Consider the following 84,414-nt stretch of genomic DNA (forward strand, 5'->3'; position numbering starts at 1 on the left):
GCATCCCATCACCAACAAATCCTGCGTGTGTTGGCTCGTGTCCACTACCACCACCACTAACGATACCGACTTGGGGTCGCTGTTTCAAATCAGCAATTTTAATCACTGCCTCTGTCCCAGGAATTTGTTTGAGCTGATCTGGGTAGCTCCGCACTAAACCTTGCACCATTTCCGTAACGATTTGACTTGGATCATTCATAATTTTTTTCATAGTAACCTCCTCTTAAGCATACTTCCAGTCTATGACACCGCTTTCATTAATGCAACGGACAACTCTTTGTATCTGTCCATGACTTCTTTAATTAAAAAAGCCCGCGGACAAGTTAATTGTCCACGGGCTTGCAGAAGCTAAGCCAAGCGCTCTGCATTTTTAGTTAGATAGTTACCATCACTAACACTCAACGTTTTATTTTCAATATCTACTTTATCAACCTTCAAAATTGATGTGTAATCATCAACCATTCGATTCCCTTCAAAGTCGGATTCAGCAAAGACCGAAATCCCGACCATTTCTGAATCAAACTCTTCAATCAAACTCTTCATTCCATTAACGGTGCCGCCGCCTTTCATGAAGTCATCCACAATTAAGACCTTGGAATTTTCCGGTAAACTTCGTTTCGAAAGCTCCATCTTCTCGATACGCGCTGATGAACCTGAAACATAGTTCACACTAACCGTTGATCCTTCCGTAATTTTGGAATCACGCCGGACAATGACAAATGGTACATTCAAGTACATCGCTACGCTTTGAGCAATTGGAATTCCCTTAGTAGCAACTGTCATAACAGCTGTGACTTTTTTGCCGACGTATTGATTTGCAATCAAGCGGCCAACTTGACGTAATACGTCAGGACGCCCTAATAAGTCAGATAGATATACATAACCACCTGGTAGTAAGCGATCATTTTCAGAAAGCCGTTGGGCCATCTCACCAATAAACGCTTTAGCTTCGTCTTGTTTAATCATTGGCATATAGCGTACACCACCCGCCGCACCAGGTACTGTTTCTAAGATGCCCGTTCCACGATTAAAAAAGGTCCGTTTCACAATTGATAAATCTTCACTAATTGATGATTTTGCTGATTCATAACGATTGGCAAAGAATGTCAATGGAATTAACGTATGTGGCCTTTCTAATAAATAGCGCGTCATATCAATTAATCGATCGCTTCTTCTTACTTTCATGTTGAGTACCCCTCTAATATAATTCTTGGCTATCATTCCCGAAAAAACTGCCTACCTATTAATTATATAGAAATATTCGCTTAAATCCTAGTCTTTTTAAAATAAAAACCCAATTGTTCGTTTTTATCGTTAAATTTAACTATAGACCACAATTAAAAATGCCTCAATCATCTGCGATTAAGGCATTTCGTTAAGGCTTCAGCGGTTGCACAAGATACACTTCAGAGCAAAATCCAGACATACTATTATAGATTCGTTGTGCCCGTGAATATTGCCGACAAATCCCGAAAACAGTCGGACCACTACCACTCATCTGTGCCCCATCCGCCCCAAACTGTAATAAGCGATCACATAATTGATCAATCACTGGAAAACGAGCAGTCGTAATTGGGGTTAAAACATTGGCCATATTTTGGATCATCGCTGTCAAATCATCCGTGCGAATTGCGTCAATTAATGCATTGGTTTGTGGGTGTTGTTTGATCTGCTGGCAGTCCAACGCACGCACAATTCGGGGCGTTGAAACACTAATGTCTGGTTTAACCACGACTAACCAAAAATTGGGTAGTCCCCCTAGAGGTCGAATTTGATCACCTTTTCCCGTGACTAGTGCTGTTTCTCCATATACGCAATATGGCACATCCGAATCAATTTGCAGCCCCAGATGAGCCAACTCTGCACGGGTTAAGCCGAGGTGCCATAATTCGTTCAAGATTCGTAAAACGGCAGCAGCATCTGAACTTCCCCCACCCAATCCAGCTGCAACTGGAATATGCTTTTCAATCTCAATCAGGGCCCCCGTTTTAATCTGGTATTTGTGCTGTAATAAGTGAGCTGCTTTGTAAGCCAAATTTCGCTGATCTTCTGGTAAAAAACCACTTGACGTACGGACTTTTATTGCGGGGTCATTGCGTAATGTTATCTGAACATAGTCGGCCAAATCAATTGACGTCATTACCATCTGCCATTCCGGTTCTCCATCTTCATGTAGGTAGAGTGCGTCTAAACTAAGGTTAATTTTAGCTGGTGCTTTTTCAATTCGTTGCATCACATTCACCTTTTACTGAGCATTTAATTGTTTCATTATACTCATTTATCTTGATAAAAACCAATCATTTAACACAACCACTACAAAAGAACCACCGAGTACCCGTGCGGTATCCCCCAAAAGTTAAAGTAAATATTTAGTGGCCTTTTCTAGGCAGTGCGTTGTCGGTATTTTACCGGTGATGTGCCGCCTAGTTTCAATATATATTTTTTCGTTTGTTCTAGGAATTCGAAATTCAGTATATTGAAGGGCAAATAGCCGGTTATTATCAGGAAAAGTTGATTATTGACAGCGATTTCACAGCCGTTGATGAAATATCCGCTATTAATTTTATATCATAAAAATACCCCAATCATTAAAGTTTTTACTTTAATGATTGGGGTCATCAGCAGTCCTTTTTTATATCGCCTATTGATTGTCCTTGGCCATAATTTTCCGTCTAAATTCATTCATTAAAGCCAACATCTGTTGGGCATTATCTTTGCCAAACGTCGTTATCCATGACGCAAAGCGCTCATGTATCTTGGGATTTAATGCCGCAACTGTTTCGGCTCCCGTGGGCGTCAAATTCAAAATTAAACGGCGGCGATCATTGGGGTCAATTGCTTGTGTAATATAGTCTAATTTGAGTAGAACACGAATTTGTCGTGAAATTGCCCCCCGGGTGACCCCTCGCTTTTTCGCAATATCAATTAAGCTGACTGAATTATCATCAGCAACCTCTTTCATAATCAGATACTGTTCAAAGGACAATTGATAAGCATGCGTTGGTTCCGAAACCAAGTCTTCGACGTACTTAATCGCAGACATGTAAATTTCAATGTATTCATCCAATAATTGACTATCGTCCACAAAATCCCCCACCTTTAATTCATTTTCTTAACTGTACCATAAATTTTTAGGCTTGACTATTTGGGGCTTGCGTTAACTTTTGTTTTAACTCACTGCCGAATAAACCGGCAAAGAATATCGCACAAAAGAAAATTAAGATGATTAAAACTAACCCAAGCTGTGAACCATTACCGTTAATAACTTGTTCAAAACCACTAATTGTATATGTTCCTGGTAAGAAGATGGCAACTCCTCGATAGAAACCAGATAGCATATCATTCGGGAAAAGACCGCCAGTGATAATTAATTGTAAAAATAATAATCCAAAGGCAATTAAAATTCCCAACGTTCCAAAAAATTGATCCAATGCCAAACATGCAAGCGTAAACGCCGCGCTGGTCAAAATGCTCAAGCCGAAAAAGGCTATCGGTTGCGCAATCGTTAACCCCAAAATGCTTGCAAAAACGTCAACTAACAACGCCTGAGCCACAATAATACCAGCCACAATTAACATTCGTTGTTTAAGATTACGCATGCCTAACCCTGCGCCGTACCGATAAAGTGTTAACTGTGTTAACATCCCACCGACAAAGAAAACTAACGTTAAGACCAACGGTGCAAAAGTATTGACTAAGTTCCCTTGACTTGTCTCCGATAATAATTGATCTTTAACCGGTTGGACAAAATGGGCCACATTTGCAGAGCCTGTCGAAAGATGTGTCACTTGCTTGCTGCCATCAATTAACTTAACATTCAATAAACTAATCCCTGCGCCGGCTTGACTCAAGCCACTGTTTAATTGACTAACCCCGGATGCAAGTAAGCTTGAGCCATCGTTAAGTTGCTGAATCCCTGCAATTAACGTTGGGGTTTTTTGGTTCAAAGCTTGTAAGCCAGTCTTTAATTGCATACCGCCATTATTGAGTTGTTGTACTCCCTCGACTAAGACTGGCGTTTGCCCATTTAGGGTTTGTAGTCCACCGTTTAATTGCTGTCCACCAACATTAAGTTGTTGCACACCACTTACTAGGGCTGGCGTTTGCCCATTCAGGGTAATCATTCCACCAACTAATTGTTGATTATTAGTAACGAGTTGATTGCTGCCTGCAGTCGCTGTTGAAACACCATTAAGATATGCCAGTAGCCCTGGCATAAACCCTAATTGCCCCGTTTTGCCTTTTAGACCAACTTGAATTTGAGTCAGTCCATCATGTATCATATCAGCAGCTTGAATCCCGCCCATTGTATCAGCGGTATTTCCTTTTTGTTTCAAGCCAATATCGACTTTAGCTAAGCCAGCTGTTAACGTATCAATTGCTTGGGTCGCACCATTTAATGCTAATGGTGCTTGGTCTTGACTTGCCATCTTAGCGATACCGGCTTTTAGTTGCGCCATATTATCGGCAGTCTTCGCTAATTCATCTGAAACGGCTTGTAATTGTGCACCGTTATCACTCATGTAACTGCCCATAACTCCCAAGTTTGCTTGCAACGCCTTCATATTAGTGCCCGACGACTGTAATTGATTCCCAGCGTTCATTAAATCATTTTTAGCTGCTGCCCCAATCTCTTCCATTGCACTTCGAATCTCAGGATTTTTTACTAAGAACACGAGAAATGTCATATTACTTCGCGCTAAATCATTTAACTTTTGTAATTGAGCCCCAGCATCTTGTAAACTGCTAGCAACACTGGTTGCTTGATTAGCATTATAGACCTTATCATTGATTTGACTTAAATTCGTACCACTATCTTGTAAAAGAGCACCCGCTTCTTTTGTGTTATCAGCAATTTTTAATAGATCCGCTTTAATCATTTCAGAATTATCATTATTTGAATGATTGACTTTTTGATCAAGTGCTTGAATTCCGTTATTTAGATCGTCCAGCCCGCTTTTTAATTGTATTAATTGATCACCGTTATCATTCAGGCTTGTTTCTATTTCATCTGCAGCTGCAGTTAATTTTTCCCGCAATTGCTGGGTGCCAGCGGTTAATTGATTAACGCCGCCATTGATCTGTTGACCGCCAGCAATCAAGCTTTGATTATTGACAGCCAGTTGATTCAATCCACCGTTAATTTGGCTTGCCCCATTTGTATAATCACTCAAACCGGTTGTCAGTTGTTGCACACCGCTTTGCAGTGGCTCTGTTTTACTGGCTAACTGTTGCAGCCCCGTTGACAGCTGACTCCCACCGGTTGTTAATTGTTGCACGCCACTTTGCAGCGGCTCTGTTTTGCCAGCCAGTGTTTGTAACCCATCGGATAGTTGACTAGACCCGTTTGTTAACTGTTGCACACCACTTTGCAAAGGCGCGCTACCATCTACTAGTTGTTGGGTGCCTTTGTGGAGCACGTTTAAATTATCATAAATTTGCTGACTACCATCTGATAATTGACCAGCCGCTGTATTTAACTGCTGAACACCGGTACTAGCTTCTTGTACGCCACTCCCTAACGTCCCGATTGCGCCCAGAAGTGCTTGATTATAAGCCTCTTGAATCTTCTGAACAACACTTCCTTTCATCTGGTTAACGACTTGCGTTGTAATCATCCCAGCCAAGTAGTTGTTTTTCTGTGAAGCTTCAATCTTTAACAAACTAACCTTTGGCGACTTGTCTAATGCGGTCGTTGCATTTTTGGAAAAATCTTTAGGCAAGACAACTTGCATCGCATATCGCCCGCTAGCTAAATTTTGTCGGGCCTCTTTGGCACTCACAAATTGCCAATCGACTTGATGATCGTTGCGTAAGGTTTTTAAAACTTGTTGGCCAACTGCAACTTGCTTACCTTTAAAGTTAGCTGGTCGGTCTTGGTTCACCACAGCAACCTTCATATTTTTAATATTGGTCGTCTGTTCATACTTAATAAAATTAAAAGTGACTAGCAATAATAAAATGGGAATTAAGCAAATCATAATGACCAACCCACCTAATTTCATTTTGTTCTCTCTCCAATTGCCAAACATCGTTTTCTCCCCTTTTTTGTATACGTCATAAACATTACATATGATATTGCTTTATTCGATGAATGTCAACGACTAGTAAAGTGCATGAACTGTTTTCAGAATAACCCTGCTTCAGCATTTTTATATTAAAAAAAGCGTCCAACCACCAAGGTTGGACGCTACATAATTCTTTTATTTACTATAGAACAATTGGTTTTTCATCAAACTCTATTTCAATCGATTTAGTCAACAAATCAGCATAACTGTATGAAACACGTTCAAAAGCATTTTCATCCTGATCTAAATCGACTACAAATACTGCTGGAAAGGTTTCTTTCAGAATTCCCTTTCGCTTTGTTACTTTTTTGCGCCCAGCTTGAGCGACAACCATTAACTTGTCTCCGATATGCCCATCGAGACCGTTCTTAATATTGGCAAGTGTGGTTGGCATTATGCTTCACCTCTTCGCAATATAGTATACCATATAAACTTGTAATTTGCAATTATACCATTGTAGCAGTTAATTGGCAATTACTTACTGCGCTTTTTTGATAAAAATTGATTGCTGATTTAAAGCATCACTTAATTGAGCAAATTGTTGGATACTCAACTGCTCAGCTCGTGAACTAGGTGCAATCTCAACCGCTTCTAAAGCAATCGTTAAAGCAGCTTTAACTTCTTCTTGTTTACCGAATTGATTTTGTAAATTATTCCATAAGGTTTTCCGACGCTGAGCAAAAGCCCCGCGAACTAACTGGTCAAATAAAGTTTGATTAGTAACTGTTACTAGCGGCTCTTGACGCCCCACTAACTCAACAATGGCTGAATCCACATTCGGTTGTGGCATGAAGGCCGTCTTTGGTACGATAAAAGCCAAGTTCACTTGTGAATGCAGTTGAACTGCAATACTTAAGGATCCATATGCTTTTGAGCCTGGTACGGCGTTAATTCGTTCCGCCACTTCTTTTTGCATCATTAAAACCATCCGATTAATTGGTAAGCCAGCTTCTAGCAAGTGCAACATGATTGGCGTCGTAATGTAATATGGCAAATTAGCCACAATCTTAAGATTATGTTGCCCATCAAACTGTTCAGCAATGATCGTCTTTAAATCCGCTTCAAGAATATCTTGGTTTAAAACTGTCACATTGTGATAATGATTCAAGGTATCTTTCAAAACGGGCATCAACCGGGCATCAATTTCAAAGCTTAAAACACGATGTGCCTTTCGGGCGATTTGCTCAGTTAATGAGCCAATTCCAGGACCAATTTCAATCACATCATCGTCTTTAGTAATATCACCAGCCGCTACGATTTGTTTCAAAATAGTGATGTTGGTTAAAAAATTTTGACCAAGGCTTTTCTTAAACTTAAAGCCGTAGCGTTTGAGAATTTTCCGGGTACGCTCGGGATTTGCAATATCTTCCATCTTAATCTCCTAATTCTTGTTTAATTTGTAATAGTGCGGTACCAAATTCAGCTTGCGTCACTTGGAACATCTTGAGGCGCTTGTAAAGTTGTTTACTGTTGGTATAACCGATGTGTAAAATCTCGCCTAGTAATTCACGGCGCCGCTTCGAATCGGCACCGGCAATCAAGCCAGCCGTCAATAGATCAGATTGGCTGATTTGTTCGTCTGCTTCTTCATCTTGCGTCAATAGATGTTCAAGTGCTTGGATAATCGCGGCCGGCTTTGCGTGTTCAATGCCTAAACTACCGCCCGCTTTTTCAGGCCGCGCTTCTGTCCGTGGTAAAAAGGCGTGTTCGACGCCCGGCACATTTTGAGAGATAATTTTACGAATCTTCTCGCCATGAAAATCGGGATCGGTGAAGACAATTACACCGCGTTTTTCTTGGGCAAGCGCAATTTTTTCGATAATTTCTTCATTGATTGCTGAACCGCGTGTTTCGATGGTAGCAACATCTGGAAAAACTTCCCGTAACCGCTTCGTATCGTCGCGCCCTTCAACAACAATCACTTCTTGAATTGTTTTTTTCATAGTGCTCCTAACTTAAAAATCCGATGGGCATTCGCATATGTTGCTGCCGCAATTTCTTCTGGTGCCTCATCTTTAAGTTTAGCAATCGCTTCTACCACATACCGTGTGTAGCCTGGTTGATTCTGCTTCCCGCGATAAGGAGTCGGCGTTAGATAAGGGGCATCGGTTTCAACTAACATCACATCCAAGGGACATGCTTGGGCTGCTTGATGGACATCGTGCGCGTTCTTAAAACTGACCACACCACTAAATGAAATCTGCATGCCAAGATCCATAAAGCGTTTCATCCATTCAACATCGCCGTTAAAACTGTGGATAATCCCACCAAAATCGCGGACATCAGTTTCCTTTAGAATCTTATAAGTATCTTCTAACGCATCCCGCGTGTGCACTGAAATTGGCAAATGCAGGGATTTAGCAATCTCGATTTGCCGTGCAAAAACGGTTTGTTGCACCTCACGGGGTGAAGTATCCCAATGATAATCCAAACCGATCTCACCTAATGCCACCACTTCTGGCCGCTGTAATTGGTCAATCAGTAAGGTTTCTTCAGCCTTATGGTAATCCTTGGCTGATTCAGGATGCCAGCCGATAATCGCTGACAACGGCTCATATTGCGCCGCTAAACGTAACGCGCCCTCATTTAAAATTGGATCTGAACCAACAATTGCCATTTCAACAACGCCCAGTTCAGCCGCTTGCGCGATAAAATCTGCTTCATGCCCCGCATACGGGGTATCGTTCAAATGCGTATGTGAATCAAAAATTTGCATTTTAATCTCCTTTTAGGGTCCTCGTTTTGACAGCAAAACCGTTTCAAACACACGCTAAATGTATTGCTTAACGACATTTAGCAAATCAGGTTAATATTCAGAAAAGGACCAAAAGGCCTACAGAATGCACATGCCTTTTAGCCCTTTTGCCGTTTCTGTTATTTCTAAATTACCCGATTTGTGAGCCATTCACCAAGTTGTTTGGTACAACGGCCAATTCAACTTGGCCGTTGTGTTCTGCTGATAACAACATCCCTTGACTCAATTCACCACGCAACTTACGTGGTTTCAAATTCGTTACGGCTAAAACTTTCTTGCCGACTAAAGCTGCATAGTCTGGATAGAATTCAGCGATCCCGGAAACGATTTGACGATCACCTTCATCACCGGCATCTAACCGGAATTTCAATAGTTTATCGGCGCCTTCAACCTTGGCAACAGCCTTAATTTCAGCAACCCGAATTTCGGTTTGATCAAAATCTTCAAACTTGATGGCGTCCTTTTCACTGACTAACGTCGTTGCTTTTGGATCGAATTCAACTGCTTGTTGTTTGGCCTTCACTTTTTCGTTCACTAAGCCAGCTTTTTGCGCTTGGCCCATTTGATCCTTAATGTATGCTACTTCTTCATCCAAATCTAACCGTGGGAAGATTGGGGTTCCTTTAGCAACCACTTGAATGTTGGCTGGGAAAGTCCCGTAAACCAATTCGCGTTGCGCAGTTTGATCAAAATCAAGCCCTAATTGTGTAAATATTTCGCGTGGCGCATGCGTCATCACCGGTTGTAATAAGCGGGCGACAATCCGTAAACTCTCAGCCAAGTGAGCTAAGACACTATCGAGTTCAGCTTTGCGGCTGTCATCTTTTGCCAAGACCCATGGTTCTGTTTCATCGATATACTTATTCGCGCGGCTAATTAATTGCCAAACAGTGTCTAAGGCATCCGAAAACTTCAATTGATCCATTAAGTTCGTATAGTGTTCGATTGTTTCAGCGGCTGTCTTTTGTAGGTCCGCATCAAATGGTGTTACGTCAGCTTGATACGTTGGCACTGCCCCATTATCGTATTTATTAATCATCGCAACGGTCCGGTTCAATAAATTCCCTAAATCGTTGGCAAGATCATAGTTAATCCGGCTAACAAAGTCTTCCGGTGTAAATGTTCCATCATTGCCAAATGGAATCGCGCGCATTAAATAATAACGCAAGGCGTCTAAGCCATAACGTTCCACTAGCATTTCAGGATAGACCACGTTACCTTTTGATTTAGACATTTTACCATCTTTCATCAACAACCAACCATGACCAAAAATTTGTTTTGGTAATGGCAAGCCAAGCGCCATTAAGAAAATTGGCCAGTAAATCGTATGGAAGCGCACAATTTCTTTTCCAACCAAATGCACGTCAGCTGGCCAGTATTTGTTGAATAATTCGTCATTATCTGAACCATAGCCAAGCGCTGTAATATAGTTTGATAACGCATCTAACCACACGTAAACCACGTGTTTCGGATTACTTGAAACGTGAATCCCCCAGTCAAATGAGATCCGCGAAACCGATAAGTCTTCCAAACCTGGTTTGATGAAGTTGTTGATCATTTCATTACGCCGTGATGCCGGTTCGATAAAATCTGGGTGTTCTTCATAATAAGCCAATAAGCGATCAGCATATTTGCTCATCTTAAACTTATAGGTTTCTTCAGCGACCCGTTGGACTTCATGACCAGATGGGGCTTTCCCACCGATCACATTGCCAGCGTCATCTTTATAAACTTCGGCGAGCTGTGATTCAGTGAAGTATTCTTCATCAGAAACCGAATACCAACCCTCATATTTACCAAGATAGATATCGCCTTGCGCTAATAACTTGTCGAAGATTTTTTGAACCGCTTTGACATGGTATTCATCCGTCGTCCGAATAAATTTGTCATTTGAAATTTCCAGGGTTTGCCATAATGCTTTGATGTCTTTAGCCATGCCATCAACATATTCTTGTGGGGCTAAATGCTTTTCAGCTGCTTTTTGTTCGAGTTTCAAGCCGTGTTCGTCCGTCCCCGTCAAGAAAAAGACATCAAATCCCATCAAACGTTTATAACGCGCGATGACATCGGCGGCGATCGTTGTGTATGAGTTACCAATCGTTAATTTACCGGATGGATAATAGATTGGGGTCGTTACGTAAAATGTTGGTTTTGTCTCTGCCATGAGGTTCGCTCCTTAATTAAAAAAACGAGAATTGCAACAATTCTCGACTTGCTTAAATAATGCCATATAAGTAATCAAAGTATAGCACAAAAGAGCAGTCATTTAAACGACAACTCACACTAAGCCTGCATTAAAATAAATCAATCTGTTCGGGGGCTTTCGGGGCTAAATCCGGAAATTCTAGTCCAAGTAATTGTTGTAATTGCAAAGCATTATCCGCAGCATCCCCACCAGAATTATTGTTAAAAATAACGGCAACTTGTTCCGCTTGATTTTTAATCTGCCGCACAGCATCCGCAAAAAATTGTAATTCATCTTGATTATAACGATACAATGTTCGTTGCTGGCGCCATTGTGCACCTGGATTCTGCCATCCGGCCATATTGCGGCCATGCAAGCGCAACATCGCAAACGCCGAATTGGTGACAACCGGTTCAAACGGCACACTGTTCGTCGGTGTTTGCGCTTCGTCTGTGATAACGTGTGTCATGTTTAACTGGTTCAAAAAGGCATACATTTGTTGCTTAAAGGCGGCATCGTACCACGATTGATGCCGGAATTCGACAGCAATTGGCACATCCGGTAACCACGCGCGAATTTGTCGTAAATACTGACTATTTTCCTGATTAAGTTGGAAAAATGGCGGAAACTGAAATAAAACTGCCTGTAATTGACCAGCTCCAATCAACGGTTCAATCGATTGGCGGTAACGCACAAACAATTCTTTTTCAGTACTCGTGAACTCGGCATAGTCTGCTTGGCGGGTCATCGCTTGATGCGCTTTGACGATGAATTGAAAGCTGCTTGGTACTTGCGACAACCAATTCGTACTAACCGTTGGTGCTTGCAGTGCATAATAAAAACTATCAACTTCAACCACTGGTAAAAATTGTGCGTAATCATTCAATGTTAACTGCTTTTTAGTCGGTATCAGTGATTGATGTTCCGACCAAGTTGTTAAACCAATCGTTATCAAGTCTGACACCCCTAAAAGCGTTGAAATTTTTGAATGAATAAAGCTTCTTGCTCGGTTAAGTCTTTTAACGATGCGATCAATTGTTGTCCCATTCGTTTATAATTTAGCCGAATTTGCGATAAACTGAGGTCAATTGCTAACAATAAGAACATTAAACTAATTGCTCGGCCTTCGGTAAATGAAACCCCCAAAAATTCAACCTGATCCGTTGCTGCCAGAAATTTAAAAATAACGTATAACGAAAATACTTCTTCGATGACGCGCATAAAACGAACGCCTTGTAATTTCTTTTTTAAAACCATCAAGACCATCAACGTCTGATCTTTTGTCATCATAGTGTTTCCTCTCCTTCTCTTGGCTTAGTAATTGGGCTTGCTTCGAAGAAAATCATCTGATCTTCATGAAAATCCGTGTGATACTGATTGAGCTGACCGCTTAAAACGGTTGGTAGAATGGCCCGTAAGTCGGCCACTATCCCTTGATTATCAGTATCTTGTACCCACTCTGGTTCAAATAATTGTAATACCCCTTCGCGCATCCCCACCGGATAAAGTGGTAGTTGCACCGTTGGTAAAATATCGACCAGAAAAATATCAATCGGCGCAATCGGTGCACCATCAATATGCCAATCAATCCAGCCTACATTTTGAAGGGTGTATTGGTTGGTCTGTAGTCCGGTTTCTTCAAACAACTCCCGCTGCATGCCACTGACTGGCGTCTCATCGGGTTCTGTTTTACCCCCAATACCATTCCAAAGCCCAGCAAATGGCGGCTTAATCCGATTCAATAATAGTAATGTCCCGCGATAGCGAATTACCGCTAAATTATAGCGTCGTTTAGTCACAGTTCAAGCGCCTCACATCTCATAAATTAGTTTCATTTTAGCATATTAAAGAAAAGCGTGCTGAGTTGAACGGGTTGGCTTTGAGGATTAACAAAAAATGAAGATTATGGCGTTTCTCAACCATGATTTCCATTTTTAGATTAAGCGAAAGTTGTTACATGCCAAAGCACGTTTCCATCAAAAAAGAGCGGCCCGTCTCCGATTCGCTCTTCCCATATTATTTTTCTTCTGCTTCTTTCATCGCCTTCATCAATCTTGCTTGATATTGTTTCGAAATTAAAATCAGCATTTGGTACAAATCTTTTACGTATGCTTCCAATGCTGGATCCTCAACTGCGGCCAGACGCGCATCCAGCACCGCTTTTTCGCGTTGGATATCGGTCAAGCCGATTCCTTGTTCATGCTTAATCGTCGCAATTTGCTTAATGGCTTGCATCCGTGCTTCGAATAAAGCCGCTAATTGGGCATCAATTACATCAATTTTTTGGTAGTGTTCCATTAACATGTGCTCACTCCTTAGTTGCTAGTGCAGCAAAAATGGTTGCCGCATCCGCTTGAATCATGGTGACTGGCATTTCAAACTGCAATATTTCTTGGTTAATCGCCACTAATTGAGCATCTGGGCAACGATCTTCAATTAAACTTGCAAAGGGGTACACACGAAATGATGTCCCAACCACCACAATTAAATCCGCCGCTTCAATCGCTTGAATGGCCTGTTCAATCACCGTCGGATCAATCGGTTCTTCATATAAGACAATGTCTGGCCGTAAAATACCGCCGCAGTTTTGATGATGCATATCGGTTAAATACGCTTGATAGGGCACAGATTGACCACACTTCTGGCAGGTAACACGGTATAAACTACCATGAAATTCAATCACATCTCGCGCGCCTGCTTTTGTGTGCAACCCATCAACATTCTGGGTGATAATCTGCCCCTTTTGATTCGCAATTGTCGCCATCACTTGGTGAATGACATTGGGCTTCGCGTTTGGAAAATACATCTGCTGCGTAACAAATTCATAAAAACTGGCTGGATGGGTGACCAAATTCGTGTGACTTAATAAATATTCTGGATTGGCTTGCTGATGATACAACCCCGTTTTCGATCGATAATCTGGAATGCCAGAAGCCGTTGATACCCCCGCACCCGTCAAGAAAACAACATGCTGGGCCACTTGCAACATTGATTTAAAAGTCATCACCATCACTCCTTTTTAACATGCTTTTTGAAACTGATTCCTGCGCTTAACTACATTTGGCAAATCAGCGATTGCATCGCTAATTCACTTCCCTGTGCTAATGCTCAAAAGATGCCCAACTTGAACGCACTCATTTTCTTAATGAATAAGGCATCCCAATTTCATCTAGGAAGGCTTGCACTGATAAATCATACAATCGTTTGAAATATTCCGGTGTTGCCTTGTCTTCTGGAATCCCTAAGACAAAAGCATTTTGTTGATCACTCTTACCAATTCCAACATACGCTTTTTGGTTCGTTGCCGTCGCAAATAAATTTTCGGAATGTAAAATATCATAGACTTGGCGCACTTCTAAGCGTAGTTGACGTTCACTTAAAACCGGCGTCAACGTCAAGAGTTGCTGAAGGTTTGTTTCAGCAAAACCAAGGGTTGATAACACACGGTCAAACGCAATCCACAAGTTAATCACAGCCCGCCGTAACGTGAATGGTGAATCAATTGTTTTGCGTGCCAACACTCGATAGAGGATTTCGGCTTGGGCAAACGCAATTGGATAATCAGCCGTCCATTGTTTCAACAGCTGTTGATTGCCACCATCAAAGAAGATGAGGGCATCTAACAGGGTTAATACGCGGAAAATGACCCATTTATTTTCGGGATCGTCTTTTTCCAAGGTTAAGTTATCGCGAAGTCCTTCAAGGTAGGCTTGTTTCGCTTCAGTGGTCACAAAGCCGTGTGCTGCTTGTTCTTTTTGAATTACCATGTGCACAGCGGCATTGTACAACGTTGTGCCGGTCGCAACCAATTGTTCATCAAGTTGTGCATCCTGGGTGGTGACATCGGTCATGATTTGTGGAAAACCGATTGATAATAATAGTAAGTGTAATAATTCGTGTGATAGCGCATAATCGGCCGCTGTCGCATCGGTAATTAAGATTGCCAAGCTGCCATCGTTATTTAAAACGCGTTGTGCCTGATCATGTTTTAACATCCCAGACGCTGCGTCTGCGACCCGGATCTTAATGGGTTGTGGATAATTCTTTTGAACTTGGTCAATTAAACTTTGGATTTCTGGGGAAAATTCAGTAGTTGTCATTTTTGGTCTCCTTTGAGTAAACAGCTTTGCTTTTCATGATAAGCCAAATCTAGTCAAATTACCAACGGTTTAGAATGTATGAAAGCGGTTAAAACTGTTATAATAAAGGTAATCTTAATTTAAAGGACGTGTTGACTATGACCGAACCAAATTCGCGAAAAGTAATTTTATACCTTGCTCAGAGTCTGGATGGCTTCATCGCTGAAAAAGATGGTAGTACAGCTTGGTTAGCTGCACTCGATTCATCTGAATCAGACGCTGCAATTCAAGCTTTCCAACGCACTGTCGATACCGTCGTGATGGGGCGTAAGACATATGAACAAAGTCTTAAATTAGCCGGCACCTATCCTTACCAAGATAAAAACGGCTATGTCTTCTCAAAAACGTTACATGATACAGAAGATCGAACACATGTCGTTGCTGGGAATATTCCTGAGTTCATGCGTCAATTAAAAAAAGAAGCGGGCGGCAATATCTGGCTCGTGGGCGGTGCAGAAATCTTCACCGAATTGCTTAAAGCACAATTGGTCGATGAACTCATCATCACCATTGCGCCAGTTCTCTTGGGGGACGGCATTTCACTGGTCAGCACGCACTTAACCGATATGCCATTGGAACTTGTCAATAGCCGTCAAATCGGTCATTTTATTGAATTAACATACAAGATTAACTATTAAAACCAAACGAAAAGGCAGCCACAATATTTTGTCGCTGCCTTTTCAGATTAAAGTACGAGGTAATGACCAATGAAAGCCAACCTTAAAATCCCACTTATTTTATTCATCGCTTTATGTATCAGCGACCTCTGCCAGCTGTTGCACCAAGATTTCTTCGCCGTGCTTGTGATGCTCATCGCAACGATCAGTTGTCTGATAATTGCCTTTTAAAAAAAACCGGCAAGCTAGCGGACGTTAATTCGCAACGCGCTCATAATCACGAGCGTCTGTTCTGTGCTGATGGTCGCCCCGCGTAATAATTCGAGCGTGAAGGTCGCTTTTTCGAATTGATTCTGACTGATGTCCAGATTCTTCAAATTCGTGCCAGTCATGTCCATGCCGTTCAATTGATTGCCAACCATCGTCAGCCACTGCCAATCAACTTGCCCGAGTGAGACTTCTTGCATATGACAATCTTTAAAGTCCACATGCCGCATCCGCGCAAAATTAAAGCCCGTGTAGTCTGCTTGGCAAGTAGCGAATGTGACATCATTCAGACCAGCCTCAGCAAAATCAGTCCCAATTAACTGGCATCCATTAAACGCGACCCGTTGAAAAGCATCGTTGGTCAGTGAACAGTTTAATAATGCACAATGCTCAAACTGGACATCTTGAAAATCACAGTTGGTAAAATCGACTTGTTCAAACTGACAATTTTTAAATAAACAACCTTTAAAAAACAACATTTCTAGTACAGTTTGTTTCAACGTCAATTCTTCGAAAAGCAAGCCATCATAAGTCTCATCTGGTTCAAAATCGGTAAGCTGTGCCGTCTCAAGTTGTGGATTTAATCGTGGTGCCTGTACTTTTTTATCTGTCATCTTTATTGTCTCCTGTCTGTTATTAACAGTATACAGAATAATGCAATCGACAACGACTTGAAAATTAAGAAAGCCTTTTCTTTTCATTAATGATACTTTATGGTAGGTTAACGGCATCAAATAAAGGGAGTGATTGATAGTGCAAAAAATCAATATTGGCGGTAGCGGCTTAATGGCTTCTCCCATCGTCTGGGGCGTCATGCGCATCCCACAATTGAACGATCAAGAAGCCTTGACAATGTTAAAAACAGCATATGAAGACGGCATTAATTTTTTTGATAATGCTGATATTTATGGCGATGGTGCCTCTGAAATTAAATTTGGTAAGGCGCTTAAAGCCAGTCATATCGACCGTGATCAAGTACTCGTTCAAACCAAAGTCGGAATTGGTAAAAATATGTACGACTTTTCAAAAGCCCATATTATCGAAGGGGTTGAAGCCAGTCTGAGTCGCTTACAACTCGATCACGTTGATACCTTATTACTACATCGGCCAGATCCGCTCATGGAACCTGATGCAATTGCTGAAGCTTTCTTACAATTACAAAATAGTGGCAAAGTACGTCAATTCGGCGTTAGTAACTTCAATCCCATGCAAGTTGACCTACTACAACAAGCGGTGCCACAAGCCTTAATTGCCAACCAACTTCAATTTGGTCTCATGCACACTGGTATGCTTGATGCTGGTATGCACACCAATATGAACGACACCCGTAGTATTCAACATGATGGTGGTCTATTAGAGTATTCGCGTCTGTCTAACATGACCATTCAAGCATGGAGCCCCTATCAGTATGGCTTTTTTGCGGGTGTTTTTATTGATAATCCAAAATTTCCAGAGCTAAATGCTACCTTAAAAAAGGTCGCACAAGCACACGATACCAACGTCAACGCAATTGCCAGTGCCTGGTTATTAAGAATCCCTGCTAGTATCCAAGTCGTGGTTGGTACAATGAATCCTGCCCGTCTAACAGAAATCTGCGCTGCCGCTAGAATTACCCTAACTAGAAAAGAATGGTATGATCTGTACTTAGCGGCCGGCAACGATTTACCATAGCGTACTGTGCCAGTTGATGGTCGCAAATGAAACTTAGTGCCCCAAAATAACGCCGCCCCATTTCAATCGTGGGACGGCGTTTTTCGTTTATAGATTTCTAATTAAAATTCTCCAGTCACATCATGTTGCACAGTGCTGAGTGAATCACTGTTCCTGATTTTTACCAGCCTCACGCTGCTTCAATTGATGCATTGTCTTAAAGTAGGAGCTTAGTAACACCAAACATGATCCAATCCAAGCTAGTGGATTTGCTAAACTCGCGCCCATGAAGCCAAGTTGTTGTACAAGAAAGATCCCTGCAAAAATTCGCATGAATAACTCGGCAACTCCCGCGATAGTTGGCACAAAGCTCTGACCCAAACCTTGTAAAGTGTACCGAATGGCGAATAAGATTGCTAAAATAAAATAACAACTACTATTAAAGCGGAAGTAGATTTGCGCCAACTCCGTCACGCGCGGTTGATTATTTCCAATAAAGAGATTGACCAATGGCCGCCCAAAGGCAATGATTAGCGCCCCCATCACTAAGCTGAAGAGAATTGAAACCATTAATGTCTGTCGTACACCTTTTCTAATCCGACCATATTCGCGCGCACCATAATTTTGCGCCGAATAAGTTGCCAATGTAATCCCAAACGAATTCCCAACCTGGGTTGCTAATTGATCAATCTTTCCAGCAGCTGTATAAGCAGCGACTGCGCTTGCACCTAAAGTGTTTAACATAATTTGTAAAACGATTGAACCAATCGCAATAATGGATGATTGAAATCCCATTGGCAAACCGACTTTAAGATGATCAATGACCTCTTGACGGGTCACACGAAAATCTTTCGGTCGTAAAACAAGCACTGGGATGCGGCGATAAATATATATCAAACATAAACTAGCTGCAATAATTTGCGCCGAGACCGTTGCAAAACCAGCTCCTTCAACGCCCATGTGGAAACCTAGAATAAAAATAAAATCTAAAACAATATTAACAATCACCCCAATGACCAAGAAAAACAGAGGCGTCCGACTATCTCCCAATGCGCGAATAATGTTGGATAGCAAATTAAACCCCATCGAGGCAAAAATTCCACCAAAGATAATTGTGATAAACCGTTGGGCATCTACAATGATGCTCGCTGGCGTCTTCATCACTACCAAAATATGGCGGGCAAATAACAGACTAATAATCGTTAAAATAATCGTGATCACTAAACTAATCAAAATACTCGTCGCAAAACTACGCCTAACGCCACGATAATCTTGTGCCCCATATCGCTGTGCCGTTAGAATTGACAATCCCGCGGTTGTCCCAGTACAAAACCCAATAATTAACATGTTTAACCCACCGGTTGAACCGACCGCTGCTAAGGCATTAACGCCGATTGTCCGCCCAACAATTAAAGTATCAATAACACTATAAAGCTGCTGAAAAATATTACCAATCAATAACGGACCAGTAAATAAGATAATTAATTTTAACGGATTTCCCTTGGTTAGATCATGCATATCAATTCTCCTTTATCCATGTGCCAATAACAACCCAAATTATACACCAAAACAGCGGTTACATCTGACTTGAATTGAGTTTCTCACATACAACCTTAAATCACCATAAAAAAGCTTCTTAATATAGCGTTAAAAATAAATACGGAAACCAATTAAACATGCCTATTCAAGGCTATTTCAATTGGTTTCCGTATTTAATTCGATTTATTTAAAGTAATTAATGCCCATTGCATCGCGCACTTCTTTCAGCGTTTGTTCTGCAACTGCATTTGCCTTTTGGCTACCTTCTGCTAACATTTTGTAAACTACTTCCGGCTGCTTTTCAAATTCTGCTCGCCGTTGACGAATTGGTGCAAACTTAGCTTGTAAGACTTCGTTTAAGTAGCGTTTAATTTTCATATCGCCCAAACCACCAGCTTGATATTGCGCTTTTAATTCAGCCACTTTTTCGTGATCATCATCAAACGCGTCTAAATAGGTGAAAACCGTATTGCCCTCAATATGTCCGGGGTCTGTCACTTTAATATGCAATGGATCAGTGTACATTGACATCACTTTCTTTTCAAGCGTTTCAGCGTCGTCTGATAAATAAATTGCATTCCCCAATGACTTACTCATCTTAGCGTTACCGTCTAATCCAGGTAGCCGTCCTTCACCTTTTGGTGGGAAAACACCTTCTGGTTCAACCAAAATATCTTGACCGTAAACATGGTTGAAGGTCCGCACAATTTCGCGCGTTTGTTCCAACATTGGTTCTTGATCATCGCCGACCGGGACTGTTGTCGCTTTAAATGCCGTGATATCAGCAGCTTGACTAACTGGATAGATTAAAAAGCCGGCTGGAATACTTTGGACGAAGTTCTTTTGCTGAATCTCAGCTTTAACGGTTGGGTTACGTTGTAATCGTGAAACCGTGACAAGATTTAAATAATGCATCGTCAATTCACTCAATGCAGGAATTTGCGACTGTACGAAAACCGTTGATTTAGCTGGATCAATGCCAACTGATAAATAGTCCAAAGCTACCTGGAAAAGACTATTTCGAATTTTCTCAGGGTCACGGGCATTGTCCGTTAAAGCTTGTTGATCGGCAATCATAATGAATGTTTCATAATCACCTGAATTTTGCATTGCCACCCGGTTACGCAATGAACCGATGTAATGCCCAATGTGTAATTTACCGGTTGGTCGATCACCCGTTAAGATAATTTTTTTACGCATAATAATACCCTCCAATTTGATTTATCAACTAAAAAAGCGTCCCAATTGTGATTAAACAATTAGGACGCTTCTACGTGGTACCACCTAAATTGCACGTATATAACCCGTGCCACTCATGCGATAAGGGGGCTACCCGAACTGGCTATTCACCAATTCCCGATTGAAGGCCCAATTCACAACTGGCTCTTGACGACTTCTCAGTCCCGCCGCTTCCTGTCCAAGAAAATGCAAGTTGCTACTTATCCTTCACTTTGTCTGTTGAATTACTGTCATACTAACGGATTTTAAAATGAATGTCAATCGGTCGCTTTTTTAAACGAAGACGCTTATAATATAACAACTAACAATTGGAGGTTGCCATGTTACACAAAGAAACGCAACGACAAGAACAAGCCCGTGTCGACCGGACTATTGGCCAAATCGACCAACGCCTCACCGTGATCAACCAACAACTGGCCAACGCCTATGATGAAACGAAAGATATTGAACAACGCTATGGTGATAATACCAAAGTCAATATTACTGAAATTGATGACCGGATGGAAACCAATGCCGCAGTTCAACAACAAAAACAATTAGTCGCAGTGGCAGTCGAAAATGAAAAATTATTGACTAACCAACAGGCTCGCCTAAGTGATTTAATCAACTCGCCCTATTTTGGCCGGATTGACATCACCGAAGATGGTGAAACCGAATCACTTTACATCGGGACCGCGACGTTTATCGACGATCAGGATAACTTCTTAATCTACGACTGGCGGGCCCCAGTTTCGAGTATCTACTATAATGGCACCCTTGGTCCCGTCACTTATGAGACTCCAAATGGCCCTGTCAAAGTCGAACTCAAGCTCAAACGACAATTCAAGATTCAAAACGGCCAAATTGAACATGTCTTTGACACCAACGAAACCGTCGGTGATGAACTCTTACAAGCCGTTCTTGGTGAGCAGAGTGATGAATATATGCAAAATATTGTCGCCACCATCCAAAAAAAACAAAACGACATCATTCGTGACACGACCGCCGACTTACTCATTGTCCAAGGTGTCGCCGGTAGCGGTAAGACCTCAGCTGTCTTACAACGAATTGCTTTTTTACTCTATCATAGTCGTCGTCAACTCGAAGCCGACCAGATGGTTCTCTTTTCACCCAACCGCCTGTTCAGCCACTATATCTCAGAAGTACTACCTAGCCTGGGAGAAAAAAATATGCGGCAAATAACACTAGCAGAATTCTTAAGTCATCGTTTCACAGGATTACAAGTCGAAAATCTCTTCGATCGATTCGAAAAAGACCAAGCAAATTTCCCAGAGTTGACACAAGTAATGCGGCGGTATAAAGAAAGTGTAGGCTTCATGCAGGCCATCGAAGCCTATGTCAAGCAAGCTACCACGCAACCGATTGCTTTCAACGATTTATATTTCGAAGAACGCCCATTTTTTACTAAAAAACAGATTAATCAAATCTATCTTGGCTTACCTGCAAACATGTTGCCCGGCGATAAATTCCGTGCAACTAAGAATACATTAATTAAACGCTTAAAGCGCCAAATCAATCTCGAAGTACACCTTGACTGGGTTGCCGAAAAAATCGACACACTATCCGATGATACCTATCGAACAATTGTTGGCGAGCGTGAATTCGATTCTGGTGATGACGAACAAGCTTTCATCGCCCGTAAAATCGTCCAACATTATTTCGCACCGCTTTATGAAGCAATTTACAATGACTATTTCTTTGACGAAGCAACCGAATATCAGCATTTCTTAGCTACAGCTTGTCCTGCTGATATTCCAGTTAACGTTTGGAAAGCAATGATTCGCCAAGTCGCCGATAATAATGAGCACCACTTTGTTAGCCTCAGTGATGCAGCCCCTATCTTATACCTTCGTGACTTATTAACTGATGGTGGTCAAAATTATGGTATTCAGTATTTGTTCATTGATGAGATGCAAGATTACAGTATCGCCCAATTCATCTATATCCACCACGCTTTCCCAAACGCAAAATTAACGGTACTCGGCGATTATGCCCAAGATGTCTTCACGGCGACTTATCAAACTGGTCATTTTATCGATCAATTGACCACTGCGTTCCCCGATTCGAAAATTAATCAAATTAGTTTAACTAAAAGTTATCGTGCTACCGCCCCTATTACTAACTTCGCCAAAGCCCTCTTACCAAAGGAAACTAAGCTCGAGGCTTTCAACCGTGATGGTCGCTTGCCACGTGTCATTGAGACACCACGCAACCAAGCGTTAGCTACGTTAACACAAGAGATCTTACACCTTCAGGCCAAACATGCAACGGTTGCCATTCTTACCAAGAATCAACAGATTGCCCATCAACTATACGTCAGCTTAACACCGGACGAACATGTCTCACTGATTAGTGAAACAACGCGTAACTTACCTAAAGGTATTTTAATCCTTCCCTTGTACCTAGCAAAAGGATTGGAATTCGACGCCGTTATCGGCTATGATATTTCGCGTACTACGTTTGGTAATCAGACGGACACAGACCTACTTTATACACTCATAACACGGGCAATGCATGATTTAACGCTGATTGGCATTACGGCTTTGAGCCCCTTGATTACAGCCCTTCCAGCAACTCTCTATACATCGTCCCAAAGTGTTAAACAATCCATTTAAGCGCAACGAAAAAGACCTGTCAACGAGAGATATCTCATTGACAGGTCTTTTTAAGTTCTTAGATTACGCTCTATATGGAAAATCTAGTCCTGGAACAGCATTTAAGGTTAAATTCGCAAACGTTTCCTTTTTTAATTCAATGTGAGCAGCAGCGCCAATCATCGCCCCATTGTCACCACATAATCGTAGTGGTGGCACGATTAAATCTAAATCGAGCCCGGAAGCCTTAATCGCTTCCGCTAGTTCTTCACGTAGGCCTTGATTGGCAGCTACTCCACCAGCCACAACAAGCTGATGGACATCCAGCTGTCGTGCTGCCCGCATTGTCTTTTCCGTTAACACTTCGACCACGCTAGCTTGGAAACTCGCAGCCAGGTTCTCACGATTCAGTGTTTCACCAATTTGATCAGCATGGTGCACCGTGTTGATAAAAGCACTTTTCAAACCGCTGAAACTAAAGTCGAGATTCTCTTCTTTAAGCATCGCTCGTGGAAAATCGAACGTATCTTGGCCCAAATGCGCCAGCCGGTCGATTTCTTTTCCCGCTGGATAAGGCACACCTAGGACCCGACCAATTTTATCGTAAGCTTCTCCCGCGGCGTCATCCCGCGTATCGCCAATAATTTCGAATTCACCAGCGGCCGCCATTAATACTAACTCTGTGTGACCCCCTGAAACAAGCAATGCCAACAACGGATACTCTAGCGGTTTAACAAACCGTGCTGCATAGATATGCCCCGCCATGTGATTGATTGGAATCAATGGTAAATGATGCGCATATGCGATTGCTTTGGCCGCTGTCACGCCAATTAATAAAGCGCCAACCAATCCTGGCCCATAAGTCACTGCAACTGCCGTTAAATCAGTATAGGTGACTCCCGCTTCTTCTAGCGCTGCTTGGGTACAAAATGTAATTTGTTCAACGTGATGACGGCTAGCCACTTCCGGTACCACCCCACCAAAACGCTGGTGACTTTTAATTTGAGTAGCAATGATGTTGCTTAAAATACGATGGCCATCTTCAATGACCGCCACACTTGTTTCATCACAGCTCGATTCAAATGCTAAAATTAATTCTCTTTTTTTGGACATAGCTTTACTCCTATTGATTCAATACTCGACGCATACTGAACGCATCTTCTTTTTCTTGAATGTAATAATTCGGGCGCGTTCGTACAATCGTAAAGCCCAATTTTCGATATACTGCTTGAGCTGTTGTGTTGCTCGCACGAACTTCTAATGTAATTTTTTGACTGGGATAATCATGGGCGATATTAACCATCTCGTGCACTAAAAAATGCCCAATGCCCCGTTTTTGATAACTGGGATGCACTGCAATATTCGTAATATGGGCTTCATTAGCTGTAAACCAAGCACCAACAAACGCTACAACTTCAGTCCCCTGACACAAGACGAGATACAATGATGTCTTTTGCTTACTTAACTCATTGGTAAAAGCCCACCGATTCCAAGGGGTCTGGCCGGCATAAACTGCTCGTTCAATATCCAAAAGCGCTGTAATATCATTTTGACTAGCACGTGCTAAATAAAACGTTGTCCCATCAATCATCACTCGCCGAGTGGCATAAGGCATTTCTTTTTTTATCCAAATCTGAGGCTTGAGATATTCTCTAAACTTGTTCCACATATGACTCGGTGCCTCGCTCATCATGCGTTTTTGCCCAATTAACTTCAGCTTCGGTTTTTCTTAGATAAACCGGTCCAAAGCGATGGATATCCGCCACTGGTTCAGCAAGCAACCCTAATTTTCCCAAGACACTTGCATGCGGTAAATTATGGTTAGCTCCGACAAAATGGGCATTACTGCCCAGAGCAGCTTGTAGCTCTTCTTTAAAATGAGCGACATCATTCCCGACGAAGTAAACCGGCTCCGCTAATAGTTGTAACCGTGCCAATAATGTTTCTATTGAAACATGTTGATCAGCAACGACTGTTTGTAAGCTGCCACTTTGCCATTGATAAACACCCGTAAAAACATTCGCACGACGAGCATCAAATAATGGCACAATGAGTGCCGTCGTATCCACTATATTCGCAGCTAATAATGCTAAACTTGAAATTCCGACTAACGGCTTATTCAGTGTCCATGCAAAAGATTTCGCAGTTGTCACCGCAATTCGTAAGCCTGTATAAGAACCGGGACCTTCAGCAACAACAAACCGGTCAATCGTTTCAATTGCCGTCTGCGTTTGTTTTAACAGTTGATCAACCATTGGTAGTAAAGTTTGACTATGTGTTTGGCGAATATTAACAGTCATTTCACCTAAAATTTGCTGATCGTCAAGGAGCGCCACACTCACTGCTTGATTCGAGGTATCCATTGCCAATAACTTCATGATTTCATCCTTCTTCTGCTTATAATCTTTGTTATTCTAGCATAAATCAGAAATTAAATCGACTGCGCTATTTAGCTTCAAGCTGACATTCCGATTCCTCTAAAAAATAAAAAAACAAGGTCTGCAATTCGTTTGAATAGACAGTCCCTTGCCTTTAATAAATGGATATCACATTTCACGACCATTGGTATCGATCACATGTTGATACCAATCAAAGCTATCCTTTTTGTAACGTTTTAGTGAACCATGACCATCGTCATCTTGATCAACATAAATAAAGCCATATCGCTTACTCATTTCTGATGTTGAGGCACTGATTAAATCAATGCAGCCCCACATTGTATAGCCCATCAAATCGACACCGTCTTTTACAGCTTCTTTCATCTGCGTAATATGCTCACGAAGATAATTGATTCGATATTCATCATGCACTGATCCATCAGCTTCTAATTGATCTGCAGCACCTAGACCATTTTCAACAATAAACAATGGCACATGGTAACGATTCCACATTTCGTTTAAAGATATCCGTAATCCAACCGGATCAACTTGCCATCCCCATTCGCTTGTTTCTAAATAAGGATTTTTCTCACCATTTAACATATTACCAACCGATTTATCACCCGCATTATTTGCCGAAGTAACTGTTGACATATAATAACTAAAGCTAATAAAATCGACCGTTCCCATTTTAATGATTTTTTCATCATCGGGCTCCATGACAAGCTTAACCTGATGTTCGCTTAAATAGCGATTCATAAATTCAGGATATTCTCCACGAACTTGGACATCTGTAAAAAATAAATTTAAATTATCATTTTCTTGTGCCGCACGTACGTCAACAGGATTTGGTGTCAATGGATAAGTTTGCATTCTTGCAAGCATACTACCAATCTTAAATTCTGGATTAATTGTATGCCCTTGGGTAACTGCTAAAGCACTTGCGATAAACTGATGATGCAATGCCTGGTACCGAAGCTGTAGTTTTTCATCTTCGGACAATGCACTATCAACTGCTCCTGTTCCCATAAAACCGAAAGTTCCCGCGTTAATTTCATTAAAAGTTAACCAATACTTGACTTTATTCCGATAGCGCTTAAAAACAACTTCCGTATAGCGCGTAAAACTAGTGATTGTCTTGCGACTTACCCATCCATTTTGTTTTACTGTTAAAGCTAATGGCATCTCATAATGCGAAAGGGTTACAACTGGCTCAATATTATATTTAGCCAGTTCATCAAAAACCCGATCATAAAACGCCAAACCAGCTTCATTTGGTTCTAATTCGTCTCCATTTGGAAAAATACGCGCCCAAGCAATTGACATTCGATAAGCTTTAAACCCCATTTCAGCAAATAAGCGAATATCTTCGCGATAATTATGATAAAAATCTACACCTCGACGCTTTGGATATAACGTATCTGTTGAATCAGCTATCGCATCTTTAATAGACTCTTTAGTAACTTCGTTAAAGGTTAATTCAGTTCTGTTTTCTGCTTTACGAACCACTTCAGCAGTTGTTAAGCCTTTCTCGTCGATATTCCATCCACCTTCAACTTGGTTGGCTGCAGTTGCACCGCCCCATAGAAAGCCTTCTTTAAATTCTCTGGGGAAATTTGTCTGATACATATTTGCCATCTCCTTTTATTTAATACCTACTAATAGTTGTTCTTTTGGAAAAATAATACCCGTTTCATTCATTGGTAGTACGTCTAAAAAGCTAGTTGTATTCGTAATAATAACCATTACCGTTGGATCATATCCCGCTTTTTTAATCTGTTCAAAATCAACTGACATAATCGGCTGGCCAACTTCAACATGCTCATTCACCACTATTTTAGGCGTAAAATATTGACCCTTTAATTCAACTGTATCAATTCCAATATGGATTAAAAGTTCAGTTCCGTCATCACCTAAGATTCCAATTGCATGTTTAGAATCGGGTAATATCATAATTTTCCCTGAAATTGGTGCAACAATTTCGTCTGATTCTGGCACAATTGCAATTCCTTTTCCCATAATTTCCTGAGCAAAGGTTGGATCATTCACATTTGCCAATAGTTCAACTTCGCCTTTAACTGGTGCGTAAATTGAATGTTCAATTGCTTTTTCATTATTTACTTGCACCTTACCTACTGGTTCTGCCGATTCTTCTATTGATTCACTAATGCCAAATACAATCGTCAATACAAATGCAAGTACAAAGCTTAATCCAATTGCTAACACTAGATAAATTAAATTCATTGGATGTGTTTGACTAATAAAAGCAGGTAACGCGGTTAAACCAGTCAAACCAGTCATCGCAAACGCTTTGACTACAAAAAATCCTGAAATTCCGCCGGCAATCCCACCAGATATCAAAGCTGCATAAAACGGTTTTTTAAATTTCAAATTAATCCCATACATTGCTGGTTCAGTAACCCCTAATAACGCAGATATCCCCGCTGATATAGCCAACTGCTTAGTCGCTTTATTCTTCGTGCGAACAGCAACACCAAATACTGAGCCAGCTTGTGCCATATTGGTCACAAAATTAATTGGCATAACCGTTGTGTCGTAACCCGTAACACTAAAATTGTTCATGACAATCGGCACAAAAGCATAGTGCATCCCGGTCATCACGATTAATGGGAAAGATGCTCCTAATACAACACCGGCTAATGGTCCCGCGTGCACAAAGAGCCAAGAAATCCCATCCGCAACAATATTTCCTGCATACGTGCCTAGAGGCCCAAGGACAATTAATGTTACTGGAACAACTATAAAAAGAGTCACCATCGGCGTAAACATCATCGTGAGTGTACTTGGTATCCATTTTTTCACCCATTTAAGCACATACGCTAAAAACCAGGTCGCTAAAATAATCGGAATAACCGATGATGTATAACTAATAAACGGGATTGCCAGCAGCCCAAAGAGTTTAATGAAAGCAGGACCGCCTTTGGCTATATTGGCTACCCCAGTAATCATTGTCGGGTAGAGCATAATACCCGCGATACATAGTGCTAAGTATTCACTCGTTTTAAATTTTTTTGCCGCTGAAACAGCAACGAAAAATGGCAGAAAATAAAAGACACAATCAGAAATCATAAAAATTGCTTGATACAAACCACTTTTATCCGATAGCCAGCCTAAAGCGTCGACCAATGCTAGAATTCCCTTAATTAGTCCCGTCCCCGCCAACGCTGGTAGAATCGGTGTAAAAATTCCTGAAATAACATCCATTAATTTGGATATGATTCCTTCTTTTGCAACACCAGTTTGCTGATCATCAGAACGATTAGCAGCGCCTCCTAGTTTCTTTTCAACCGCTTCAAAAACATCGTCAACAGTATTTCCAATAATCACTTGAAATTGGTCCCCCGCAAATTGGGCACCCATAACACCTTTAATTTGTTTAATTGTATCAATGTTGACTAAATTTTTATCCTGTAAATTAAATCGTAATCTAGTCACACAGTGCCACGCATTTGTAACATTACTTTTACCGCCAATATTTTTAAGAACCTGGTCTGCAATTAATTCATTCTTATTTACCATTTATTATCCCTCCTCAATTTTCAACACATATTCAGGTTTCCCTAGTATTTGGCCAGAATCCTAGGAATAAAAATACCCAAATACTTTTCAAAATTTATAATGATTTTCATTACTAATTTTGAAAAATATTTGGGTAATGCCTGATCGAGTCAGTTACAATCCTAAATTTTCTATTCTCTTGTTAATCGCCAGATGTGCAACGTTAAGTACATCATTTCATTATGCGAAATATCCCAATTTCTAGATTTTTTTAAATATAATTGAATTTTTTTAGCTGCTTGGTAGGCACGTGGATATTTTTCTTTTATAACAGTACTAATCATCGGATCCAAATCAGATCCACCAAGATCGTTATTTAATTGGCGAATCATAAAATAGCGTAAATGCGTTAAAAATCTTGCGTAGTTCATCGAATTAACAGCCAATTTCTTTTGAAAGTGATAACTAATAATTTCTAAAACTTGATTAATCATTGCGGTCAATTCAATGGTATCCTCAATTTGCGTTTCTTTATTCTGTGCATTTACATAATGATAGGTAAAAAAAGTTAATTCACTTTGTGGTAATGCAACCTTTATCCGTTGTTCAATAAATTTCAGTGACATTTCTGCAGCTTGATATTCCTTAGGATAAAGATTTTGGACCTCCCAACGAAACTCATTGGGATAATCATTTCCATTTTGAGTTCGCTCTAAAGCAAAACTTAGATGGTCAGCAAGTGCCAAATAGTTATAATTACTAAACCTGATACCTAAAAACGCTGCAACCTGGTCACTCACTTCACTTGCCAATTGAAATATGTTTCCATCAATCTGACCAACCATGTTTGCAATGGCCTGATGATTGCCAAATTCTTCCAAAGCCTTAAATCGTCGATCAATTTCAGTTTGATCAAGCAAATCATTGGTTTTTTTACCAAACCCAATGCCCTTTCCAAGAAGTATCCATTCGACATTATTTTCATCTTTTGCTAACGCAACATTATTGTTAATTTTCTTGATGAAATACATCCTATGTCCTCCTCATAAAAAAATACCTACTGATAACTGGCATATATGTCAGTTATCAGTAGGTAATGCCTGATCGAATCAGTAACAATCCTTAATTGATATAATCATCGTACCACTTACAGAAAGCGCTGTCAATATCTAGTTTTAAAAAAGGCTAAAAGTCATCTTTTAGCCTTTTCTATTTATATTATTCTATTTTTTAATCTAATAATTGGTTCAAAGTGCATTACAATGTATAAAATAACAGGATGCACGACCAACGTTGCGGCTTCACCAATCGCTCGTGCGGTAAAGTGAAAGCCAAATGGTGTATGACTTATAATTGAAACCCACCATGAATTTAAACCGAGATTGACAACTAAAATAACCGTTGTAACCGCGGCAAGCACTCGCCACCAAGTAATTTTTTCGTGATAGAAATAGAGACCGTAAATAAAGGCCCCTAAGAACGCCGATAATGTAAAGCCAGGAAAGTATCCGCCTGGCACACCAATCATCAAACTGTTGATTAAATCACCAATCACAGCTGCAAGTCCTGCCCAAAATGGACCAAACCACCAGCCCATTAAGGCAGTCACGATGAAGCCAAAACTAATTCTGAAAATCGTGAGTGAAATTGCAAACCGTGCAATCACCAATTGTAAAGCAATTAAAACAGCTAGTAAAACTACGCGTCTGGTGTCTAGCTTTACACCAAGCATCTGATCTCTCATCATAAAAGCATCTCCCTTTGGAGCTGCCACAAATAACACTGCGGCGAATGCGGTACTGAAATCGCAAGCATTGCTGCTTTTCGTCTGGCGTTCACATTCCGTTCCACCAGCACTTAACGCTTCAGTCCTACTCCGAATTTTTAGAACCCCCTAAATATAGCATCACCATCATTTAATTACAAGCAATTGATTTTTTCTCAGCAACTCGCCACTAAAATTTGCTATAATAACTCATAAGTAATGCGGAATTAAAGAAAGGTGCTCGTACAATATGAAAAAAATTTTAGTCCTCCATACAGGCGGTACAATCGCAATGTCTGCGGATGAAGATGGGGCAGTTGCTCCCACAGATAAAAATCCAATGACCGGTTTTGAAAAACTGTTCGATCATCAATTAATCATCGAAAGTGAAGAATTCGCAAACTTACCTTCACCGCACATCACCCCTGCTGTCATGCTCAAGCTCAAAAATCGGGTTCAACAAGCTGAAGAAGCCGGGATTGACGGCGTAGTAGTAACCCACGGAACCGATACGCTCGAAGAAACAGCCTACTTTTTAGACCTCACTCTTCCAAATAGCATCCCGGTCATCGTCACTGGTGCAATGCGCTCATCCAACGAAATCGGAGCGGATGGCTTGCACAATTTAATCAGTGCTGTCTGGACGGCTGCTTCTGATGATGCCCGTGACAAAGGCGTATTGGTTGTGATGAACGATGAAATTCATACCGCACGCTATGTCACCAAGACACACACCACGAATGTTGCAACCTTCAGAACGCCAACGTTTGGCCCAATTGGCTTGGTCAGCAAGCATAGTGCGAATTTCTTTCAAGAATTAATTCGTTCTGAAATCTGTAACATCAATTCATTAGTTGAACCTGTTTATCTTTTGAAGGCATACGCCGGCATGGATGGCACATTATTCGAAGCCATTGATCAACCAACTACAAAAGGATTAGTCATCGAAGCTTTAGGTGCGGGTAACTTACCACCAGCAACGCTACCCGCGCTCCACGCCTTGTTGAAGCGCAATATTCCCATTGTTCTAGTCTCACGTTGTTTTAACGGCATCGCCGAAGACGTCTATGATTATGAAGGCGGTGGGATTAAACTTAAACAGATGGGCATTACTTTCTGTCAAGGCTTAAACGGTCCAAAAGCCCGTTTAAAACTACAGGTGGGGCTAAGCGCTGGTAAAACCGGCACAGAATTAAGCGATTTTGTAAGTAATGCAACATCATAGAAACATCTAACTTTACTCAGGCAGCTAATGCGACCAAATTAACCTACCAAGTCCCAAAAAAGAGCAATAACATTGTACTAGGGCCTATCAAGCTGACGGATGAAATAATATAAAATTTAATATATTTCTAAATGGCTTTATCTCAGTATTCATCTGGGGTAAGGCCATTTCTTTGTATTGAACGATTGCCCATAATTAAAGTACTCGATGTCTTCTTCAACTAATCTTACAAATTCTTGATAGGTCTTTGGCATTAGCTGACGTGCTTATCCAACGGTTCTTAAATTACTCCATCAGAGCGTTATCGTATGGTATTGCTGGTCGTGACAAACTTCTAACCACTTCATCCTGATCAAAGTAACGACTAAATGTCCTTCTGAGCCACGGTCGGTATGTACCATATGAAAATTCTGTCGAGTCGGCCAACCACACTTTATTAGGTCTATCTACCTTAAAGTTCTGGAAAAAAGATTATCTTGAAGAACTTGCTCTGACCGGCTTCTTTGATTGCATGATATGCCAACCGTCTTTGTATATTCACCCCTTGCGATAACCACAATTATCAATTAGTGCTTCATAACCACCTTGTTGCGCTTTGAAAATCCATGAACGGATTTGTTGATAAGAAACACCGAAATATTCTGCTACCTGATTATATACCTACACTTATGTTTAGTAACGTACTCGTTGATTGAAACTCGTTCTTCAAAAATAGTTTTACAAACCTATATTGGGAACCAGCCTTGGGGACGGCAACGCCGTCTCGGTTTTATCCTCATTATGCTTGGAAACTCAATCTAACGAGCATAATCCAAATTTAAGTGCTTCTTTTAAACCATCAATACTATCACGGTCATATCGATTTAACTAGCGGGTAAGCACGCTACTGTTAATCTTGTGTTTTCGCGCAAATATTCCTTTCGATATACCGGATTCTCTGAATTCTCCGATAAATATTAATTTTTCTAATGCTGAATACTTAGCTCTGGCATACAAAAATTCCTCCATAATCATCTGATGATCATGGAGGAATTATTACATTGCAATATTGCATGTTGGTACCCTTTTTTATCTAGCTACCCAGGTAATCTCTGCTTCAGCAGCACTTAAGTCATTAACCGCTACTTTATGACGCGTTGTCACTAGATCACCCACAACAAGTTGTTCAACCATACTTTGGGTCATTTGCCCGTACTGAATTTCATGTCCGTAACGAATATTAACGCTCGCTACCCGATGACTCATCAAAAAATCATAATTTAAAGCGTCGAGCATCCATTCAAAATAGTGAACATTATTTACATGCTGATTGCCATCGATATCAAAATAGCGTACACGGTATTCTTTGGTCGTCGCTTGTTCGGGATTAATCTTTTTAATCCGGGGAAATCGCTTGCTACTTTTAATCTCTGTCGATTCAAATGGCACCATAATTTCTGGTACGACTGGTACCATCCGCCGCGTTACATAGGACATCATCACGAAGATACTCTGAACAAAAACACATTCATTACCAGCCGCGTCATACAACCAAAAGTTTCGATAACAAAAATACTTGTTGTAACTTTCAGCTTCGGTTACTATTTTCACTTTTTCGTCGACCTTCGGCATCCGAGTAATCTTTATCTGATACTGGGTTACCACCCAGCCAAGTTCTAAAGCTTGCATGGTTGCTTCACCAACATTAAGTGCCTCCAATTGATGTTCGGATGCTAATATTAAAATATTCACCAATGATGCCAGTGTTAACTCACCTTTAATATCCGTTTCGAAATACGGAATTTGATAATCTTCTGAAAATTGCTTGCCTGACATTAAGAACCCTCTATTCTGTTAATTCGTGATAGGCGTTATATACCACTTGTTTTTTTAAACCATTTGCTTTAGCAACCGTCTTAATCGCCACGTTAGGGTTAGCCCCTTGTTGAATCTGGGCCTCGACTTGTTCTGGTAAGGGCAATGCTGCGACGGTCTTTTCACTAATTTTCATAATCGGTGTTGGATTACCCGCGACAATTATGACAAATTCACCACGGAGCTCCGTAGCACTCGTCCAAGCTAATACTTCTTTTAAACTCCCACGAATAAATTCTTCAAACTTCTTCGTCAGTTCACGCCCCAACGTTACTTGTCGCTCAGGCCCAAAAGCAGTCATCAGTACTTGGAGTGTCTTTTTCAATCGGTGGGGCGCTTCATAGAAGATAATAGTCTCTGGTTTTTGAGCAAGTAGCGTAACAGATTCGTTCAGTTCCTTCCCTTTCCGTGGTAAAAAGCCATAGAAGGTGAATGGCTGCGGCGTAATTCCCGAAGCAATTAATGCCGTTATCCCAGCGTTAGCGCCAGGTAATGGGACAACCGCAATATCAGCTATGATACATGCTTTGACTAATTCGTGGCCTGGATCACTGATTGATGGCATTCCTGCATCACTAACCTGCGCAATATCGTCACCTGCTTCTAATTTCTCAATCAACGTTTCAATCCGTTGCTGTGTATTATGTTCATGAAAACTAATTTGTTTAGTTTCAATTTCAAAATGGTTCAGCAATTTTTGCGTATTACGCGTATCTTCAGCAGCAATGAGTGCCACAGACTTTAACGTATCAATCGCCCGGTAAGTCATATCTCCTAAATTACCGATCGGCGTTGGAACTAAAAACAAAGTCCCTTTGCCCGTCGTTTTAAAACTTGATTGTGTTTGCATATTCTATCCTTTCAAGATACCTCGACAACGACATAAAGACAGACCAAAAGTTAATATCCCTTTCGCCCTGTCTTTTAATCATTTGTTCGTTCGCCATAAATAACATCATTACAAAATGCACACGGCTCATTATTTTCACGTCTTGACCCATAGAAGTAAGGACAAATATGGAAGCCTTCCTCATACAGATTCTGTAAATTTTGTTTTGATTTAGAAAGCGCTTGAGCCCCCGCTTTAGGCGTTGTTGGTTGTCCTAATTCTTGTAAGTGTTCCCGCAAGTGTTTATTTTCAATCTTCAATTCAGCGTTTTTTTCAAGGACTGCGGCAAGGACTGCTTTCATTTCACTAAGCCCCTCAAACGTTAATTTAGCTTGCTGTTCAATATTTGATAACTGCTCATATAAGTCTTTACTCAACGTTGATATCCTCCCGATCCACTGGTTGTACGTTTTCTATGCAATTAACTTTAACGTTAAACTCTCCAAGACGTTTTGACAACTAATATTTTGCTCAAGAATCTGTTGAGCTTGTATCGCGTATTCTGCTTGCATCAATAATTGAGTGGTCGTTAACGTGGTACTGGCTTGAATTAGTTGGTTTTCATATGCCCCAAAACATAATCCAGTCTCTAACTGATAGCGACAACTTAATAAGTCTTGATACCATAAACCTACCAAGGTGAGGAATATCTTTTGTTGTTGTCGACTGCCTAATAACGGTAGTATTTGCGTTTGAATCTGCACAAACGCCTCTAAATCATGTTGTTCTACTTTTTGGGCCCATGCCGCTAGCTTCGTACTAACTTGCATTAACCAATCATCGGCCAACAATGCTTGAGCCACAGTTAAGTCACTCGTTAAATGAGCCAACAATTGTGCTTGTTGTGGTAAAATTCCTGCCGTTTCAAATTGTTGTTGAACTATCTGCGGTACTAATGGGACTAAATCGATTACTTGTAATCGCGACAAAATCGTCGGTAGTATTTGGTTTTTATTACTGGTACATAAAATCGCATAAACATTTTGTGCTGGTTCTTCTAAAAATTTCAATAAACTATTAGCAGCACTAGCCGTTAATCTGTCAGCATCCTCGATAATAAATAAACGTTGACTCGATTCCATTCCACTTTTAGCCACTTCTTGTTTTAGATAACGAATATCTGCAATCTTAATACTCTTGCCTTCCGGCTTAATTTCAATCACATCCGGATGATTATGGGTCAATATCCGCTGACATTCTGGGCAAGTCTGACAAGGTTGACCATCAGTGGTCACCTGTTGGCAAAAAAGGCGTAATGCAATCCAATGTGCCAGTTGGCGCTTACCCAGTCCTTGCGCCCCAGCAAGTAGGTACCCATGTGCCATCTGTCCACGAGCAATAATCTGAGCAAACTGCATGATTAATTTTGGTTGAAGTTGCTCAATTGTTAAATTAGTCATCACTTAGAAACGATGGAACTGTTCAATCGGCATGACAAAAACAGTTGCCCCGCCAACTTGCACTTCAATCGGATAAGCCATCGAACTATCCATTGTAGCATCCATGTTAACCGGAGGAGTCATGAATTGTTCGCGTGCTTGACACGTTTCTTCAATAATCTTAAGTGCTTCAGGCACCCGCTCATCTTCGATCCCCACGATAAAGGTTGTATTACCCGATTTCAAGAAGCCTCCAGTCGATGACAACTTGGTTGCGCGGATGTTGGCATCGATCAATTCGCTACTTAAAACGTTGCTATCTTTATCTTGAACAATTGCTAAAAGTAATTTCATCTCAATCTCCTCTTTTCTATACTATGAATAAATCTGGATAGCGTTGTTCAATCACTTGCCGACACTGATCAACAACAGTCGTTAAATCTTGAGTCGCATCAATCGTTTGAATTCGCTTGGGATTATCCTGTGCAAGTTGTAAATAAGCTTGACGCACTTTTTTATGAAAAATAAGTTTTTCTTGATCAAGGCGATCGTATTGATTCTGTCGATTTCGTTTAATCCGCTGCAAACCGACTTCAGATGGCACATCGAGGTACAACGTTAAATCAGGGGTTAACCCGTTAGTGGCAAACAAATTCATCTGTGCAACCGCGTCTTCCCCAATCCCACGGCCAGCACCTTGATAAGCGATTGAACTATCCACAAACCGATCACAAATCACAATTTTGTTGTCAGCCAAAGCCGGTGCAATCTTTTCAACAATGTGTTGTCGCCGAGCTGCAGCGTATAGCAGTGCTTCGGTGCGATTATCCATCGCTATATTTTCAACATCTAAAATGACATTGCGAATTTTTTCGGCAATCGGATTACCGCCTGGTTCACGCGTAACAATGATGTCTTGGTTGCACTTGGCTTTCAGCAGCGGTATAACCGCCATCAACGCACTTGTTTTCCCAGCGCCATCCGGTCCTTCAAACGTAATCAACTTTCCTACCACAAAACAACCTTCTTCATCCATTAAGAGTTACTATCATTTTACTTGATTGAACAAACAACGTAAAGAGAAGAGTGTAATTGAGGCTATATCAACCATGATTAATCGATTCTAAAAAAGGCGCGCGTCAAAATCACTTTCGGCGGCACCTTAGCGCGGCACCACGCTACTTGCGTAATACCTATCGAAATACATTTCGCATGGCAGCTTCTTTAGAAACTGCTTCGCCGGCAACTTTGCGTTGACGTGCTTGCCGAAATAAAAATTCAAATTTAGCTTGTTGAATCTTACTTTCCATCTCTAATTGAGCATCGAGACCACGAACGTTTTCTTGCGTCTTTTGGGCCATTTGCCACTTATCCTTTACTTGATAAATCAAATCCAATAAGGCTTGATCGCCTAACTGTTTTAATGTTGGCTTTCGTTTTCCAAACATCGCAAACCCACCATTCTTAAATTTCTTGACGCCCTTCAACTGCTTTTAACAGCGTCATTTCATCAGCATATTCAATATCACTTCCGACTGACAAGCCATGTGCCAAACGGGTTACTTTAATCCCGGCTGGTTTAATCAATCGTGAAATATACATCGCCGTTGCTTCGCCTTCTGGAGTCGCATTGGTAGCGATAATCACTTCTTTAGCTGGTGTCTTTTGTAGCCGTTTAATCAAGTTGGCGATATTGATATCATCAGGACCTTTACCTTCGATTGGTGATAACACGCCATGTAAGACATGGTAGAGCCCATGATAGTCGTTCATTCGTTCTAACGACATCACATCTTTAGGTTGTTCAACTACTAAAATCATATCTTGACTTCGAGTAGTATCACGACAAATCTCGCACGGATCTTCTTCCGTAATATTGCCACAGACACTGCAGTAATGCAGATCACGATGCGCTGAAATTAAATTCTTAGCAAAACTAGTCACGTCATCTTCATTCATATCAATCGTGTAAAAAGCTAATCGTGTGGCGGTCTTGTTCCCAATCCCGGGTAACTTCATGTAGCTTTCGATTAACTTTGCAATTGGTTCTGGATATTGCATCAATGCACTTCCTTAATGTCTCACTTAAAATGGGAGGCCTTTAGTAAATTTACCCATCTGGGCTTGTGTTTGTTGATCAATTTCGCTCATGGCTTCGTTAGTCGCCATGATAATTAAATCTTGCAACATATCTACATCATCGGGATCGATTGCTTCCGGCTTGATGGCAATGTCTTTCATTTTCTTGTCACCGGTCATGGTAACCACAACTAAGTCATTAGCTGCTTTTCCTACAAATTCTGTGTTATTAAGTATTTCTTGAGTCTGTCCCATTTCCGTTTGCATCTTTTGCATTTGCTTCATCATACCTTGCATATTACCCATTCCACGCATCTTCATTACTTCCTTTCAAATTTAAAGATTAATCTTTTTCTACCACCACCGCGTCACCAAACAACGCTTGTGCTTGTTCAATAACGGCCGGTTTTTGTTCTGGTTTAGGGGTTCCCGTTGCTTGGTCAGTTGTTTCATGTTGAACTGGCACTGCGTGATTCTGTAAATATTCTTGACGAATCTCTGGCCAAGCATCATGTGGGACTAAGACGACCTTGAATGGGTTGCCCGTTAAACGATTCAACCCATCTTCTAAAATACGTAATAAATCTTGATCATTGTTCGCCCGTTCAAATAAAATCGCGTAGTTAAACGCCACAACAACCCCGCTTTCACTAGCCGCAACCGGTTCGGAAACCTTCATTATGGCCCGTTTAGTAACATCTAGCATATTCAATAAATCCGGCCAAACTTCCTTGAGCTTCTCCAAATTCGCCCGAGTCGCCTCCGCCAGCACCGGATAAATCGCTTTCCGGTTGACCTTTTTACTAATCTGTTTGGCTGCTTTCGCCTTTGGTTTGGCTGCTGGTACCTTAACAGGCCCGTCCACTTCTATTTTTTGCAATGCTGCTTGCAATTGGGCCACTTGCTGACTCAATGCCGCAACTTGTTCGTTATCAGCAGTTGGGGTCGCAACCGTAGCGGAGGCCACTTGTGCTATCTGCGATTGTGTTAGGCGCACTGTTGCGACTTCCAAATAAATTTCTGGATGATTGGTGAAACGCAATTGTTGTTGTGTTTCGTTCAAAATATCAATCACCCCGTATAACCGCTCAGCAGGCATCGCTGCACTGAGCGCTTTGAAGTGTTCATCCAATAAATCCATTTCGCTTGCCGCTACTAATTCGGGTGCTTGTTGATATAACAGTAAGTCGCGCACATATTCAATTAAATCTTCCACAAACCGTTGGACATCTTTACCTTCAGCCAAAATCTGTTGTAACAATTGCAACGCTTGTTTAGGCGCATTATCCTGAATCGTTTGGACGTAATCAGCCAGCAACGCTTCGGTTAAACTCCCCGTCACATCCAACGCGTTGTCTAGCGTGACGTGATTGTCGCTAAAAGATAATACCTGATCGAGGATACTCAAAGCATCCCGCATCCCACCTTCAGCAGCTTTGGCAATCACCTTCAGTGCTGCTGGATCATAAGTCATTTCCTTTTGATCCAAAATATAGGCCATGCGCTTAAATAAATCAGCGGCGGTAATCCGCTTAAAGTTAAACCGCTGCGTCCGTGAAATGATTGTGGCTGGTACCTTGTGGACTTCTGTTGTCGCAAGGATGAACACCACATTGGTTGGTGGTTCTTCTAACGTCTTTAGCAATGCATTGAACGCACCAGTGGATAGCATGTGGACTTCATCGATGATATAAATTTTGTAATCAGCTTGGGTCGGCGCATATTTCGCCTTGTCCCGAATATCACGAATCTCTTCGACCCCATTATTAGACGCTGCATCAATTTCAATGACATCATTGAGGGCCCCAGCCGTTATCGCTCGACATGTCTCACACTCATTACATGGCTCACCATCTTGTTGATAATGGCAATTAATCGCCTTAGCAAAAATCTTGGCCGCTGAGGTTTTTCCCGTCCCACGTGGGCCTGTAAATAAATAAGCATGACTTGTTTGGTGTGTCATAATGGCATTTTTCAATGTTTGCGTCATTGTTTCTTGCCCAATGATGTCATCGAAACGTTGCGGGCGCCAAACCCGGTATAAAGCTTGATAGCTCATTTAATGCCCTCCACCTTTACAATTTAAAGTCCGATCCATTTAAAACTACTTGCCTCATTTTAGCATATTTTACCGTCATTTTTAGGGCAGAAGCGTTAAAAAAGACCCAACCGACTAAATTAATTGTCCGTTGGGTCTGGTTAATTTTCACAAAACTTAAGACACATGATAAAACAAACTTAGTGCTGCTTTCTTCCGAACCTGACACGATTCGTAGGCTCATCATTGTCTCAAGGCCTTTCGGCAATTCCTATTCTACCTGATTCAAGCACTAATTACCAGCCATTTTCTTTTTTTTTCGTCGATTTATCCGAATTTTCTTAAAAAAAGTCTGTAACAAGCTAGCACACTCCGCTTCACGTACACCACCAACTACCGTTGCTTGGTGGTTAAACCGAGTGTCAGTCAATAAATTCATCAACGTCCCCGTTACACCTGCCTTTGGATCGCTGGCCCCAAAATATACATGCGGAATTCGACTATTAATAATTGCGCCCGCACACATGGGACATGGCTCTAATGTAACGTAAATCGTAGTATCTTCTAAACGCCAACTTTTTTCGTTCATGCAAGCCTCTTGAATTGCCAAGATTTCAGCATGTAAAGTTGCGTCTTGGGCATGTTCGCGAATATTGTGCCCACGTCCAATAATTTGTCCATCTTTGACGATTACCGCACCAATCGGGACCTCACCGATGATTCGAGCTTGATTGGCTTCATCAATGGCTGCTTGCATCCACCGATCTATTTCCGGTTGTACTTCACTCACGCGTTAATCGCCCCTTTATTTTACTTATCAATCATTAAACCATAGTCGTGCTAGTTGAGCAATCAAAAAAGGTATCGACTAATTGTCGATACCAGAACGAACTGTTCTTATTATAGTCGTTCTTTCACTTTAGTAGCATAAGCCATTAATGTTTGCCGTAAATCATCCATCATCTCTGGCAGATTGTCCGTGTGTGCACCAAGCTTATCTTTGAGGTGATTTAACTGATCAGCAGTACTTAATAAATTATTCACATCTGTATCAGATAGTTGGTCGACCAATTCTAGCGCCTTTTGATTGCCATGTAATTTATCTTTCACAAAACTTTTAACTGCCAAACGTTTTCGATAACGTGAGACCTTGTCGATAATCGCCTTAGAACCAACAAAAGCCGTTGTTGCACCAATTGCGGTGGTCAAGCCAACACCGATTAAAATTTTATATCTGGTTTTCATCGTATCAACCTCCTTGTACTTTAAACGCATTTTAGCATAATCGCCATCATTTTACCGGTTTCAGCCTTAAATCGATTCTAATTTAATGCTCTGGAGAACATAATATCCCTTATCCTTATGAATAATCTGCACATTGCCGAAAATCTGCATCATCGTTTTCTTAGCAGAGGGTGCACCTTGCTTTTTTTGAATAACAACGTTCAACTCACCATCTGGCAATAAATAATCGTAAGCACCAGTTAAAATATTTTGCACCACGTCTTTCCCAGCTCTAATGGGTGGATTGGTAAAAATCGCTGCATACTGCTCAGTCACATTTTGATATTCGGCGGACTCAAATACGGCGACGTTAGTAATTTGATTTAAAGTGCTGTTTTCCCGTGCTAAATTAAGCGCCCGTTCATTGACATCAACCATATCGATCCGACGTTCTGGTGCAAGCTTAGCAATCGTCAGTCCGATTGGCCCGTAGCCACAGCCCATATCCAGAACAGCCCCCCCTGGCGCCTCAGATAAATCAACTGTTGCCAACAATGCGCGTGATCCATAATCAACCGTTCGCTTTGAAAAGACCCCATTGTCCGTGATGAACCTAAATTGGAATCCACGTAACTCAAACGTCCACTGCCGCTGATCGTGTTCAACATCTGGATTTTTGGAATAGTAATACTCTGTCATAATATACCTCATTTATGTTTAATTGTCTGAAAATTTCCCGATTTGAACTGACTTCATCAACCGTCCCAACCAGCCACCTGGACGCGGTTGTTCCGTAACTCGCTGATTAACAACCAACAACACTTGCACCATTGTAAAGATTAACGACGCCCGCTTTTGATACGCGATGTACTTCGAATGCCATTCAGTTGTATATTTCTTTTTATATGTGCGTAACCCTTGAAATCCGTAAAAATGATAGCCGTATTCATAGATTAAATGCGCAATTCGCTCTTCAATAAAACTAAATTCAGAAGTGCCAACGTTTGCCAAGGGAGCCATCCCAAGATTGAAGTACGTATACCCTTCCATCCGTTTTTGTTCAAACAAATTAATAAAGATCTCATCCATTATACCAGATGGTGCATTTTTTCGGTGACGCATTAAATCAATGCTCGTGACTTCTTTGGTCCCAGTTGGCATCTCGTTAGCAAACGCAATCAGCTGATGATCAACATTATACACGACCGCCATCGGGGCTTTTTGTAAGTATGTTTCATCAAAAAAGCCTAGTGAAAAGCCCTTTTCAATCCGACTACCCAACCAATCATCAGAAACTACTTTAAGATCTGCCATTAATTCAGGACTAAACGGTGGGTTGAGAATTTCAAATTGATACGCTTCACGTTGAAACTTATTCAACAAGGCGCGCTCGGCTCGACGTTTCTTGCCAGTCATCGTAAAATCTGCCAAGCGAACATATCCCTCTTCACCAAATTTGATGAAATCAAACCCAATTTCATGTAATTGCATCGTTAATTCACTTGAAATCTCATAAAATGCTAAGTGACAATTCATTAAATCTGCTTCGTGCATCATCTGTTCAATTGCTGGCAAAACTTTTTCGAGATTACCAACCGGTTCACCCATTACAATCAAGCAATCAGCTTTTTTGCGATAAAGTACAAAGACTTGGTCTTGCCCATCTTCTTGATAGAAGTAAATCGATTTATCACGCAAATAGGCTAGATGACTAACCTCGTTTCCACCAAAAGTTGCAATCACCTTGGCAATCCGGTCTTCATCATATGGAGCTGCGATTGAATGTCCCCCGCGACTAAGGTAGTGAAAGACAAAATATAACGTGCCAGCGGCAATCAGCATACCAACAAAGCCAGCAAACCAAACTTTTTCAGACGGAAATAATAAAGCAGTCGGTACCGGTCGACGATGGTGTAAATGTGGTGAATTTGTAATCCCGACAAACGCATACAATAAGAAAATTCCGGCAAAGAGTGCTCCATCAATAATTCGGGCTCCCCATGAAAACTCAATCCGTTCTCGATATAATTCTCGTTTTAATAAACAACTAGCTCCTAACACAAACATCAAGAAAATGGCCAGTTTAATCGAAAAATCACGCCATAATGTATTGGCAATTGCTAGTACTAACAGTAGCAGCAGTGGCCAGAAAACTTTTTGTACCCGATTAGCTACCCCGCGCGCTAAGGCTAACATTAAAAATGCCACAACGATATTGGTCACACGATCCAAAAAGAAGAACGTGTATGGATATAGTTGTCCAATCACTGTATTGGTAACTGCAAAATTCGGCACAGTCGCTACTAATAATAAAACGACACTTGAAATATAGAGAAATAAAACGATAAAATGATGTGCTATTTTTTGAATAATTTGCTGTGGTAAGCCTTGTAAATAATGATTTAAATGACTCCCCGCACCATGTATAAATAAACCGACGCCGACTAAAAATGGCACAATGTAGTAAAAAATCCGATAAAACGATAGCCAAACAACAGCATCCGCATTCCGCACACCGATTGCTCCCAGGCCCAAAATCATGAATAAATCAAACGTTCCGATGCCGCCAGGGACCATTGACACCACTCCAATAATATTAGCAATCATAAAAAGCGGTAAGATTTGTAGCAGGTTGCCCTTAATTTCCAAAAAAGACCCAATAATTAAGAAGAAACTTCCGGCAAACCCCCATTCTAAGAAGGAACCTAATGTTAAGCGTAAAATCCGTTGTAGCGAAAGATCTTTAAAAAAAGTTGCATGCTTAAAACGCGTACTGATCATTAATCCAGGAAAATATAAAGCGCCGCCCACTAACCATAACCAGTAATTACCGTACGTCGTCCCAATACTGAAGCCAAAAATTAAGATCACACTGATTAGGCACCAGATTGATAGACCCGCTAATAAGAATAACGCAATCTTAGAAATTGCAACTAGAATTGCTTTTTGGGAAGCCTTTTTCCCATAAAAATTGGCGCGTAAACTAGCCCCTAAGAAGCCACCAAAGCCTGCAATATTAGTAAAAGTATTCACAATCCAACCCGATTTCACTTTATACCAAAAAGCATATTTCTCTGGTAACAACGTCGCAATTACGAAATCGTAATTAAGCATCGGTAAAACGGCGATAAACCCCATCACAAGCATTGCCAATAGAGTGCCCGGACTCTGTGTTGTTAGACTGGCTTTTAATTGTGCCTCATTGAGGTCACGGAAAATCCGTCCTACCTCAAGGATGACAAAGACCATCACGGAAAGCATGAAAATCCCTTTTAATAAGGTTAGGTGTCGCTGAATTTCCGTATAGAGATGCTTGGCCTTTTTTTGCATATCATCGATAGCTCCTTAAATGAATTACTCTAATTATAAGCCATCTAACACTAAAACACAGTAAGATGACAAATATGTTAGTTGTTTATTTAATTTGTGACTAGCGATGATGACTACCTTTCAACAAAGCTGCTGGATTGCAACATCAAGTACAAAAAAAGAACCCCACATTTTGCGGGGTTCTTTTAGAAATTAAGGTAATTATTTCAAGTTAACGACAGCGCCAACTTCTTCTAATTTAGCTTTCATTTCTTCTGCTTCATCTTTAGCAACGTCTTCTTTAAGAGCTGAAGGTGCGTTATCAACTAAGCCCTTAGCATCTTTCAAGCCTAAGCCTGTGATTTCACGAACGGCTTTGATAACTTTAACCTTTTCTTGGCCAATTTCTGATAATTCAACAGTAAAGCTGTCTTTTTCAGCTGGTGCATCTGCACCGGCTGCGCCTGCTGCTGCTACTGGAGCTGCTGCAGAAACACCGAATTCTTCTTCGATTGCTTTAACTAAATCGTTTAATTCTAAGATTGATGATTCTTTTAATTGATCAACAATTGCATTTACGTCTAATGCCATTTTTATTTCCTCCATTTTTTAAATCATTATTTGATAACACGTTTAACCATACAACTGCAAATTATGCAGCTGGTTCGTCTTTACTGTCGGCAACTGCTTTAACAGCATATGCGACATTGCGGACTGGTGCTTGTAATACAGAAAGTAACATTGATAATAAACCATCGTGACTTGGTAAGGTTGCCAAGGCATTGATTTCATCAAGTGTTGCGATTTTACCTTCGATCATGCCGCCTTTAATTTCAAGTGCTTCTGCACCCTTAGCAAAATTAGCAATAATCTTAGCTGGTGCAACAACATCTTCTTTAGAAAATGCAATGGCAGTAGGGCCTGTAAATGTATCATCCAAACCTTCATAACCAGCTTTGTCTGCTGCACGACGTAAGTAAGTGTTTTTAATAACTTCCATTTGTACGCCAGCATCACGTAATTGTTTTCGTAATTCAGTTACTTGTTCTACTGTTAAGCCACGGTAATCCATAACGACGATAGAAACAGCACTATTGAATTTTTCAACAACTGTGTCAACAATTTGTGCTTTTTTTGCAATCATTGTTTCGCTCAATTGATTCACCTCCATTAGATTTGTAAAACTTGTGGTCAAGAGTTTCTTATAAAAAATAAAAAACTCCATGTCCACCAAGACATAGAGAGGGATTTCAACGTATCTTCCTCGGCAGGATATTAAGCCTATTGGCACCTGAGTCTTCGGTAGCATAAATAACCAACTACAAATATAGCATGTAATCCATAAAGCGTCAATCATTATTGCTACTTAATTTTAGTTATCCTAGCATTACGTTTTACTTATTTTATTTTTCTGAAAAGACAGTTTAAAATTGAGGTGATCAAGAAAATTAATCGTAAGAGGTGTAGTTTTTTGAATAATATTTTAGTCGTTAACGCGGGTAGTTCATCATTGAAATGGCAACTATTCCAACAATCTGATTTAACCTTACTGGCAAGCGGACTTATGGAACGTATGAACACACCAGAAGCTAGCTTCACATTCAAGTACCAAGGTCAAAAAAAGCAGATCACGATTGCCAATCTTTCCTACGAAGATGGCGTCCTTCGTCTTTTGAAACAACTTGAAGACAATGGCATCATTAATTCACCCGCAGACATTATTGCAGTCGGCCACCGGGTCGTTGCCGGCGCCACCACGTTCGAAAAGCCAACCATTATTGATCACACCAATCTAGACACTTTAAAACAGCTCGATAAATATGCTCCATTACACAATCCTGTGCAAGTTGACTGCATCGAAACATTGATGCGTATTTTACCAACTAGCGTCCCACAAGTGGCCGTTTTCGATAGCCAATTTTATCTCGATATGCCCGATGCAACAAGTTTTTACGGTTTACCGTATGCATACAGTCGCGATTACCAAATTCGTAAATACGGCGAACACGGGATTAGTCACAGTTATATTTTACAAGCAACCGCTGCCTTTTTAAATCAGCCCGTTACCGATTTAAAATTAATTACACTTCATCTGGGCGGTGGTTCTTCAATTACTGCTAGCCAAAATGGCAAGCCAGTCGATACATCAATGGGCTTCACCCCGCTAGAAGGGGTTCCGATGGGAACTCGGGCTGGCTCATTAGATGCAGCCATCGTCCCATTTTTAATGAACGAACTCGATAAAAGTGCTGATGAAGTCATCACGCTTTTGAACACGCAATCCGGGATTCTCGGCGTTTCAGGTATTTCTGCTGATATGCGTGATATTCAAGCGGCACGCCACACAAATCCGCGGGCTAAACTTGCATATGATATATTCATCACCGCTGCCGTGAAGTTCATTGCAAGCTACCACGTTGAACTCGATGGCGCGAACGTCATCACCTTCACAGCCGGTATCGGTGAAAACGACGCCCGCTTGCGTGCTGATATTTGCGCCAAACTTGCTGTTTTAGGCGTTCAAATCGATCCTGAACTAAACGAAAATGGCACTGGTGCGCGCCAAATCAGTACGCCAAACTCAGCCATTAAAGTCTTGATGATTCCAACCAATGAAGAATTAGCAATTGCTAATCAAGTTTTAGCAACCATTTAACTGAACAATGGATTATGAACGAGTCATTAGCATTTATTATGCTAATGGCTCTTTTTTGATCTAAAAAACACCTTTCATCACCAAATAACGAACGATATTCCAAAAATATTAATTATTTTTCTTATTTACCTTAAATACACGATTGTTTTGTTGTATAATGTTGCCAAGGTTCATAAAAATACTAATTTAGAGGTGCATAATGGACAAGGATATTGATATTGTAACAGAAATACGAACGAACTGGTTCGAACGTCAATTTAAAATTAAGGAAAGTGGGTCGACCATTAAAACCGAAATTATCGCCGGAATTACGACTTTCATTGCGATGTCATACATTTTATTCGTCAACCCAACTATTTTAGGCGATGCCGGTCTAGACAAAGGTGCTGTCTTCGTTGCCACCGCATTAACCGGGGTAGTTGGTTGTTTAGCGATGGCCTTCATCGCCAACTACCCAATCGCCGTGGCCCCTGGACTCGGCAGCAACGCTTTCTTCGCCTACTCGGTTATTTTAGGTATGGGGATTCCTTGGCAAACTGCGCTTGCCGGCGTCTTCGTCGCTTCATTACTCTTCATGCTCGTCACAGTCTTAAGGGTCCGCGAAGTCGTGATCAACGCCATTCCCGCTAACTTAAAAGCCGCAATGGCGGTCGGCATCGGCTTATTTATCGCCTTTACTGGTTTGAAACAAGGCGGAATCGTGGTCGGCAGTGCTAAATCATTTGTAACTATTACAAGCTGGTCAGATCCCCACGTTTGGTTAACGGTGTTCGGTTTAATCGTGACCGTTGCTCTATTAGCTCGCAAAGTCCCCGGTGCTTTATTTATCGGTTTGGCGGCCACCGCCATCATGGGGGTCATTACTGGTTTAATCGCAATGCCTCATAGCATCATCGCATCAATTCCGAGTTTAACACCCACTTTGGGTGTCTCAATTGTGAACATCCACAACGTCTTTAACGTCCAAATGGCAGTCGTTATTCTCGTTTTTTTCTTCAGCGTTTTCTTCGATACAACTGGGACGGTTATTGGACTCGCCCAACAAGCTGGTTTCATCAAAGACAACAAGATGCCCAAAGAAGTCGGCAAAGCCCTGTTCGCCGATTCAACTTCAATGATCGCCGGCGCCGTTTTCGGTTCAACACCGACTGCATGTTATATTGAATCATCAACTGGAATTGCTGCTGGTGGCCGGACAGGTTTCACAGCCGTTGTCGTGGCCATTATGTTCGTCTTAAGCTTATTCTTCTCTCCTTTATTAGCCGTTGTTACCTCACAAGTGACGGCACCGATTTTAATCATCGTCGGCTCATTCATGATGAAGTCAATTGCCAACATTGACTGGTCAGAATTTGAAACATCTTTTGCCGCCTTCATGATTATTCTGTGCGTCCCACTCACCTACAACATTTCGTACGGTTTAGCATTTGGTCTCATCACCTACCCAATCACAATGATTGCGGCCGGCAAAGGTAAAAAAGTGCATCCGATTATGTACGTTGCTGCCCTCTTATTCTTATTATTACTCTTCACAATGCATGAATTACCTGCTAAATAAAGGAGCTTCCTCATGGATAAAACAACTTTAAAACAACTCATTGATCAAGCGGCCGGCCGCCAAGCCGCCGATATGGTCATTAAAAACGCTAAAATCGTTGATGTCTATAATGGACGCATCATCGAAGGCGCACTTGCCATCGGTAATGGTCGTTTTCTCGGTATCAGTAACGATTACCTTGCACCAGAAGTTATCGATGCCCGCGGCCAATACATCGTGCCGGGTCTCATTGACCCCCACATTCACATTGAATCGGCCAATGTCTCACCCGCGGTCTTCGGATCACTCGTAATCCCTCATGGCACAACGACCATTTTGGCCGACCCCCACGAAATCGTCAATGTTGCTGGCATGCGCGGTCTTGAATATATGATTGCTTCTGCTAAAAACACAGCGCTCGATATCCAATATACGATGCCTTCTTGTGTCCCAGCCGCTAACCCGACACTTGAAACTTCCGGTGCCGTGATTACCGCTGATGACATTCAACAATCTTATGATCAAGGATTGACTTACGGACTCGCTGAATTTATGAACTATCCAGGCGTTGTCAACGCTGACGATGGCGTTTTAAACGAATTACTCGTTTCCATCAATGCGCATAAATTAATTGATGGTCATTCACCCGCATTGAAAGCGCAAGGTCTGAACGCCTATGCGGCTGCAGGGATTCGTAACGACCACGAGTGTACACAAGTTGATGAACTACTCGACCGTATCAGTCGCGGTATGTATGTTTACCTCCGTTATGGCACCGTTTCGAAGAACATGCCAACGCTTTTAAAAGGCGTGACCCCGCAAAACGCTCGTTTCTGTTGCCTCTGTGGGGATGACTTGCAATCCGTTACCCTCCGCGAAATCGGTCATCTTGACGAAAGTATCCGTGTCGCTGTCGCAAACGGCATTGATCCCATCATAGCAATCCAAATGGCAACCATCAACACCGCTCAATGTACTGGCTTAGCCGATCGTGGCGGGATTGCTCCCGGTTTGAAGGCTGACTTCTTATTGGTTGATGATCTCGAACACTTCAGCGTCAACCAAACCTTCATCGATGGTCAAAAAGTTGCCGCCAACGGTGAATCCTTATTAACAACCGAAGATTCAGTCGCTGGTTTTAACGATTTATTGCAAACCGTCCACCTTGATACCTTCTCAGCTGATCAATTAAAACTCAATTTAACTAGTGACAAGGCCCACGTGATCGGATTACAAAGTATCAGCCGGACTCAAAATCTTGTCTTACCGGTTACTCACAATGCCGACGGTGACTTTCAATACAACCCTGACGAAGATATTGCTAAAGTGGCGGTCATTGAACGCCATCATCTCACCGGCAACGTCGGCGTTGGCCTGCTCAACGGCTTTGGCATCAAAAACGGGGCAATTGCCACTAGCATCGGTCACGATAGCCATAACCTCGTAGTGGTCGGTACTAACGACGCTGACATGGTTGTTGCCATCGAAGCGCTCAAAGAATGCCAAGGAGGTGGCGTCGCCGTCAAAGATGGTCAAGTCATCGCGACACTCCCATTTGTCATCGGCGGCTTAATGAGTGACGAACCAATCGATACCTTAATTAAACATCAAAAGGCCTTCAATGCTGTTTGTCACTCCGAATTAAATATCACTGCCCACTTCGACCCCATTATGAAGCTTGGCGCAATGCCCCTTGACGTGATCCCCAATTTACGAATTACCGATAAAGGATTAGTTGATGTGACACAATTTAAAATCATTGATATCAATGCCTAATCACAAAAAGAGCGCTCATCCTTTCGGATGAGCGCTCTTTTATTACCAACTTAGAAGCTAGCAACGTCAACTTTAACACCAGGGCCAAATGTTGAGCTAACTGATAAACTTGTAATGTATTGACCTTTAGCTGAAGCAGGACGTGCTTTGATGATCACATCTTGCATCGCTTTAAAGTTTTCTACCAATTTAGCAGCATCGAATGATACCTTACCGATTGGGGCGTGAACGATACCAGCTTTATCAACACGGTATGCCACTTGACCAGCTTTAATGTCGTTAACTGCTTTAGTAACATCCATTGTAACTGTCCCAGTCTTAGGATTAGGCATTAAACCTTTAGGTCCTAAGACACGGCCTAAACGACCAACTTGAGCCATCATTGGTGGTGTTGCAACAGCAACATCAAAATCTAACCAGCCGTCTTGAATTTTTTCAACTAAATCTTCTGCACCGACAACGTCAGCACCAGCAGCTTCAGCTTGTTTTGCTTGTTCGCCTTGAGCGAAAACAATCACGCGTTGTGTCTTACCTGTACCATTTGGTAGTACGACAGCCCCACGAATTTGTTGATCCGCTTGTTTAGGATCAACGTTTAAACGATATGCCACTTCAAGAGATGCATCGAATTTTGCAAAATCAATTTTCTTTACTAAGTCGATTGCTTCTTCAACAGTATATGCTTTAGCAGCATCAACTTGCTTTGCAGCTTCTAAATAATTTTTACCTTTTTTAGCCATTAGGGTTTTCCTCCTTGCAATTGTGGTGAACGGTTTTTGACCTCCCACTTGATTTTTCAACTTTCATTGAAAATCCGACTGAAAGTGTCAAGCATGAATTAACCTTCGACAGTGAAGCCCATGCTTCTTGCAGTACCTTCAACCATGCGCATAGCAGCTTCAACGTCTGCAGCGTTTAGGTCTTGCATTTTAGTTTCAGCGATTTCTTGCACTTGTGCTTTAGTTACCGTAGCAACTTTCTTAGTGTTTGGTTCGCCAGAACCTTTTTCAACACCGGCAGCTTTCTTTAAAAGAACTGCTGCTGGTGGTGTTTTCGTTACAAAGTCGAATGAACGATCTTCATAAACAGTGATCACAACTGGAATTAATAAGCCAGCTTGATCAGCTGTACGAGCGTTAAAGTCCTTTGTAAAGCCCATAATGTTGATACCAGCTTGACCTAAAGCTGGACCTACTGGTGGTGCTGGAGTTGCTTTACCTGCAGGGATTTGAAGTTTAACGATATTTGCTACTTTTTTAGCCACGAAACATACCTCCTTAAGTCCGTGATGTGGTTAAGATGGCCATTATATTTGGTCTCCCACTAGTGTATGAAAACATACTCATATAATATACCAAGCAATGCTTAAAAAAGCAAGGTACGTTCAATTAATCACGCCATAAAAAATCGTCAATGGCTTGATCGACCAATCGATTTTCATGTAACATACTGTGCGCACCACCGGGACCGCGCACGAGCATCTCTTGATAATTACGCACCCGCGCTTTTAATAGACTTCGTAACGCAAAACTACTGTCAACTGCTACCGACCCATCATGACGGTTAGTGTTCAATAACTCGCCAGCGATGTTCAAGATGCTGATGGCTACTGGAAAGCAAGCTATCCGTGTGGCCAAATAATTATAGTTACGCGTCCGTTTAATAGGTCCCTGCGTCGTCAATTCGCTCAAAAAAACACGTGCGGTATCTGGGCCTATCGACGGATCATTCACTGGCGCGGCTAATAAAATCACTTTATCAACTAATCCCTGCTCCGGGGTCAATAAGTACCGCAACACCGCAATCGCCCCCATCGAATGTCCCACCAAATTGATGCCATTTACCCCATAGTTCTTGTTTAGCATTCGAATAATAGCTGCTAACCAGCGTACCTGGTCTTGTACATCGGCGTGATTATTAGCAAACAAAACTTGAATTGTCGGATTATTGGCTCGTAAAATATGATCCCCAGTAACCCGTAACTTACCATCCTTAGCAACCCGAATAATCATACTTTTCTTAGCAATACCCTGTTTTTGCAGCCGCCAGAGTAAATGCCCAAACGAATAACAATTACCTCGATAACCATGGATAAATAACGTCGGTCGTTTTGTATACCGTCGGGCCTGCGCTCGCCAATACGCTGAGACATGCAGCAACTTATAGAAATCTAAACCGATAGTTAATGCAAGCAGTAAGACCACTAATCCATCTATCATTAATATCTGATCAAGAATATACCACATCGTCATCACATCATTCTTATAAAATAGAAACTGATTAGCTTAACTAAAAAAGCGACTAGACCTATTGTTTATGTCTCAATCGCCAATATTGACGCCTTCGCGTCCTAAACTAATTCATCCACTTGGTCGTAGTCGAGTTCAGTTGCTGTTTCACGACCAAACATGTCAATATTAACTTTTAACTTCATTTTCTCATCGTCGACTTCAGTAATTTGACCAACAAGTCCCACAAAGGCACCTTCAATAATTTTAACAGATTCACCGACCTTGAATTCAACATCCAAATGACGTGTGCTCATCCCAAGTTGACGCAGAATCTGTGTGATTTCTTCATCTAATAGCGGTGCTGGTTTACTACCAGCACCGTGTGACCCGACAAATCCGGTCACACCCGGTGTATTCCGTACAACGAACCAAGCCTCATTTGACATCACCATTTCAACCAAGACATACCCGGGAAAAGTTTTTTTCATGTCGACTTTGTCCTTGCCGTTTTTAATTTCATGTTCTTCTTCTTCGGGCACCACAACGCGGAAGACATTATTTTCCATCCCCATTGATTGTGCCCGTGATTCAAGGTTTGCCTTCACTTTATTTTCGTAACCTGAATATGTGTGTAAGACGTACCAATTTTTTTCAATTGATTCAACCATGTCTGTTCTCCTTTTAAATTCCAAAATAAAAAAACTTCGACCACGCGAAGTTTTTTGCTTGCCATCAGTATAGCAAATTCAATTTAATTAAGCCAGTTTTAAAAGACAAATAATTGTAGTACTTTTAAGATTGCAAAATCAACAACGCCAAAGAAAATCGCAAATAAAACGGAAGTCATGACTACTGTTGTTGCGTCTTTTCGCGTTTGTTTAGCGTTTGGCCAACTAACAATTTTCATTTCCTGACCAACACTCTTGAAAAACTTAATCATCTTATATCCTCCCTGTTAACGTGTTTCTTTGTGTAGTGTATACTGTCCACAATGTTTACAAAATTTATTTAACTCTAGACGTTCTGTCCGATTCTTATTCTCAGCAACGTAATAGTTACGTGAACCGCAGACAGTACAGGCTAAGGCGACTTTCTTAATACCCATTTGAAAAGCCCCTCTCTAATTGACATTTAACCATAACTCTATCACGGGTTGCCCAAACTGTCAATGTGGTTTATGACCACCACGTTGTCCGTACAATCGCCAGTAACAAGCTGGTGATCAGGCTAATATTAACAACCATCGCATTTTGGATCGCTGTAATAAAGGTTTTATTTTTCAGTTGTTGCGTCTTAAAAATCCGATTGTTGTGCCTAATCACCGGGATTAATAATAGTACTATTAACGACTCGTTCGGTAATACATGGAACATCACAGCAATCACTGCGGCAACCAGCGACACCCAAATCAGTAGATTATACAACCATAACGCCCAGTTTAGCCCTAAATAATGCGGTAATGTATATCGTTCATTGCGCCGATCTTGTTCTAAATCACAGATATTATCGGCCAACATAATATTCGAAGTTGGCAATGCAATAATCACCCCAATCAATCCCAAGCTTAACAGCGTTGGCAAATTTCCACTGAGGGATACTTCTGGCCACCTAAAGTGCAGTGCCATAATCCTATCACTCGGAACATTCACATAAACCATGATGAAAAACGCCCCAAATGATTCTGTTACTCCACTTAATAATTCGCCCACTGGCATCCGCGATAGCGGTATTGGTCCAAACGTGTAAAAAATCGCAATAAAAATACAGGCCCCTCCGATTAACAATAATAGCCAATTAGTTTGCCATACAAGCCAGATGCCCGCGAGCACACTAAAACCCAAAAAATAAAGGATTAAATGCAATGCCTTAGTAGGTGATAAACGTCGGCGTCCAATAATGTTCGTCTGCGCGCGATAATCCAAATCAACCGCCTTGTAGTAATCCATTACGTTATTAAAACCAGTCACAAATAAAGCAATCGAAAACTGTGCCATAAAATAAACGGTCGTTGTCAGCAGATTAAGCTGGCCGTACACATACCAACAATAAACTATTCCTAAAATTAATGGTAGAACACTAGCTGTCTTCACCTCGATACGGACAAATTCTAAAAATGTTTTAAACGTCATCTTGAACCTCCTTCCATTAAAAATGGCTAGGATAAGTAAACTTGTCCTAGCCATTTTGTAAATTCTGTCAGATTGTCTTCACCTAACTCGTTATACAACCTTCGTAAAAAATAGTGTTTTATTCACCATAAATAATGTTGTCAACTGTGATTGTGGCCGTATTCCCGTTTTGGGCAGCGTTAACCAGCTGTTCAGCATAATTTACAAAACTATGCGATGATTCTGTTGCACCAGAAACAACGTCTACTTTACCGGGTTCTTGCGCTTTAACGAATTCAGAATTCAACTTAGCAATGTATTCTTTAGGATTAGTCTTAGCAATCTTTTTCATTTGTTTGTTATATGATGCATCGTCAGCTTTTGACTTGCCATCTTTATTGATATTATCGAATTTAGAATCAGTGATTTTCCCGTCTTTAACCACCATTGTGAAGACGGTTCGATAGTCATGACTGTAATTCTTTTCTTCTAACTTATATGTGCCATCTTGCATCTTAGCCCCATTGTTGATTTCGATGGTATTTGTATTACCCGCTTGTGCTGCTTGAACTAATTGTTGAGCGTAATTTTTAAATGAGTTTGAACTATGAGTAGCGCCTGAAACAACATCAATACTTGAAACATCGGCTCCATTAGCTGTAAATTCTTTATTTAATTTAGGAATGTATTCTTTAGGATTTGTTTTTGAAATCTTCTTCATTTTTTCATTGTAAGCTTTATCATGCCGCTTTGATTTGCCATTTTTATCGACGTAATCGTAAGTCGTCTTAGAAACTTTGCCATTAGCAACTGTCATTGACATCTTAACGCGATAATTATTTTCGTAATTCTTTTCTTCTAAGTTGTAAGTTCCATCTTTTAATTTAGCACCGGCAATTTGCTTTTTAGGCGTTACTTTTTTATTTGAAGCTTCTTTGACTGAACTAGATTTTACCTCTTTTGAAGATGAATCTTTAGCACTATTACTATTGCCACAAGCTGCTAAAACCATTGCTGACATTGCAACAACCGATAAACTAGCTAATGCTTTACTTAATTTCATAATTTCCCCGCCCTTTTTTGATCATATATAATTTGTGCCAATATTCACACAAGGTCAGTTTATCTTTTTTGTGTAAAAAGTTCAAGTATTTTTATTAACTTAATTCAAGTTAATAAAATTAGGCTTTATAAAAGTTAAACCGGTTTCTTATTCAGTTGGGAATCCCTTTAATATTATCCGTGAAAAAATAGACAAACTACTGGTAGTTTTGTATAATGGAAATTGATTGAAAACGTATTTATTTCACTGAGGGGTGACTTATCATGGCTCAAAAAAATATCGTCATTATTGGTGCCGGTTTTGCTGGCATTTATGCGACTAAGAAACTTGCACAGTATTATAAAAAACATCCAGATTATCAAATTACATTAATCGATAAACATTCCTATTTTACTTATTTAACAGAATTACATGAGGTGGCTGCTAATCGCGTCCCTGAAAACCATGTACAACACGATTTACAGCACCTCTTTTACCGACGAAAAAACGTTAAGCTGGTCACCGATACGGTTACACGAATCGATCAAGCTAACCAAACCGTGATTACCGAACATGGCCGCTACGCCTATGATCAAGTTATGCTGGGTATTGGGAGTGAACCAAATGACTTTGGCACACCTGGAGTTGCTGAATATGGTTTCACTTTAGGCTCATGGGAACAAGCGATTGAATTAAAACAACACATTATCGATGTTGTTCGTCGCGGGGCAATTGAACACGACCCGGAAAAACGGCGTGCACTTTTGAATATCGTGGTCGTTGGTTCTGGCTTTACCGGAACTGAAACCATCGGTGAATTACGTGATTGGCGTGATGAACTAGCAGCTGATAACAAGCTTGATCCTGAAGAAATTCAATTCACAATGATGGAAATGGCACCAACCATCATGAATATGCTCGACCGCAACGATGCAGCCAAAGCAGAACGTTATATGGCTAAACAAAAAATTGACGTTCGAAAAAATACTGGTGTCACTGGTGTTCACGAAATGCACATTGATTTAAATGATGGTTCAACTTTCCCAACTGCCACCTTAATTTGGACAGCGGGTGTTAAGGCTTCCCCACAAGCGGCACAATTTGGCCTAACAACGGGTAAAGCTGGCCGAATCGTGACAAACGAATTCATGCAATCTATTGACGATGACAAACTTTACGTTGTCGGTGATGTAGCTTTCTTCGATGAAAATGATGACGGCCGTGGTCAACCACAAATTGTTCAAGGCGCCGAAGCATCTGCTGCAACAGCCCTAAAGAACATCATCGCAACCGAAGAAGGTAAGGAAAAAGTCCCATACAAAGCTAGCTACTCCGGCTTCATGGTTTCAATTGGTTCTCGCTATGCGGTAGCCAACTTGATGAATTTCTTCCATCTCAGTGGCTTCTTTGCAACATTAGTTAAACATCTAGTTAACATGCTCTATTTCGTTCAAATTTATTCTGGCTACGATTTATTCCACTATTCACTGAATGAGTTCTTCAGAACGAAGAACGATCGCAACTTGATGCGCGGTCATATTTCACGATACGGCAACGTTTTATGGACTGTCCCTGCGCGGATTTTCTTAGGCGCGATGTGGCTCGTTGATTGTTGGGATAAGGTTCAAGGTGAAGGCTCTTGGTTCACCAATAAGCTCCGCTTACCTTTTGACTGGCTTCAACCAGCAGTCACCAGTGGTGCTTCTAAAGCAGCTGATGCAACAAGTGCAGCTAGTGGTGCTGCCTCAAGCGGCGCTGCTGAACCAGCGACTGCTAAAGTCACATTCGGTCTTTCTTATTTATTCGGTCATGATCCAATGCCTGTGTTCGATAAGATGCCCCACTGGTTCTACAGCATCACGAAGGTCTTAATTCCAAACCAAGAAGTCGCCTTCTTCATGCAAAAAACAATGACTATTATTGAAATTTTAATCGGTTTGGCCTTAATCGCCGGCCTCTTCACTTGGTTAACCAGTGCAGCCACGGTTGCAATGGTTATTACCTTCTGTCTTTCAGGCATGTTCTATTGGGTTAACATTTGGATTATTCCAATGGCTATCACTTGTATGAATGGTTCTGGACGTGCATTTGGATTAGATAAGTGGGTTGTCCCATATTTGCAAAAGCATCTCGGTCATTGGCGCTATGGTCAGCAGCATGCGCTTTATAAAAACCAAACGCCGCGATCATAACCGGCTTACGATGCATTGAAAGTAGCTTTTAGTAGTTAGGTATTGCACGTAAAAAGAGGTTATGACAGACAGCCTTTTGTCATAACCTCTTTTTGTTGCTATTTTTAAAGGGAAAGACTGATGCCTATGTTTAAAAAAATTTGTGCTAACCGATACATTAAAATGATTCGCCCTGGTGATATAATAATAGTCATCGGCCTATTTATTCTATCGTTTGCACCAGTTGCTGTTTTTAGTTGGCACGAATGGCAAACAACTCAAGCGGCGGATTCAAATGCACCGGTATTGACAGCCTACGTCAAACATGATGGCAAAATCGTCTACAAAGTGAACCTGTCAACCCACCGCGGCGTTAGTCACTTCACTTATCGCGATGCCGGCGGTGACTACAACAAAATTAAGGTAATCGATCATGCCATTGAAGTCACTGAAGCGAATTGTTTCAATCAAATTGATGTTAAGCGTGGCAAAATTTCAAAACCTGGCCAAACCATTGTTTGTTTACCACATAAACTACTAATTGAAATTAAATCTAAAGATGGCACCGATACGGGTGGAATGGTTTCTGCCTAACCAAAAGGAGCACGACAATGACGAATAACCAAACACGAAAATATATCTACATTGCACTCCTGTGCGCTCAAGGCATCATTATTAGTCTTGTTGAACGCGCGATTCCATTTCCATTTGCCGTGGCCCCCGGCGCTAAGTTGGGACTAGCTAATTTAATCACCATCATTTCATTATTTACCCTACCGGTCAACGATTGCTTTTTATTGATGGTGATGCGAACTATTTTATCCGCCTTACTAGGCGGGACGCTTTCGACTTTTATGTATAGCCTTGCTGGTGCGACATTTAGTTTTTTAGGAATGGTCGTCCTTAAACGCTTTAGTCGCCGTTTTATCAGTATGATTGGTATTTCAGCTGCTGGTGGGCTACTCTTTAACGTTGGTCAACTTTGTGTTGCCAGTTTTATTGCCCAAAGTTGGCAGGTCCTCCTCTATCTACCAGTCTTGGCTTTTCTCGGTATTTTAGCCGGCATCGCAGTTGGTATTGCTGCAAATTTTTTATTCGCACACGTCAAAACACTGACCTCTTTAAAAATGCAACACGAAATTTAGTTTAGTAAGGAGTTAATTATGGCAAAAGTCCATGCCATGTGGCAGAACTATCCAGAAATCGAAACCGAACTTGCGCAAAGCCTTGCGTTAATTGAAGACAACGTTCACACCAAAAATCAAGCCGTCACCGACGCCATTTTAGAAATGATCAGTGCTGGCGGCAAGTTGCTCCGCCCTGCTTATTGCTTATTATTTTCGCAATTTAATGCGGTTGACCGCCAGAAAATGATTGCCTTAGCCGCTACTGTTGAAACACTACATACAGCAACTTTAATTCATGACGATATTGTCGATGATTCTGCCTTACGACGCCATCAACAATCAATCCAAGCTCGCTTTGGCAAGGATGTTGCCGTTTATGCCGGCGACTACTTATTCGTTGTTTGCTTCAAATTATTGGCTAATTATGCTAGCGATTTAAAAAGTATTCAATTTAACAGCCAGACGATGGATCAAATTCTAGATGGTGAGCTCAGTCAAATGACAACCCGCTATAATCTTGATTTAACCCCAGAACAATATTTACAACAGATTAATGGCAAAACTGGTCAGCTATTCGCTTTAAGTTGTTTCATTGGTGCTTATGAAAGTCAAAAAGGCTTAAAGTTCGCCCGGCAAGCCGAGAAAATCGGCTTAAATATCGGCATTGCTTTCCAAATTCTGGATGATATCTTAGACTATACCCAGACCGATGTCGATTTTGGCAAGCCGGTCCTTGATGACATGCGCCGTGGCGTCTACTCGATTCCACTCATCTTGACCCTTCAAACCAATCGCTGTCAATTAGCTCCTTATCTCGAAAAACAAACGGCAATGAGCGATGAAGATCTACACACCGTCCAAACCATCGTTCGCCAATCCAACAACGTCAAAAAGGCCCAAACGCTTGCACAAAATTATACAAAGCGAGCACTCGCAGGAATTGCTAAACTTCCCGATATGCCTGCCAGAATAACACTTCAAAAATTAACCAAGACTTTATTAACTAGAACCACATAAAAAAGAACCGCATCCTTAAAAACGTACAAGGATGCGGTTCTTTTTGAAATTACCTATACAGAAGCTGTTTATCGGATTTGAACCGACGACCCCCACCTTACCACGGTGGTGCTCTACCTACTGAGCTAAAACAGCATTTCACGGTTGATTAATACCGTGATATAAGTATATCGAAAAATAAAAAGCGGGTCAAGTCTTTAAAGACCAACTTCTGTATCTGAAAGTGCTAATTCAAAATGCTGCTGCAAGAATTTAGCCACCCCATCATTAGTATTCGTTTCTGTTTCATAGTTAGCAATCGCTTTAACCTCTGGTAAAGCATTGCCCATCGCTACGCTGTACTTAGCCGCGGCCAACATCCCCATATCATTTTGACCATCGCCAAAGACGATAGTATGATCTGCATCAATCCCATGGATCATTTGAATCTGGCGAATCGCAGTGGCCTTATCAATTCCAGTTGGAATCATTTCAATATTATCTGGTCCAGAAGATGATAAACTCATTACAGCCTGGTCCATTAGCCTTTGCTTAGCGGCGGCCAAACTCTCCGGATGTCCGCGGCCAATAATAATCCCATTAGTAATCTGATCACTTAAATTTAATAACATCTCTAAGTCAGCTACAGGTTGATAATCAATTCCCGCATCCAACGTTAAATTACCCGCATCACGGGCCACAAACTTGGGAATTTCTTGTGTATAATAAGCCGCATCGGTTGTAAAAAAATGTGCAGATAGATTGGGATCCGCAAGACAAGCCTCATAGGCTGCTTTCAAGGCTTTTTTACCTAAATAACGTTGCGTCAGCTGATGCTCGTTTTCAAAAACAGCGCCATTGGAAGCGATAATCCGCACATCATCATTAATCTGGCGCGAAATCACACGTCCGAGATTATACAGTCGTCCAGTCGCAATGTAAAAAAGCACATTCCGTTTTTGCAACGTCCGGATGACACGTTTGGTCAACGGTGTCACAATTTGATGGTCACGTACCAATGTTCCATCAATATCTGAAAAAACTAAGTAAGGTTCCATATGCATTCCCCTAAAATTAGATTTGTAACCGATAACACTTTTTATTCTAGCGTATTTATTCTGAAAATAAAACAATTAGTTTACTTTTATTTACAATCTATTTATAAATTTCACGAAGTATGGCTTGCTATTTAGTAAGACATAGTTTATTATCACCTTATTTGATAATTTTAATAATGTCTGAAGGAGTTCTTGGCTATGGATAAAGAAAAGCTCAATATCGGTGACTTAGTAACTGGAAAAGTGAATGAAGATTTAGATGGCGCCTTTTCAGGTACCGTTGAAAAAGTATACGAAAACTCCGCTTTAATTAACATTACGGATTTCGATGCCGCTGACAAAGCAAATATTTCGGAATTAAACAACAAAATTGTTGTTAACCTCAAGCAGCTAAAAGCTGCGAAAGTAAAATAGATTAACAGATATATAAGTCGCTTTTAATACCGGTCAGTATCGTTTAGGCATCTTTACTCTCATTTTCCATATAAGGCATTGTAGCGGCGTAAATAGAGCAATTCAATATTAAAACCTATCGTTGACCCAGACCCCCATTAAAGTAAATAATGGGGGTCTTTTTATGACTAAAATTTCTAAAGAAAACTAAGCTAAAAACATTTCTTAAACACAATCAAAGAAAACTGGACAAATATAAAATTAGTAAAAAATGCGATTTAGAACGACAGCATCTTAAAATGCTGTGTGTCATCATATGCGTCATTTAGTCCTGCTTTTCTGGTTAACTCATCTAAAAGATTCCTACACACTGGTCATGGTTGTGGCAGATGCTTTACGACAATCCAAATGAAAATAGGCGGCACGTTACCGATAAAATATCGACGACGTGCCGCCTAGAAAAGATAACTAATTATTTACTTTAACTTCTAGGGTCTACCTCACCGTCGGTTGCCCTCTTTTAATATTGAGTATAACTTTACTTTAGACTATATCACATTTTCAAACTTTCCCCATAGGTTCATTGTGGATTGGATATTAACAAAAGCATCTGGATCAGCATCTTTCACAGCCCGCTTTAATTCTGTTAAATCGTATTTGGAAACAACCGTCATAATGACCGTTGTTTCTTGATTTGTGTATAGTCCCGTCCCGTCGAGTTCAGTTGCCCCATGGATAAATTCGCGCATCCGTTTCTTCAAAACTTCCGGTCGCTTAGTAAAAATTGTAACCGTCACCTTCTGTTGTTGAATATAAATGTAATCCATCAACAAACTTGAAATAAAAATTTCAACAATACTGTATAAAGCAGCTCCCCAGCCAAAGAAGATTCCGGCTGCGAGAATGATCATACCGTTAATAATATTGTTCACAACACCGACTCGTTTACCGGTCAAGCGACCTACTAGGGTAACAATAACGTCGGTCCCACCAGTCGAAAACCCAGCCTTAAAACATAGACCAACGCCTAAGCCAATTAATGCACCACCAAATAAAGCGCCCGCAAAACGCTCTGTCACAATCGGATGGACTGGCACTGGAATGATTTTCAAGAAAAGGACACTTGTGAAAACTGCAATAATACTAAAAATTGCATATTGATGATTAATCTTAAACCACGCTAATATTAATAGTGGGACATTCAAAATAAAAACCAACGTTGCAACACTTAAAGAACCACCCATGTATGTGACTAATGCGGTTAATAATTGTGCAATCCCTGTGACACCACTCGAATAAATTTTTGCTGGTATTAAGAACAAATTGACACTGACTGCGGCTAAAAAGCCGTAAAGCATCGCAATAATGACTTTTTTGGCATTTCCTTTTACTGCTATCACATTCAACACCTCCATCGATTAAAAAAGTCACGCTCCTCCTCGGAAGAGTGTGACCAATAATAAAAATTACAAGTTTAACTATAAATTCTTATCCATGACGAAGGTCAACTTCGATAATTGCGTCCCTTCTGTCACTAATTGTGCTAACAAATCAGTAGTTGCTTCATGATAATGAGCAGCAATAGCATGATTCTGTTGGGTCAAAAAGTCAACGGGATCAGCTTGGGATGTCACTGCACTATCTACCGTAGCAATCATCGTTCTTGCCCATTGTGATAATGCTTTTTGATAGTCAATATCAGCTTTTTTAAAGGCCCCATAGTGTGATTCAACAATCATTGCTAATGCTTCATATAACCAATAAGCGTTCTTCAATTGCATCTTCGCTGGCAGTTCGCGATAACTTTCATCCGTATCCGTCGCGTTCGCAAAAAATGGTACGTGCGGACAGAATGTTGGTACCCCAAAACCTAGCCATTGAACACCGCGCACAGCATCGGGCACATTATTTCTAATCTGACAGATATGTGAGTTTTGCGTCCGTGAAAGTGAAATCGCTCGATAAGTTGTCTTTTGTTCTTCGGTCCCATTTCCAAGTGGATCATAAAGCGTTTCGTTGTAATGTGATTTTAACACACCTTGGACATCTTCTACACTTAATTTACGATTTGCCTTGCGAATAAACGGTAAATTATTTGATTCTGGATCTTGTTTAACTTCAGGATTTAAATAACGCTGGGCGTACCAAACCCGTGGTGTATTGTAGTGGTGGTCCAATTCAGTATCCGTTCCAAAAATCTTACGGAAGTTCCATTCGGTCTCGCTTGGGTTTAGCTGGTTATCGTTAACAAATGCTTGAATTCCTTCAGACCACATGTAGTTTTCTGGATCATTGAAGTCGATATCTTCAATGGCAATTTGATTGGCTGCTACTGCATAGCAATCATCCGGAATCCGGACAGCTACCCAATGATGACCAGTAACAATTTCTTGATACCAAACCTCATTTTGATCACTATATTGAACCCCATTCCCTTCAGCAGAACCATACTTAGCAATCAAGTTCCCCATCAATTGAACCCCTTCACGGGCCGAATTAATATATGGCAGAACTAACGTACACATTGAATCTTCAGCTAAACCTTGCTTGACCAACGGATCATAAGCTAATACCCGTTCGTTAGCATAGACACTTTCAGTTGCGGAGAGGGCGACATTTTTTTCATTAATCCCATCTTCTTCATTTAAACCATCACTTAAGTCACCGTTGGGGGTCGACGTGTAACGATAACCGTCCGTCGGCAACGGCACGGTTAAGCCGTTATATTTTGAAACATATGTCTCGTGTCGATCATGAACTGCTGGTTGTACGAAGAACCGTTTAGGATGGATTGCATAGAAGCGATCCTCATTGCGCGAAATCATCGTAGAGCCATCAATTGACGCATTCTTCCCTACCATCATTGAAGTACATGCTGATAATTCGATTCTGTCTGTCATTTGAAAAACCCCTTTTTATTAAAGTATGATTCACTAATTGATTCATAAAACTTAGACGATTACCCGCCGGATCAAATGCTCGGTGTGCTCTAGATGATTCAAATACACGAGTAATCGTTCATATAGATATTCACCGGCTTCATCATATTGCCCTGCCAGTGCTTGACCAATCTGGTGGACACTTCGTTTTCCGTTCACATGTCTAAAGACAAAACTACCGTAATCATCGAGTTCCAGCTGGGTTTCTAGCGGGGTTTTCACATGCAAACGCCGTAATGTCCGTTGAATCCAATGGTTCTGCGGCCGAATAATAGTGACTTGACCAGCTTTTAACTTAAATTGGACTTGCGGATTTTTTTCATAGACAAGTTGTTCTAAATCAATCTCCGCTTTCTGGCGTCCCATCTTCTGTTGCCCCTCCTTTATGAATCATCATAAGTGGCACAGTAATCGAAACAACCATCACAGCCAATAAGATAATCCCCATTGCATTGGTCTTGGCAAAACCAGTAAGTACCCGATCCTTAAGCAGTCCAGTAACATGGAGAATAATTCCGATTAATCCAATGATTGAACCTCCAGCAATTAACCCCGATGATAAACTAATCCCACTTTGAATTCGGTTATTCTTAACTGCCTCATCCTTTGATACTTTTTCAATGAAGACTTTGATCAATGCCCCAATTAAGATAATTGAAGTGGTTGAAATTGGTAAATAAAAACCAATCGCAACCGTCATAATTGGTAAGCCTAAGAAATAAAATGCTAATGCCATCACAACTCCAACAATAATCATGATCCATGGCAATTTACCCGTCATAATTCCAGATGTTAACGTAGCAATTAAGTTAGCTTGTGGTAACCCAAAGGCTGGTGTTGCACTATCTGTAACAAATTGTGGCGATAGAATGCTGATTGTCCCAACAGTTACGATAACGCCGACAATGCCGGCAATCATGAAATATTTCATCATTTCTGATTTTGAACCGCCGATAACATAAGTTACTTTCTGCGATTGCATGTAGCCACCACCAACAGCAACAGCGGTTACAACGAACGTTCCAAACATCAGTAAGATTTGCGTGTGACTATTATCTGTCCACCCAAATAATACGAAAACGACCGTCATAATCACTAATGAGGCAATCGTCATGCCTGATACAGGAAGGTTCGAACAACCAATGGTCCCAGCAATTCGTGCTGAAACAATCACAAAGAGTAAACTCAAAATGGCTGCTAGCAATGCCCCAACAATCCCCATCAAGAAGTTTTGCGCGATGATCATGCCAACAACAAAGATGCCAACACCACCAACAACAATGGCGACCATGCCAAGTGTATTTTTTTCTTCGCCTGCTACGTTTTTAGCAGCTAAAGTTTTCTTGATTGATGTCACGATAGTTGGAATTAATTTAAGCGCACCAATTAATCCACCACAAAGCATCATCCCAGCACCAATATATTTAACGTATGAACTTGATAAATCATTAACAGCCATTTGATTCACTGCTAAACTAGTGTTATTCCAAACATGAGCACTGTTGCCGGCCATATCCGTAAAATAACCAATCAATGGCGCAATTGCAAAATTTGATAAGATTGCACCGGCAAACATTGTTAAGGCCACCTCTAAACCGACAATAAAACCAATTCCAGCAAGTAGCGGATTTACTTCAACATCGAGCTTCCATTTATAAAAAGATGAACCGACATAGCTAATCATGTTATTGACAACTCCCAGTACTGATGTCGTCAACATCGTGACAATTCCGCCAATTCCAAAGCCGATACCCATGTATTTAAGCGAATCGCCACCCGTGTCTGATGCGACTAAAGTCTCTGAAATCGCCATGGCTTCTGGATAAATTAACTTACCATGCTCCTCAATGATTAAATAATTGTGCACTAATGAGGCCGTTCCCATCGAGAAGAGAATTGCTAGTATTCCGACAATGACCCCTTGAATAAAGTTAATGTGACCACCAATTAAAATAATAGCTGGTAAAACATAAATCATCCCACTAGCAATGGATTCACCACCGCTAGACATTCCTTGCATGATATTCTTACCTAAGATGCCCTTTGATTTGGCAAAGGCCCCAACTAGACCCGAACCAATGATTGAACCGGGAATCCCAGCTGCAACGGTTAGGCCAGCTTTCATCCCAGAATACGCTGTCGAAGCAGCAAAAATAATTGCTAAAAGACTACCTAGAATTAAAATGGTTAAGTTACCGACCTTTTTATCGCCTTGATTAACATACGGTATATATTTTTCACCTGAAACACCGCCGTACGCGGATTTCGAAAGTTTCTTTTGCATGGTGGTTCCTCCTAAAAGTCGCTTTTATTTAAGACTCTTATCTTTCCCAAAGATTTGCATCTTCAGCGCGATTCCAGTTGGTGTGGCTGCTAGTCCACCCAAACCAGTTTCACGTAAAGTCGCTGGCATTTCTTCGCCAATTCGCTTCATGGCACTGATGACTTCATCAGCCGGAATTTTGCTGACTAATCCTGCCAATGCCATATCAGCGCTAGTTAAGGCATCCACAGCCCCAATCACATTTCGTTTAACACACGGAATTTCAACAAGTCCCGCTACGGGATCACAAACCAATCCTAAAAGATTCGCCATCGCTATTGCAAACGCTTCTGACGATTGTTGCGGCGTCCCGCCCGCTATTTCTACTGCGGCTGCGGCACCCATCGCTGCGGCACTCCCAACTTCAGCTTGACAACCACCTGTAGCACCTGCAATCATTGCGGTATTAGCAACCACCATCCCAAAAGCAGCCGCACAAAATAAAAAACGAATTTGTGCATTGCGATCAAGCGCCAAACGTGCAGTAAGCACGGATAAAACACCCGGTAAGGTGCCTGCCGAGCCAGCAGTAGGTGTCGCACAAATAATCCCCATCGAAGCATTCACCTCATTGGTCGCCATTGCATTTTGCATTGCGGTTAGCATCACATCACCGGATAAAGACTGTCCTTTTTCCCGATATCGCTTTAATAAAACAGCTTCACCTCCCGTGATGCCGGTTGCAGATTGAACACCCTCGCCCGTCACACCTTTTTCTTCGGCCGCTAACATGACATCCAAATTTTTACCCATGGTTGCCCAGATAACCTCACGACTAGTATGACTCATCTCTATCTCTTGTTCAATAATTAATTCAGAAATTGGCACTTGACGTTTTTGTGCAGCTGCAACTAATTCGTGAATTGCTGTATACATTTTCTCACCACTTTCTACAGAACAATAACATCTTGACTCATCCCACGTACCTGTTCAATTTGTTCCGGATACGGTTTATCAATTAGTTCAATTTTATACAAGAAACGATCAGGTACTTTAACTGAGATACGCTTATCCCGATAATTCTCGCCAAAAATACGATCCAAAGCAGTCCCAATCGCTTGCTCAGATTCAACAAAAATTAAAGGTAACGGTCCATCGGTCTTGATCTTAATACCATTAAAATCTACTTGCCGAATTTCAATAGTTCCACCACCAATTGAACAGCCCCAAATGGTTAATTCTTTTTCACGATTAATTAGTGTTAATTCCGCTGTATTAGGATGATTAACTGGGCTTTTACCGGGTTCTTCAATGAAGACCACGTCAATGCCTTGTCGCCGCGCTAAATCCACTGCCATTGGCACTCGCTTGTCAGCAGGATCGAAGCCTAGTACGCCACTAATAATAGCATAATCAGTCCCATGACCTTGATGCGTTTGTGCAAAAGACTCATAATAACGGACAATGATTTTACTAATTGATGTATGAAAAAGTCGATTAGCCACGTGCCCAATAGCAACTGCACCAGCAGTATGTGAACTTGATGGACCAATCATAATTGGTCCAATAATATCAAAAACACTGCGATATTGATTTGGCATGTCTCCGCCTACTTTCTAAGATAGCATTAATAAATGTCTTATTTATCGAAATAAATCACAATTTCTATGTCTGTACTATAACACAAAATAAATTAAGCTTCATGATATTCTAATAAGCAATTCTGGAATAAAATGAGAAACTTCTTAGACTTATTTTCATCATATTTATCGGCAATTATCGCCCTTTTAAATCGGTTAATTCCACCATTACATTTCATTTATTGGCGCGTTTTTAAATCAAAACATTCAGTTTTTTTGTTCTACAACACACCCTTTAAAAAGTATCTATCTTTGCGTCTATATCCATTAACCTCTATAATAAGTAGTACATACAATTATCTTGGAGGTCTTAATATGCATATTTTTGTTATTGGTGCTCACGGTAATGTCGGTCAACTTTTAATTAGCCAACTTGTTGCTGCTGGCCACAATGTAACCGCCGGAATTCGTGCCGAACGTCAGGCGAATGAACTTTCTCAACTCGGTGCTACACCGGTATTATTCGATCTAACCAAACAACCTAGGGACTTAGCACCATTATTTGCCAACCATGATGCAATCGTCTTTACAGCTGGTTCTGGCGGTAAAACAGGCGACGATCAAACACTGTTGGTTGATCTCGATGGCGCCGTTAAGAGCATGGCAGCCGCTAAAATAGCTGGAGTAAACCGCTATATCATGGTCAGTGCCCTCTTTGTTGAGGACCGTACTAAATGGCCGGAGAGCATTAAGCCTTATTACGCAGCCAAATACTATGCTGATCACTGGTTAGAATTCTCCGGTTTAGATTGGACCATCTTGCGTCCTGGGACACTTACAAACGACGAAGCTACTGGTCTAGTGACAATGCAACCATCTGGTGGGCAAGTTGCACGTGCTGATGTCGCTGCGATGATTCGTACCGTCTTAGAACACCCAACCGAAACAATCCACAAGAAATTCTCGTTTGTTAACGGCGACTTGCCTTTAATAGACGCCATCAAAAAAGCAGACTAAATTAGTCTGCTTTTTTCTTAGTCTTTTTTTTAGTCGTTGCTTTTTTGGTAGCTGTCTTTTTAACTGTTGTCTTCTTGGCAGGCGCTTTTTTCTTCGTCGTTGCCTTTTTCTTAGGTGCGGCTTTCTTCTTAGCGGGTGCCTTCTTTTCGACTGGTTCTTCTTTAGGCGCCTGTGAACCGATTACGACGGCTTCCAAGTCCTTTGTTAATAAGTCGGCAATCTTCGTCCAATTAGCAGCTGCCGCTTCTTCAAACGAAGCTACCGTCCCAATCAAGTCAATCCGCATGTTCGAGCGATTAATGAGTGGTGATGTCACGTATAAATAAAGATTCACCTCTGCTTGGTCGTCGAGTTCAAAAAATTGATTTACTTTTTTAATGTATTGTAATGGCAGATTCACAATCCCCGTTTCCAATGTCACTTTAACGGGTTCGCCAGCATATTCTGTCAGCACCGAAAAAGAGGCCAAAGCTTGCTTTTCAATGGCTTTATCAATAGCGGGTTTTAACTGCGCCAAAATCCCGTCCGCCACAAAAGGATCTGGCGTGGGGAGCTCGTATTCATCCGTTAAATAGGTTTGATCTTGAATTTGATTGATAAATGCTTGTACTTCTATCTTCATCTCGTCAGTCCTTTTTTAAATCTCTACATATCATAGCTTATTTAGGGTTAAAATACAAAAAACATCCCACTTAGGTGAGATGTTCGTTTAATTGCAATCATTAAAAGACACGGCGTGCAAAACTTGGTGCATAGTATTGCATTGAACCGATCTTAACGTTTTCGCCAGGTTGTGGGGCATGAATATATTGACCGCCACCAATGTATAGCGCAACATGGTATGAACTCCCTTGTGAACCCCAGAATAATAAATCCCCAGGTTGCAAGTTACTTAATGAAACAGCATAACCGGCACTTTCTTGAGGGACTGTCCAACCACCGATACTCTTACCAGCAGCATTTCTGAAGACATAGTCCATTAAACCAGAACAGTCAAAACTACTTGGACCATGGGCACCCCAAACGTAAGGTTTACCAATTTGAGCCATCGCCAAATTAATAACGGCTTGCGCATTACCAGTCGTTGCTGCAGGTGCAGTTGGAGCTGGTGTTGGAGTCGTTACAACTGGTGCTTTTTGCGCTGGTGCTGGTGTTGTTTCTTGAACAGGAGCTGATGATTCTTGAGTAGCTGGTTGTTGTGTTTGAGTTGTACTTTCTGCTTGAGCAGGCGCACTACTTTCTTCTACAGCTGGTGTACTTTCTTTTGTGGCAGGCGTTTCAACTGGTGTTGTCTCATTTTCTGCGACAGGCGCTGGTGTTGTTTCAACAGGAGTCGTTGTTGCAGGTTGTGCTGGTGCTACAGGTTTTGCAACGGGCGCTGGTGTGGCTTCAATCTTACCATCACCGGTAAAACGAGCTGGTACCCAGCCGCCATTTTCAAGTTGATACCATTCTTCGCCAGAAACAGTTTCTGTTTTCACAACGTTGACGGTTTGACCATAACCTAAGTATTGGCCTGTTGGGGCTGTATAAGTTGCTGTTGACCAAACAGTTGTTGCGCCACCGGCATAGGCAATCCGAGCTGTCTTTTGAGCAGCAGGTGCTTCTGTTGCTGGTGTTGTTTCAGCTGGTGTGGCGTCACCTATTGTTAAGTAACGTTCAGGTACCCATTCACCGTTCCCAATTCGGTACCAAGTTTCAGCACCAATTTTTTGTGATGCCAAAAGATTGACTGATTGGCCCTTAAAGATGTATCGTTTAGCAGTTTGACCAGTTGTTGGACTTGTCCAAACAGTTGTTGCACCATCTGCGTAGTTGACGGTGGCTGTCGTTGCTGCTTGGACTTGCCCTGCACTCAATAAACCGATCCCAGCTGCCCCTAAAATTCCAGAACTCAATGCAATCAAACTCTTTGTGTTGTTCATTAAACTGTCTCCTGTCGATAAATTTTTTATTTGTGTTTTCTTAATCATCGTAATTAATTCATAACTAACTTTGTAAAAATTTAATTTCTAAGAGTAATTTTATCACATACCAGACTAAACATTCAAGTAAACGCTATAAACAAAAGGGTAAAATAGTAACTAAAAAAGTGTCATCACACATTTTTTGTGCAATGACACTTTTTTTAATTAGTGTGCCACGTTGCCAGCTACATTGAGTGCATCCCATGTTCTGGCAAATGGTGGTGCATAAACCAGATCGAGTAATCCGAGTTGTTCAGTAGTCATCTTAGCTTGGATCGCAGTCGCTAGTACATCAACACGCAACACCGCGTCTTTTTGACCAACCACTTGTCCGCCAATTAAGATATGCTCTGCTTTGGTGTAAATCAGTTTAATCGTCAAATCTGATTGGCCGGGATAATAACTCGTTTGGTTCTTGTCGTGGATTAAAACCGTACTGAAATCAATACCAGCCGCCGCTGCTTCTTTTTCCGTTAGTCCGGTTCGGCCCGCTTCTAGCGTGATTAACTTCACACCAGCAGAATTCAACATTCCCGGCAATTGCGCCGCTTGACCACCTAAGTTTGCACCGACAATCCGGCCTAATTTATTGGCCCCCGTTGCAAGCGCTGAATACATTGGTTGGTTCGTCACGCTATTGATAACCGTTGCATTATCGCCAGCCGCATAGACATTTTCAATCGATGTCCGGCCCGCTTGATCGACAATAATCGCACCGTTTCTCAACTTCTTCAATCGATCATCCGTGATGAATTGCGTATTAGGCCGAATCCCAGCTGCTACAATCACCAAGTCTGTTGCATATTGCCCTTTATCAGTCACAATCCCGGTCACCTGGTCAGTTCCTTCTAAGGCTTGTACAGCTTCTGATAAGTGTAATTCAATTCCGTTATCACGTAAGTCATCCGCGAACATGTCCGTTAGTTCTGGATCAAAGGCCAGCGGCAACACACGATCTTCAAGTTGAATCACACGGACTTGTTTACCTAGCTGATGGAACTCTTCGGCGATTTCTAAGCCGATAAAGCCCGCACCAATCACCGTTACTGACTGAATCTGATCATCTTGCCCTAATGCGCGTAATATTTGACCATCCGCCATCGTCCGTAGATGATAGACGTTTTTTAGATCAACATTTTTAATCGGTGGCATCACGGCTGTGGCCCCCGTTGCTAACATTAATTGATCATAAGATTCTGTGCGATCTTGATTGGTTTTCAAATCCCGAACCACGATTGTTTGTGCATCAAAGTCAACTGAAAGTACTTCGTGTTCAAGCGCAATATCAATACCCTGTTGTGCGAATTTTTCAGGTGTCCGGGCAATCATTTGGTTGGGATCTTCGAAGTGCTCGCCAACAAAATAAGGTAACCCACAAGCCCCAAAGGACACATAGTCCCGTTTTTCGTATAACGTAATGTCTAAATCTGGATTCGTTCTTTTTGCTTTCGCAGCCGCACTGGTTCCCGCAGCTGTGGCACCGATAATAATCGTTCGCATCGCTAAACCCTCCATTTTTTGAAATTAAGCCATTTCGTCTGAATCTTCCGTCAAACTCATATCATTAAACTTATTCTTATCGAGTTTACCTAATAAGTGGGCCGATAGGACACCAGCCGTCATTGAGCCATCAACATTCAAGGCTGTCCGGCCCATATCGATTAATGGCTCAACTGAGATTAATAGTCCTGCTAAACCGACTGGCAAGTTCATTGAAGAAAGCACGATTAAAGCGGCAAATGTTGCGCCACCCCCGACACCGGCAACCCCAAAGGAACTGATTGCAACAATCAAGATTAGTTTAACCAAGAAACCGATGCTCCAAGGATTAATCCCAACGGTTGGAGCAATCATCACGGCTAACATGGCTGGATAAACACCCGCACAGCCGTTTTGCCCGATTGAAGCGCCAAATGAAGCTGATAAGTTAGCAATCCCATCTTCAACGCCTAAGCGTTTTGTCTGGGTTTCAATGTTCATTGGAATTGACCCCGCACTTGTTCGAGAAGTGAACGCAAAGATTAAGGTTGGAATGACCTTTTTGATGTAGTTAATTGGATTTAAGCCTGTCAATGTAATTAATAGGAAATGAATCAAGAACATGATGATCAGTGCCACGTAAGAGGCAATCACGAACTCACCCAGACTGAGAATCCCTTTGACGTTTGTTTGCGCTACGGTCGTTGTCATTAAGGCTAATACCCCATAAGGTGTCATCCGTAAAATTAAGGTGACCATGCGCATGATAACCGCGTATAAGGCGTTAACAATTTTATTGAACATTTCTGCTTGTTCCGGCTTTTTACGTCGTAATTGTAATGCGGCGACCCCTAAAAAGGCTGAGAAAATAACAACAGCCAATGTTGATGTGGGACGTGACCCCGTCATATCCATGAATGGATTTTCAGGAATGAAGCTGACGATTTTTTCCGGAACGGTCTGTTCTTGAACATCGCCTAACTTCGTTTGTAATTCTTTTGAGCGAGCTTTTTCAACTTGACCTGATTGGATATCACTTGCGTTTAATCCAAAAACATTAGCCGTTGTCGAACCGACTGTCGCCGCGATTAATGTTGTAAAAATTAAAATCCCAATAACCAAGCCAGCCATCTTGCCTAGACCCTTAGACGATTCTAAATTGGTGATGGCTTGAATAATTGAAACCATTACTAATGGCATAACGATCATCTTTAAGAACGACACATAGCCATTCCCAACAATCCCAATCCAATCAGCAGTTTGTTTAACAACCGTTGAATCTGCCTTAAAGATAATTTGTAGCAGTGCACCAAATAAAATACCAACGCCCAGTGCCGTGAAAACACGGCGACTAAACTTAACGTGAATCCGGGCCATCTTGTTTAAAACAAATAACATGATGAGCATAATCACGATGTTGATTATTACATATGTAATTGTCATCTCTCTACCCCATTCCATTTTTAATACTTACATATTGTAAACGATAGTGCTTATTTTTGCATTAGATAGGTCCTATTTCTCATAATTTATTTCAAAATCGCTAATAATCAGTTCCAAATTACCGGCTTACTTTCAGAAAAGAGCAATGCAAATCATGTTGCTTTCAATAAAAAGACAGCGACAAATTAATTTGTCGCTGTCTTTTTACATTATTATTCGAGCACGTCGCCGTTTGTCGCGATGACCTTTTGATACCAATAAAAAGAATCCTTCTTAATTCGCGCCAAATTTCCAGTCCCATCATCTTGTTTATCAACGTAAATAAAGCCATAACGTTTCGACATCTGGCCTGTTCCAGCAGACACCAAGTCAATACATCCCCAAGGTGTATAACCGATCAGATCAACTCCATCTATTTCAACGGCTTTTTTCATTTGGATGATATGGTCACGAAGATAATTGATCCGATTACTATCATGAACCTGACCGTCTGCTTCAACGTGATCAACAGCACCAAATCCATTTTCCACGATAAATTCTGGTAAGTGATAGTGATCGTTGAACCAGTTCATCACATAACGCAAGCCAACTGAGTCAACTTGCCAGCCCCATTCCGATGCCTTGACATATGGATTAGGAACTAAATCGTGTTCTTCATCATAATGAAGCGTTGTTTCACCGTTATCCTTGGTTGCAAATGACATGTAGTAACTGAAGCCGATGTAATCAACTGTTCCGGCAGCCAATTCTTTCAAATCATCTGCGGTAATATCTAAATCGTAGTGCTGGTTCTTTTGATATTGTAAGAGCCATTCTGGATAGCGACCATGGCAATGCACATCAGCAAACCAGTAACGTGTTTGCATTGCGCGTTCTGCCTTGAGCACGTCTTCTGGTTTAGCCGTCAATGGATAAATCGGACACATCGCAATCATACAGCCAATTTTGAAATCCGGATTAATTTGCTTGCCAATTTGAACGGCTTTCGCACTCGCGACTAATTCGTAGTGGGCAGCTTGATACATCACTTTTTCAGCATCTTCCCCAGGTTGAATCTGTAACCCAGAATTGGTAAATAAGGCAAATTGGCTGTGATAGTTGGCTTGATTATTAATCTCATTGAACGTCATCCAGTACTTCACTTTATTGCGATACCGTTTGAAAACTGTTTCAGCAAAGTTCAAAAAGAAGTCGATGACTTTACGATTACGCCAACCGCCATATTCAGTGACCAAGTGATATGGCATTTCAAAATGTGATAGCGTTATCACTGGTTGAATATCATATTTGAGACATTCTTCAAATAGGTCATCGTAGAATTTAAGCCCGGCTTCGTTAGGTTGTGTTTCATCTCCATTTGGAAAAATCCGCGTCCATGCAATGGATGTTCTAAAACTCTTAAACCCCATTTCGGCAAATAACTTAATGTCTTCCGGATAACGATGGTAGAAATCGATGCCTTCGTGGTTCGGATAGTTATTCCCAGGTTGCACACCGTCAGTAATCCCGCGTTGATGATTAACATCGCCGGCAGTCATCACATCGGCAACACTAATCCCTTTGCCGTCAACTTGCCAAGCGCCTTCCAATTGATGAGCAGCCACTGCACCGCCCCATAAAAAATCTTTTCCAAGTTGTCCCATGATCACCTTTCCCCCTATTTAGTTGTTATGCCTTGTTCTGCAGCATAGTTCAAATGGTCTTGTTTCCGAATGAACGGTAAATACGTAAAGAATGTCATTAATAACATTAATGCTTGCCACAATGCAGTCTTCCAACCGCCGACCAATAAACCAGAAATAATTGGTGGTGTCGTCCATGGTACCAACGTTCCGGGGAACATTGGGATTAAACCGATCCGAATCGCTGTCCACGTTAAGATAGCCGACAACACTGGTGTAATAAAGAATGGCACCATCATTATGGGATTCATCACAATTGGTGTGGCAAATAAAATCGGTTCGTTGATATTAAAGACGGCTGGCGCTAATGATAATTTCCCTAAATCTTTGAATTGCGCTGATTTGGCAAAGAATGCCATGTAAACGACAATCCCAATCGTCATCCCAGCACCGGTGACTGTCATAAATTGATCCAGTAACTGTTGTGTTACAATATGGCCACCATTGGCTAACGTTAAAGCTTTTCCTGAATCTAAAATTTTTTGGTTAGCCAAAGCATTGGCTTGCAGTAAAGGTCCCATAATCCCACCGACAATTGTAGAACCGTGCACCCCGAAGAACCATAAGAATGGTACCAAGAAAGAAATAGCTAACATGCCACCAAATGAATCGGTAATTCCTTGAAGTGGTGCTTGAATGGCATTGTAAATTGATTCTGTTAAGGTTGAGTTTGCAACCTTGTCGAAGAAGATATAAACCAAGAGTGAGCCACTAATTAAAACAGCAGCTGGAATCAAAGCGGTAAATGAACCTGCAACGTTCTCAGGCACTTGTTCTGGTAATTTAATCCGAATATCATGTTTTAAGAAAGCTGAGTAAATCCAACCGACTAATAAACCGACAATAATGGCCGTAATCATCCCTTGTCCACCAAGCCAAGTCCGATCAATAAACCCGGTTTGTTGACTCATCATTTTAACAGAGACAACAATCTTACCGGACGCCGAAACAATGGCGGTGCTTGGGCGCGTCACTAATAAGAAACAAACGATGGCGAGTAATGAGGCCGGGAATGGATCAAATCCTGCATCCTGAACCCATGAATAAGCAATCCCCGCAACGGCGATTAACGCCATAATTGCAAACGATGCGTTATAGGCTACATTCCAATATGGGGTCAAGCCAGTTGAAACCATCCAATTGGCCCAGCTCTTAACAGGTAAATTGGCTAGAATTAAGAAAATTGATCCAACAATTGTAAATGGCATTACGTAAAGCATCCCATTTTTTAATGCTGTAATTGGTCGTGTCGCAACAAACTTCATAATCGGCGGCATTAATTTGGTGTTAATCCAAGTATTCATGTGTTTAACTTCCTTTCGTTAGATGGTCATGGCAATTGATCAACATCGCCATTATAGAATGCGCTTCCATAACTGAAGTATAACGCACCTCTTTTTAATCCGACTAGTCCTTGGCTAAAATAAACACATACACCACTGATTGAGATTTATTTCTTAAAAAAAACATTTTCCAAATAAAATCTAATTAGCGCAGGCAATCCGGTGAGCTAGTAATTCCAAAATATAAATCACTGGTAGCTGCGTCGTATTATTTAAAGAACCATTCTTTTCTTCAGGCATATAATACGGAATCACAATATCTGCTAACCGCGCCAGAGTCGAATGGGTACTATTGGTAATCGCCAATACCTTGCCATTTCCCAATCGATATTGTTCAACTTGTGTCAGCACTTCCGGCGTTTCACCCGATACCGATAACACCACTAATAAGGTATTGGCGACGCCTGTTTGCTGCATCCCCATCGGTGTAAATGGGTCATTGATGCTCAGCGAAAAAATGCCAACGTTAGCCAGATATCTTGAGCCATACTGTGCCAGGGCACCGCTAGTTCCAATGCCAAAGAAAAAAACGGCTTGGGACTCTAAAATTAGCGCTGTTGCTTGCGATAAAAGCTTTCTGAATGTTTCATTATTCGTTTTATCCAAAAACTCGGTGATTGGTAATATGACATCATATTCAGGCATCGATGTCTTTTTCTGTGCCAACCGCTCTTGTTTTAGCATATATTTGAATTCCGAAAACCCCTCACAACCTAACTTTTCACAAAAGCGCGAGATTGTTGACGTCGATACATGCGCTTGAGTCGCTAATTGACGAATCGTCATTTTTTCAACCTGCGCGCGATGATTTAAAACATACTTTAAGACTGATAAGTCTAATGTATTTAACCGCTGGATTTTTTCGAGTTCAAACATTTACTAACCACCCCTTTAATACCATTCTATCAATCTTTACAGATTATAGCGCCTTTTAAGGGATTAAAAAAAGGATTCGCTGATTGCCAATCCTTTTTAGGTTACTACATCTTTCGAACTATTTCGTCTTTAACTGTTATGCCTTCTTTTTCCAGCCGTGTAATAGTGTTCGCAAATTGTGGCAAATAAGCCTTATGTGCAATCAATAGTTCATGCATAACGCGGGTTGCAGTTTCTCCAGATGGCACCAGTGGATTGCTAATAAAGGCTTGTAAGGCTGTGCCATAATCGCCCGTTATCGCAGCTTCGATGGTTAATAATTCCATTGATTTCATCATTTGTAACCACCCTCGCTCGGCGGTTGGTAAAGGTCCAAATGCAACATTCCGTGCACCAGCTCCACCAACATAGGCCGTCACTTCAACCGCACAATCCGCTGGTAAATCAAGGACTGCTCCGTTATTGCGTGTTGAGACTACAATTTCCGTATTCTTATTTGCATAAATTGACGCAATCGTTTCACAGGCCGCATCTGAATAATAAGCGCCCCCACGTTGTTCAAGCTGCTTAGGTTTGTAATCTAAATGCGGATCTTTATACAGCTCAAACAATTCGTGTTCAATGGCTTTGACTTGTTGAGCGCGTGTGCCGACAGTCGCATATTCTTTTAAACCATGATTTAACATCTCCTCAAACCGATAGTAATAACGATGATAGCCACACGGAATCATGTTCATTTGCTGTAACTGTTCCTTATAAAATGGCACATCAAAAATATTCTTGGGTAGTCCGCTACTTTCTTCATACAATTTATCGATCAATTGTGGCGTTAAGTCACGGCCTTTTTTATCAGCTACTTGGTGCCAGTGAAAGTGATTAACCCCTGCAAATTTATAGATTAAATCCGCCTGTGGCACACCTAACGTTTCAGCCTCCCCCATCTTAGCGACAACCGGCACATTACACAAACCAATCACTTTTTCCCATTGACCGTATCTTAAAACTGCCTCGGTAACCATGCCACTTGGGTTAGTAAAATTAATTAACCATGCGTCAGGGCAGAGGCGCTTCATATCTTCAACGATTTCTAAAATAACCGGAATGGTCCGAAATGCTTTAAACATCCCACCTGCTCCGTTAGTTTCTTGCCCTAATAGCCCATATGAAAACGGAATACGTTCGTCCTTCACCCGTGCATCCAGTTGGCCGACACGAAATTGCGTGGTCACAAAATCGGCGTCCTTAAGCGCTTCTTCCCGATTTAAGGTCGTATGAATCTGCACATCATACGGAGTTGCATCCCACATTCGTTGTGCCATTTGCCCAACAATCGCCTGCTTCTCAGCCCCCGCTTTAACATCTACTAACCAGATTTCACCAATTGGTAATTCCGCATAGCGCTTAATGAACCCTTCCATCAATTCTGGCGTGTAACTACTTCCGCCACCAATCGTTGCAATTTTTACTTTTCCCGTCATCTGAATGCCTCCTTTGATTTGTTTACAAATTAAGCATACCTAACGCAAACCGCAAACCCCACCTTTATGCCCTCGTTTAAAAGTGAGTTCGCATAAACTGCCGATATTAATGGCCTAAACGCGAATTTAATTTACAAATCACTAGGATATTTATTGACTTATTTTACAAATATCGCTAATCTTTTGTAAAAGGAGGCGGTTACATGTTAATTAAAGAAAAACTAGAGACATTCGCGTTTTCCCCCGCTGAAACCGTGGTTGTGGATTACTTGTTAACAGCTCCAGAAGCACTCGATCGGCTTTCCATCCAAGAAATTGCTGCTCAAACCTATACGCAACCGTCCACTCTGGTCCGCATTGCCAAAAAAATCCATTTCGATGGTTGGAAATCTTTTAAGAAACACTATCTAGAAGAGTGGCGCTACCTCAATAAACATTTTACGCGTATCGACCCCAATCTACCCTTTTCAAGTACAGATAGTTTGATGACCATTTGTAAGAAAATGGCGGTCTTGGACAAAATGACAATCGATGATATCTTCTTTTTACTCGACCACGATCATCTGAGTCAAGCTAAATCATTGCTACTCAAGGCAAATCATATTCAAATCTTTTCCCAAAACTCAAACTTACTCATCGCGCAAGATTTTGCCCTCAAAATGAATCGTATTCAAAAAAACGTTACGCTATCTGCGGTTCGTGGTGAGGAAAATTACGACGCTTATAATCTAGATTCAGATGCTTGTGCGATTTTAATCTCCTATTCTGGTGAAAATCCTAGCTTACTAGCACTTAACACTATTTTACAAGCACGTAGCATCCCAACAATTGCGATTACCAGTATCGGTGAGAATCGTCTCTCACAAGAATGTACTTGCTTTTTACCGATTACAACTCGTGAAAAACTCTATTCTAAGATCGGCAATTTTACCATCAATACGTCGATCATTTTCCTATTAAATGTTTTATACGCACTCGTTTTTTCGGAACATTATGATGCACATCTCGAACATCTACAACGGATTGGTGAACTAGTCGACCATCGCACCATCAGTAATGCTGTCATGCAAGAAAAAGCGCCCACAAAAAAAGCCCCCTCCTGACGGAAGGGGCTTTTTTCACAGTATTCCGAAGAATAAACACCTTGTGCTCCACAACACAGCGGGTGAAAACACCCTTGCAATACGGCAAGTGGTTAAATGAATAACCGTGGTATCCTGTATCTTTGGGTCTCCTAGCTGCTTTCGCAGAATAGTTGCCTACCGAGACTTACTCGACTCATCGCATAGACTTATTATAGCACACTTTTTAGTGCCGTGATACCCATTTCGGCGTAATTGTACCTTTGCGTGTTATGTCAGCCAAAATTTGTGCCAACATAAAGCCAACAGCAATCGCACCGGCAATCATAATGACCGACACACCTTGGCGAGCCGCTTCGTTCAAGTTCCCCAAAACTAGATTGCGAATCGCACGATAAGCTATCCCACCTGGCACTAACGGTACTAAACCTGGAATATTAAAAATGATCACCGGCATTTTTTTACGCCGCGCCATAATATTCCCACAAATCCCGACTGCCAGTGCTCCCAATAAATTAGCAAGCATCCGGCCACTACCAAAGTTAAAAAGCAGCCAATATACTTGCCACCCCGCCATGCCAGCAAAGCCGCACCATAATAATGCTCTTCTGGGTAAATTAATACAAATCCCAAAAGCAACAGTTGAACAATAACTAAATAACGCCTGGATGATAAATTGACCCCAATATGGCATCTAATTAACCTCTTTCTACATAAAGAATCTGAACACTAGGGCAATTCCCGTACCAATCGCAAAAGCACTCAAGGTAGCCTCCATGCCACGAGCCATTCCCGATAGCAAATGACCAGCTAGTAAATCGCGAATCGAATTCGTGATAGCTACACCGGGAACTAATGGCATTACCGCGCCAATGATAATGTTATCGATATTTACACCTAAGTGCCAGCCTGTTAGCAAATACGCCGCTAGACCAATCACCATCGCACTCAGAAATTCCCCAATAAAGCGAATACTTGTTAGGCGATTGACCGTTATAAAGACCGCATAACCTAAAGCTCCTACAACTGCAGCCGGCAGAATATCTAGCCAATCATATTCGCCTGAAAAAATAATCATTAACAATGCTGAAATTATCGCGGCAGCTACAATTTGCATCCAGATTGGAAAGTGAATTGTATCATGGTCAATATGTTTTAATCGGGCCATTAACTGATCCAAGCTAATCTCTTTATTCGCAAATTGTCGCGAAGCCGTATTGACGTTTTCAACTTTTTCAAGGTTAATCGTACGTACAGAAATAACACCTAATTGAGCATATGGCTGATTTTCGATACCAATAAATAACCCAGTGGGGGTTGTAAACACAACACTTCTTTGAACCCCGGCATTATAGGCAATCCGGTTCATCAAGTCTTCCACTCGATACATTTCTGAACCACTTTCAATCATAATCCGTCCCGCAATGAGACATGTTTCAAGTACTTTGTTTTTTTGGACAGCTTTCATGACTAAACCTCATTCAGGAAACTTTTTTCATTATCACCATCATAACTTGTTTAAGCCTAAATAGAAACCATTTACATATTAAAAATTGCTCATATACCATCAAAAGCATCGCCGGATATGTTAGGGTAATTAAGGCGCAATCTGCATCGCAATTAATTAATTCTTACGACACTAGCTGCGTTTTTAACGGGCTATTTTTTATTTTGGAGGGTTTATAAACATGGTATTGTCAAAAAAAAGAACATTGTGGTTATCAATCTTACTCGGTTCATTAAGTGCATATGGACCACTATTGGTGGATATGTATCTACCAGCATTTCCAATTATGGAAAGCGATTTTCATTCGTCAGCTTCCATGATTCAACTGAGTCTAACCATGTGTTTGGCAGGGTTAGCAATTGGCCCTATCTTTATGGGTGCTTGGAGTGATCGCGTCGGTCGAAAGAAACCACTCATAATTGGTATGACACTAGCTTTTATCGCTTGCTTATTATCATTAGTTACTCATAATATCTGGTTATTCTTCTTATTACGCTTTATCCAGGGATTAGCAAGTTCTGCAGGTCAAGTTATTACTCGTGCAGTAGCCAAAGATTTATTTAACGGTCAGCAATTAACAAAATTCATTGCCTTACTCATGGCAATTAACGGCATCTTCCCCATTATCTCACCATTGATTGGGAGTGCACTACTTCGGTTTACATCTTGGACTGGTATTTTTGGTTTCTTAGGGATTATTGGTCTTCTCTTACTATTAGGAATTATCTTTGGTTTCAAAGAAACCCATGCTGTTGTCACTGATACACAAACAGCACCAGCATTATCTGCTAGTTTGCAAAATATTTTCCAAGATCGACCGTTCATTTTATTTGTTTTAATTCAAGGATTAGTATACGGCGCAATGTTCTGTTATATTTCAGGATCTAGTTTTATGCTCCAAAATGTCTTTAGTCTTTCAAAATCGACCTTCAGTTTAATCTATGGTATTAATGGAATTGGGATTATTTTGATGGCCGAATTATCTACTGTTTTAATCCATTGGTTCAATGAGCTACAACAATTAAAGATGGGCTTAATCGGCGGACTAGCCGGTGCCATATGTGTCTTACTTAGTGGTTTGGGGCCAAACCGACTTTGGCTAGCTTTGGTCGGTCTTTTCTTAGTCGTTTCAACATTAGGTTTAATTAATGCAGTTGTCACCTCTTTAGCGTTACAACGCCAGGGACAACATGCTGGAATTGCTTCTTCAGTGCTTGGTCTTGGTATGTATGTCTTCGGTATTTTCCTATCCCCATTAGTTGGTATTATGGGTAGTTACACTTACCTCCCATTGGCAATTCTAATCTTACTCTGTGAAATCGGTGCCTTATCACTTTACCACCGCGTTAACCACCTAGTTCGTAAATAATATTTAACCCCTTAGAATCGGTTTAGTCCCAATTCTAAGGGGTTTTGTTTTTTTAAATTATATATTAAAAAGATCATTACGAATCTGCTTTTATGCGTCAATTCATAATGATCTAGTGTTAATCCAATGACTGTATTTCTGCTAATTTCTTATCTAAATAACGTTTTAATTTCTCTTTAGGGAATGCTCCAGTTACCTTTTCAGTCGCTTGCCCTTTTTTAAAAATTAGTAGTGTTGGAACCGATTGAATTGCATACTGTTCTGCTAAAACTGCTTGATCCTCGACATCAACAGTCCCTAAGCCGAACTGTTGGCCGAACTGTTCATGTAACTCGGTAATCATCGGTGTCATGATTCGACAAGGTGTACACCAATCCGCCCAAAAATCCAAAATCACCAATGGTTGATTTTGAACAAAACTTTCAATATTTTTTCCTGTTACAACCTGGACCATTGCAATCTCTCCCATCATACCCATTTAACAGCTACAAAAAAGGTTGAACCTTTCGGCTCAACCCTTTTAAACTTTGCGCGGCAACGTCCTATCCTCGCAGGTAGTTTCCCACCAACTACTATCGGCGC

General features: G+C 41.2%; 83 protein-coding genes, 1 tRNA gene, 1 other RNA gene, 1 pseudogene, 1 riboswitch and 1 other annotated feature (1 of these 88 cut by a window edge). Of the genes and pseudogenes, 15 read left to right on the forward strand and 71 right to left on the reverse strand.

The window, feature by feature from the left end:
• The 16 genes from dhaK to FC90_RS00335 all read right to left on the reverse strand — a co-directional run.
• On the reverse strand, nucleotides 1-211 hold the start of the coding sequence (dhaK, locus tag FC90_RS00260; RefSeq protein ID WP_057907301.1) for a dihydroxyacetone kinase subunit DhaK. The gene continues 785 nt to the left of window position 1, outside the view; the window shows 211 of its 996 coding nt (coding positions 1-211); it begins with the start codon at nucleotides 209-211; its stop codon lies off the left edge, out of view.
• Between the two features lie 137 nt (nucleotides 212-348).
• Nucleotides 349-1,185: a pur operon repressor gene (purR, locus tag FC90_RS00265; RefSeq protein ID WP_057907302.1), complete on the reverse strand. Its 837-nt coding sequence runs from the start codon at nucleotides 1,183-1,185 to the stop codon at nucleotides 349-351.
• Nucleotides 1,186-1,375: 190 nt separating this feature from the next.
• Nucleotides 1,376-2,233 carry a 4-(cytidine 5'-diphospho)-2-C-methyl-D-erythritol kinase gene (gene ispE, locus FC90_RS00270; protein WP_057907303.1) on the reverse strand — a complete coding sequence of 286 codons (858 nt, stop codon included), beginning with the start codon at nucleotides 2,231-2,233 and terminating at the stop codon, nucleotides 1,376-1,378.
• Nucleotides 2,234-2,641: 408 nt separating this feature from the next.
• Complete coding sequence (locus FC90_RS00275; RefSeq protein ID WP_226789472.1) at nucleotides 2,642-3,085, reverse strand: MarR family winged helix-turn-helix transcriptional regulator; 444 nt, start codon at nucleotides 3,083-3,085, stop codon at nucleotides 2,642-2,644.
• A gap of 46 nt (nucleotides 3,086-3,131) precedes the next feature.
• On the reverse strand, nucleotides 3,132-6,005 hold the full coding sequence (locus FC90_RS00280; protein ID WP_057907304.1) for a YhgE/Pip domain-containing protein: 2,874 nt from the start codon (nucleotides 6,003-6,005) through the stop codon (nucleotides 3,132-3,134).
• A 205-nt stretch (nucleotides 6,006-6,210) separates the two neighbouring features.
• Complete coding sequence (locus FC90_RS00285; RefSeq protein WP_057907305.1) at nucleotides 6,211-6,462, reverse strand: Veg family protein; 252 nt, start codon at nucleotides 6,460-6,462, stop codon at nucleotides 6,211-6,213.
• A gap of 84 nt (nucleotides 6,463-6,546) precedes the next feature.
• Nucleotides 6,547-7,440: a 16S rRNA (adenine(1518)-N(6)/adenine(1519)-N(6))-dimethyltransferase RsmA gene (rsmA, locus tag FC90_RS00290; protein WP_057907306.1), complete on the reverse strand. Its 894-nt coding sequence runs from the start codon at nucleotides 7,438-7,440 to the stop codon at nucleotides 6,547-6,549.
• A 1-nt stretch (nucleotide 7,441) separates the two neighbouring features.
• Nucleotides 7,442-8,011 carry a ribonuclease M5 gene (gene rnmV / locus FC90_RS00295; RefSeq protein WP_057907307.1) on the reverse strand — a complete coding sequence of 190 codons (570 nt, stop codon included), beginning with the start codon at nucleotides 8,009-8,011 and terminating at the stop codon, nucleotides 7,442-7,444.
• Nucleotides 8,008-8,784, reverse strand: a complete 777-nt coding sequence (locus tag FC90_RS00300; RefSeq protein WP_057907308.1) for a TatD family hydrolase — start codon at nucleotides 8,782-8,784, stop codon at nucleotides 8,008-8,010. Before FC90_RS00300 ends, rnmV begins: the two co-directional genes overlap by 4 nt.
• Before the next feature lie 169 nt (nucleotides 8,785-8,953).
• Entirely contained in the window at nucleotides 8,954-10,987 is a 2,034-nt protein-coding gene (gene metG / locus FC90_RS00305; RefSeq protein ID WP_057907309.1) for a methionine--tRNA ligase, read from the reverse strand.
• Nucleotides 10,988-11,117: 130 nt separating this feature from the next.
• Nucleotides 11,118-11,963, reverse strand: coding sequence for a DUF72 domain-containing protein (locus tag FC90_RS00310; RefSeq protein WP_057907310.1), 846 nt, complete (start codon nucleotides 11,961-11,963; stop codon nucleotides 11,118-11,120).
• Nucleotides 11,964-11,974: 11 nt separating this feature from the next.
• A complete protein-coding gene (locus FC90_RS00315) occupies nucleotides 11,975-12,298 on the reverse strand; it encodes a hypothetical protein (RefSeq protein WP_057907311.1) in 324 nt (107 codons plus the stop codon).
• Nucleotides 12,295-12,807 (reverse strand): NUDIX domain-containing protein, encoded by a 513-nt coding sequence (locus tag FC90_RS00320; RefSeq protein WP_057907312.1) that lies wholly within the window; start codon nucleotides 12,805-12,807, stop codon nucleotides 12,295-12,297. Before FC90_RS00320 ends, FC90_RS00315 begins: the two co-directional genes overlap by 4 nt.
• A gap of 217 nt (nucleotides 12,808-13,024) precedes the next feature.
• On the reverse strand, nucleotides 13,025-13,312 hold the full coding sequence (locus FC90_RS00325) for a chorismate mutase (RefSeq protein ID WP_057907313.1): 288 nt from the start codon (nucleotides 13,310-13,312) through the stop codon (nucleotides 13,025-13,027).
• 4 nt (nucleotides 13,313-13,316) lie between these two features.
• Nucleotides 13,317-14,015, reverse strand: coding sequence for an NAD-dependent protein deacylase (locus FC90_RS00330; RefSeq protein ID WP_162258670.1), 699 nt, complete (start codon nucleotides 14,013-14,015; stop codon nucleotides 13,317-13,319).
• A gap of 127 nt (nucleotides 14,016-14,142) precedes the next feature.
• A complete protein-coding gene (locus FC90_RS00335; RefSeq protein WP_057907315.1) occupies nucleotides 14,143-15,108 on the reverse strand; it encodes a hypothetical protein in 966 nt (321 codons plus the stop codon).
• Nucleotides 15,109-15,245: 137 nt separating this feature from the next.
• Between FC90_RS00335 and FC90_RS00340 the strand changes: the two genes are divergently transcribed.
• Nucleotides 15,246-15,785: a dihydrofolate reductase family protein gene (locus FC90_RS00340; protein WP_057907316.1), complete on the forward strand. Its 540-nt coding sequence runs from the start codon at nucleotides 15,246-15,248 to the stop codon at nucleotides 15,783-15,785.
• Nucleotides 15,786-16,009: 224 nt separating this feature from the next.
• Here FC90_RS00340 and FC90_RS00345 read toward each other — a convergent pair whose 3' ends face one another.
• A complete protein-coding gene (locus FC90_RS00345) occupies nucleotides 16,010-16,645 on the reverse strand; it encodes a pentapeptide repeat-containing protein (protein WP_057907317.1) in 636 nt (211 codons plus the stop codon).
• A gap of 139 nt (nucleotides 16,646-16,784) precedes the next feature.
• Between FC90_RS00345 and FC90_RS00350 the strand changes: the two genes are divergently transcribed.
• A complete protein-coding gene (locus FC90_RS00350) occupies nucleotides 16,785-17,702 on the forward strand; it encodes an aldo/keto reductase (RefSeq protein WP_057907318.1) in 918 nt (305 codons plus the stop codon).
• Nucleotides 17,703-17,846: 144 nt separating this feature from the next.
• On the opposite strand, the gene FC90_RS00355 is transcribed toward FC90_RS00350, so the two are convergent.
• Nucleotides 17,847-19,199: an MATE family efflux transporter gene (locus tag FC90_RS00355; protein WP_057907319.1), complete on the reverse strand. Its 1,353-nt coding sequence runs from the start codon at nucleotides 19,197-19,199 to the stop codon at nucleotides 17,847-17,849.
• Between the two features lie 204 nt (nucleotides 19,200-19,403).
• Nucleotides 19,404-20,420, reverse strand: a complete 1,017-nt coding sequence (gene trpS, locus FC90_RS00360) for a tryptophan--tRNA ligase (RefSeq protein WP_057907320.1) — start codon at nucleotides 20,418-20,420, stop codon at nucleotides 19,404-19,406.
• A 359-nt stretch (nucleotides 20,421-20,779) separates the two neighbouring features.
• Here trpS and helD point away from each other — a divergent pair, with 359 nt between their 5' ends.
• Entirely contained in the window at nucleotides 20,780-23,074 is a 2,295-nt protein-coding gene (gene helD / locus FC90_RS00365) for an RNA polymerase recycling motor HelD (protein WP_057907321.1), read from the forward strand.
• Between the two features lie 63 nt (nucleotides 23,075-23,137).
• On the opposite strand, the gene tsaD is transcribed toward helD, so the two are convergent.
• From tsaD to FC90_RS00400, 7 genes are all read right to left on the reverse strand, one after another.
• Nucleotides 23,138-24,166 carry a tRNA (adenosine(37)-N6)-threonylcarbamoyltransferase complex transferase subunit TsaD gene (gene tsaD, locus FC90_RS00370; RefSeq protein ID WP_057907322.1) on the reverse strand — a complete coding sequence of 343 codons (1,029 nt, stop codon included), beginning with the start codon at nucleotides 24,164-24,166 and terminating at the stop codon, nucleotides 23,138-23,140.
• Between the two features lie 10 nt (nucleotides 24,167-24,176).
• Nucleotides 24,177-24,668 carry a ribosomal protein S18-alanine N-acetyltransferase gene (rimI, locus tag FC90_RS00375; protein WP_057907323.1) on the reverse strand — a complete coding sequence of 164 codons (492 nt, stop codon included), beginning with the start codon at nucleotides 24,666-24,668 and terminating at the stop codon, nucleotides 24,177-24,179.
• 37 nt (nucleotides 24,669-24,705) lie between these two features.
• Entirely contained in the window at nucleotides 24,706-25,431 is a 726-nt protein-coding gene (gene tsaB / locus FC90_RS00380; protein ID WP_057907324.1) for a tRNA (adenosine(37)-N6)-threonylcarbamoyltransferase complex dimerization subunit type 1 TsaB, read from the reverse strand.
• A gap of 168 nt (nucleotides 25,432-25,599) precedes the next feature.
• Entirely contained in the window at nucleotides 25,600-27,060 is a 1,461-nt protein-coding gene (locus FC90_RS00385; protein ID WP_057907325.1) for a glycoside hydrolase family 1 protein, read from the reverse strand.
• Nucleotides 27,061-27,075: 15 nt separating this feature from the next.
• A complete protein-coding gene (locus FC90_RS00390; RefSeq protein WP_057907326.1) occupies nucleotides 27,076-28,971 on the reverse strand; it encodes a beta-glucoside-specific PTS transporter subunit IIABC in 1,896 nt (631 codons plus the stop codon).
• A gap of 170 nt (nucleotides 28,972-29,141) precedes the next feature.
• Nucleotides 29,142-29,981: a PRD domain-containing protein gene (locus FC90_RS00395; protein WP_057907327.1), complete on the reverse strand. Its 840-nt coding sequence runs from the start codon at nucleotides 29,979-29,981 to the stop codon at nucleotides 29,142-29,144.
• Nucleotides 29,982-30,163: 182 nt separating this feature from the next.
• Nucleotides 30,164-30,697: a folate family ECF transporter S component gene (locus tag FC90_RS00400; protein ID WP_057907328.1), complete on the reverse strand. Its 534-nt coding sequence runs from the start codon at nucleotides 30,695-30,697 to the stop codon at nucleotides 30,164-30,166.
• Nucleotides 30,698-30,733: 36 nt separating this feature from the next.
• Nucleotides 30,734-30,831: riboswitch (THF riboswitch) on the reverse strand.
• A gap of 134 nt (nucleotides 30,832-30,965) precedes the next feature.
• Between FC90_RS00400 and FC90_RS00405 the strand changes: the two genes are divergently transcribed.
• Nucleotides 30,966-31,940 carry an asparaginase gene (locus FC90_RS00405; protein WP_057907329.1) on the forward strand — a complete coding sequence of 325 codons (975 nt, stop codon included), beginning with the start codon at nucleotides 30,966-30,968 and terminating at the stop codon, nucleotides 31,938-31,940.
• Nucleotides 31,941-32,477: 537 nt separating this feature from the next.
• Here the strand turns inward: FC90_RS00405 and FC90_RS09610 are convergent.
• From FC90_RS09610 to rplJ, 18 genes and pseudogenes are all read right to left on the reverse strand, one after another.
• Nucleotides 32,478-32,585: pseudogene (locus tag FC90_RS09610) on the reverse strand (helix-turn-helix domain-containing protein); the annotation flags it as partial.
• A gap of 423 nt (nucleotides 32,586-33,008) precedes the next feature.
• Nucleotides 33,009-33,755, reverse strand: a complete 747-nt coding sequence (locus tag FC90_RS00410; protein WP_057907330.1) for an acyl-[acyl-carrier-protein] thioesterase — start codon at nucleotides 33,753-33,755, stop codon at nucleotides 33,009-33,011.
• Nucleotides 33,756-33,765: 10 nt separating this feature from the next.
• Nucleotides 33,766-34,644 carry a 16S rRNA (cytidine(1402)-2'-O)-methyltransferase gene (gene rsmI, locus FC90_RS00415; RefSeq protein ID WP_057907331.1) on the reverse strand — a complete coding sequence of 293 codons (879 nt, stop codon included), beginning with the start codon at nucleotides 34,642-34,644 and terminating at the stop codon, nucleotides 33,766-33,768.
• A 74-nt stretch (nucleotides 34,645-34,718) separates the two neighbouring features.
• Nucleotides 34,719-35,060, reverse strand: coding sequence for a DNA replication initiation control protein YabA (locus FC90_RS00420; protein ID WP_057907332.1), 342 nt, complete (start codon nucleotides 35,058-35,060; stop codon nucleotides 34,719-34,721).
• A gap of 36 nt (nucleotides 35,061-35,096) precedes the next feature.
• Entirely contained in the window at nucleotides 35,097-36,083 is a 987-nt protein-coding gene (holB, locus tag FC90_RS00425; protein WP_057907381.1) for a DNA polymerase III subunit delta', read from the reverse strand.
• A gap of 3 nt (nucleotides 36,084-36,086) precedes the next feature.
• Nucleotides 36,087-36,416, reverse strand: a complete 330-nt coding sequence (locus FC90_RS00430) for a cyclic-di-AMP receptor (RefSeq protein ID WP_057907333.1) — start codon at nucleotides 36,414-36,416, stop codon at nucleotides 36,087-36,089.
• A 16-nt stretch (nucleotides 36,417-36,432) separates the two neighbouring features.
• Nucleotides 36,433-37,077 (reverse strand): dTMP kinase, encoded by a 645-nt coding sequence (gene tmk / locus FC90_RS00435; protein WP_057907334.1) that lies wholly within the window; start codon nucleotides 37,075-37,077, stop codon nucleotides 36,433-36,435.
• A gap of 178 nt (nucleotides 37,078-37,255) precedes the next feature.
• Nucleotides 37,256-37,510: a YaaL family protein gene (locus FC90_RS00440; protein ID WP_057907335.1), complete on the reverse strand. Its 255-nt coding sequence runs from the start codon at nucleotides 37,508-37,510 to the stop codon at nucleotides 37,256-37,258.
• Nucleotides 37,511-37,526: 16 nt separating this feature from the next.
• The gene (gene recR, locus FC90_RS00445) at nucleotides 37,527-38,123 is read right to left on the reverse strand and encodes a recombination mediator RecR (protein WP_057907336.1); all 597 of its coding nucleotides are present in this window, start codon (nucleotides 38,121-38,123) and stop codon (nucleotides 37,527-37,529) included.
• A gap of 24 nt (nucleotides 38,124-38,147) precedes the next feature.
• Nucleotides 38,148-38,456: a YbaB/EbfC family nucleoid-associated protein gene (locus FC90_RS00450; protein WP_057907337.1), complete on the reverse strand. Its 309-nt coding sequence runs from the start codon at nucleotides 38,454-38,456 to the stop codon at nucleotides 38,148-38,150.
• Between the two features lie 28 nt (nucleotides 38,457-38,484).
• Nucleotides 38,485-40,200, reverse strand: a complete 1,716-nt coding sequence (dnaX, locus tag FC90_RS00455; protein ID WP_057907338.1) for a DNA polymerase III subunit gamma/tau — start codon at nucleotides 40,198-40,200, stop codon at nucleotides 38,485-38,487.
• A 145-nt stretch (nucleotides 40,201-40,345) separates the two neighbouring features.
• An RNA gene (gene ffs / locus FC90_RS09035) (signal recognition particle sRNA small type) lies at nucleotides 40,346-40,442 on the reverse strand.
• 29 nt (nucleotides 40,443-40,471) lie between these two features.
• Nucleotides 40,472-40,936: a tRNA adenosine(34) deaminase TadA gene (gene tadA / locus FC90_RS00465; RefSeq protein WP_057907382.1), complete on the reverse strand. Its 465-nt coding sequence runs from the start codon at nucleotides 40,934-40,936 to the stop codon at nucleotides 40,472-40,474.
• A gap of 143 nt (nucleotides 40,937-41,079) precedes the next feature.
• Nucleotides 41,080-41,424, reverse strand: coding sequence for a hypothetical protein (locus FC90_RS00470; RefSeq protein ID WP_057907340.1), 345 nt, complete (start codon nucleotides 41,422-41,424; stop codon nucleotides 41,080-41,082).
• 66 nt (nucleotides 41,425-41,490) lie between these two features.
• Entirely contained in the window at nucleotides 41,491-42,102 is a 612-nt protein-coding gene (locus FC90_RS00475; RefSeq protein WP_057907341.1) for a class I SAM-dependent methyltransferase, read from the reverse strand.
• An 18-nt stretch (nucleotides 42,103-42,120) separates the two neighbouring features.
• Nucleotides 42,121-44,733: a bifunctional lysylphosphatidylglycerol flippase/synthetase MprF gene (mprF, locus tag FC90_RS00480; protein WP_057907342.1), complete on the reverse strand. Its 2,613-nt coding sequence runs from the start codon at nucleotides 44,731-44,733 to the stop codon at nucleotides 42,121-42,123.
• Nucleotides 44,734-44,934: 201 nt separating this feature from the next.
• Nucleotides 44,935-45,303 carry a 50S ribosomal protein L7/L12 gene (gene rplL, locus FC90_RS00485; protein ID WP_057907343.1) on the reverse strand — a complete coding sequence of 123 codons (369 nt, stop codon included), beginning with the start codon at nucleotides 45,301-45,303 and terminating at the stop codon, nucleotides 44,935-44,937.
• Nucleotides 45,304-45,364: 61 nt separating this feature from the next.
• Nucleotides 45,365-45,868 carry a 50S ribosomal protein L10 gene (rplJ, locus tag FC90_RS00490; protein WP_057907344.1) on the reverse strand — a complete coding sequence of 168 codons (504 nt, stop codon included), beginning with the start codon at nucleotides 45,866-45,868 and terminating at the stop codon, nucleotides 45,365-45,367.
• Nucleotides 45,869-45,915: 47 nt separating this feature from the next.
• Nucleotides 45,916-46,033 (reverse strand) — a sequence feature (ribosomal protein L10 leader region).
• A gap of 150 nt (nucleotides 46,034-46,183) precedes the next feature.
• Between rplJ and FC90_RS00495 the strand changes: the two genes are divergently transcribed.
• From FC90_RS00495 to ade, 3 genes are all read left to right on the forward strand, one after another.
• Nucleotides 46,184-47,368 (forward strand): acetate/propionate family kinase, encoded by a 1,185-nt coding sequence (locus FC90_RS00495; protein ID WP_057907345.1) that lies wholly within the window; start codon nucleotides 46,184-46,186, stop codon nucleotides 47,366-47,368.
• A 199-nt stretch (nucleotides 47,369-47,567) separates the two neighbouring features.
• On the forward strand, nucleotides 47,568-48,926 hold the full coding sequence (locus tag FC90_RS00500; RefSeq protein ID WP_083481972.1) for an NCS2 family permease: 1,359 nt from the start codon (nucleotides 47,568-47,570) through the stop codon (nucleotides 48,924-48,926).
• Between the two features lie 12 nt (nucleotides 48,927-48,938).
• Nucleotides 48,939-50,681, forward strand: coding sequence for an adenine deaminase (ade, locus tag FC90_RS00505; protein WP_057907346.1), 1,743 nt, complete (start codon nucleotides 48,939-48,941; stop codon nucleotides 50,679-50,681).
• Between the two features lie 50 nt (nucleotides 50,682-50,731).
• Here ade and rplA read toward each other — a convergent pair whose 3' ends face one another.
• The 8 genes from rplA to pplA all read right to left on the reverse strand — a co-directional run bounded on the left by rplA (nucleotide 50,732) and on the right by pplA (nucleotide 56,083).
• Nucleotides 50,732-51,421: a 50S ribosomal protein L1 gene (rplA, locus tag FC90_RS00510; protein WP_057907347.1), complete on the reverse strand. Its 690-nt coding sequence runs from the start codon at nucleotides 51,419-51,421 to the stop codon at nucleotides 50,732-50,734.
• A gap of 98 nt (nucleotides 51,422-51,519) precedes the next feature.
• The gene (gene rplK / locus FC90_RS00515; protein ID WP_057907348.1) at nucleotides 51,520-51,945 is read right to left on the reverse strand and encodes a 50S ribosomal protein L11; all 426 of its coding nucleotides are present in this window, start codon (nucleotides 51,943-51,945) and stop codon (nucleotides 51,520-51,522) included.
• Between the two features lie 124 nt (nucleotides 51,946-52,069).
• Nucleotides 52,070-52,933 (reverse strand): alpha/beta hydrolase, encoded by an 864-nt coding sequence (locus FC90_RS00520; protein ID WP_057907349.1) that lies wholly within the window; start codon nucleotides 52,931-52,933, stop codon nucleotides 52,070-52,072.
• Between the two features lie 98 nt (nucleotides 52,934-53,031).
• Nucleotides 53,032-53,580 carry a transcription termination/antitermination protein NusG gene (gene nusG / locus FC90_RS00525; RefSeq protein WP_057907350.1) on the reverse strand — a complete coding sequence of 183 codons (549 nt, stop codon included), beginning with the start codon at nucleotides 53,578-53,580 and terminating at the stop codon, nucleotides 53,032-53,034.
• A gap of 98 nt (nucleotides 53,581-53,678) precedes the next feature.
• Nucleotides 53,679-53,852, reverse strand: coding sequence for a preprotein translocase subunit SecE (gene secE / locus FC90_RS00530; protein ID WP_057907351.1), 174 nt, complete (start codon nucleotides 53,850-53,852; stop codon nucleotides 53,679-53,681).
• A gap of 15 nt (nucleotides 53,853-53,867) precedes the next feature.
• Nucleotides 53,868-54,017: a 50S ribosomal protein L33 gene (gene rpmG / locus FC90_RS09040; RefSeq protein ID WP_083481973.1), complete on the reverse strand. Its 150-nt coding sequence runs from the start codon at nucleotides 54,015-54,017 to the stop codon at nucleotides 53,868-53,870.
• Between the two features lie 70 nt (nucleotides 54,018-54,087).
• Nucleotides 54,088-55,041, reverse strand: a complete 954-nt coding sequence (locus tag FC90_RS00535) for a UbiA family prenyltransferase (protein WP_083481974.1) — start codon at nucleotides 55,039-55,041, stop codon at nucleotides 54,088-54,090.
• A gap of 118 nt (nucleotides 55,042-55,159) precedes the next feature.
• Nucleotides 55,160-56,083, reverse strand: coding sequence for an extracellular electron transfer flavoprotein PplA (gene pplA, locus FC90_RS00540; RefSeq protein ID WP_057907353.1), 924 nt, complete (start codon nucleotides 56,081-56,083; stop codon nucleotides 55,160-55,162).
• 263 nt (nucleotides 56,084-56,346) lie between these two features.
• On the opposite strand from pplA, the gene FC90_RS00545 reads away from it, so the two are divergent.
• The 4 genes from FC90_RS00545 (at nucleotide 56,347) to FC90_RS00560 (ending at nucleotide 60,377) form a co-directional block, all read left to right on the forward strand.
• Entirely contained in the window at nucleotides 56,347-58,254 is a 1,908-nt protein-coding gene (locus tag FC90_RS00545) for an NAD(P)/FAD-dependent oxidoreductase (RefSeq protein WP_057907354.1), read from the forward strand.
• A 126-nt stretch (nucleotides 58,255-58,380) separates the two neighbouring features.
• On the forward strand, nucleotides 58,381-58,827 hold the full coding sequence (locus FC90_RS00550) for a NusG domain II-containing protein (RefSeq protein WP_057907384.1): 447 nt from the start codon (nucleotides 58,381-58,383) through the stop codon (nucleotides 58,825-58,827).
• Nucleotides 58,828-58,844: 17 nt separating this feature from the next.
• Entirely contained in the window at nucleotides 58,845-59,378 is a 534-nt protein-coding gene (locus FC90_RS00555) for a Gx transporter family protein (protein WP_057907355.1), read from the forward strand.
• Between the two features lie 18 nt (nucleotides 59,379-59,396).
• Nucleotides 59,397-60,377 carry a polyprenyl synthetase family protein gene (locus FC90_RS00560; protein WP_057907356.1) on the forward strand — a complete coding sequence of 327 codons (981 nt, stop codon included), beginning with the start codon at nucleotides 59,397-59,399 and terminating at the stop codon, nucleotides 60,375-60,377.
• Between the two features lie 62 nt (nucleotides 60,378-60,439).
• On the opposite strand, the gene FC90_RS00565 is transcribed toward FC90_RS00560, so the two are convergent.
• Together FC90_RS00565 and FC90_RS00570 are read right to left on the reverse strand one after the other, a co-directional pair.
• A tRNA-Thr gene (locus FC90_RS00565) sits at nucleotides 60,440-60,512 on the reverse strand.
• A 62-nt stretch (nucleotides 60,513-60,574) separates the two neighbouring features.
• Nucleotides 60,575-61,414: an HAD family hydrolase gene (locus FC90_RS00570; protein WP_057907357.1), complete on the reverse strand. Its 840-nt coding sequence runs from the start codon at nucleotides 61,412-61,414 to the stop codon at nucleotides 60,575-60,577.
• A gap of 198 nt (nucleotides 61,415-61,612) precedes the next feature.
• On the opposite strand from FC90_RS00570, the gene FC90_RS00575 reads away from it, so the two are divergent.
• Nucleotides 61,613-61,828, forward strand: a complete 216-nt coding sequence (locus FC90_RS00575; RefSeq protein WP_057907358.1) for a DUF2187 family protein — start codon at nucleotides 61,613-61,615, stop codon at nucleotides 61,826-61,828.
• A gap of 527 nt (nucleotides 61,829-62,355) precedes the next feature.
• On the opposite strand, the gene FC90_RS00580 is transcribed toward FC90_RS00575, so the two are convergent.
• From FC90_RS00580 to sdaAB, 6 genes are all read right to left on the reverse strand, one after another.
• Nucleotides 62,356-63,207: a YitT family protein gene (locus FC90_RS00580; RefSeq protein WP_151886719.1), complete on the reverse strand. Its 852-nt coding sequence runs from the start codon at nucleotides 63,205-63,207 to the stop codon at nucleotides 62,356-62,358.
• Between the two features lie 78 nt (nucleotides 63,208-63,285).
• Nucleotides 63,286-64,707 (reverse strand): C69 family dipeptidase, encoded by a 1,422-nt coding sequence (locus FC90_RS00585; RefSeq protein ID WP_057907360.1) that lies wholly within the window; start codon nucleotides 64,705-64,707, stop codon nucleotides 63,286-63,288.
• A 51-nt stretch (nucleotides 64,708-64,758) separates the two neighbouring features.
• Nucleotides 64,759-65,112: a PqqD family protein gene (locus FC90_RS00590; RefSeq protein ID WP_057907361.1), complete on the reverse strand. Its 354-nt coding sequence runs from the start codon at nucleotides 65,110-65,112 to the stop codon at nucleotides 64,759-64,761.
• Nucleotides 65,087-67,030 (reverse strand): OPT/YSL family transporter, encoded by a 1,944-nt coding sequence (locus FC90_RS00595; RefSeq protein ID WP_057907362.1) that lies wholly within the window; start codon nucleotides 67,028-67,030, stop codon nucleotides 65,087-65,089. The genes FC90_RS00590 and FC90_RS00595 overlap by 26 nt, the downstream gene beginning before the upstream one ends.
• A 24-nt stretch (nucleotides 67,031-67,054) precedes the next feature.
• Nucleotides 67,055-67,945: an L-serine ammonia-lyase, iron-sulfur-dependent, subunit alpha gene (gene sdaAA / locus FC90_RS00600; RefSeq protein WP_057907363.1), complete on the reverse strand. Its 891-nt coding sequence runs from the start codon at nucleotides 67,943-67,945 to the stop codon at nucleotides 67,055-67,057.
• A 14-nt stretch (nucleotides 67,946-67,959) separates the two neighbouring features.
• Nucleotides 67,960-68,610: an L-serine ammonia-lyase, iron-sulfur-dependent subunit beta gene (gene sdaAB / locus FC90_RS00605; RefSeq protein ID WP_057907364.1), complete on the reverse strand. Its 651-nt coding sequence runs from the start codon at nucleotides 68,608-68,610 to the stop codon at nucleotides 67,960-67,962.
• A 354-nt stretch (nucleotides 68,611-68,964) separates the two neighbouring features.
• On the opposite strand from sdaAB, the gene FC90_RS00610 reads away from it, so the two are divergent.
• The gene (locus FC90_RS00610) at nucleotides 68,965-69,606 is read left to right on the forward strand and encodes an SDR family oxidoreductase (protein WP_057907365.1); all 642 of its coding nucleotides are present in this window, start codon (nucleotides 68,965-68,967) and stop codon (nucleotides 69,604-69,606) included.
• A 1-nt stretch (nucleotide 69,607) separates the two neighbouring features.
• Here FC90_RS00610 and FC90_RS09145 read toward each other — a convergent pair whose 3' ends face one another.
• The 8 genes from FC90_RS09145 to FC90_RS00650 all read right to left on the reverse strand — a co-directional run bounded on the left by FC90_RS09145 (nucleotide 69,608) and on the right by FC90_RS00650 (nucleotide 79,874).
• Complete coding sequence (locus FC90_RS09145) at nucleotides 69,608-70,228, reverse strand: hypothetical protein (RefSeq protein WP_057907366.1); 621 nt, start codon at nucleotides 70,226-70,228, stop codon at nucleotides 69,608-69,610.
• A gap of 100 nt (nucleotides 70,229-70,328) precedes the next feature.
• Nucleotides 70,329-71,531: a C40 family peptidase gene (locus FC90_RS00620; protein ID WP_057907367.1), complete on the reverse strand. Its 1,203-nt coding sequence runs from the start codon at nucleotides 71,529-71,531 to the stop codon at nucleotides 70,329-70,331.
• Between the two features lie 207 nt (nucleotides 71,532-71,738).
• Nucleotides 71,739-73,073 (reverse strand): CoA-disulfide reductase, encoded by a 1,335-nt coding sequence (locus FC90_RS00625; RefSeq protein WP_057907368.1) that lies wholly within the window; start codon nucleotides 73,071-73,073, stop codon nucleotides 71,739-71,741.
• A 24-nt stretch (nucleotides 73,074-73,097) separates the two neighbouring features.
• Nucleotides 73,098-74,495, reverse strand: a complete 1,398-nt coding sequence (locus tag FC90_RS00630) for an L-cystine transporter (protein ID WP_057907369.1) — start codon at nucleotides 74,493-74,495, stop codon at nucleotides 73,098-73,100.
• Nucleotides 74,496-74,707: 212 nt separating this feature from the next.
• Nucleotides 74,708-76,138: a 6-phospho-beta-glucosidase gene (locus FC90_RS00635; protein ID WP_057907370.1), complete on the reverse strand. Its 1,431-nt coding sequence runs from the start codon at nucleotides 76,136-76,138 to the stop codon at nucleotides 74,708-74,710.
• A 14-nt stretch (nucleotides 76,139-76,152) separates the two neighbouring features.
• Complete coding sequence (locus FC90_RS00640; RefSeq protein ID WP_057907371.1) at nucleotides 76,153-77,481, reverse strand: PTS sugar transporter subunit IIC; 1,329 nt, start codon at nucleotides 77,479-77,481, stop codon at nucleotides 76,153-76,155.
• Between the two features lie 180 nt (nucleotides 77,482-77,661).
• Nucleotides 77,662-78,396, reverse strand: a complete 735-nt coding sequence (locus FC90_RS00645) for a MurR/RpiR family transcriptional regulator (RefSeq protein ID WP_057907372.1) — start codon at nucleotides 78,394-78,396, stop codon at nucleotides 77,662-77,664.
• Between the two features lie 104 nt (nucleotides 78,397-78,500).
• On the reverse strand, nucleotides 78,501-79,874 hold the full coding sequence (locus FC90_RS00650; protein WP_057907373.1) for a 6-phospho-beta-glucosidase: 1,374 nt from the start codon (nucleotides 79,872-79,874) through the stop codon (nucleotides 78,501-78,503).
• Between the two features lie 203 nt (nucleotides 79,875-80,077).
• Here FC90_RS00650 and FC90_RS00655 point away from each other — a divergent pair, with 203 nt between their 5' ends.
• Nucleotides 80,078-80,977 (forward strand): MurR/RpiR family transcriptional regulator, encoded by a 900-nt coding sequence (locus tag FC90_RS00655; RefSeq protein WP_057907374.1) that lies wholly within the window; start codon nucleotides 80,078-80,080, stop codon nucleotides 80,975-80,977.
• A 205-nt stretch (nucleotides 80,978-81,182) separates the two neighbouring features.
• On the opposite strand, the gene FC90_RS00660 is transcribed toward FC90_RS00655, so the two are convergent.
• Together FC90_RS00660 and FC90_RS00665 are read right to left on the reverse strand one after the other, a co-directional pair.
• Nucleotides 81,183-81,650 (reverse strand): threonine/serine exporter family protein, encoded by a 468-nt coding sequence (locus FC90_RS00660; protein WP_057907375.1) that lies wholly within the window; start codon nucleotides 81,648-81,650, stop codon nucleotides 81,183-81,185.
• Between the two features lie 15 nt (nucleotides 81,651-81,665).
• Nucleotides 81,666-82,424 carry a threonine/serine exporter family protein gene (locus FC90_RS00665; RefSeq protein ID WP_057907376.1) on the reverse strand — a complete coding sequence of 253 codons (759 nt, stop codon included), beginning with the start codon at nucleotides 82,422-82,424 and terminating at the stop codon, nucleotides 81,666-81,668.
• Nucleotides 82,425-82,644: 220 nt separating this feature from the next.
• On the opposite strand from FC90_RS00665, the gene FC90_RS00670 reads away from it, so the two are divergent.
• Nucleotides 82,645-83,832, forward strand: a complete 1,188-nt coding sequence (locus tag FC90_RS00670) for a multidrug effflux MFS transporter (RefSeq protein ID WP_083481975.1) — start codon at nucleotides 82,645-82,647, stop codon at nucleotides 83,830-83,832.
• Nucleotides 83,833-83,950: 118 nt separating this feature from the next.
• Here the strand turns inward: FC90_RS00670 and trxA are convergent, their stop codons facing one another.
• On the reverse strand, nucleotides 83,951-84,286 hold the full coding sequence (gene trxA, locus FC90_RS00675) for a thioredoxin (protein WP_057907377.1): 336 nt from the start codon (nucleotides 84,284-84,286) through the stop codon (nucleotides 83,951-83,953).
• Nucleotides 84,287-84,414 lie beyond the last annotated feature (128 nt).

This window comes from Latilactobacillus graminis DSM 20719 (assembly GCF_001436415.1).
GTDB lineage: Bacteria > Bacillota > Bacilli > Lactobacillales > Lactobacillaceae > Latilactobacillus > Latilactobacillus graminis.

Coding starts and splice junctions, on each gene's coding strand:
- rpmG (WP_083481973.1), bottom strand. CDS start 54,017: ATGGGTATTAAGAAAGTCGCCTTAGCCTGTACTGTCTGCGGTTCACGT.
- rsmI (WP_057907331.1), bottom strand. CDS start 34,644: ATGCAAACACAATCAAGTTTTAAAACGACGGGCAAAGGGACTTTGTTT.
- FC90_RS00555 (WP_057907355.1), top strand. CDS start 58,845: ATGACGAATAACCAAACACGAAAATATATCTACATTGCACTCCTGTGC.
- FC90_RS00650 (WP_057907373.1), bottom strand. CDS start 79,874: ATGACGGGAAAAGTAAAAATTGCAACGATTGGTGGCGGAAGTAGTTAC.
- FC90_RS00570 (WP_057907357.1), bottom strand. CDS start 61,414: ATGGAACCTTACTTAGTTTTTTCAGATATTGATGGAACATTGGTACGT.
- FC90_RS00645 (WP_057907372.1), bottom strand. CDS start 78,396: ATGTTTGAACTCGAAAAAATCCAGCGGTTAAATACATTAGACTTATCA.
- FC90_RS00670 (WP_083481975.1), top strand. CDS start 82,645: ATGGTATTGTCAAAAAAAAGAACATTGTGGTTATCAATCTTACTCGGT.
- FC90_RS00285 (WP_057907305.1), bottom strand. CDS start 6,462: ATGCCAACCACACTTGCCAATATTAAGAACGGTCTCGATGGGCATATC.
- FC90_RS00550 (WP_057907384.1), top strand. CDS start 58,381: ATGTTTAAAAAAATTTGTGCTAACCGATACATTAAAATGATTCGCCCT.
- FC90_RS00335 (WP_057907315.1), bottom strand. CDS start 15,108: ATGACAACTACTGAATTTTCCCCAGAAATCCAAAGTTTAATTGACCAA.
- FC90_RS00520 (WP_057907349.1), bottom strand. CDS start 52,933: ATGACGATGTGGTATATTCTTGATCAGATATTAATGATAGATGGATTA.
- rnmV (WP_057907307.1), bottom strand. CDS start 8,011: ATGAAAAAAACAATTCAAGAAGTGATTGTTGTTGAAGGGCGCGACGAT.
- mprF (WP_057907342.1), bottom strand. CDS start 44,733: ATGCAAAAAAAGGCCAAGCATCTCTATACGGAAATTCAGCGACACCTA.
- FC90_RS00390 (WP_057907326.1), bottom strand. CDS start 28,971: ATGGTAAATAAGAATGAATTAATTGCAGACCAGGTTCTTAAAAATATT.
- FC90_RS00300 (WP_057907308.1), bottom strand. CDS start 8,784: ATGCAAATTTTTGATTCACATACGCATTTGAACGATACCCCGTATGCG.
- secE (WP_057907351.1), bottom strand. CDS start 53,852: ATGATTAAGTTTTTCAAGAGTGTTGGTCAGGAAATGAAAATTGTTAGT.
- FC90_RS00340 (WP_057907316.1), top strand. CDS start 15,246: ATGACCGAACCAAATTCGCGAAAAGTAATTTTATACCTTGCTCAGAGT.
- rsmA (WP_057907306.1), bottom strand. CDS start 7,440: ATGGAAGATATTGCAAATCCCGAGCGTACCCGGAAAATTCTCAAACGC.
- metG (WP_057907309.1), bottom strand. CDS start 10,987: ATGGCAGAGACAAAACCAACATTTTACGTAACGACCCCAATCTATTAT.
- tsaD (WP_057907322.1), bottom strand. CDS start 24,166: ATGTCCAAAAAAAGAGAATTAATTTTAGCATTTGAATCGAGCTGTGAT.
- FC90_RS00545 (WP_057907354.1), top strand. CDS start 56,347: ATGGCTCAAAAAAATATCGTCATTATTGGTGCCGGTTTTGCTGGCATT.
- FC90_RS00620 (WP_057907367.1), bottom strand. CDS start 71,531: ATGAACAACACAAAGAGTTTGATTGCATTGAGTTCTGGAATTTTAGGG.
- FC90_RS00440 (WP_057907335.1), bottom strand. CDS start 37,510: ATGTTTGGAAAACGAAAGCCAACATTAAAACAGTTAGGCGATCAAGCC.
- FC90_RS00560 (WP_057907356.1), top strand. CDS start 59,397: ATGGCAAAAGTCCATGCCATGTGGCAGAACTATCCAGAAATCGAAACC.
- rplA (WP_057907347.1), bottom strand. CDS start 51,421: ATGGCTAAAAAAGGTAAAAATTATTTAGAAGCTGCAAAGCAAGTTGAT.
- FC90_RS00405 (WP_057907329.1), top strand. CDS start 30,966: ATGAAAAAAATTTTAGTCCTCCATACAGGCGGTACAATCGCAATGTCT.
- pplA (WP_057907353.1), bottom strand. CDS start 56,083: ATGAAATTAAGTAAAGCATTAGCTAGTTTATCGGTTGTTGCAATGTCA.
- helD (WP_057907321.1), top strand. CDS start 20,780: ATGTTACACAAAGAAACGCAACGACAAGAACAAGCCCGTGTCGACCGG.
- FC90_RS00635 (WP_057907370.1), bottom strand. CDS start 76,138: ATGGGACAACTTGGAAAAGATTTTTTATGGGGCGGTGCAGTGGCTGCT.
- FC90_RS00355 (WP_057907319.1), bottom strand. CDS start 19,199: ATGCATGATCTAACCAAGGGAAATCCGTTAAAATTAATTATCTTATTT.
- tsaB (WP_057907324.1), bottom strand. CDS start 25,431: ATGAAGTTATTGGCAATGGATACCTCGAATCAAGCAGTGAGTGTGGCG.
- FC90_RS00450 (WP_057907337.1), bottom strand. CDS start 38,456: ATGCGTGGAATGGGTAATATGCAAGGTATGATGAAGCAAATGCAAAAG.
- FC90_RS00575 (WP_057907358.1), top strand. CDS start 61,613: ATGGATAAAGAAAAGCTCAATATCGGTGACTTAGTAACTGGAAAAGTG.
- FC90_RS00595 (WP_057907362.1), bottom strand. CDS start 67,030: ATGCAAAAGAAACTTTCGAAATCCGCGTACGGCGGTGTTTCAGGTGAA.
- FC90_RS00660 (WP_057907375.1), bottom strand. CDS start 81,650: ATGCCATATTGGGGTCAATTTATCATCCAGGCGTTATTTAGTTATTGT.
- FC90_RS00640 (WP_057907371.1), bottom strand. CDS start 77,481: ATGAATACTTGGATTAACACCAAATTAATGCCGCCGATTATGAAGTTT.
- FC90_RS00630 (WP_057907369.1), bottom strand. CDS start 74,495: ATGACAATTACATATGTAATAATCAACATCGTGATTATGCTCATCATG.
- trxA (WP_057907377.1), bottom strand. CDS start 84,286: ATGGTCCAGGTTGTAACAGGAAAAAATATTGAAAGTTTTGTTCAAAAT.
- FC90_RS00410 (WP_057907330.1), bottom strand. CDS start 33,755: ATGTCAGGCAAGCAATTTTCAGAAGATTATCAAATTCCGTATTTCGAA.
- recR (WP_057907336.1), bottom strand. CDS start 38,123: ATGCAATATCCAGAACCAATTGCAAAGTTAATCGAAAGCTACATGAAG.
- sdaAA (WP_057907363.1), bottom strand. CDS start 67,945: ATGTATACAGCAATTCACGAATTAGTTGCAGCTGCACAAAAACGTCAA.
- FC90_RS00590 (WP_057907361.1), bottom strand. CDS start 65,112: ATGGGACGCCAGAAAGCGGAGATTGATTTAGAACAACTTGTCTATGAA.
- holB (WP_057907381.1), bottom strand. CDS start 36,083: ATGACTAATTTAACAATTGAGCAACTTCAACCAAAATTAATCATGCAG.
- FC90_RS00315 (WP_057907311.1), bottom strand. CDS start 12,298: ATGATGACAAAAGATCAGACGTTGATGGTCTTGATGGTTTTAAAAAAG.
- FC90_RS00475 (WP_057907341.1), bottom strand. CDS start 42,102: ATGACAGAGTATTACTATTCCAAAAATCCAGATGTTGAACACGATCAG.
- sdaAB (WP_057907364.1), bottom strand. CDS start 68,610: ATGCCAAATCAATATCGCAGTGTTTTTGATATTATTGGACCAATTATG.
- FC90_RS00625 (WP_057907368.1), bottom strand. CDS start 73,073: ATGCGAACGATTATTATCGGTGCCACAGCTGCGGGAACCAGTGCGGCT.
- FC90_RS09145 (WP_057907366.1), bottom strand. CDS start 70,228: ATGAAGATAGAAGTACAAGCATTTATCAATCAAATTCAAGATCAAACC.
- FC90_RS00325 (WP_057907313.1), bottom strand. CDS start 13,312: ATGTTAATGGAACACTACCAAAAAATTGATGTAATTGATGCCCAATTA.
- rimI (WP_057907323.1), bottom strand. CDS start 24,668: ATGCCTTATGCCACTCGGCGAGTGATGATTGATGGGACAACGTTTTAT.
- FC90_RS00665 (WP_057907376.1), bottom strand. CDS start 82,424: ATGAAAGCTGTCCAAAAAAACAAAGTACTTGAAACATGTCTCATTGCG.
- dnaX (WP_057907338.1), bottom strand. CDS start 40,200: ATGAGCTATCAAGCTTTATACCGGGTTTGGCGCCCGCAACGTTTCGAT.
- FC90_RS00610 (WP_057907365.1), top strand. CDS start 68,965: ATGCATATTTTTGTTATTGGTGCTCACGGTAATGTCGGTCAACTTTTA.
- FC90_RS00280 (WP_057907304.1), bottom strand. CDS start 6,005: ATGAAATTAGGTGGGTTGGTCATTATGATTTGCTTAATTCCCATTTTA.
- FC90_RS00655 (WP_057907374.1), top strand. CDS start 80,078: ATGTTAATTAAAGAAAAACTAGAGACATTCGCGTTTTCCCCCGCTGAA.
- nusG (WP_057907350.1), bottom strand. CDS start 53,580: ATGGTTGAATCAATTGAAAAAAATTGGTACGTCTTACACACATATTCA.
- FC90_RS00385 (WP_057907325.1), bottom strand. CDS start 27,060: ATGTATCAGACAAATTTCCCCAGAGAATTTAAAGAAGGCTTTCTATGG.
- FC90_RS00500 (WP_083481972.1), top strand. CDS start 47,568: ATGGACAAGGATATTGATATTGTAACAGAAATACGAACGAACTGGTTC.
- purR (WP_057907302.1), bottom strand. CDS start 1,185: ATGAAAGTAAGAAGAAGCGATCGATTAATTGATATGACGCGCTATTTA.
- FC90_RS00345 (WP_057907317.1), bottom strand. CDS start 16,645: ATGACAGATAAAAAAGTACAGGCACCACGATTAAATCCACAACTTGAG.
- FC90_RS00535 (WP_083481974.1), bottom strand. CDS start 55,041: ATGACGTTTAAAACATTTTTAGAATTTGTCCGTATCGAGGTGAAGACA.
- FC90_RS00430 (WP_057907333.1), bottom strand. CDS start 36,416: ATGAAATTACTTTTAGCAATTGTTCAAGATAAAGATAGCAACGTTTTA.
- trpS (WP_057907320.1), bottom strand. CDS start 20,420: ATGCGTAAAAAAATTATCTTAACGGGTGATCGACCAACCGGTAAATTA.
- FC90_RS00470 (WP_057907340.1), bottom strand. CDS start 41,424: ATGAAAACCAGATATAAAATTTTAATCGGTGTTGGCTTGACCACCGCA.
- FC90_RS00400 (WP_057907328.1), bottom strand. CDS start 30,697: ATGATGAGAGATCAGATGCTTGGTGTAAAGCTAGACACCAGACGCGTA.
- tadA (WP_057907382.1), bottom strand. CDS start 40,936: ATGCAAGCAGCCATTGATGAAGCCAATCAAGCTCGAATCATCGGTGAG.
- rplL (WP_057907343.1), bottom strand. CDS start 45,303: ATGGCATTAGACGTAAATGCAATTGTTGATCAATTAAAAGAATCATCA.
- FC90_RS00585 (WP_057907360.1), bottom strand. CDS start 64,707: ATGACAGACAGAATCGAATTATCAGCATGTACTTCAATGATGGTAGGG.
- ade (WP_057907346.1), top strand. CDS start 48,939: ATGGATAAAACAACTTTAAAACAACTCATTGATCAAGCGGCCGGCCGC.
- FC90_RS00395 (WP_057907327.1), bottom strand. CDS start 29,981: ATGTATTTCATCAAGAAAATTAACAATAATGTTGCGTTAGCAAAAGAT.
- ispE (WP_057907303.1), bottom strand. CDS start 2,233: ATGCAACGAATTGAAAAAGCACCAGCTAAAATTAACCTTAGTTTAGAC.